We start from the raw sequence: 113338 nt of genomic DNA, 5'->3' as shown, positions 1-113338 counted from the left end.
AGGCGCCGGAGATCAGCAGGCCGAAGCTGCCGTCGGCGTTGACCCAGTTGAACAGGCCGGACACGCGCGGGTCGTTGGCATGGGTGCGCTGCGCCTGGCTCGATTCCAGCGACACGTTGGTCAGGGTCTTGCCCAGTTCCAGCGGGCGGAACGTGCGCACGTTGACGATGCCGCCGATCGCGCCTTCGTCCAGGTCGGCGGTGGGGCTCTTGATCACCTCCAGGCCGGACACCAGCTCGGCCGGCAGCGTGTCGTAGCGGAACTGGCGCCCGGTCTGCCCGGAGGTGCGTACGTTCTCGTTGACCGCCATGGTCTGGCCGTTGAGCGTGGTGACCTGGAAGTTCGGACCCAGGCCGCGCACGCGCACGTACACGCCTTCGCCGCGATCGCGCACGATCGACACGCCGGGCACGCGCTGCAGCGCTTCGGCCACGTTCTGCGCCGGCAGCTTGCCGATGTCCTCGGCGGCGATCACGTCGACCACGCTGTCGGCGTAGCGCTTGGCGCGCAGCGCGGCGCTGAGGCTGCCGGCGTAGCTGCCGAGCACCTGGATGCGGTCCAGTTCCTTCACCGGCGCGTCGGCCGTGGGCGCGGCGGCCGGCATGGCGGCGGAGCTCGCGGCCTGGGTTGTCTGCGGTGCATCGCTGGCCGCGCTTGCCGATTCGATCGTCACCGTGCTCGGGTTGAGATAGCGGTAGCGCAGGCCGGTGCCGTCGAGCAATTGCTGCAGGGCCTGTTCCGGCGCCGCGCCGGCGTGGGTGCCGCGGGTCTGTGGATTGCCGGCCACGCCAGCGGCGTAGACGAATTGCAGTCCGCTCTGCCGCGACAGGGTGTTGAGCGCGCGCGCCAGGGGCTGCGCGGGAATCGCATCGACCGCGACGGGCATGGGCTGGGCGCCGGCGCTGCCGGCATGCAGGGCGAGGGCGATGGAAAGGAACAGGGGGCGGCGCATCGTCGTGGTCCAGTGGCAGCGGAAGGTGGGGCGCAGCGCCGCGGCGAAGGGCGCAATGCTGCGTTGTGCCTGGACTACGAGGATCGACAGCGGCGATCGGGCACCGCTTTTCGATGAATTTTCTGTGACACGTGCGGTCGGCGAGCACGGGCGGAGGTTGTTCGCTGCGGTCCACGTCTGCGCGATCGGAACGGCGCGGCGTGATCGGGGCGCGCGCCGATCATGCGGCGCGCAGCGCGTCGCCGGCAGCGCGGCGCGCGCGTTCGCCATTGCAGGCAGCGTTCGCCATCTGCGCAGGAGCGGTGGTCGCGTGTCTGGCGACCGGCGATGTGGCTAGTGCGCGCCCGGCGGCGGCGCGGCGCGGCTGCCGACGCGGATGACGTCGGTGCCGGCGCTGACGCGCAGCGTCGGCTGCTCGGCGAGGAACGCGCGCAGCGAGGCGATGTCGTCGCCGCGCAGGTTGCCGGTCAGGCGCATCGCGCCGGCGGCGGCATCGTCGATCAGCAGGCGGGTGCGGTTGAGCCGATTGAAATCCTCGGCCACGTTGGCCAGCGGTTCGTCGCGGAACACGATGCGGCGCTGCCACCAGGCATGCATCGCGGCGATGTCCTCGCTGGCCAGTTCGACGGTGCCGCTGGCAGCGTCGATGCGCGCGCTCTGCCCGGCGCGCAAATCGGCCAGCATCGGCTGCCGCGGGCGATCGGCGCGCCACACGTGCACGCGGCCCGCGGCCACGTCGATGCGCGCCTGCTGCCGGTACAGGGCGATGTCGAAGGTGGTGCCGATGTCCTCGACCCGCAGCGCGCCGGCCAGCACCTGCAGCGGGCGCCGATCCGGCGCGACCACGACGCTGGCCTGGCCGCGCAGCAACTGCAGGCGCCGGCTCCACGGGGTCATGGTCGCGCGCAGCGCGCTTTGCGCGTTGAGATGCACGGTGCTGCCATCGGCCAGCTGCACGCTGCGCTGCTCGCCGTGTGCGGTGCTGTAGCGGGCGGTGCGCGGCCAGGCCCAGCCGGCCAGTACCGCCACACCGCACAGCGCCGCCGCCAGGCCCATGCCCCAGCCGCGCAGGCGCGCGCGGCGGCCTGCGCCGTGGGGGAGCGGCGCGGCAGGGCGCGGTGGCGGTTGCGGTAGCGGCAGCGCGATCACGTTGCGCGGCGCCGGGTCGGCATCGGCGCAGCGGTCGGCGGCGAGCAGCGCATCCACGTCCAGATCCATGCTGCGCAGCGCAGCGCCGAGCGCGCCGGCCACGCGCAGCACCGCCAGGTATTCGCGCAGGTGCAGCGGCGATGCGGTCAGCCAGGCCATCAGTTGCGCCTGCTGCGTCGGGTCCAGCGCCTGCATGCGTTGCAGGGCATGCCAGTGTGCGGCCTCGGCGGTGGCGCTGCGGCTCGGGAAGGCGGCTGCGCTCACCAGCTGTCTCCGCTGTCGGCCAGCGCCCGCCGGCAGGCCGACAGCCCGCGCACCACGTGCTTCTTGACCATGTGCGCGGACACGCCCATGCGTTCGGCGATCTGCTTGTAGCTCAGGCCGTCGCGGTACTGCATCACCAGCACCGCGCGGGTGCGTTCGGGCAGGCCCGCCAGCAAGGCCTGCAGGCGCTGCTGCCGCTGCTGTCGCTGTGCCGTGTCTTCCACGTCGTCCGCTGCGGCCAGCAGTTGCGAAAACTGCTCCAGCTCGTCGATGCGCAGCGGCGCCTGCTTGCGCCGCGCGGCCTGTTCGCGCGCCAGGTTCAGCGCCACCGTGTACAGGTAGGCCTCGGGGTTGGCGATCGCCTCGCCCTGCTGCTGGTGCGCGCGCAGCAGGCGCAGGTAGGTCTCCTGCACCATGTCCTCGGCGTCCTCGCTGGCGCCGCGGCGCACGAAGAAGCCGCGCAGCACCGGACCGTGCTGGGCGAACATCTGCGTCCACGCGCGTCTGGCGTTGCCGGTCATCGTCTGCGTTCGGCGCACGGCGGGCCAGCCTCGCTGCCGCAGATGACATGACGATGACGTGAGCCATGACGTGGTGGTGCGGGCCGGTCCGGCCGCCCGCAAGCCTGCTGGCCGGTCGCCTGCATTCGCTTCGCTTTCCGAAAATTCGTGGTTCATGGCGCGCGCGGTTTCACGCCGATCCAAAATGGATGCCATGTTTCGATTTCTACGAAGGAAACAATCATGGGTTTAGGTCGCTGTTTTGGTTCCGGTGGGTCGTCAAGCGCGCGTTACCAGCAAGATGAGCACGCACAAGGGTCTGCCACGCCGCGCTCGCCACGTGAGCGCGATCCCTATCAGCCGGTTTCATTGAACGATCCGGCGTTTGCCTGCCTGCCACGCCGCGTCTCGCAGCTGCCGCCACAGGACAGGGGCCATGCCATTAACGCGAGCGGTCTGCAGACGGTGCGTGGCGAGGCGGAACAATTGAGGAGTCAGATCGCTGCACAGGTCAATCAGGAGGGGCCGGGTCTGCAGCCGACGCTGAATGCATTGAATATCATTATCGGGAGAATCGACGCCAAGTTGAGAGGCGCGCGTGGGAGGAACGGTCCTGACGAGTATCGTGAAGCAATCGCACAAGTGCGCCGAGATTTCAACGCGTACAATTCAGCAGGGATCGATTCGGGGAGGCACTTCGGATACAGCGGTCAGCTAGACGACTACAATCCTTACGCTCGGGACTGAGTCGTTCTGCCGCCACCAAGCTTCGGTGGCGGTCGGCGCTGCCGATCGAGCAGGCTGTCCACCGCGGTCCAGCGCGCCGCGCCACGCCACGCCAGACGCATGATGCGAGGATCGGTCTTGCGCCGTTCCCCGCAGTTGGCACAAGACCGCGCTGTTTGTCCCGCATCATGGCGGCGGCGATGGGGGCGCGGCCTCACCGGCCTCGCCTGCTGGCGGTCGGCGACGGTCTTCCACTTCCCTGACCGCCGCCTCGGCCTGCCATGCAGTGCCGACAGGGCAATCGCGTTGCCCAGGGCGATGTTGCAGTCGATCGCGGCAGTACGCGCGATCGATTGATCCAGCACGCGCATGAGGTCCTGGCGCCGGCCCTTGATCGCCGGATCCCATTGCTGGCCAGTGCCGGCCTGGGCGGCCTCTTCCTGGGTGACGTTGATCCAGCCGTAGGTCTCCAGCAGGGTGTCGATGGTGGCCTTGATGGCGCTGGAGCGCAGCAGGATCCCGATGGAATCGTCACTGTTCAGATTGGTCGACAGCCCGGCGAAGGACTGTCTTGCCTCGGCGAGATCTGCCGGGACGAAGACTTCGGCGGTGTTGTTGGCGATGATGTTGGCCATCGAGTAGAAGTGGCCCGCCCAGGGGATATGCCCGCCGCCGACGCCGCCGTTGGTTTCCTATGCAGTGCCGACCATGGGCTACATCGCCTGGATCGTGTCGCGCGCGACCGCATAGGCGGTGATGTTGTTGCCCGATGTGAGCAGGCGTGCCGCCGTTTCCGGTTGACCGATGGAGGGGCCGATCGCGCCCATGACCATGTTGCCGGCGACGCTGGCCACGGCCAGGCACCAAACCGCATCCGCATAACGGCGCTGTTCCTGCCGCTTCGCACCGCGCTGCTGTGGCGGCAGTGCATTGCGCGAGGCTGAGGTTGTGGAAGCCGCGCGCGGCCGCGTTGGGATTGCGCTGCTCGCGCTTCTGCCGCAGTGGGTGCAGCGCCATGGTCGCCGAGCCGGCGACGACCTGCAGGGGAATCACCGCTTCCGGCGGAAGCTTGCGCAGGGCGGCGAACAGCGCCTCGCCGCCCATTTCGCGCAGCAAGGTGGTGGGGCCGACCGAAGAGAACGGATCCAGCAGATGGCCAAGCGCCTCGCGCAGGAATTGGCGATCGGCGCTGCGGCACGCCGATCGCCCGGTCTACGTGCTGGTTTGGGGCCGCCCTTTGCGCCAATCGATCAGTGCTTGGCGCTGCACCAGGAGTGCACGCACGTCGGTGATCTGGTCTTTCAGCGTGCGTAGCCGCACCAGGAGCTGCGTATCGGTGCCGTCCGGCGCGTCGAGCACCTGGCCGATGGTGGCGAGGGCTGTCTCGAGTCTGCTTCGTTCGAGCACGCCCGTGCCATGCTGCAGCGACTGCTCCAGCGCGGCGGCGACCTGCTGCAGGCGCACATCCTGGGTCTGCGCGGCGGCATCGCGGATGAGGCCGATCTCCGGCTGCAACCCGGCCTGGATGGTCAATGCCCTGGACCTCAGCCTGGCCTGTTTGTTGTCGCGATTCGTGTCCAGGTTCGCGGCCAGGTCGTGCTTGGTATCGCTCAGGGCGCTGTTGGTCGCATTCCAGACCGTGTCGTTGGAAAAGGACTGGCCGAATTGCTGGACGACGCTGCCGGGCGAGGACAGGGATTCATTGGCCGCAGGCGCGCCGTAGTTGCCGCGCACCAGCGACGCCAGCACCAAGCCTCCGCCGGTGGCGACCCAACTGGTCAAGATATTGCCGCCCAGATGGCGCAGCAGCAGGTCGCGCGCGCTGCGCCCCGCCATCAGCGGCGACGTGAACGGTAGCGTTGCCAGGGCGCCTGCTTCCTGCGCGATCTCCGCAAGCGTGTGATGCAATCGCCGCGCGTCGCTCCAGCACAGCGCTGGCGCCGATTCGTCGTGGCGCGCGAGCCGGAACAGATTGACCTTCTGGGTGCCGCCGACCAGATTGTCCACCTGGGTCTGGCCGGTACTGGGCAGCGCCTTGCTGGTTTCGAGGATGGCCTTGCCGAGCGCGGAGGAGGTGCCGGAGCTGACCATCGAGGTGCCCAACACAAGGGGCGGTGACAGCAGGGTTGCGGTGCTGCTCAGGCTGCGCCGTACCGCGTTGATCGTGCCGCTCAGCAACGGGCGCAGGAAGGTGGCCTCGGCCTTGCCGTCCATCAACTTCTGCCGTTCCAGCAGCTGCCGTTGCCGATTGAGCGCGGTGCTCTGCAGTGTCTCGAGGGTCGGTCTGTCGCTTTCGTGTTCGAGTTGCAAGACCTCTTCGTTGCGCAGTGGTCGCCAGAAGTGCTTTTTCCCCTCCGGCGTGATCTCCAGTTGCACCGGTCCGGGCTCCGGGCTGAGGATGGACGGCGCAATGGGCTTGAATGCGGGCATGTTGGCCAGGCGCACGCGGCGTTCCATGGCGCTCAACAGGATCTGCTCGGTGAAGTAGGAGGTGATGCCGGAGGTGGCTCCGCCGACCGCCGTCGGGCCGACCTTGGTGGTAAGGCTGCCGTCTTGCTGGTCGTACTTGGTCGCAGTGGCGCTGCCGGGAGGAGTTCGCAGTGCCGAGGAGAGAAATCCCTTCAGCGTTTCGTAGGCCGCCGGCAGCGACGCAGCGCTGCCCACTGCGCTCATGTTTTCGTTGAAGCGGTAGCCGCCGTTCGGGCCGTACGCTTCGTGCCGCTGCTGTAATTGGTTGGCCGCCCACTGCACGTATTCCGCTTCCAGTTGCTCCTGGGTCTCCGGCGCATCGTCTGCGTCCGCGGTTGCGTCGTACCGGTTCAGTTCAGTACTCACCTGGTTGACGAACGCCCGACGCTGCAACTCAGGGGACGGCCGGCTGCTGCTGGAGCCCGAAGCGTGCGTCGAAGCGTGGTGCTGCAGCTGCAAGGGCGACGCGATGGCGGAACGAGAGGACGTTTCCGGCCGGTCTTGGAGGTGGACGGCAACGTGCGGGCTGGCGGCGCGATCGGTGTCCTGCGATTCGGCCCACAGGCGGATCTCTGGGACGGAGCTGCTTGCGGTTGACGGCGTCGTGCCCTCCGGCGTCGGCGAACCGCCTGCCTGGAGGCGGTCGCGTCCCTGCGGCCGCGGGCGCGGCGCGCGCGGCGAGAGCGCACCGCTGGGGCTGGCTGGTGGCGAGGGCTGTATCGATTGCTGCGAGGGCGTGGGCGCCGCCTCGTGCGGAGCGTGTGTCGGCGAAGCGGCGGCGGATGTGAGCGGCGAGGCTCTCATTGCGTCGCCTCCTGGGCATGCGCGGCCGGGGCATCGTCCAGCAGCGCGAACAGGATCGCCCGGCCCAGCGCCTGGACCTGGTCCAGCTGCGTGGCCACCTGGTCGACGCCGTCTGCATAAAGCAGCGGGCGCAGCGACAACATGCCTTCGTTGGCCAGGCCAAGGCGCAGGCCATGCTCGGTCAGCATGAGGTCCTGAATCGCCAGCAGACGGACGACGTCCTCGCCGCCCAGTTCGGCGCCTGTCAGCGGCAGCAGCGCTTCGGGATAGACGCGCCATGTCGCCCCGTGCGGTTCGCTGTGCAGGCGGCACAGCAATCCGGACGGAGCGACGAACGGCTCGCCGCCTGCGGCGGTCTGCATGAGCTGTGCATCGATGCCGAGTCGCAAGCCGATTTGCGCGAACACGGCATGCAGCGGAACGGATGGCGCCGGTACTTCGCTTTCACTCGACATAGAAAAATCACCTGGGATGGATAGGGGATGCCGTCATCAGTTGGTCGTGGCCTGATGTTCGGTTGCACGCCTTGCAGTGGCGAAAAACATTTGAGTCGTGTCCTGGAAGCACGGAACCGCTGCACGCGAAGCCGATGTCGGACAAGCGAAGCGAACCGTGCGGCGATGGCCGGCGGTGGCAAAAAAGTGTGGACTTCATCACTTGCGCAATGCCGGCGTCGTGCGCGCGCATCGCAGTGCACGCTAGCGAGCGGCTGCGGCGCGCGCGCCAGGCGCCGGTGCATGCACGTGCTGGCCGACAGCGGGTGGGCCGGCAGCGGACCGGTGTGCGCCGCGCGGTCGCGGGCCGCCGCCGCCGCCGTCAGCGAAGGCGCGGTGCTCGCAGAGCGTGGTGCACAGGTTGGGGCAGGCCGTTGCGGTTACGCACCGCTGCAGCCGCGCTGGATGCGGAGGCGTCCAGCGCGGGGGCTCACGCGCTGGCCAGTGTTGCCGGCAGCGGTGCCAAGGGCGGCAAGGGCGGCTCGCACGGGCGCTCGCCTTCGATCAGCTCGAGCTGGTAGCCATGCGAATAGATGGTGCGGATACGCACGCTGCCGGTACTGCATAGCCGCAATTTCTTGCGCAACTTGTAGATGTGCTGCTCCAGGGTGCGGTCGGTGAAGTCGCTGACGCTGCCCCAGATGGTCTTGGCCAGCTGGCAGCGACGCAGGCAGACGCCCGCATTGGAGAACAGCAGCCACGCGATACAGAACTCGCGCGCGGTGAGCTTGATCGGCTCATCGTTCAGATAGACCGTGCTGCTGGGGCGATCCAGCAGATAGGCTCCCACACGGATGCGCTGGTCGTCGTTGGCGGCCGGCTCCAGCATGCGCGTGGCCAGAGCGGCGCGGACGTGCAGTTCGTTGGTGTTGAACGGAATGCTGAGCACATCCAGCGCGCCGGCACGGTACCAGTCGAAGATCGCCGTGCACGTCGGAAAGCGGCCGATCACGATCAGCGGGATCGGCCGGCCCTGATGGCAGTGCTGCCAGGCCAGCACCGCGCTGTCCAGCGGCGAGGTGCAGTTCGCGTCGAACAGGATCAATTCGCACGGAGACTGGCGCAGGGCGCGCAACACCTCGAGCTCTTCGCTGAAGACCTCGAGTTCCGGACGCAGGCAGCGCAGGCTTTCGGAGACCTGGGCGATCAGCGCCGGGTCGCGGCTCAGCAGCGCGTAGTGCTGTCCCCGAGGTGCCCAATCGGGACTCATCATCGCGTTCTCCAATATATGCCGGCAGCGGTGCCGCCTGACCGGCACGTAGCCATTGCGGCGGGACGGGGTACGGCGAGAGAGCGGGGGCGGAAGAGGGGGGCAGGGCGCATAGAAAATATCGCGAAGTCGCTATCGGGGGAGGTAGACAATGGCGCGTCCTAGCAACACTGGATTGACATAATCGCGAGATGGATAAGAAATAAGCAACACTCTGGCTCAAATTTCTCTTTATGACATCGATTGCTTTAGCTTGCGGTCAGCCTCCGACTGTGGTGCGGCTTTTCCGAACGGCGCGGATTCAGCCGCCAGTGCGCGGCGTATGGTGGGCGGTTGGGTGGTGCCGGTCGCGGTGGTGGTAGCGGTAACGTTGGCGCTTGCCGGATCGATGGGGGGCGGGCGATGCGATGCGGCCGCCGCTCCGGTGCCTGCAAGCTGACGCCTGCCGGCTTGAGCATTGGCATCGCCGTGCGGGCCGGCCGGCACGGCGTCGCCGGCAGCACGGGAGCCCGGAAGGGGGAAGCCATGGTGGCTCGCGCTGTCCCGCGCAGCAGACGGGATGAACGAAGTGCTGAGGGGATCTTATGTGCCGCCGATCACTTTTTGCGCCATCGCACAGGCCGATGCGCAGGCGATGACCGGCCTCAGGGCGGTCTGCCGGGGCGGCGATCGCGGCGCCCGTGTGCCGTAGAGCGTTTCAGGTGGTTGTAAAGCGCCGGCGACCGGCCAATGCATTGCGTGCCATGGGCGATTCAGGTTTGGTCTTGGCCTGGCAGCATTGGCGAGGCGAATGGGTCAGGCGCGGATCCAGAGATAGTCGCCGGTGCACAGCGCCGAGTACATCTCGTCCGTACAGGCAAAGATGGTGTCGCGCCAGTAGCGGCCGTGCTGGATATAGTGGTTGACCAGATCGGCGAGCCAGTCGCCATGGATGTCGGCGTCCAGGCCCACGCGGGCGATCAGCACCACTTCACCGCTGGCCGGCTCCAGCCCCAACTGCGCCTGGTCTTGCGCATAGACGGAAAGGTTGGCCTCCAGCATCAGCCGGAAGACCTGCAGGGTGCGGCCGGGCGGCAGCACCCCGAATCCGATCAGCAGGTACATCGCCGCATCCGGTTCGGCCAGCGCGGCCTGGTCCGGATAGCGCAGGGTGACCTGGAAACCGTCGTTCTCGAACGAAAAATGGGTCCCAGCCACATTGGCCGGGACCATGCCCAGTGCAGCGCACAGGTCGTCTATCAGCCTTGCAAAAACCGGTTGGCTCATCGTTGCGCGAACCGGTGTTCAGCGGCAGGCGGATGGGCGGCGAGGCTTCCGGTGGAAGTCTCGCCGCCGCTTGCACCTCGCAGTGCCGCTACTGCTCATCAACCCTGGGTCAGGCTCTTGACATTTTGTCCAGCCTGCTTCGCCAGGTTGCACTCGGCCACGCAAAAATTCAATTCGTTCTGTAGCCGGGTGACTCCCCGCATCATTCCTTCCTGGTTGGCCACGTCTCCTTGCATGTTCGCGAGCGTGCCACCCATCTGGCCTGCGCCGATGGTGTTTTCGCCCATGCCGGCCATAGTGTTGATGCCCATGCCTGCAATCCCATTACTGAAGGACCTGAAGGCGCTAGATGCGCTGTTTGCGTTGGCCAGAGCGCCAAAAGGAAATGACATAAGTTTTCTCCTCGAAGTTATCGCTGTGAATGAACACGCTTTCGCGTGGGTACCGGCGGCGCCTGCCGCACGGGTCTTGGCTGGCCTGTTGGGGCCAAAGAGCGGAGACAAGTCGCTTGGGAGCGCTGTTTCCGGCTGTACTCGTCAGCGTCCATGCAGCGATTCCAAACGGCTTCACGTTACGGTTACCGCGCAGTTTCTAGGCATCGGCATCGGGTTCGGCTTCACGCACCTGGGTCACCACCTCGGCGGCGGCGAGGAGTCCCTCGTGCATTACCTGCGCCTGACTGCGCTCATGGGCATCTGTCGCCGAGATCCTGTATTGGTTCGCTTGCTCTGCGGCGTCGCGCAGTGCGGCGATGGCCCGGTCCAGGCGCTGACCCGAGGGATCCTCGCGGCGCGTTTCCAGCAGTTTGTTCAGATCGTTGCCGATGCTGCTATCGAATGTCTCGAACATGGCGGTGTCATCCAGTGTCAGGGGGAGATGTCGCTGAAATGCTTGGAGCCGTCGGGCGTCTCCACGTAGTGCAATTCGTCCACGGACAGGGCCGTGTCGTAGGTGTTGGGCAACGCGTCGCGCGGGTCCAGCGCGCGCAGTCTGGCGTCGATCCGCACCACGCGCGGACCCATGTCGTGGCGCAACTGCTGCAGTCGCTGCGCCACCGTATCGGGGTGTTCGCTGCCGCCGCTGACCTCGTACACGCCATGCCCGCGATAGCGGATCGTCAGGTTCGGCTCGTGCAGCGATTCGGTGATCGATTCGATCACCGTCTGGGCGATGCCGAAATGCGTCTGCCATGGCCCTGGATGCCGTTCCAGCCAATGTTCCACGCGCTGCGCATCGGCCGTGCTGCGCACCATGCCCTCGATCTCCACCCGGTCCTGCACAGCGCGCAGGCGCAGCTCCGTCTGTCCCATCCGCGCGAAGGCCTGCTGCGCCTGCGCCATCTGCGTCTGCGCCGCGGACTTGGCATTGGCCCTCGGCGCGTCGTAGCGCCAGGCGGTCAAGGACAGGGCCAGCACGGTCACTGCCGCGATCCAGGCCAAGCGCCGCTTGCGCTGCGACGGGGGCGTTGCAGCGGGAGCGCCGGCAGACGGGCTGACCGGCTGCGATTGCGGTTGCAGCGCATCGCGGAGCAGTTGCAGCTCGTTCGGCCATGGCTGGTCCGACGGCCCGGTGCACAGCACGATGGCGTCGAAGCACACCGGCACGTAGGGCTGCAGCGCTTGCGCCACATCCGGCTGGGTGTCGTCGGCATAGCGTACGTTTGCATCTGCGTCGATCTCCAAGGTCAGCGAGGGGCCGGTCCAATCGGTCAGTTGCAGGTCGGCGCTCTCTTCCGGGCCGAGCTGGTAACAGCCTGGCGACAACGGTATCCGCGCGCCGGCGTGGCGCCCGGTCAAGATGCGAATCTCGGCATTCATGCGCGAACTCCTTCCATTCCGATACAGGCGATGTCAAGCATTGAGATGGCGCGTTGCCGGTGTCCTGCGTGACGCGGCCGGCCCGCATGCAGCACCAGCAGCGGCAGCAGCACGTGCAAGGTCTGCACGGCCCGCTCCGGCATGTTCGGGGTAGGCAGTACCAGCTCTTTCAGCTGCGTACGCACCTGTTCCAGCGACTGGGTCTGCGTCGCGGTCGCCGACGCCGTTTGGGCGAGGTGTTCGCGCAACAGCATCCAGTTGGCGATGTTGAAGGACATCGGCAACGAGCGATCGAGGACGCGCTCGCGCACCTGCAGCAGCGCGTGTGTCATCGCCAGCTGCGCCTGATCGCCGGCGGCGCTGCGGTAGCCGTGCAGGATCTGCTCGAAGGCCGCATCGCTCTGGGAAAGCTGCGCCGCCGCCGCGGGCACCGGCGCGTCGCCGGCCTCTGAGGCATCTGAGGACGGCGCGGCCGCGGGTGTTGCATCGTGCGCAACTCCGCCGCCGGAGTTGTGGTCTTGCTCCGATTCCTGGTTCGGTTGCTGCTGGGCGCCGGCATGGACCTTGAGCGAGGCGGCTTCGGCGTCGCGTTCGGTTTCGAGCGCCAGCGAGGGCGGTTCCGGCAATTCGCCTTCTTCATCGACCTGGCGGCCGCCGACCAGGCGCCTGCGCCTGTTGCGCCAGCTCGGTGGAAACCGCGCCGACGAGGCGACGGCGCCCGACCAGAGGCTCTCGCTCTCGCCGGATTCTTGCGCATGCGCGTCGGACGCGGGACACTCTTGCGGCGTCCCGTCCGCCGAGACGATCTGCGTGCCGGATCTGGTGACGCGGCCGAAACGGGGCTTGATCATGGGAAGGCCGCTCCGAACATGGTCTTGGCGAACTCCAGCACTGCGCCGGCGCCCCATGGCGCGGCGATGAGCAGGCTGACGACGACCACGATCAACTTCAATGCGAAGGAGATCGATGCGTCCTGCAGCGACAGCACCGCTTGAAAGAAGGCGATCACCAGGCCGGAGGCCGCGGCGACCACAACCACCGGCAGCGAGACCATCAGGCACAGCATCAGCGCATCGGAGGTGAAGCGGACCAGATCGTCGGCACCCATGGCATCACCTATAGGTCAGGATCAGGCCGTGCAGCAGCGTGGACCAGCCGTCCAGCGCCACGAACAACAGCAGTTTGAAGGGAATCGCCACATTGGTCGGGGTGACCTGGTTCAACCCGAGCGCCATCAGCGCATTGGCGATGACCAGATCGACCACGATGAAGGCAAGGTAGATCAGGAAGCCGATCCTGAAGGCGTCGGTGAGTTCGGTCAGGGTGAAGGCGGGGGCCAGCACGATCAGGTCGTCCGGCTTGAGCGCGTCGGCCTGGTCCTTGGGCCAGATCTGCCGTGCCGAGTGCATGAAAAAGGCCTTTTCGCGCTCGCGGGTATGCGCCAACAGGAAGCGTTTGAACGGTTGCCGCGCCGCGTCCATCATCACCACCACCTCGCTGGTGCCGGGTGCGGTGCCGCCGCCGGAGCGGGCGATGCGCATCGCCTCCATGCCCACCGGCGCCATCACGAAGCAGGACATGATCAGGGCCACGCCGTTGAGCACCATGTTCGGCGGTACCTGCTGCACGCCGATGGCGTTGCGCAGCAGGCCCAGAACCACCACGATCTTCGTGTAGGAGGTGATCACCATGGCTGCGAACGGCAGCAGCGCCAGCAGCACCACCAACAGCAGCAGCGAGCCGAAGTCAGGCGTCTGCATGTGGATGTCCGTTCACGCTGAGCAGTTGCACGCCGAGATGGTCGCCGATGGCGATCAGGCGCCCGTTGCCGATGCTCTGCCCGTAGACCATCAAGTGCACGCGTGCGTCTTCCAGCGAGGTGTTCAACTCGAGCACATGGCCAGGGTGCAGCGTGCCCAGTTCGCCCAGCGGCAGCACCAGCGGATCCAGTTCCAGCTGGACCGGAACGTCCACCTGTTCGACCGGCACGGGCGCGGACGGAGGGACGGATTGCCCGGGTTCGGCGGCGGTGGTGGCATCGCTCATCTGTGCCATGTCTGCGCTGTCCTCTATGTGGAAGGTGTTGCATTCGATATGGCCGTGCAGCCGCCATTGCCGGCCGCTGGCCACGCCGCAGCGCAGCCAGGCGCGATAGCCGCCATGGCGGCGTTGCAGCGGTGCGATCAGCGCATCGCCGGGGCGTAGCGAGGCCAGCCGCTCGCTGCGATAGCGGCGCTCGCCGAGGCACGGGTACACGCAGAGCCGCAGCGACTGCAGCGTTGCGCCGGGCGCCGCGCCTGCGTCGATGCCGCCGCAGGCCGCTTCCAGCGCCTGCATGGCGCTGGCGCAGGCATCCACCGGCATGCACGGCAGTGGCAACGCCGTGTCGCCCAGGACCAGCAGCGGACCGCATGCGCAGGGCAAGGGCGCTTGCCAGGCGGCGAAGTCGACGACCCGCGGCTGGCCGAGGCCAAGCTGCCCCAGCGCCGCCAATGGCGCGTCCAGCAACAGCGCGGCCAAGGCGGTCCGGGTCGCGCCGCCATCGACCAGCAGCGCGCGCAAGGCGGGATCGGCAGCGATGTCCATGCACAGCACCAGGCGGCCGGCGCTGCCAAGCTCCACGCCGACCTGTGCGTAGATCCCCGACTCCGGCAGGCCGCGCTGCAGCGTCAGCGCCGCCGCGTCGGCCAGTGGCGGGCGACACAACAGCCGTGCCAGCCGGACCGCCGAGCGCGGGATGCGCGGCAAGCGGGTCTGCAGCTGCGAGATGGGGGCGATCGCTGGGCTGGACATGGGCATCGACAGGGGGAGGTGGTCAAACGATTTCTATATCCACGTCGCAAGGCTCATGCAGTACGGCATCCAGCGCTTTGTGCAGGCTTTGCCGACCAGTACACACTAGCTGCTGCGCGAGCGGCGTACCGCAGCGGAAGCGAAGTAACAGCGAGCCAGGCGAAAGGCGCATCCACAGGTGGGTGGCCGGCAGCACGTCTTCGCGCAGATCCAGCTGCGCTTCCCACAGGCCGCCGTCGCGTACCGGTGCGGCATTGCAGAACTCGCTCACGTGTGCGGCCACCCGTTGCATCGCCAGGCGCGCGTGACTGTCGTGCAGCAAGGCGTTGGCGATGCGGCGTTCGATGTTTGCGGGCGTGGTCGGCGGCGGCACGACTGGCTGGGCGGGATCGTGCGGATCCGCTGCCGCTGCATCGGGCGCTGCCTGCTCCGGCGCATCCGTCCGCAGCTGGTCGCCGGGCATTTCCGGCTCTGACGCCAGCATCGACAGGACGGTTGCCGCCTCCTCGTCCTCGCATCGCGGATCGTCCTGATCGTTGCGGCATGCGCCGCGGGAGCGAGCGCCACACAGCGACCAGCGCGCGCGCGCGGCAGAGGGGGGCGGACATTTTCCGCCTGGCGCGGCCAGCGGCGCCTTGCCGATGATGGTGGGACGCAGCGGCCGGCGCATCGCTACAAGCCGATGCGCCCGATCGGCGCCAGTTCGATGTGGCCATTCAACTCCTGGTAGGAGTGCACCGGCAACCAGTCGATCCGCGGTTCGATCATCCGCCGGATGTAGCGGCGGATGTCCATCGAGGTGATCAGCGCCAGCGGTGCGCTCGGCGTGTTGCCGGCCATGGCGATGATGCGGTCGGTCACCATTTTCGCGTCTTCCGGCGGCATGGTCAGGAAATTGCCGGCCGGGGTCGGCTTGATCGCCTGGCGGATCATCTGCTCCAGCGCCTGCTCCAGCAACAATGCCGGCAACTGCGCGGCGCCGCCGCTGACCCGGTGCGCCAGGAACGCGCCCAGATCGCCGCGGACGTACTCGGTCAGCATCACCGGATCCTTCTCCTTCGGGCCCCAGATCACCAGGCTCTCCAGGATCAGCTTGATATTGCGGATCGGAACCCGCTCCTCGAGCAGGCGCCGCAACACATCGGCGATGCGCTGCAGCGGCACGACTTTCTGCACTTCCGCGACCAGGCCTGGATAGTCGCCGGTGATCTGCTCCAGCACCCACTGGGTTTCCTGCAGACCGAGGAACTGGTGTGCGCGCTCGCGCAACGGACGCGTCGCCTGCTGCGCCAGTTCCGTTTCCTGCTGCGCGCTCGGCGGCAGGGAGGCGCGCTGTACCGGCACGTCGTGCACCAGCACCTCGAACTCATGCGCCTGCAATTCCGCCGTTCGCCACAGGCTCACCCCGGGGAACGGCAGCCCCAGTTCCTCGACCAGCAGCGTGCGTTCGTGCTCGATGGCGCGACTGAGCGTATCCGCTTGCAGGCGGTCGGCCAGGTCCGGCGCGAGCCGGACCGACAAGGCCGAGGCGAAGTCCGGTGCATGATCGGCAATCGTCGGCTTCTCTCCCTTGCTGCCGCGGCGCGCGGCGCCGGTCACCGGCGCGCGCACCGGACCGGTGGCGGCGCGGCGCTTGTGTCGCAGCCAGAAGCCGCCGCCGGCGATGGCCGTGGCCAACAGCAGGAACAGCGTCGACGGGAAGCCCGGCACCAGCGCGAAGCAGGCCAGCATGCCGGCGGCGCAGAACAGCGCCTGCGTGCTGCGGGTGAGCTGCTTGCCGATTTCGTTGCCGAGCGAGCTGTCGTCGCTGTCGTCTTCGCCGCTGGCGCGGGTGATCATGATGCCGGCCGAGACCGAGATCAGCAGCGACGCGATCTGCGACACCATCGCATCGCCGATGGACAGGATCGCAAAGCGGTTGGCGGCTTCGGCCGCGCTCATGCCGTGGTAGGTGACGCCGATGATGATGCCGGCCACGATGTTGACCAGGGTGATGACCAGGCCGGCGATGGCATCGCCCTTGACGAACTTCATCGCGCCATCCATGCCGCCGTGCAGCTGGCTCTCCATGGCCAGCCGTGCGCGCTTGATCCGCGCATCGTCGGCGTTGAGGCTGCCGTTGCGCAGATCCGCGTCGATGCTCATCTGCTTGCCGGGCATCGCATCCAGGGTGAAGCGCGCGCCGACTTCAGCGACGCGTTCGGAACCCTTGGCGATGACGATGAACTGCACCGTCGTGATGATCAGGAAGATCACCAGGCCGACCACCAGATTGCCGCCGACCACCAGTTTGCCGAAGCTGTCGATGATGTGGCCGGCGTTGGCGTGCAGCAGGATCGACTTGGTGGAGGCGATGTTCAGCGACAAGCGCAACAAGGTGGTGAACAGCAGCAGCGACGGGAAGGAGGACAGCGCCAGCGAGTCCGGCACGTACATCGTGGCCATCAGCAGCACCACGCTCAGTCCGATGTTGACGGCGAGCAGCGCGTCGATCAAGGCGGTGGGCAGCGGCAAGATCATCAGCGCCACCACCGCCACGACCAACAGCGCGATCGCCGCCTCGCCGCCGTAGCGTAGTCCACGAGTCAGTTGCATGCGGAAGGTCCTGTGTGGTTAGTGAAGGTCTGGCGCGGCGTCGGGCGGCGTCTGCACCAGGCCATCGACCCAGCGCAGGACGGCCGCCACGACCGCGAACAGTTCGTCGGGAATGGCCGCGTCCAGCTCGACCTTGTAGAGCGCACGCGCCAACGGGGGATTGGCCATGATCGGCAGGCCCTGCGCCATTGCCGCCTCGCGTAGCGCCAGCGCACCGGCGTCCTCGCCTTTGGCGACCACCTGCGGCACGCCGAACTCCGGCGAATAGGCGATCGCCACCGCGTAATGGGTGGGGTTGACCACCACCGCCTTGGCCTTGGCCAGGCGCTGGCGCGGGTCGGAGAACAGCAGCTCTTGCGCGAACTGCTTGCGCTTGCCCTTGATCTCCGGGTCGCCTTCCACATCCTTGTTCTCGCGCTTGATCTCGTCCTTGCTCATGCGGTGATCGCGCACGAACAACCACTGCTGCAGTCCCACGTCGATGCCGGCGACCACGAGCAGGATCACGCAGGTGATGGCGAGCAGGCGCACCAGCACCTCCCAGCCGATCTGGGCGATGTCCAGCAACGGAAGGTAGGCGGTGCCCAGCAGCAGCGGCATCAGCCCTTCCACGCCTTTCCACAGGATCACGCCGATCACCACCGCCTTGACCAGCATCTTGATCAAGTCGGTCAGCGTGCGTGCCGAAAAGATGCGTTTGAGTCCGGTAACGGGATTCAGTGCGTCCAGTTTCGGTTCCAGCTTCTTGAACGACACGTTGAAGCGGGTCTGCATCAGGCCGACGAACAGCGGGCCTGCGGCGATCGCCAGCATCAGCGGCAGCGCCAGCCATGCGGCTTCCACGCCCATGCGCAGCATCGCCTGACGCAGGGTGTTATCGTCGCGGCTGTTGCCCAGATCCAACGCCAGGTGCAGCAAGGCGCGCAGATGCGCGCCCAGGAAGCTCGAGGAAATCTGCATGGCCAGCACCGCGCAGATCGCGCCGGCCGCCATGCCTGCATCCTGGCTGAACGCGACCTCGCCGTCGCGTCGCGCGTCCTGCAGCTTCTTTTCTGTCGGTTCTTCGGTCTTCTCGTCGGACATTGCTTTGACGCCAGGCCGGGGCGATGCATTGTGCGGCGGCGCAGGCTGCCTTGCCTTGCGTGGCGCGAACGCGCTGACGCGCAGGCGAAGCCGAAATGCGGCCGCGGTCTGACATCGTTTCGCCAACGTGTCGTGGATTTCGCCTGGCCGCGAGGGGGGCGGTGGCGGCCGCGCTAGGCTGCAGGCTCGACGCATCCTGCAGGAAACACCGACGATGAGTACGTTCAAAGCCAACGACCACCTCACCAACGGTCTGATCGAAATCATTACCGTGGCAATGCAACGCAATCAGGTGGAAGAAGCCGAGGCGATACTGGGCGCGATACGCCTGCTGCTCCCCAATGTCACGGCACTGGACAGCTTCGACGCCTGGCTGGCGATCAAGCGCGGCCGCTTCGCCGACGCGGCCCGCTTGCTGCATGGTCTCGATGGGTCCAAGGGCGCGCCGGCCATCAGCAAGGCGCTGCGCGCGTGTTGCCTGTTCGCGATCGGGGATTCCGACTGGACCATCTGTGCCAACGAGGTGATGCAGGAAGACAGAGACCCCGAGTCGGTGGCGCTGGTCAAAATGCTCAACGGTCAGCCGGTAGAGCCACGCGAGCCCAGTGCCGCCGCCGACGAGGCCGCTGCCAGTCCCGCCGTCGACATCGCAACGCTCAACTATCTTCGCGCCTGAGGAGACATGACATGACGCCCATCGCGCCAATCAGTCCAGTGGCTGCCGTCACGACGAGCAGCGCCGCCGCGCCGGTCCAGGCGGCGCCATCGGCCGCTTCGGTGCATAAATTCCAGGCGTTGATGCAGCAAGGCCATCGGGTCGCGCCGGATTTGCAGGTCTCCCAGCACCCCACCGCCATCGGGCGGCTGGTCGGAGCGGAAGACAAGGCGATGCAAAGCGTGATGGACCAGGCCGAGGACTTCGCCGCGCGCGCACCGAGCATGGACACGGCCCAGTTGGTCGCCGGGCAGATACAGATGATGGACCGCATGACCATGGCGATGCTGCAACTCAATGTCGGCACTGCCGTGGCGCAGGGCGGCAAATCCGCGGTGCAGACCCTGTTCAAGAATCAATGATGGACGCGGCCTTGTCCCGCCGGGGCATCTGCCGCTGGCTGTGCGTCGCGCTGCTGGCTTTGTGCCTGAGCAGTTGCAGTTCTGCGCTGTACAGCGGCCTGACCGAGAACGACGCCAACGAAATGCTGGTGGTGCTGCTGCGCAAGGGCTTGCAAGCCGAAAAGGAAAGTCCCGACGATGGCAAGACCTGGACGGTGTCGGCGCCGCAGGAGCAAATGGCCGACGCGCTGGAAGTCTTGCGCGCGCACGGCTTGCCGCGGGAAAAGCACGCCAACCTCGGCGAGATGTTCAAGAAGGACGGCCTGATCTCCACGCCCACCGAGGAGCGGGTGCGGTTCATCTACGGCGTCTCGCAGCAGCTGTCGCAGACATTGTCGGAAATCGACGGCGTGGTCGTGGCCGATGTGCAGATCGTATTGCCCAACAACGATCCGCTGTCGAACGTGGTCAAGCCGTCCAGCGCCGCCGTGTTCGTCAAGTACCGGCTGGGCACCGACGTGGCGCCGCTGGTGCCGAGCATCAAGAACCTGGTGGTGCACAGCGTCGAGGGGCTCAGCTACGACAACGTCAGCGTCACGATGGTGTCGTCGCAGTTGCTGGATGCGACGCAAACCACGCCGATGCGAGCAACCTGGTGGTTGCCGCTGAGCCTGGGCGCGCTGCTGCTGGCCGCGGCCGGCGCCGCCGCGTTCTGGCTGGCGCGTCGCGATGGCGGCTGGCGCGCGCTGCTGCAGCGGCTGCGCCCGCCCAGGTCCGGGGACGCGGCGCAATGAGCGCGCTGGCGGCGCCGGCGCAGCGCTTGCTGCGCTACCGGTCGCGGGTGCAGGCGCTTGCGGGGCAGGCGTCGCCGCCGCCGCCGCTGTGCGACCAGGCGGCGCTGCGCCGTGCATGGGCCGGCGCGGCGCCAGCGCGCCGGCAGGAGCTGCTGATCGCCGCCCTGCAGCTGGACGCGCTGTCGGCGACGTGCTTCGAGAATGCGGACAGCGAGCTGGCGCTACTGGAACCGGCGCCGCTGCAGCAACTGCTGTTGGCGCGCGCGCTGTATGCGCGGTCGGACGCGGTGCGCCACTGCATCGAGCGCGCGCCGCGGCAGTGGTTCGCCGAGCGTCTGGGGCCGTCCTTGTGGCAGTGGTTGCGTGGATGCCCGACAGCGTCCACGCGAGTGCCGTTGCTGGCATGCGGCAGCGATGCGCACGCGCAGGCGTGGTACCTGGACGGCTGGTGCCGCCTGGTCGCCGACGGCCTGTGGCCGTGGCCGGGCCTGGCGCATCTGGCTGCGGCCAGCGCCGGCCTGGATCCGGGCAGTGCGGCGTTGCCAGGCGATGGCGGTAGCCGAACGTTGATCGCCCAATGGCGCCTTTGCAAACAAGAGAACACGAGATGGGAGAACGCAGCATGATGCGGTTGCGCACAGAAAGCCACGTCGCGATAGACGACGACATCGTGCGGCGTGAGGAATTATCCACGGTGCTGGAGCTGGACCGCGCCGAGGCCCAGCACCGGCAGCGCTTGCTGGAAGACGCCGAGCGCGCGCACAACCAGGCGCAGGCCTTGGTGCATAACGCGCAGCGCGAAGCCGAACGTCTGCGCAGCGCGGCGCGCGCGCGCTTCCAGCGCGTTGCGCGGCTGGGCTATGCGGCCGGCAGGCGTGGCGCGTTGCGCGACTGGAACATGCGCTCGGTACGCGCGATGCACGATGAGCGCCAGCAATGGCTGCGTAACCGCGAGCGGCTGCTGCAGGTCGTCGTCGATGCGTGCGCCGCGATGCTGGGCGAAGACCGCGGTGCGCTCTATCGGCGGGCGGCGCATGCCCTGGAGCAGGCTTGCGCCGAGGCGAAATTCCTGCAGGTGCAGGTGGCCCCCGGCGAACTCGCGTCGGCGCAGCAGGCATTCGCCCGGTTCGCCGCGCAGTCCGGCGGGTTGCGCGTGGAGGTGACCGAATGCACGACGCTGGCACAGGGCGAATGCCGCTGCGAGTGGGACAGCGGCGTGTTCGAAACCGGATTGCAATTGCAACTGGACAGCTTGCGCGATGTGCTGCACAAAGTGCTGGGCAACGACGCGGCGGTGGAATGCGCAGCGGCCGAGGAGGCTGACGCAGAGGCGGTCACGTGCTGAACCTGGACCGCAGCGTGCTGCAGCGCGAGCTGGAGGCGCTGGCGCCGGGCGTGCGCTACGGCAAGGTGGTGGAATTGGTCGGCACCCTGTTGCGGGTGGAGGGGTTGGCGGTCACCGTGGGCGAGGTGTGCGAACTGCGCAATCCCGATGGGCGGTTGCTGCAACGCGCCGAGGTAGTGGGTTTCGCGCGCGATCAGGCGGTGCTGGCGCCATTCGGGGCGATGCTCGGATTGTCCGCAAGCACCCGGGTGATCGGCCAGGGGCGACCGTTGTCGGTGCCGGTCGGGGAACAGTTGTTGGGGCGTGTACTGGACGGCCTGGGCGAGCCGGCCGATGGGCGCGGCCCGGTGCAGTGCGAGGCGCAGGTGCCGATCCATGCCGCGGCGCCGGACCCGATGAGGCGGCGCCTGATCGATGCGCCGCTGTCCACCGGCATCCGCCTAGTGGACGCGCTGACCACGCTGGGCGAGGGCCAGCGCCTGGGCATCTTCGCCCCGGCCGGGGTCGGCAAGAGCACCTTGTTGGGCATGTTCGCGCGCGGCACCAGCTGCGACGTCAACGTCATCGTGCTGATCGGCGAGCGCGGCCGCGAAGTGCGCGAGTTCATCGAGTTCATCCTGGGCGAGCAGGGCATGGCGCGCAGCGTCATCGTCTGCGCCACCTCCGATCGTTCGGCGGTGGAGCGCGCCAAGGCCGCCTATGTCGGTACCGCGATCGCCGAGCATTTCCGCGACCAGGGCTTGCGCGTATTGCTGATGATGGATTCGCTGACCCGCTTCGCACGCGCGCAGCGCGAGATCGGCCTGGCCAGCGGAGAGCCGCCGACGCGGCGCGGCTTCCCGCCGTCGGTGTTCGCCGAATTGCCGCGGCTGGTGGAGCGCGCCGGGATGGGCGACAGCGGTTCCATCACCGCGCTGTATACCGTGCTGGCCGAAGACGAGTCGGGGGCCGACCCCATCGCCGAGGAAGTGCGCGGTCTGCTCGATGGCCACTTGCTGCTGTCGCGCGAATTGGCCGCGCGCAACCAGTATCCGGCAGTGGACGTGCTGAACAGCCTGAGCCGGGTGATGACCCAGATCGTCGGCCGCGAGCATCTCGATCTGGCCGGACAGCTGCGTCGGCTGCTGGCCAAATACCAGGAGATCGAACCACTGCTGCAGGTCGGCGAATACCGTGCCGGCAGCGACGCGGTGGCCGACGAGGCGGTGTCGCGCATCGATGCGATCCGCGCCTTCCTTGCCCAGGAAACCGCCGATGTGACCGATTTCCAGCAGTCGCTGTGGCACTTGCAGCAGGCGCTGTATGAGTGAGAAGCGTGCGCCGTGGCGGTTGCTGGCGGGGCTGCATCGCCGCCGTGGCGAGGCGGTGGAGGCGGAGTTGCGCCAGGCCTTGCGCGAACTGCAATCGCTTGAGGATGCGCTGCACGCGCAACGCGAACAGCGCGCGCAGCGACAGCTGCAGTGCGAGCAGCGGGCGCAGCAACAGGCGCAGCTGAGCGCCGCGCCGCGGCTGTGCATCGCGTCGTGGCTGGAGGGCGAGCGCCATCGCGAGGAGCTTGCCCGGCAACTGCAGGCTGCCGAGCAGGCGCTGCAGAAAGCGCAGGACGCATGCGACGCGCAACAGGAGCAGATTGCGGGCGTGCGCACGCGCCTGGCGCGCCACAATTCCCAGGCAGAGCAATACCAGCAGCGCGCCGATCGCCTCGCGCGGCAATGCGCCGAACAACGCGAACTCGCCGAGGACGAGGAAATCGCCGAGACCGTGGTGGCGCGTGCGCGCCTGCACCCGGGCATGCGTGCGGGGCGCCGATGAACGGGGCCGACGCCAGCCAGGCGCTGGTCTGGCTGCACTCGCAGGGCATCGGGCTGGTGCTGTTGCTGGCGCTGGCGAGCGTGCGTTGCTTCGTGCTGTTCATGGTGCTGCCGGCGACCGGAGAAGAGGCCATTCCGGGCGCCGCACGCAATGGCGTGGTGTACCTGCTGGGAGGCTTCGTCGCCTATGGCCAGCCGCCCGATCTGGTGGCGCGCATGGATCCGCTGAGCCTGTTCGCGCTGGTCGGCAAGGAGGCGTTCGTCGGCCTGGTGATCGGCTATGCCGCATCGAGCATCTTCTGGGTCGCGCAGAACGTGGGCACGGTGATCGATGACCTGGCCGGTTTCAACAATGTGCAGATGAGCAATCCGTTGCGCGGAGACCAGAGCACCCCGGTGTCCAATACGATCCTGCAGACCGCCATCACGCTGTTCTATGTGCTCGGTGGAATGAGCATGCTGCTGGGCGCCGTCTTCGAATCCTACCGTTGGTGGCCGCTGGGAACGCTGCAGCCGGATGGGAGCCAACTGGTCAGCCAGTTCGTGCTGCAGAGTACCGACAACATGATGACCGCAACGGTCAAGCTATCGGCACCGGTGATGCTGGTCCTGGTGCTTGTGGACCTGGGCTTCGGCCTGGTTGCGCGCAGCGCCGAGAAACTCGAGCCGTCCAACCTGAGCCAGCCGGTGCGCGGGGCGTTGGCCTTGCTGATGCTGGCGTTGCTGATGCAAGTGTTCGTTTCGCAGTTGCTTGACGAGCTGTCCTTCGTCCATTTCCAGGCCAAGATCGGCCAGTTCCTGAGCGGGTCCGCCGCGACCCATTGAGCGCGCGTCGCTGCGCGTGCGCAGCATCGTCGCTGCCGCCTCGGCCTTCGTCGCCACCCCATCAGTACCGTCAGGCTGCGCTCGCGGCCTGCATGGCCGCGCTCGATGAATCAAGTCTGCATTTTGCAAATTATTCAATGATTGACAATTGCGGAATGTATGAGGCGCGCTGTTCATCGCTAGTGGCCTTGAGAAATCAATGGGTTGAGCATATTTGTCTGCGAACGACGGCAGAATGAGATTTTTTGATCATCGTCCTGGGGTTAATTGAGAGATTCTGTTGCGGCGTCTACCTACAATGAATTGCGCCATCGTGCCGCATGTGCTTCAGAAGTTTCCTGCGGTTCTTCCTCTCATTCCCCCGGAGAGAAAACGTTATGTTTTTGACTACTTATCTCGCTGCGATCTCTGCATTAACCCATAACGAAAATTTGCCGAATTATTCGAAGAAGGTTTTGGACGGAGCTTGGCCGCAGGCGTTGCAATACCTGCATCATCGCCGCGATCAGGAGCATGAGGAGGGCCTCGGTGAGGTGAACCTGTTGTGCGCCATCGGCGATGGGTTGTTGATGATGGAATACGAAGAGGAAGCCGAGGAGTCCTATCGCCTGGCGCAGAAGCGCATGCGCAACGGCGGCGCGGACCTGCGCCTGCTCTCCTGTCGCAATACCGCCTGGCAGATGCTTCAGCAGCGCAGGCTCAGTGCAGCGTTGAACTGTTTCGGTCAATTGGCGGTGGACCGCGATGCCGATCCGCTGCTGCGGGTGGAGAGCCTGATGGGCAAGGCGCTGTCGCACTTCCATCTGGGCCAGAGCATGCAGGCGCTGCAGGTCGTGGATCGCGCCCAGGAAGCGGCGGCAGAGACCGAGACCGCCAAGCTGCTGGTTTCGGTCGTTCATGCCTTGCGCCTGGACATGCTCGCGCAGTTGAGCATCCGCCGCTCGGAGCGGCTGATCGACCATGTCTTCTGGCAGGCCGCGGCGTGCAACGAGAAATGGACCGGCACCTTCGATCCCGGCGAGATCGACCACTGCGTCGCCGAGGTCGCCGCGGCGATGCCGATCCTGGCGCGGCGGCTGCAGTTCGTGCGCGCCTTGTTGCGGATCGCCGGCGAAGATGTCAGCGCTTTCGATGCGGTGTACGACGCGATTCCGCAGCCTGCCGCTGCGTGTGGCCGCAACTCGCGGCATGGACCCAAGCTGGAACTGGCCCTGGCGGCGCTGGCCGCCGGTCGCGCCGATCTGGCCGAGCGCGCATTGGCCGGCGTGGTCAGGCAGGTATCGATGCGCTGGGATCTGGAACTGGAGTATTGCCAGGCCAAGATCTGCCATGCGGCCGGACGTACCGAGCAAGCCCTGCGCCTGTACAACCGCTATGCGCTGGATGCGGTGCAATGCCTGCGCAGCGAAGTGCAGGTTGCGCGATCGCTGGAAGATGGCCCTGCGGCGCAGTTCAGCGACGACATTTCGGCGCGCTTGCCGGCCAAGTACCGCCGTGCCTACGCCTACATGCTGGAAAACGTGCATCGCCCCGACCTGTCGATCAACGAAGTGGCCGCGCAGATCGGGGTGACCGGGCGCGCCTTGCAGTTGGCGTTCAAGGCCGCCACTGGCATGTCGCCGACCCAGGTGCTGCGCCGTTATCGCATGCAGGGCATTCGCGGCGAACTACTGTCCGAATCCGGCTGCGGCGGTGTGCTGCAGGCAGCCGAGCATTGGGGCGTGGTCAGCCGGTCGGCGCTGGTCAAGTGCTATCGGCGCCAGTTCGACGAAGTCCCGGCTGAAACTTTGCAGCGCTGACAGGAGGATCAATGAAACAGCATCGTTTGCGATCGGCGGTAGTGCCGCGCGCGTGTTTGGCAGTGGCATTGGCGATCGCGGTGCACACCGCCGCCGCTCCGGCGGCGGCGGCCGAGGTGCCATGGCATCGCGGCAACTTCCAGTATGTGGTCGAAAACAAGGACTTGAAGGATGTGTTGCGCGACTTCGCCTCCAGCCAGGGGGTGATGACCTGGATTTCGCCTGAGATCAGCGGCACGGTCAGCGGCAAGTTCGCTACCCCGCCGCAGAAGTTCCTGGACACGCTGGCGTCCAGCTACGGATTCGTCTGGTATTACGACGGGACGGTGTTGCGGGTGTGGGGCGGCAACGAAGTCACCAGCACGACCTTGACCCTGTCCGCGGCCACTACCGACCAGGTGAAGTCGGCGCTGGAGCGGATGAGCGTGGCCGATCGGCGCTTTCCGATCCGCTATGACGACAAGGCGCGGACGCTGATCGTGTCCGGTCCGCCCGGCTATGTGGAAACGGTGTCGGCGGTGGTGCGCTCGGTGGATCACAGCAGCGCGCTGCACGACGGTACGGAGATGCGCGTCTTCCCCTTGCACTATGCCCGTGCCGCCGATCGTTCCGTGCAGATGGACGGGCAGAGCGTGCAGATCCCCGGGATGGTCACCTTGCTGCGCGGCATGTACACGCATGCCGCGGCGAACGCAGGCGGTACGTCGTTCTCGACCGCACAGCGCCGCGTGCCGTCGCTGGGCGAGCGTGGCGATACCGGCGCGCGCAACGATCCCGGTGGCGGTGGCGGTGGCGGTGGCGGAGGGTCAGGTGTGGGGCTGCCCAACAATTGGTTTGGCCTGGGCGGCGGTCAGGCGCCGGTACGGCCGCCGTTGCCCAGCGGAGGGCCGATCGCCGACAGCACGGCCGCACCTGCACCTGCACCTGCACCCGCTGGCGGGGACTATGCCGGCGCCGCGGCGACTGCACGCAGCGCGGAGCAGGCTGCCGGGCTTGGTCCGGAGCTGCCCTACATCCAGGCCGATCCGCGCATCAACGCCGTGGTGATCCGTGACCGCCCGGAACGCATGGGCGATTACGCAGCGCTGATCCAGCAACTGGACTCGCGTCCGCAACTGCTGCAGATCGATGCGACGATCATCGAGGTGCAGGATGGCGCACTGCGCGATCTCGGCGTGGACTGGCGATTGCACAACCGCCATCTGGACCTGCAGAACGGCGACGGCAAGGGGACGGCGCTGGGCTACCGCGCTCCCGGCGCCAACCCCGGGCTCGGCGACAGTGCCGACGGGCTGACTCCCGGCGGCGGCATGCTCACTGCCGTGCTCGGCGATGCCGGACGTTTTCTGATGACGCGGGTGTCGGCGCTGGAGCAGAGCAATCGCGCCAAGATCGTCTCCACGCCGAAAGTGGCGACGCTGGACAACGTCGAGGCGATCATGGACCAGCGGCAGCGCTTCTTCGTGCGCGTGGCCGGCTATCAGAGCGCGGATCTGTACGGGTTGTCGGCCGGCGTTTCGCTGCGGGTGTTGCCCACGGTGGTGCCCGATTCCGATGCCAGGCAGATTCGCCTCGACGTGCATATCGAGGATGGGCAGTTGACCTCGCAGATGGTGGACCAGATTCCGGTGATCTCTTCCAGCCAGATCAATACCGAGGCCTTCGTCAACGACGGCGAGAGCCTGCTGATTGCCGGCTACGAGAGCAATGACGACGAGAACAACGTGACCGGCGTTCCGGGATTGTCCAAGGTGCCGGTGTTGGGGCGGCTGTTCCAGCACCGTTCCAAGCAGCGCAGCAGCGTGCAGCGTCTGTTCCTGCTGACGCCGCACGTGGTCTCGCCCTGACCGGCGTTGCCGGTAGCGCCTCGCTCGCAGTCGCGAGCGAGGCGCAGAGGGCAATCAGTTGTAGGTCTGGGGACCGGGACCCTGCTCGAGGCCGCCGTTGCCGCCACCGTGCGACTTCATCATCTGCTGCATGATCGCCATCAGCACCTGCATCAGCTCCTGACCGATGGAGTCGACGCCCCCCTGGCCCTGCTGGCCGCCCTGCTGGCCGCCCTGCGCGCCCTGCGCGCCCTGTTGGCCGCCCTGCGCACCCTGCGCACCGTCCTGGCCACCGCCCTGATCCTGCTGGCCCTGCTGCATCTGCTTCAGCATCATCATGATCAGCATCGCCATCAGCTGATCGAGCTGGCCGGAGGAGCTGGTGCTGCTGCTGCCGCCGCTGCCGCCACCATTCGAGTCCCAGTCGGTATTCGAGCCTTGCGTGGAGTTGGTAGAGATCGTAATGCTCATAGTGATTCTCTCATGTCTATGGTTGGGTGATATCGACCGCGATGGTCAGGGCATTAAGCCCAGGCCTAAGTTAGACGCCCGATCCGCGGTAATGGCGTCGATGTACGAAATCCGACCGCCTTGAGCGAAGAAGAATCGTGCCGCTGGGCGTCGATGTGCGGATCTTTTGGCCTTGTTTCGCAGAGAGAGCGATCGGTTCGTTGGCAGTGACCGGCGCGCGCGCGCATCCTCTTAATGTTGGATTGCGGCCGTCTGGTCGGTCGCTGGTCCGGGCCGGCACCGGTTCACTTCGACAAACAAGAGGACTTTGCGATGAGCTTTAAAAGTTTTATCAAGAGCATCGGGCATGGCATAACGCATGCGGCCGAGGATGTCGCACACGGCATCGAGCAGGGAGCCAAAGACGTAGCCAAAGGCGTGGAAGGTGTCGCAGAGCATGGCGCCCAGGCCCTCGGCGATGTCATGCAGGGCGATTTCAGGGGTGGCCTCAAGGAATTGGGGAAGGCTGGCAAGTCCATTGGCGATACCGCCAAGGCCGAGTTCAAGCTGGGCTTGACCGTTGGCGGGGCGATGACCGATCTGGCGCTGGGCACTGTGGCCGATGCGCATCTGAACAAGGGCCTCACAAAGCTCGTCCAGTCCGCAAAGGGCGTGGTGGACAAGACCCGCGACGCCGTCGATAAAAGCCTGAATCAATTCGTCGATTCCGCCGAAGGCGTTGTGGCCGGCGGCGTGCGTTGCGCCGAGGACGTGGCACATGGCCGTCTCGACCGCCTGGGCAAGGATAGCCTGTCCGTGGCGAGCAATGCGTTCAACGTGTGCACCACGCTGACGCCGGAAGGGATGGTCGCCAGTGTCGGCGCCAATCTCACACGTACGTTTATGGCTGACACGCCCCTGGCCAAGTACGCCAATGTCGTCGGCGACACGATGGCGCGCAAGCCGCTGTGGATGCTGCGCGACAGCGCCAAGGACGTGGCCGAGCCGTTGCTGGAGCCGCTGAAAAAGGATCTGGCCTCGGCCGACGCCAGCGTCGACCGCACGTTGGACAAGGCAGAGGCTGGCGTCAGCCGCACGTTGGCCGAAGCGGCCGAGCAAGCGCAGACGGCGTCGCTGTCCGGCGCTATCGAGTATGCGATCGCGCGCGAGTTGGAGCAGTCCCTGCAACCGGACTACACGCAATCCCGCGGGCTGGGCGATCTGTCGATACAGATCGGGCTCGGTGATACGGGGTCGCTGCCCGGCGCGGTGGAAGATGCGATCGCGCGCGAGTTGGAGCAGTCCCTGCAACCGGACTACACGCAATCCCGCGGGCTGGGCGATCTGTCGATACAGATCGGGCTCGGCGATACGGGGTCGCTGTCCGGCGCTACGGAGGATGCGATTGCGCGCCAGTTGGCCGATGCCATGGAAGGGAAGGACAAGCAATCGACGCAGGACGGGCGCGGCGATACGCCGTTGCTGTCTGATGCTCAGGCGGATTCGATTGCGGGCCAGTTGTACGATGCCCTGCAGGACAATCTGTCGACACAGGACGGAAGCGGCGATACGCCGCCGCTGTCTGAGGCTCAGGAGGATTCGATTGCAGACCAGTTGGCCGATGACCTGCAGGACAATCTGGCGACACAGGGCGGGAGCGGCGATATGCCGCCGCTGTCCGAGGCTCAGCAGGATGCGATTCAGCGCCAGTTGGACGATGCCATGGAAAGGAAGGCCAGGCAATCCGGCCGGGACGAAGGCTTGCTTTCCGCCTCGGCGGACGTGTCGTTCCAGTTCAGTGCGGTGTAGCCCGTATGCGTCGGATAGGATGGCTGCTTGCGGCGTGGCTCGCCACGCCGCTGGCGCATGCCGGGTGCTTCGAGCAGGCCGCGGCCTATCAGCAGGTCAATGCGCGCGTGCTCAAAGCCATCGCCTGGCAGGAATCGCGCGCGCGGCCGCAGACGTTGCATCGCAACGCCAACGGCAGCATCGACTACGGGCAGATGCAGATCAATTCGATCCATCTGCGGCGCCTGTCGCAGTACGGGGTGTCGGTGCGCGAGCTGATGGATCCCTGCGAAAGCACTTATGTGGCTGCCTGGCATCTGCGGCAGATGATCAACAAGTACGGCAACAGCTGGGCGGCGGTGGGCGCGTACCACTCGGAGACGCCGGCCGAGCGCGATCGCTACGCGCGTTCGGTGCGCCAGATCCTGGAATCGGACCAGCGGTTCGCGCGCTTCGAACGGTCGGAGCCGCAGACGCAGGGACAGGACGTGCGCACTGCGCGTGCGGATGTCCCGGCTGACCGCGCGCAGCCGCAGCAGGCGAAGCAGCCGCAGCAGGCGCCGGCGCGGTGGCAGTCGACGGTCGGGAGCGATCCGGTGCAGATCGCCGAACAGATGCTACGCAAGCGTGCGCCTCCGGAAGACGATCGTTGCCTGTTCGAGGATCTGGCGGCGTGTTGAACGAGGTGCGCTGGGGCATGCCTTGGCGCGCGCAAGCGGGACATCGGCGCTGTGTCGGCCGTGTCCCGCGGTACCGCAGGTAGCGCATCCGCCTGCGGTACCGCTATCCCTTGCCTTGCTGTGCGAGCGCCCCGCGCCGGGCGCCGGCGCGTTGCGATTCGGATTCAATGCGAGTCGCGGGCCACGTCGGCACCGCTGCCGCCGACCAGGAAATCCAGGTCCGCGCCCAGGTGCGCCTGCTGCACGTGTTCCACGTACAGCTTGCTCCAGCCGCGCAGCGGCGTCGGCAGCGGGGTCCATTCGCTGCGCCGGCGCAGCAGTTCCTCGTCGCTGACTTCCAGGTGCAGCGAGCGCCCGGGGACGTCCAGTTCGATCATGTCGCCGTCGCGCACCAGCGCCAGGGTGCCGCCGGTGGCGGCTTCGGGCGAGGCGTGCAGGACCACGGTGCCGTAGGCGGTGCCGCTCATGCGCGCGTCGGAGATGCGCACCATGTCGGTGACGCCGGCGCGCAGCAGCTTCGGCGGCAGCGGCATGTTGCCGACCTCGGCCATGCCCGGGTAACCGCGCGGGCCGCAATTCTTCAGCACCATGATGCAGTCGGCGTCGATGTCCAGCGCCTCGTCGTCGATGCGCGCTTTCATGTCCTCGATGCTTTCGAACACCACCGCGCGGCCGCGGTGCCGCAACAGGTGCGGCGAGGCGGCCGAGGGCTTGATCACCGCGCCGTCCGGGACCAGGTTGCCGCGCAGCACGGCGATGCCGGCCTGTTCGCGGAACGGCGTGTCCAGCGCGTGGATCACCTCGCGGTTCCAGCACGGCGCGTCGGCCACGTTCTCGCCCAGGGTGCGGCCGTTGACGGTGAGCGCGTCCAGGTCCAGCTCGGCGCCGAGTTCGCGCATCACCGCCGGCAGTCCGCCGGCGTAGTAGAAATCTTCCATCAGGTACTGGCCGGACGGTTTCAGGTTGACCAGGCACGGCAGCCGCGACCCCAACTGGTCCCAGTCGTCCAGGCTCAGCGGCACGCCCAGGCGCCCGGCGATGGCCAGCAGGTGGATCACCGCGTTGGTGGAGCCGCCGATCGCCGCGTTGACCTTGATCGCGTTCGCGAACGCCGAGCGGGTCAGCACCTGCGACATGCGCAGGTCGTCCTCGACCATCTGCACGATGCGCCGGCCGCTGAGTCGCGCCAGCCGCGCGCGGCGCGCATCGACCGCGGGGATCGCCGCGTTTTCCGGCAGCGAGATGCCCAGCGCTTCGACCATGCTGGCCATGGTCGCGGCGGTACCCATGGTCATGCAGCTGCCCTTGGAGCGCTGCATGCAGGCCTCGGCCTCGACGAACTCGTCCTGGCTCAGGGTGCCGGCGCGGACCATCTCCGACATCTGGATCACCCCGGTGCCCGAGCCCAGCGGCTGCCCGCGCCAGTTGCCCGACAGCGACGGGCCGCCGGACAGGCCGATGGTCGGCAGGTCCACGCTGGCCGCGCCCATCAGCAGCGACGGGGTGGTCTTGTCGCAGCCCATCAGCAGCACCACGCCGTCCAGCGGATTGGCGCGGATCGATTCCTCCACGTCCATGCTGGCCAGGTTGCGGAACAGCATCGCGGTGGGCAGCATCTGCGTCTCGCCCAGCGACATCACCGGGAATTCCAGCGGGAAGCCGCCGGCCTCGTAGACGCCGCGTTTGACGTGTTCGGCCAGCTCGCGCAGGTGGCCGTTGCACGGGGTCAGTTCCGACCAGGTGTTGCAGATGCCGATCACCGGGCGCCCGTCGAACATGTCGTGCGGATGGCCGGCGCTCTTGAGCCAGCTGCGGTAGTAGAAACCTTGCTTGCCTTCGCGACCGAACCACGCCTGGCTGCGGCGGACCGGTTTGGTGGGTGAGCCCATGCTGGCGGATTCCTCGAGACCTGATCGGCCCGGATCGGTGCCTGCACGGCGTCGCCCGGGGTGCTTTACGTCGGCGATGCTAGCGGGCATATTGATACATGAAAAATAACAAATATCTGACTATGGATATTTGTTTTCATATATCAAAATCTCATCCACCTAGAGCGAAACGGCATGGACAACACGGCAAACGCGGCGTCTCCCGGCACCGGCAACGCAACCTACGGCAGCCTGCACGGACGCCGGGTCTTCATCACCGGCGGCGGGTCGGGCATCGGCGCGGCGCTGGTCGAGGCCTTCGCCGGGCAGGGCGCGCAGGTCGCCTTCGTCGATGTGGCGGCCGAGGCCAGTGCGGCGCTGGCCGAGCGGCTGGCCGCGGCTGGCCTGACCAGGCCGTGGTGGCGCCGCTGCGACGTCACCGACGTGGCCGCGCTGCAGGCGGCGCTGGGCGCGGCCGCCGCCGAGCTGGGCGATTTCCACGTGCTGCTCAACAACGTCGGCAGCGACGACCGGCATGCGCTGGATGCGGTGACCCCGGCGTACTGGGAGCGCTGCGTGGCGATCAACCAGCGCGCCGCGTTCTTCGCGATCCAGGCGGTGGTGCCGGGCATGAAGCGGCTCGGCGGCGGTTCGATCGTCAACCTCGGCTCCACCGGCTGGCAGACCAAGACCGGCGGCTATCCGGTCTACGCCACCGCCAAGTCGTCGGTGAACGGGCTGACCCGCGGCCTGGCGCGCGAACTGGGCGCGGCGCGGATCCGCGTCAACGTGCTGACCCCGGGCTGGGTGATGACCGAGCGCCAGGTCACGCTGTGGCTGGACGAGGCCGGCGAGCGCGAACTGGCGCGCAACCAGTGCCTGCCGGACAAGGTGATGCCGGAAGACATCGCGCGCATGGCGCTGTTCCTGGCCTCGGACGAGGCGCGCGCGATCACCGCGCAGGAATTCGTGGTGGATGCGGGCTGGACGTGAGCGGCGGCGGATCTGTCGCCGACCTGTAGGGGAGGGCTTCGACCCCGACAGATCGCTGCAACCTGCGCGATTCCAGACGCCGCTCGTCGCGACTGAAGTCGCTCCCACAGGCGCTTGCGGCACGTCCGCCGGGTGCACTGTAGGAGGGGCCTCAGCCCCGCGCTTTGTCGGCGCGCATGCTTCGCGGCTGCGTTCTGTCGCGGCTGAAGCCGCTCCTACAGGACTTGCGGCGAGCTGGCCGGGTGCACTGTGGGAGGGGCTTCAGCCCCGACGGTGTCCGAAGAAGGAATGTTTGCCGCTGCGTTCGGTCGCGGCTGAAGCCGCTCCTACAGGAGACCTGCGGTTGGCTGGCTGGGTGCATTGTAGGAGGGGCTTCAGCCCCGACCTCATCCCTCGGTTCGCGCATCCGCCGGCGCCGACACTTCCCCGGCCGGCGCAACGTAGCCGTACACCGGCCCGGCCGCGTCCTGCAGCGCCTGCAGCATGATCCGCGCGCCCGGCGACAGCAGCCAGTCGGTGCGGGTAACGATGCCGAAGGCGTCCATGCGGCACGACAGGTCCACCGGCACGATCGCCACGCTGCGGTGGTCGGCGAAATGCCGGGCCACGTCCACCGGCACCACCGCCAGGTAGTCGCCATGGCGCAGCAGCTGCGGCAGTACCACCAGCGCCGAGGTCTCGACCACCCGCTTCGGCGGCTCCAGCCCGGCGTTCTGGAACATCAGCTCGAAGCGGTGGCGCAGCACGCTGCCGTCCGGCGGCACGATCCAGCCGGCCGCGGCCAGTTCGCGCAGCGCCGGCTGCGGCATCGCCAGCAGCGGATGGCCGGGGCGGGCGATCGCGCACACTTCTTCCTCGGCCAGGGCCTGGTAGTGCAGGTTGCGCTTGTCGTGGCGGGCGAACAGCCGCGCCACCACGATGTCGAGCTTGTTCTGCGCCAGTTGCTCCAGCAGCACGTCGCTGCCGTCCACGCGCAGCGCCACGCGCAGCAGCGGATGCTGCTCTGTGACCTGGGCCAGCGCGGCCGGCAGCAGGGTCATCGCCGGCCCGGCGATGGCGCCGACGCTGACGCTGCCGAAATAGCCGGCCTTCAGCGCCTCGATCTCGGCGCCGGCCTCGCCCAGGCTGGACAGGGCGATGCGCGCGTGGCGGATCATCGCCTCGCCGTACCAGGTCGGGCGCATGCCGCGCGGCAGGCGCTCGAACAGCGGCACTTCCAGCATGTCCTCCAGGTCCTTGAGCAGCTTGGACGCGGCCGGCTGCGACATGTTCAAGGTCTCGGCGGCGCGGTGGATGTTGCCTTCCTCCTCGATCGCCAGCAGCAGCATCAATTGCCGGGTCTTCAGGCGGGCGCGGACGAACCAGGGCGTGGCGGCAGGCATGGCGGCCCAATGCATATGAATGTTCGTATACATTAAGCCAAAAACGATATTTGTTGCATATAGGTCATCCGGCCAGAATAGAAGCGCATCCGCGGCACCGGCGGTCTGTGCTGCCGCGCCGCGCTTTCGTATTCCGACAGGCGACCGATTCATGCGATTGATCCAACTGCTCGACGAGTCCGGCATCCCCAGCGTGGGCGCCGTAGAGGCGGACGGCACCCAGGTGCGCCTGCTGCGCGAAGTCGGCTCGACCTATGCGCTGGCCAACGCCGCGCTGGCCGCCGGCCTCGGCCTGGACGATTACGCCACGCATCAGCTCGGCGACATCGTGCTCGACTACGCCGAGCTGCTGGCGAACCACCGCGTGCTGTCGCCGCTGACCCATCCGGACCCGGCGCACTGCCGCGTCACCGGTACCGGCCTGACCCACCTGGGCAGCGCCGCCACCCGCGATGCGATGCACCAGAACCTGCAGCAGCAGGCCGACCAGGGCACGCTCACCGATTCGATGAAGATCTTCCAGCTCGGCGTGGAAGGCGGCATCCCGCGCGACGGCCAGCCCGGCGCGCAGCCGGAATGGTTCTACAAGGGCGACGGCAGCATCCTGGTCGCGCCGGGCGCGCCGTTGCCGTCGCCGGACTTCGCCCTGGACGGCGGCGAGGAGCCGGAGCTGGTCGGGCTGTACGTGATCGGCGCCGACGGCGTGCCGTACCGGCTCGGCTTCGCGCTCGGCAACGAGTTCTCCGACCACGTCACCGAACGCCAGAACTACCTGTATCTGGCCCATTCCAAGCTGCGCGCCTGCGCGGTGGGGCCGGAGCTGCGCAGCGGCGAGCTGCCGCGCGACCTGCGCGGCAGCAGCCGCATCCGCCGCGGCGATGCGCTGATCTGGGAGAAGCCCTTCGTCACCGGCGAGGCCAACATGTGCCACTCGCTGGCCAATCTGGAATACCACCACTTCAAGTACGCTGCGCATCGCGTGCCCGGCGACGTGCACCTGCACTTCTTCGGCACCGCCACGCTGAGCTTCGCCGACGGCGTGCAGGCCGAGCCGGGCGACCGTTTCGAGATCGAACTGCCGGAACTGGGCGCCGCCCTGGTCAATCCGCTACAGCGGGTGTCGGCCGGGTTCGACCTGGGCGGCGTGCGCGCGCTGTAACCGAACAGGAGAACGGCATGAGCCAACGTTTCCAGAGCTATATCGACGGCCAGTGGGTGGCCGGCAGCGACATCGCGGCGGACGAGAATCCGTCCGACCTGTCCGCGCTGGTGGGCGAGGTCGGCAGCGTCGATGCCGACGCGGTGCGCGGCGCGATCGCCGCGGCCAACGCGGCGCAGGCCAAGTGGGCGGCGAGCACGCCGCAGCAGCGCGCCGACGCGCTGGACTTCGTCGGCAGCGAGATCCTGGCGCGCAAGCAGGAGCTGGGCACGCTGCTGGCGTCCGAAGAAGGCAAGACCCTGCCGGAGAGCATCGGCGAGGCCGCCCGCGCCGGGCAGATCTTCAAGTTCTTCGCCGGCGAGGCGCTGCGCATTCCCGGCGAAAAACTCGCCTCCACCCGTCCTGGCGTGGACGTGGAGATCACCCGCGAGCCGGTCGGCACGGTCGGCATCATCGCGCCGTGGAATTTCCCGCTGGCGATCCCGGCGTGGAAGATCGCCCCGGCGCTGGCCTACGGCAACACCGTGGTGTTCAAGCCGGCCGAGATCGTGCCCGGCTGCGCCTGGGCGCTGGCCGAGATCCTCAGCCGCGCCGGCCTGCCCAGCGGCGCATTCAACCTGGTGATCGGCAGCGGCCGCACCGTCGGCCAGGCGCTGGTCGAGGACCGCGGCATCGACGCGCTGAGCTTCACCGGCTCGGTGCCCACCGGCAACCATCTGCTCAAGCAGGCGGCCGCGCGCGGCTTGAAGATCCAGCTGGAAATGGGCGGCAAGAATCCGCTGGTGGTGCTGGCCGATGCGGACCTGGACCTGGCGGTGGAAATCGCGGTCAACGGCGCGTATTTCTCCACCGGCCAGCGTTGCACCGCGTCGAGCCGGCTGATCGTGGAGCGCGCGGTGTACGATGAATTCGTCGCACGTGTGAGCAAGCGCCTGGCCATGCTGAAGATCGGCCATGCGCTGACCCCCGGCATCGACATCGGCCCGGTCGCCAGCGCCAGCCAGTTCGCGCAGGACCGCGACTACGTGCGCATCGCCCAGGAAGAAGGCGCCGAGCTGGTGTACGGCGGCGACGCGCTGGAATGCGAGCATCGGGGCCACTACATGCGCCCGGCGCTGATCGCCGCGCAGCCGCAGCACCGCATCGCACGCGAGGAAGTGTTCGGCCCGGTCGCGGCGGTGATGCCGGCCGACGACTACGAACACGCGCTGGCGCTGGCCAACGATACCGAATTCGGCCTGTGCGCCGGCATCGCCACGCGCTCGCTGCAGCACGCCACGCATTTCAAGCGGCATGCGCAGGCCGGCATGGTGATGGTCAACCTGCCCACCGCCGGGGTCGATCCGCACGTGCCGTTCGGCGGGCGCAAGGCGTCCAGCTACGGCCCGCGCGAGCAGGGCCGCTATGCGGTGGAGTTCTATACGACGGTCAAGACGGCCTATACATTCGCGGGATGAACTGATCGATCCATTCGCGCGCCTGCCTGGGAGGGTGGGCGGCCGCCGCGGCCCGAGCGCCGCGCGACCGCCAGCGTGCAATCAACGAGGAGGGGTTATGCAGAAGTCAGGTATGCGTGCGGCGGTGCTGGGAATGGTGGTCCTGCTGGGCGCGGCGTTGAGCGCGTGTTCCGGCGGCGGCAAGGACGCGGCCGCCAAGCAGGGCCAGATCACGGTCGGCTTCAGCCAGGTCGGCGCCGAGAGCGAGTGGCGCACCGCCAACACCGCCTCGGTCAAGCAGGCGATCGAGCAGGCGGGGATGAAACTGAAATTCTCCGATGCGCAGCAGAAGCAGGAGAACCAGATCAAGGCGCTGCGTTCGTTCATCGCCCAGCGCGTGGACGTGATCGCGTTCTCGCCGGTGGTCGAATCCGGCTGGGAAACCGTGCTGCGCGAAGCCAAGGCGGCGAACATCCCGGTGGTGCTGACCGACCGCGCGGTCAAGGTCTCCGACGACAGCCTGTACACCACGCTGATCGGCTCGGACTTCGTCGAGGAAGGGCGCAAGGCCGGGCGCTGGCTGCTCGAACAGTCGCCGCTGAAGGACGGCGACAAGCCGGTGCGCATCGTCGAACTGCAGGGCACGGTCGGCTCGGCGCCGGCGATCGACCGCATGCAGGGCTTCAAGGAAATCATCGCGGCCAACCCGCGCTTCCAGGTGGTGCGCTCGCAGAGCGGCGACTTCACCCGCGCCAAGGGCAAGGAAGTGATGGAGGCGTTCCTGAAGTCGGAAGGGCGCAACATCGACGTGCTGTACGCGCACAACGACGACATGGCGATCGGCGCGATCCAGGCGATCGAGGAAGCCGGGCTGAAGCCGGGCAAGGACATCCTGGTGATTTCCATCGACGGGGTGAAGGGCGCGTTCGAGGCGATGCAGGCCGGCAAGCTCAACGTCACCGTCGAATGCAATCCGCTGCTCGGTCCGCAACTGGTGCAGGCGATCCGCGACGCCAAGGCCGGCAAGCCGCTGCCCAAGCGCATCGTGGTCGAAGAATCGGTGTACACCCAGGAGCAGGCCGCCGCCGAGCTACCCAAGCGCAAGTACTGACGGGGTGCTGCCGGTGACCCCCGTCGTGCTGCACGCACAGGGCCTGAGCAAGGCCTACGCCGGCGTTGCCGCGCTGGACGATGTGGCGCTGTGCCTGCGCGGCGGCGAGATCCACGCGCTGATGGGCCAGAACGGCGCAGGCAAATCCACCCTGATCAAGTTGCTGACCGGCGCGGTTGCGGCCGATGCCGGGCGTATGGCGCTGGGCGGCGACGCGATTGCGCCGAGCTCGCCGCTGCAGGCGCAGCAGCTGGGCATCAGCACCGTGTACCAGGAAGTGAACCTGTGCCCGAACCTGTCGGTGGCCGAGAACATCTTCGCCGGGCGCTATCCGCTGAAGGGCTGGCCGCGGCGCATCGACTGGCGCCGGGTCGAGCGCGAGGCGCGCGAGTGCCTGCAGCGGCTGGGCGTGGACATCGACGTGCGCCGCGCGCTGTCCGCCTATCCGGTGGCGGTGCAGCAGATGGTGGCGATCGCGCGCGCGCTGAGCGTGTCGGCGCGCGTGCTGATCCTCGACGAACCCACCTCCAGCCTCGACGAAGGCGAGGTCGCCGAACTGTTCCGGGTGATGCGCGGTCTGCGCGAGCAGGGCATGGCGATCCTGTTCGTCACCCATTTCCTCGACCAGGTATACGCGGTGTCCGACCGCATCAGCGTGCTGCGCAACGGCCGCCTGGTCGGCGAATACCTGGCCGCGGAGCTGCCGGCGCCGCGGTTGATCGCGGCGATGGTCGGGCGCGAACTGGACGTGGCCGCCGCGGCCGCCGCCGCGGTGGACGCCGCGCCGGCCGAAGCCGCGCCGGTGCTGCTGCAGGCGCAGGGCCTGGGCCGGCGCGGCCAGCTGCACCCGATCGACCTGCAGCTGCGCCGTGGCCAGGTGCTGGGCCTGGCCGGCCTGCTCGGCGCCGGCCGCACCGAACTGGCGCGGCTGCTGTTCGGCCTGGACCGCGCCGATTGCGGCCGCGTGTCCATCGACGGACACGCCGTGGCGCTGCGCGGCCCGCCCGATGCGATCCGCCACGGCCTGGCGCTGTGTCCGGAAGAACGCAAGACCGACGGCATCGTCGCCGAGTTGTCGGTGCGCGAGAACATCGTGCTGGCGCTGCAGGCGCGCATGGGCCTGCGCCGGTTCCTGCCGCTGGCCGAGCAGGTGCGCATCGCGCAGGGCTATGTGGACGCGCTGGGCATCAAGACCGCCAGCGTGGAGACACCGGTCGGCCTGCTGTCCGGCGGCAACCAGCAGAAAGTGGTGCTGGCGCGCTGGCTGGCGACGCGGCCGCGGCTGCTGATCCTCGACGAACCCACCCGCGGCATCGACATCGCCGCCAAGCAGGACATCATGACCCGCATTCTGGCGCTGGCCCGCGAGGGCATGGCGGTATTGTTCATTTCCGCCGAGATCGCCGAGATCGAGCGCATCGCCGACCGCATCGCGGTGCTGCGCGAACGCCGCCTGGTCGGCGAACTGCCCGGCGGCTGCGGCGAGCGTGCGGTGTTCGAACTGATCGCCGGGAGCGCGGCGGCATGAGCGTGGCGAGCACTTCCTCGCCGCGCGCGCCGCGGCTGCCGGCACGCATCGCGGCCCATCCGCTGTTCTGGCCGCTGGCGACGCTGGCGTTGCTGCTGCTCGGTAACGGCCTGTGGAATCCCGGCTTCCTGGCGCTGCAATGGCGCGACGGGCATCTGTACGGCAACCTGGTGGACATCGGCAACCGCGCCGCGCCGCTGGCGTTGGTAGCGCTGGGCATGACCCTGGTGATCGCGGTGCGCGGCCTGGACATCTCGGTCGGCGCGGTGGTGGCGATCGCCGCGACGGTGGCGGCGTGGATGATCGGCGGCGGCGAACACAGCCGCTTCCCGCTGTGGGCGGTGATCGTGGCGCCGCTGCTGGTCGCCGCCGCGTGCGGGTTGTGGAACGGCTTGCTGGTGGTCAAGGTCGGCATGCAGCCGATCATCGCCACGTTGATCCTGATGGTGGCCGGGCGCGGCGTGGCCCAGCTGATCGGCGATGGCCAGATCCTGACCATCTACTACCCGCCGTATTTCTATCTGGGCAACGGCTTCCTGCTCGGCCTGCCGTTCGCGCTGTTCGTGGTCGCCGCGGTGTTCGTGGTGTTGCAGCTGCTGCTTGGGCGCACCGCGCTGGGTCTGTTCGTGCGTGCGATCGGGCACAACCCGCGCGCGGCGCGCGTGGCCGGGATCAAGGCGCGGCTGATCGCGGTGCTGCTGTACGTGTTCTGCGCGTTCAGCGCCGGCCTGGCCGGGCTGCTGATCAGCTCCAACGTCAAGAGCGCCGACGCCAACAACGCCGGCCAGCTGATGGAGCTGGACGCGATCCTGGCGGTCACCCTTGGCGGCACGCTGCTCGACGGCGGCCGCTTCAGCCTGGCCGGCAGCCTGATCGGTGCGCTGATCATCCAGACCCTGACCGCGACGATCTATGCGATCGGCGTGCCGGCGCAGGTCAACATGCTGATCAAGGCGTTGCTGGTGTTCGCGGTGATGCTGCTGCAGTCGCCGCAGTTCCGCGCCAGCGTGCGCGGCTGGGTGCGGCGTGCCGAGCCGGGAGCGCGGCGATGAGCGCGGCCGGGGCGCCGATCCAGCGCGCGCATGGCCTGCGCCGCGCCGGCACGCTGCTGCACGGCGCGCGCCTGCCGCTGGCGATCACCGTGGCTCTGTTCGTGGCCATGGCCGGCGCCGGCGGCGTGCTCTACGACGGCTTCCTGTCGCCGCAGGTGTTCGCCAATCTGCTGATCGACAACGCCTTCCTGTGCATCGCCGCGGTCGGCATGACGTTCGTGATCCTGAGCGGCGGCATCGACCTGTCGGTGGGCGCGGTGATCGCCTTCACCACGGTGCTGTCGGCGTCGCTGGTGCAACGCCACGGCTGGTCGCCGCTGGCGGCGATCCCGCTGCTGCTGCTGCTCGGTGCGCTGTTCGGCGCGTTCATGGGCATGCTGATCCAGCGCTACCGGCTGCAGCCGTTCGTGGTGACCCTGGCCGGCATGTTCCTGGCGCGCGGCGCCAGCTATCTGATCAGCGTCGATTCGATCCCGATCGACGATGCGCTGTATGTGGCCATCGCCCAGTTCCGCGTGCCGATCGGCGCCGGTGCCTCGCTGTCGATCGGCGCGCTGATGGCGCTGGCCACGGTGGCGCTGGGCATGTGGCTGGCGCACTGCACGCGCTTCGGCCGCTGCGTGTACGCGCTGGGCGGCAGCGAGGCTTCGGCGCGGCTGATGGGCCTGCCGGTGGCCGCCACCCAGGTCAAGGTCTACGCCTTCAGCGGATTCTGTTCGGCGCTGGCCGGGGTGGTGTGCACGTTCTACATGCTGTCCGGCTACAGCCTGCATGCGCTGGGCCTGGAACTGGATGCGATCGCCGCGGTGGTGATCGGCGGCACGTTGCTCGCCGGCGGTAGCGGCTATGTGATCGGTACGCTGTTCGGCGTGCTGATCCTGGGCGTGATCCAGACCCTGATCGTGTTCGACGGCACGCTCAGCTCGTGGTGGACGCGCATCGTGATCGGCGCGCTGCTGCTGCTGTTCTGCCTGCTGCAGCGCGTGTTGACCCGGCGCACGCCGGATGCGGGAGCGGATCCATGACGGACTATGAAGAGGCAGGCCTGGCCTGCACACGCCGCGACTTCCTGCACTACGGCGGCGCCTCGCTGGCCGCACTGGGCCTGTTGACGCAGGGCGAGGCGCTGGGCGCGGCAGCATCGGCCGCCATGCCCGAGCAGCCGAAGCGGCAGCCGGTCGTGCCGCTGCGCGAGCAGCCGTTCGCGCTGGGCCAGGTGCAATTGCTCGACGGCCCGTTCCTGCAGGCGCGCGAGCGCGACCGCCGCTACCTGATGTCGATTCCCAACGACCGCCTGCTGCACAATTTCCGGATTGCTGCGGGCCTGGCCTCGCACGCCGAACCGCTGGGCGGCTGGGAGTCGCCGCGGTGCGAACTGCGCGGGCATTTCGCCGGTGGCCATTACCTGTCCGCTTGCGCGCTGCTGTACGCCGCCACTGGCGATGCCGCACTGAAGGACAAGGCCGATGCGCTGGTCGCCGAACTGGCGCGTTGCCAGCGCGAAGACGGTTATCTCGGTGCCTATCCGGCCGCGTTCTACGCGCGGCTGCGCCGCGGCGAGGAAGTGTGGGTGCCGCTCTACACCGCGCACAAGATCCTGGCCGGGCACCTGGACATGGCCCGCCATGCCTGCAATGCGCAGGCGCTGCGCACCGCGCAGCGCTTCGCCGACTGGCTGGGCGCGTGGATGGACGGCTGCGACGACGCGCAGTGGCAGCACATCCTCGGCGTGGAGTTCGGCGGCGTGCAAGAGTCGCTGCTCGAGCTATACCTGCTCAGCGGCGATGCCAGGTACCAGCGCTGGGCCGCGCGCTACCAGCAGGCCTCGCTGCTGGAACCGCTGGCGCAGCAGCGCGACACACTGGCCGGCCTGCACGCCAACACCCAGATCCCGAAGATCGTCGCTGCCGCGCGCGCCTACGAGATCGACGGCGAGCCGCGCCAGCGCCAGATCGCCGAGTTCTTCTGGCGTACGGTCAGCGGCCACCATGCCTATTGCACTGGCGGCGTCAGCGACTTCGAGATGTTCGGCAAGCCCGACCACTTCGCCGGGCGCCTGAGCGGGCACAGCCACGAGTGCTGCTGCAGCTACAACATGCTCAAGCTGACCCGGCACCTGTACACCTGGCAGCCGGATGCGGCGCTGATGGACTACTACGAGCGCGTGCTGTTCAACGCGCGCCTGGGCACCCAGGACCAAGCCGGCATGATGATGTACTTCGTGCCGATGGATGCCGGCTACTGGAAGCTCTACAACACCCCGTTCGCCTCGTTCTGGTGCTGCACCGGCACCGGCGTGGAGGAGTTCGCCAAGAGCAACGACAGCATCTACTTCCGCGACGCTGCCGGCCTCACCGTCAATCTGTTCATCGCCTCGCAGCTGGACTGGGCCGAGCGCGGCCTGCGCGTCGTGCAGCGCACCCGCTTCCCGCAGCAGGAGGGCACCGCGCTGGAGTTCCAGTGCAAGCGCCCGCAGCAGATGACCCTGCGCCTGCGCATCCCGTACTGGGCCACGCAGGGCGTGCGCCTGCGCATCAACGGCAAGGCGCAGGCGGTCAAGGCGACACCTGGCAGTTATCTGGCGCTGGAGCGCCGTTTCGCCGACGGCGATCGCATCGAACTGGACCTGCCGATGGCGCTGCACGCCGCGCCGCTGCCCGACGAACCCAGCCTGCAGGCGATGATGTACGGCCCGCTGGTGCTGGCCGCGCAGTTGGGCAGCGACGGCATCGATCCGGCGCAACTGCACGTGTCCGACCAGCGGCCGTCGTTGAACCGGATCGTCGGCCGCCAGCTGCCGTCGGTGTATTTCGCGCCGGAAACATTGTGGGCGCGCAAGCGCGAAGGCCATGAGCAGGTGTTCGAGGCCGACGGCATCGAAGGCCCGATCACCCTGCTGCCGTTCTACCGCATCGCCCACGAGCGCTATGCGGTCTATTGCCGGGCGAGGCCGGTATGGGAAAAGAACCCGCAGTTTTGAGCCGCTGGCGCAGGGCCTCGGCGATGATCGCCGCGGCCTGTGCGTTGCTGCTGTGCGCGCTGCCGGCGCTGGCCGCCGAGCGCATGGTCGGCGACGTGCTCAGCCCGGACGCCACGCTGCGCGCGCAAGTGAGCGTGGACGCGGCCGGCAGCGCGCACTACCGCGTGCTGCGCGACGGGCGCGAGGTACTGCTGCGCTCGCGGCTGGGCCTGGTCCGCGACGATGCTGATTTCTCCAAGGGCCTGCGCCTGCTCGCGGTGTCGCCGGTCGCGCCGGTGCACGATCGCTACGCACTGCTGACCGGCAAGCGGCGCATCAACGACTACCGCGCCAACCGCCGCGTGTTCTCCTGGCGCGGCGCCAACGGCGAGCGCCTGCAGATCGAATTCCAGGTCTCCGACGATGGCGTCGCGTTCCGCTACGTCTTCCCGCAGCGCGATGCGACGATCCGCCAGCTGCGCGAGGACGCCACCACGTTCCGCTTCGCCGCCGCCACCCGCGCCTGGCTGCAGCCGATGTCGCCGGCCAAGACCGGCTTCGGCAGGACCAATCCCTCGTACGAGGAGTATTACCTGCAGGACATCGGCGTTGGCACGCCATCGCCGCTCGCCGCCGGTTGGGTGTATCCGGCCCTGTTCCGCCATGCGGCGGACTGGGTTCTGCTCAGCGAAGGCTCGCTCGGTCGCGGCCATGCCGGCAGCCGCCTGCGCTAGGTCGCCGACGCGCCCGGCGAATACGCGATCGGCATGCCCGATCCGCGCGAGGTGCTGCCCGGCGGCGCCGCCAATCCGCGCTTCGCGCTGCCGTGGCGCTCGCCGTGGCGCATCGTCGCGGTCGGCAGCCTGAAGACCATCGCCGAGTCCACGCTCGGCACCGACCTGGCCGATCCGCCCGCGGCCGCGCCGATCGCGCCGCCGCAGCCGGGCAAGGCGGCGTGGAGCTGGCCGCTGCTCGGCGATGGCGCCACCACGTTCGAGGTGCAGAAGCGCTACATCGACTTCGCCGCGCGCATGGGCTGGCGCTACACCTTGATCGACGCCCTGTGGGACACGCAGATCGGCGAGGACAAGCTGCGCGCGCTGATCGCCTACGCGCGCGCCAGGCAGGTGGCCATCCTGCTCTGGTACAACTCGGCCGGCAGCTGGAACGACGCGCCGCAGACCCCGCGCGACCGCATGCTGACCCACGCCAGCCGCATCCGCGAGTTCGCGCGGCTCAAGGCGATGGGCGTGGCCGGGGTGAAGATCGACTTCTTCGGCGGCGACGGGCAGTCGATGATCGGCTACTACCTGGACATCATGGAAGATGCCGCGCCCTACGGGCTGATGCTCAACTTCCATGGCGCCACCTTGCCGCGCGGCTGGCAGCGCACCTGGCCCGACCTGATGACGATGGAGGCGGTGCGCGGGCTGGAATTCGCCACCTTCGAGCAGGTCAACGCCGACCAGGTGCCGGCGCATGCGGCGATGCTGCCGTTCGCGCGCAACGTGTTCGACCCGATGGACTTCACCCCGCTGGCCCTGGTCAAGCTCAACGACAAGGTGCAGCGTCGCACCACGCCGGGCTTCGAGCTGGCCGAGACGGTGCTGTTCGTGTCCGGCATCCAGCATTACGCCGAGACCCCGGAGACTCTTGAGAAGGCCGCGCCGGAGGTGCAGGCGCTGCTGCGCGAGCTGCCCTCGGTGTGGGACGACAGCCGCTATGTGGACGGCTATCCCGGCCGCTTCGCGGTGTTCGCGCGGCGCGGCGGCACGCGCTGGTACGTGGCCGGCATCAATGCCGATGCGCAGCCGCGCACGCTGCGCCTGAACCTGGCGGAGCTGGGCGTGGCTGGCCGCGGCGCCCGCCTGATCGTCGATGGCGACGGCCCGCTGGGCCTGGCCAGCCGGCGTATCGAGGTGGGGCCGACGCAAAACGTCGAGGTGGCGTTGCCGGCGCGCGGCGGCTTCTTGCTGCAGTTCGACTGAGCGCGCTCGCCGCTGCCGGCGGCGCAGGCCGGCACGCGCCGGCATAGAATTGGCGCTCGCGACAGGAGTGCTGCCATGCTGAAGATCTGGGGCCGACACAATTCGAACAACGTGCGCAAGGTGCTGTGGTGCGCCGAGGAAATCGGCGTGGACTACGCGTCGATCGAGGCCGGCGGCGCGTTCGGCAAGACCGCCGATCCGGCCTACCGCGCCTTGAATCCCAACGGCCTGGTGCCGGCGATCGAGGACGACGGCCTGGCGCTGTGGGAATCCAACGCCATCGTGCGCTACCTGGCCGCGCGCTACGCGCCGGACATGCTGTATCCGCAGGATCCGGCCGCGCGCGCGCGTGGCGACAAGTGGATGGACTGGACCACCTCCCGCTTCGCCGGCGCGTTCCGCGACCTGTTCTGGGGCACGCTGCGCACCGCGCCCGAAGCGCGCGACGAGGCCAGGATCGCCGCCGCGCTGGCGCGTTCGGGCCAATTGCTGGGCGTGGCCGATGCGGCGTTGGCGCAGCAGCCGTGGCTGTCGGGCGAGCAGTTCGCGATGGGCGACATCCCGCTGGGCAGCTTCGCCTACGCCTGGTTCGAGATGCCGATCGAACGGCCGGCGCTGCCGCATCTCCAGGACTGGTACCGGCGCCTGCAACAGCGTCCGGCCTACCGCAAGGGCGTGATGACGCCGCTGACCTGAGGATGGCGTGGCCTGCGGCCAGCGTTGCCGCGCCCGTTTCGCTGCGGCGGCCATTCCGCTCGAGCGCATCCGCTACCTGACGGCAAGGAGCCGCCACCGTGATCGAAACTCCCAAAATCGTGTTGTGCATTCCCGGCCCATGGCCGGACCGCTCGGATCTGCTCGCGCGCATCGTCCGCGACTGCGGCGGCTATCTGTTCGCCGGGCAGGTTCTGCTGCATGTGCAAAGCGGCGACGCGTTCGAACTGCAATACGAGCCGCGCGACCCGCGCATGGCGGACGCGTTCGCTGCCGCCGGGCCGCATTGGCTCGATTCCGACGACATGGCGCGCATCCACGCGCATGCCTCGGTCGTGTACCTGATCGGCGATGGTGGTTCCCGGGCGCGCGCCGAGGCGATGATGCTGGCGGCCGCGGCGCTGCTGGATGCCGGCGGCCTGGGGGTGAAGGTCGAGAGCAGCGGCGTGGCGCACGGCCCGGGCGCGTGGCGCCAGCTGTGCGCGGACCTGGCCTTGTTCAGCGCCCATCGTGCGTATGTGTTGAACCTCACCGGCGAGCAGGTGTATTCCTGCGGCATGCACCAGTTCGGCATGAAGGACGCGATCGTCGCGGCGCAGGCGGCAGACGACCCGGTCGCGCTGCTGCACGCCTTCACCTGGTATCTGTTCACCGAAGCGCCGCCGATGCGCGAGGGCCACACCTTCGCCGTCGCGGAGGATGCGCCGCGCTACCGGCTCGACGCCGAACCCAGCGCCCAGTTCCAGCCCGGCGACCTGTTCGCCAATCCCTACGGACTATGGCGGCTGACGCCGTTGTGAGGTTCCGTGCAACCGTGCCTGTAGGAGCGGCTTCAGCCGCGACAGCACTTCACGGCAAGTCCCATCGCCAACACGCCTCATGACACGCTAGGCGCACATGACGCCACCCAAACCGCTCAGCGCGGCGCGCTACAGCCGGCCGCCGGCCGCTGCCGGCGCCGCCTCGCGCGCGGCGGCGCGGCGCATCACCCAGTTGAACAGCGGCGTGGCCAGCAAGGTGGACACGATCGCCATCAGCACCAGGATCGAGAACAGGCCCTGCTCGATGACCCCCGCCTGCAGGCCGATGTTGATGATGATCAGCTCCATCAGCCCGCGTGCGTTCATCAGCGCGCCGATCGCCATCGCGTCGCGGTTGTTCTCGCCGCTGACGCGCGCTGCGGCCCAGCAGGCGATGCCCTTGCCCAGGAAGGAGGCGAGCAGGATCGCCACCGCGGCGATCAGGATCTGCGGATCCAGCAGCACGCTGAGCTGGGTCTTGAGCCCGGAGAAGGTGAAGAACATCGGCAGCAGGAACACCACCACGAACGGCTGCAACTGCTCGCGCAGCTTCTCGGTCAGCGCGCCCTTGGGCAGGCAGGCGCCGAGCAGGAAGCCGCCGAACACCGCGTGGATGCCGATCGCGTCCATCGCCCAGGCGCTCAGGCAGAACAGCATCAGCACCACCGCCAGCACGCTGGCGCTGAGCGGCTGGTCGGGACGCACGTGCTCGGCCAGGCGTCGCAGCCAATGGCGGCCGACCAGCAGCATGAACAGCGCGTAGCCCACGCCGCCGCCGATCGCCAGATAGGCGCTGTTCCAGCTGCCGCCGAAACTGGCCAGCACGATGGCCAGGATGCACCACGCCGCGGCATCGTCCACCGCGCCAGCGGTGAGTGCCAGGGTGCCGAGCGAGCTGCCGGTGAGGCCGCGCTCGTGGATGATCCGCGCCAGCATCGGGAACGCGGTGATGGCGATGGCCGCGCCCAGGAACAGCGAGGCTTCCAGGATCTTGGCCCTGGCCGAGAACAGGCCCGGGGTGTGCAGCAGCCACGGCACCAGCGCGAACGCCAGCACGAACGGCACCGCGATGCCGGCCAGCGACACGCTCATCGCGCTGCGGTAACGCGCACGGAAATGGTCGCTGCGGAAGTCGGTGCCGACCAGGAACATGTACAGGCCCACGCCGAGCTGCGCGACCACGTACAGCATGTCCAGTGTCTGCTTGGGGAACAGCGCCTGCTGCAGCTCCGGCAGCACCAGGCCGAACAGCGACGGCCCCAGGGCGACGCCGGCGATCATCTCGCCCACCACCTGCGGCTGGCCCACGCGCTTGGCGAGCAGGCCGACCAGGCGGCATATCAACAGGATCGCCGCCGCCTGCAGAAAAAAATACACCGACATCTGCGGGGTGGTCATGGGGCACGTATCCTCGATAGGTCGGCGGATGATAGGAGCGTAGCGCACAGAAATCCACGGAGGCCGGCCGCCGCCATGCGCGCCGGCCGCTGCCGCGAACCGCCGCTGCTACCTTCGGCACCGACCGTTGCGCGCCGGATGCAGTGCCTGGGAAGCGGCGCGGCGGGCTGTGGGCGGCCGCCGGGCGCGTGGTCGCCAGGCCGGATCGCGCGAGGTCGCGGGGCCGATTCACCGGCGCCGGCGCTTTTGCCCGGCGCTTGCGCGCGCGCCGCGATCCAGGCTTGATAGGCGCCCCCGACCGCGGAGCCGCGCATGCGTCGATTCGTTGCCATTCTCGTCTTGCTGCCTGCGCTCGCCGCGGCGCAGGCGCCGCCATGCGCGACGCCGCTGCAGGTGGCGCAGCGGCTGTACCAGGCGCGCGATTTCTATCGGCGGCCGCAGAACCTGGACGGGCTGCTGACCCCGTCCTTCGCCCACGCGATCAAGACCGAACTCGCTTGCGCCGAGCGCGAGGGCATCCGCTGCCTGCACGACGACCCGTGGACCAATGCGCAGGATGGCGACATCCAGGACACGCCGCGTTTCACGCTGGTGTCCGGCGGCTCCCTGGCGACCGTGCTGGAGGTGCGCATGGACTATCGGCTGGCGCTGCGCGGCGCGGCCAGCAAACCCGGCACGGTGAAGATCGAACTGCAGCGCCGCGGCAACGGCTGCTGGGCGGTCAGCGACCTGATCTCGCCGGACGGCGACTCGCTGTTCGCGCGGCTGTCCGACACGCCGGAGTAAGCGCGGCGCATAAAAAAACCACGCCGACCTGCGTCGACGTGGTTTGGACGACCAGCCCGCGCCCTGCAGCGGGAGGGTGGGCGCGAAGGCGTCCGCGACTATCGCGTCTATTGCAGCTTCAGCATCACGATCGCCTTGGCCGGCAGCGCCACCTTCAGCGTGCCGCCCTGCAGGCTTGCGCCGTTGAACGCGGCCGGCTGCACCGCCTGCGGTTGCTCGAAGGTATTGAGCGCGGTGATCTTCGGCGCGGTGAGGATCTGCCCGCTGACGCCGCCGGCCTGTACCCCGCCGACCTGCACCACGACCTCGGCGCTGCGGTTCGGGTCCAGGTTGGTCAGCGCCACGTAGACGTGGCCGTCCTTGGCCTTGACCGCCGAACCGTGCACCGACGGCACCGTGTAGTTGCCGAGCTTGTAGTCGGGCGCCTTGATCTGCAGCGGCAGCGCGGTCGCGTCCTGGTACGGCTTGTACATCGCGAACACGTGGTAGCTCGGGGTCAGCAACATCTTGTCGCCGTCGGTGAGGATCATCGCCTGCAGCACGTTGACCATCTGCGCGATGTTGGCCATGCGCACGCGGTCGGCGTGTTGGACGAAGATGTCCAGGTTGAGCGAGGCCACCAGCGCATCGCGCAGCGTGTTCTGCTGGTGCAGGAAGCCCGGATTGACGTTGGGCAGGCCGCCGTACCAGGTGCCCCATTCGTCCACCACCAGCGCGACCTTCTTGCCCGGGTCGTACTTGTCCATGATCGCGCTGTGCTTGGTCAGCAGCTCGTCCATCACCAGCGTGCGCGACAGGGTCTCGATCCAGTCGTTCTCGTTGAAATCGGTGGACGAGGCGCGCGGCGGCCAGCCGCCGGGGACCGTGTAGTAGTGCAGGCTCATGCCGTCCATGAACTTGGTGGCCTCGCGCATCATCACTTCGGTCCAGTGATAATCGCCCTCGTTGGGGCCGGGCGCGATCTTCATGATCTTCTGGTCGGCCGGCGCCTTGACGAAGGTCTGGTAGCGGCGATACACGTCGGCGGCGTATTCGGCGCGCATGTTGCCGCCGCAGCCCCACAGCTCGTTGCCGACGCCGAAGTACGGCACCTTCCACGGCGCCTGGCGGCCGTTGCCGCGGCGCTGGTTGGCGAGCGTGGACTTGGTCGGCGCGGTCATGTACTCCACCCATTGCGCCATTTCGTCCGGCGCGGCGTCGCCGACGTTGCCGGCCACGTAGGCCTGGGTGCCGACCAGTTCGGTGAAATCCATGAACTCATGGGTGCCGAAGCTGTTTGGTTCCTCGACGCCGCCCCAGTGCGTGTTGATGCTGGTCGGGCGCTTGGCGCGCGGGCCGATGCCGTCGCGCCAGTGGTATTCGTCGGCGAAGCAGCCGCCGGGCCAGCGGATGTTGGGCACGTCCAGCGCCTTCAGCGCCGCGACCACGTCGTTGCGGTAGCCGCGGGTGTTGGGGATCTTCGAGTCCGGCCCGACCCACACGCCGCCGTAGATGCCGTTGCCCAGGTGTTCGGCGAACTGGCCGAACAGGTTGCGCGAAACCTGCGCGCCCGGCTGGTCGGCATGCAGCGTGCCGCGCACCTCCACGTCGGCGGCCTGCGCCAGTCCGGCGCCGAGCGTCAGCGCGGCCACCGCGGCGGCCAGCGGCAGGCGTCGCCGCCAGCGCAGCGCAGCGTGTTTCAGTGAGCGTGTCGAAAGCATCGTGGGTCTCCTGGGTCGGTGGGGCGGCGGCTGCCCGCAAGGGCGCCGCGTCGGTGAAGGGCGGCATTCGCCGCGTGCGGCGCATGCAATCTGATGGAGGCTGGCGCACGCATGGCGAACGGCGGCGGCTGACAGGGTGCGGCGGCACGGCAGCGGATCCCGGCCACGGTTCGAGCATAGGCAGGCCGGCACGTTGCGACCAATCACTTAAATCCTCGCTGCTATAGCCGATTCGCATTGCTGCGGCGGCGGTCCTGCGGCGTGCGTTGCCGTTGCGCTCCCGGTGCGCGCATCGAGGATAGGCGCGCGACAGATCGCCGACCAATGATTTAAATCGGCGTAGCGATATGGGGATTGCAATGATGCGATGCCGCAGATTGCGTGCGTGGATTGCGCCGCGCCGCGCCGTGCCATCGCAGCGGCAAGCGCGCGGCGCGTTGCATCGCTGCGCCAGCGTGCGCGACGATGGCTTGCCGGCAGCTGTGCTGGTTATGCTGCGCGGCACGCGTGGAACGCGCCCACCCAACCAGGACCCCTGCATGTCATCGATCTTCGGCCAGCTTCCCGACGGTACCGCCATCCAACGTGTGGTGCTGGACAGCGGCGCAGGCCTGCGCGCGGAGCTGCTGACCTACGGCGGCCTGTTGCGCAGCCTCAGCCTGGACACCGCGCGCGGCCGCACCGAGCTGGTGCTCGGCCTGCCGACGCTGGACGCCTACCTGCACGATCCGGCGTATCTCGGCGTGCTGGTCGGCCGCTTCGGCAATCGCATCGCCGGCGCGGCTTTTGCGCTGGACGGACAACGCTACGCGGTCGCCGCCAACGAGGGCGCCAATCATCTGCATGGCGGCGCGCGCGGATTCGGGCGCCGGGTGTGGTCGGTGCAGGCGCAGTCCGAGCGCAGCCTGCAGCTGCGCTACGACTCGCCGGCCGGTGAGGAAGGCTATCCGGGCAACGTGCAGGTCGGCGCCGAGTTCAATGTGCACGGGCGCACCCTGGAACTGGAGTTCGCCGCGCAGACCGACGCGCCGACGCCGCTCAATCTCACCCATCATCCGTATTTCAACCTGGCCGGCGACGCCGGCGTGGCGGCCGCCGCGCAATGGCTGCGGGTGCCGGCCGACCGCTACCTGCCGGTGGCCGACGCCGCGTTGCTGCCCACCGGCGAGGTCGCCGCGGTGGCCGGTACGCCGTTCGACTTCCGCAGCCCGCGCGCGATCGCCGACAAGGACAGCGCCGCCGATCCGCAGCTGCGCCTGAGCGGCGGCTACGACCATTGCCTGGTGCTGGCCGAACCGCGCGACTGCAGCGCCATCCTGTATTCGCCGCACAGCGGCGTGGCCATGCGCATCGCCAGTGCGATGCCGGCGCTGCAGCTGTACGAAGGGCATTGGCTGGACCGCCAGCATCCCGGCCTGGGCCGTGGCGTGTGCCTGGAGCCGCAGGGCTATCCGGATGCGCCGAACCAGCCGGGCTTCCCCGACACCATCCTGCGCCCCGGCCAGGTCTACCGGCACCGCATCGAATACCGCTTCGCCGAGGTCGGCGCGCATGCCGATTGGGCCGCGGTGGAGGCGGCGCTGGCCGAGTGAGGCGCGCTACCGGCCTACCGGCAGACAGCGCACTTCCTGTAGGAGCGGCTTCAGCCGCGACAGACGCCGTCCGGAGAGCCTGTCGCGGCTGAAGCCGCTCCTACAGGGGAAGCAGGGCGCTTCCCGGGGCTGCCGCGCCGCCGCTACTGCGGGTGGCCCAGCACCAGTTCGATCACGAACTTGCTGCCGAAGAACGCCAGCAGCAGCAACAGCATCGCCGCCAGGGTCCAGTGCACCGCCTTGATCCCGCGCCAGCCGTAGCGCCAGCGGCCGAACAGCAGCGCGCCGAACACGATCCACGACAGCACGCTGAGCACGGTCTTCTGCACCAGCCGCTGCGCCAGGAAATCCTGCACGAACAGCACCCCGGTCAGCAGGGTCAGGGTCAGCAGGATGAAGCCGACCGCAATGGTGCGGAACAGCAGCGTCTCCAGCGCGGTCAGCGGCGGCAGCGCGCGCAGCCACGGGTGGAAATCGCGGCGCCGCAGCGCGCGCTCCTGCAGCCACAGCATCACCGCCAGCAACGCGGCGATGCCCAGCGTGGCGTAGGCCAGCAGCGCCATCCACGCGTGCAGCTGCAGCCGCCAGTCCAGCACCGGCGCCGGCTCGTGGCCGTGCGAGTGGTAGGCCAGCAGCAGCGCCGCCGACAGCGGGAACACCACCACGCCCAGCGCCGCCATGCGCCCGCTGGCGCCGACCAGCGCGGTCATCAGTGCCATGCCCAGGCTGACCAGCGACAGCGCGGCGAAGAAGTGCATGTCCGGCCCGCCGGCGGTGTGCAGCGCCACCTGCACGTGGTAACCGGCATGCAGCGCCACCGCCGGCAGCGCCGGCCACAGCCAGGCGCGGCTGTGCTCGACCCGGTCGCGCACCACCGAGCCGACCAGCAGGCCGGTGGCGCTCAGGTACAGCAGGGTCGCGACGAGGATCAGGAACATCGCGCCAGTTTCGCATATCGGGCCGGCGCTGGTGGCGCGGGTACCGTGCTGTGCGCGCCGCGGCGGACCTGGGACGCCGCCGTCTCCGCGATCGCCGGCGGGCGCGGCTACAACGGGCGCGGCTATAATCGGCAACCGTTTCCCGTCTGCGACCCGCCCGCATGTTCGAATCCCTCACCCAACGCCTCTCCGGCACCATGCAGCGTTTGCGCGGCCGCGGCCGCCTGACCGAGGAGAACATCCGCGAAGCCACCCGCGAGGTGCGCATCGCGCTGCTCGAGGCCGACGTCGCGCTGCCGGTGGTGCAGGCGCTGATCGAGCGCATCAAGGTGCGCGCGGTCGGCCAGGAAGTGCTCAAGAGCCTGACCCCGGGCCAGGCGCTGATCAAGGTCGTGCGCGACGAGCTGACCACGGTGATGGGCTCGGCGGCCAGCGACCTCAACCTCAACGTGCCGGCGCCGGCGATCGTGCTGATGGCCGGCCTGCAGGGCGCGGGCAAGACCACCACGGTCGGCAAGCTGGCCAAGCACCTGAAGGAAAAGCGCAAGAAGAAGGTGATGGTGGTCTCGGCCGACGTCTACCGTCCGGCCGCGATCGAGCAGCTCAAGACCCTGGCCGAGCAGGTCGGGGTGCTGTTCTTCCCGTCCGATGCCTCGCAGCAGCCGGTGGACATCGTCCGCGCCGCGATCGCCGACGCGCGCAAGTCCTTCGTCGACGTGCTGCTGGTGGATACCGCCGGCCGCCTCGCCATCGACGCGGCGATGATGGCCGAGATCAAGGCGCTGCACGCCGCGATCAACCCGGCCGAGACCCTGTTCGTGGTCGATGCGATGACCGGCCAGGACGCGGCCAATACCGCCAAGGCGTTCAGCGAGGCGCTGCCGCTGACCGGCGTGGTGCTGACCAAGACCGACGGCGACGCCCGCGGCGGCGCCGCGCTGAGCGTGCGCTACATCACCGGCAAGCCGATCAAGTTCATCGGCGTGGGCGAGAAGCCCGACGGCCTGGACGTGTTCCATCCCGACCGCCTGGCCAGCCGCATCCTGGACATGGGCGACGTGCTGTCGCTGGTCGAGCAGGTCGAACACCAGGTCGACAAGGACAAGGCGCAGAAGCTGGCCGAGAAGGTCGCCAAGGGCAAGAAGTTCGACCTCAACGACATGCGCGACCAGCTCGAGCAGATGCAGAACATGGGCGGCATTTCCGGGCTGATGGACAAGCTGCCGGGCATGGGCCAGATCCCCGAGCACCTCAAGCAGCAGGTCGCCGGCAACAAGGACGTGCCGCGCATGATTGCCATCATCGGCTCGATGACCAAGAAGGAGCGGCGTAATCCGACCCTGCTCAACGGCTCGCGCCGCGCCCGCATCGCGCGCGGCTCCGGCACCCAGCCGGCCGACGTCAACAAGCTGATGAAGCAGTACCAGCAGATGGAGAAGATGATGTCGAAGATGGCCGGCGGCGGCATGAAGGGCCTGATGCGCGGCATGAAGGGCATGAAGGGCATGATGGGCGGCATGGGCGGCATGGGCGGCCGCGGCGGCCTGCCGTTCCGCTGAGCCCCCTCACAGCGCTCGAAAAGTCGCCCCTCTCCCCCGGGAGAGCCTGATTAGCGCTGTGTCTCAGCTGGTGATGCTGCCTTGGTTTAGAAATGCAGGTTCTTCAGTGAGATACGGCGATAATCAGCCTGGGAGAGGGGGTGGGGTGAGGGTACGGCGCGCAAGCGTGTCGCGGAGTTGGGGGCACGAAGCTGCGCCCGTCCCCTCATCCGGCCCTGCGGGCCACCTTCTCCCGCTGGGAGAAGGCACTGCCGCCATGACAAAGAAACCACAGGGTCCCGACGGGACAAGCAACAGCCACCTCGCCTGCATGGAGAGGCGAGGGTGAGGGGTGTTGTGGTCAAGTTTTGGTGGACACGTGGATAGGGGGTTTCAGGTAGTGGCTTTCTCGTAGTCGGCTGGAGATCGATAGCCGAGGGTGGAGTGCAGGCGGTGGGTGTTGTAGAAGCCGACGATGTAGTGGGTGATATCGGCGATGGCCTCGTTGGGGTTGGTGTAGCGACGCTGCCAGACGCGCTCCATTTTCAGGCTCAGGAAGAACCGCTCCATTACCGCGTTGTCCCAGCAGTTGCCCTTGCGGCTCATGCTGGCCACCAGCTTGTGCTTGGTCAGCAGGTCGCGGTGGGCCTGGCTGGCGTACTGGCTGCCGCGGTCGCTATGCACGATCAGCCCCGGCTTGGGCTGGCGCAGGGCAATGGCCATCTGCAAGGCGGTACAGACCAGCTCGGCCGGCATGGTCGGTGCCATTGCCCAGCCCACCACCTTGCGCGAGTACAGGTCCAGCACCGCGGCCAGGTACAGCCAGCCGCGCTCGGTGCGGATGTAGGTGATATCGGCCACCCAGGCCTGGTCGAGGGCGTCCGGGTTGAAGCGCCGATCCAGATGGTTGTCCGCCACCGGCATCTCGTGTCGGCTGTCGGTGGTATGGACGAACTTGCGCCTCCAGCGCGCCTTCAGTCCCTGCTGCTTCATCAGGCGGCGGACTCGATGGCGACTGGCGGGCAGACCCTGGGCCTTCAGGCTCGCGCTCAGCCGGCGGCTGCCATAGTTGCCGCCGCTGGCCTGGAACGCCGTCTGCAATGGCGCAGCGAGCGTGCACGCCCTCGGTGCTGAGCGCCGCCGACGGGCCGCATACAGCCCCGAGCGGCTCACGCCCAGCAGCTGGCACAGCCGGGCGGTTGCGGCCTTCTCCTGCCACTGATCGATCATCTGCTGGATCATTTCAGTTCCCGGGCGAAGAAGGCCGATGCTTTTTTTAACAAGCTGTTGTCCTCACGCAGTCGCTGGTTCTCCCGTTCCAACTCACGGATGCGTTGCTGCTCGGGGGTCAGGGGCCGACCTTGCCCAGGCTGGCCGGCATGCTCGGCCTCGTATTGGGCCAGCCAGCGACGCACGGCGCTATCGACCAAGTCCAGGTCGCGGCACACCTGACCCACGCTCAGGCCTTGGTCGCGGATCATTTGCACCACCTGCAGCTTGAAGGCGGTATCGAAATTTCTACGGATACGGGGCGTCATGTCGTTCAAAGTCCTCGCTGGGGATGATCATCCCCTATCGAGGTGTCCACGAGAATTAGACCAGGACAGGGAGCTGACGAAGCCACCTCGTCACCCATCCCGAGTGCAGCCTTCACCCCGCTCCTCCTGCTTGCCGCAGCACGCAGCCGCCGCGCGGAAACTGGCATCATCCGCTGCGCCATCCGTCACCGCCACCGCGGCATCGACCCGCCATGAACGATTCGCTGCACCACCGCGTCACCGCGTTCTGCACGCGCTTCGCCCTGCGCATGCCGATCCTGCTGTCGCCGATGGCCGGCGCCTGCCCGCTGCCGTTGTCGGTGGCGGTCGCGCAGGCAGGCGGCATGGGCGCGATGGGTGCGGTGCTGTCCTCGGCGGCGGACATCGGCACCTGGATGGAGGCGTTTCGGCGCGATACCAATGGACCGGCGCAGGTCAACCTGTGGGTGCCCGATCCGCCGCCGCGGCGTGATGCCGCCGCCGAGGCCGCCACCCGCGCGTTCCTTGCGCAATGGGGGCCGCCGGTCGAGGCCACGGCCGGCGATGCCGGTCCTGCCGATTTCGCCGCGCAATGCGCCGCACTGCTGGACGCGCGCCCGGCAGTGGCGTCCTCGATCATGGGCCTGTTCCCGCCCGCCTTCGTCGCCCAGCTGAAGCAGGCCGGCATCGCCTGGTTCGCCTGCGCCACCACGCTGGACGAAGCGCTGGCGGCGCAGGCGGCTGGTGCCGATGCGGTGGTCGCGCAAGGCGCCGAGGCGGGCGGCCACCGCGGCGCATTCCATGCGGCGCGCGCCGAGCAGCAGCTGAGCGGCCTGTTCGCGCTGCTGCCGCGGCTGGCCGACCGGCTCGACGTGCCGGTGATCGCCGCCGGCGGCATCGGCGATGGCCGCGGCATCGCCGCGGCGCTGACCTTGGGCGCCAGCGCGGTGCAGATCGGCAGCGCCTTCCTGCGCACGCCGGAGGCGGCGCTGGCGCCGGCCTGGGCCGAGGCGCTGGCCGGCGCCGAGCCGGAACAGACCACTCTGACCCGCGCCTTTTCCGGGCGCCTCGGCCGCGCGCTGATCACCGATTACGTACGCGCCGCGGCCGGGCCGACGGCCCCGCCGCCGCAGCCCTACCCGGTGCAGCGCGGGCTGACCGCGCCGATGCGTCAGGCCGCGGCGCGCGACGGCCGCCTGGCGGCGATGCAGGCCTGGGCCGGGCAGTCGGCGTGGCTGGCGCCGGCGCAGCCGGCGGCGACGCTGCTCGGCCGCTGGTGGGACCAGGCGCAGGCGCTGCTGTGAGCGCCAGGCTGTTCTGCGAAGGGCGCGCGGCGAGCGCGCAGATCCTGGCCGCGCCGGCGCTGGTCAACTACGGCCACTTCAGCACGATGCAGGTACGCGACGGTGCGGTGCGCGGCTTCGACCTGCACCTGCAGCGGCTCGACGAAGCCACGCGCACGCTGTTCGGCAGCGCATTGCCGGCCGATCGCATCCGCGCCGAACTGCGCGCCGCCCTGCAGGCATTCGGTAGCGGCGATGCGTCGCTGCGCGTCAGCGTGTTCGCCCGCGACTTCGATTTCCGCCGCGCCGATGCGGCCTGCACGCCGCAGCTGCTGGTCTCGCTGGCCGCCCCCGCACAGGCGGACGCCACGCCCTTGCGGCTACGCAGCGTGGCGTTCGCGCGCGAGCTGCCGCAGATCAAGCACGCCGGCACCTTCGCCTTGTTCCACCAGCGCCGGCTGGCGCTGCAGGCCGGTTTCGACGATGCGCTGTTCGTGGATGCGCAGGGTCTGATCGCCGAGGGCTCGATCTGGAACCTGGGCGCGTGGGACGGGCAGGGCGTGCTGTGGCCGCAGGCACCGGCCTTGCGCGGCACCCAGGAGCGGCTGCTGCAGGCCGGCCTGGCCGCGCTCGGCGTGGCCCAGCAAGTGCGGCCGCTGCATCTGCGCGAACTGGCCAGGCCTGTGGCCGCCTTCGCCTGCAACGCGCGCGGCCAGCAGGCCGTCGCCGCGGTGGACGGGCAGGCACTGGGGCCGGCCGCGGAACTGTTGCAAATGCTGAACGCGGCGCTCGAGACCCAAGCCTGGCAAGCCATCTGACCGGTCTGGGGAGCGACTTGGCAGCGTTCCGCCCGCCCGCTATAATTGCCGGCTTACCGCGCCATCCTGGCGACTGGGCAATACCGGAAACTCAACCATGGTCAAGATTCGCCTTACCCGTGGCGGCGCCAAGAAGCGTCCCTTCTACCACATCATCGTCACCGACGTGCGCAGCGCGCGCGACGGCCGCAACATCGAGCGCCTGGGCTACTACAACCCGGTCGCGCAGGGCGCCGAGCCGCGCATCGTGCTCGACCTGCCGCGCGTGGACCATTGGCTGTCCAACGGCGCGCAGATGACCGACAAGGTGCGCAACCTGTGCCGCGAAGCGAAGGCCCAGGCCACCGCGGCCTGATCCTGCGGGCCGCGCCTGGCGCGGCCCTTCGGTGTTTGCCCCTATGAAAGACAGCCAGCGCCGTATCCTGCTGGGCAGGATCCTGGGCGCCTTCGGCGTACGTGGCGAGGCCAAGCTCGAGTCGTGGACCGAGCCGCGCCTCGCCATTTTTCGCTATCAGCCCTGGATCGTGCGCAAGCCCGACGGCAGCGAGAGCAGCCTCAGCGGCGTGCGCGGCCGCGAATCCAGCAAGCATCTGGTGGTCAGCTTGCCCGACGTCACCGATCGCGATGCGGTCGAGGCGCTGCGCGGCACCGAGATCTACGTGGCGCGCGATACCTTGCCGCCGCCCAAGCCCGACGAATACTACTGGGTGGACCTGGAAGGCCTGGACGTGCGCACCGTCGACGGCGTGGCCCTGGGTCAGGTCTCGCACCTGTTCTCCAACGGCGCCAACGACGTGCTGGTGGTGCGCGGCGACCGCGAGCGGCTGCTGCCGTTCGTGCAGCCGGACTACGTCAAGTCGGTGGATTTCGACGCCAACCTGATCGTGGTCGACTGGGACCCGGAATTCTGAGGGGGCCGGGGGCTTGCGCCGATCCAGCGGCCGCCCAGGCGCTGCGCGTCCCGAGTCCCGAGTCCCGAGTCCGCCCATGCGCATCGACGTCATCAGCCTGTTTCCCGAGTTCGTCGCCCAGTGCGCCGCGTTCGGCGTGGTCGGCCGTGCGCAGGAGCGCGCGCTGCTGGCGCTGCATGGCTGGAATCCGCGCGACTACGCCAGCGGCGGCTACCGCAAGGTGGACGACCGCCCGTTCGGCGGCGGCCCGGGCATGGTGATGATGATCGAGCCGCTGCAGGCCTGCCTGCAGGCGGTGCGCGACGCCGACCCGCAACCGGCGCCGGTGATCTACCTGAGCCCGCAAGGCGTGCCGCTGACCCAGGCCAAGGCCCGCCAGCTGGCGGCGCTGCCGCGGCTGGTGCTGCTGTGCGGGCGCTACGAAGGCGTGGACGAGCGCTTCGTCGCCGCCGCGGTGGACGAGGAGATCTCGATCGGCGACTACGTGCTGTCCGGCGGCGAACTGGCCGCGGCGGTGCTGGTCGATGCGGTCACCCGGCTGCAGGAGGGCGCGCTGAACGATGCCGAGTCCGCCGCGCAGGACAGCTTCGAAGGCCCGGACGGCCTGCTCGATTGCCCGCACTACACCCATCCGCGCGAGCACGCGCTGGGCGAGGTGCCGGCCATCCTGCGCTCCGGCAACCATGCTGCGATCGCGCGCTGGCGGCGCATGCAGGCGCTGGGGCGTACCTGGCTGCGGCGCCCGGAGCTGCTGGACGAAGCGGCGCTGAGCGCGGCCGACCGCCGCCTGCTGCAGGAATTTCGCCAGGGCCTGCAGGCCGATCTGGCGTCCGTGCAGGAAAATCCATCCAAGCCCTAGCCATGGCCGCACGACTGGGTTAAAATGCCCGGCTTTCCGGTCAAGCCTTCTGCGTCTTGGCCCATTCCCGATATCGCGTAATCGCCTCGCGCAATCGCCGTGCGGCGACTGCCGGACCACCTCACCAGACACAAGCGGTGCCCACCATGAGCAAGCTCAACAAGACCATCCTGGCCGACTTCGAAGCCGCCCAGATCCAGCGCAAGCTGCCGGAGTTCAACCAGGGCGACACCATCGTCGTCAACGTCAAGGTGAAGGAAGGCAACCGCGAGCGCGTGCAGGCCTACGAAGGCGTGGTGATCGGCACCAAGAACGCCGGCCTGAACTCCTCGTTCACCGTGCGCAAGATCTCCCACGGCTTCGGCGTGGAGCGCGTGTTCCAGAGCCACAGCGCGGTCATCGACTCGGTCGAAGTGAAGCGCCGCGGCAAGGTCCGCGCCGGCAAGCTGTACTACCTGCGTGGCCTGGAAGGCAAGGCCGCCCGCATCAAGGAAGATCTGGCCGCCGCTGCGCAGGCCAAGGTCGCGCGCCAGGCCGCTGCGGCCGCCGCCAAGGCCGAGTAATTCCCCAGCGACTCCGGTCGCTGCCGCGACGGCCGCCTTCGGGCGGCCGTTTGCGTTTGTGGGGCGGGGTGTCTGCGCTGCGCGGTGGCTACCCGCTCCGCGCGATGTGCCGTGCTTGCGCTGGGCATGAAGTGGGCTGGAGGGTCCGGTCGGGGCTGAAGCCCCTCCTACAGTGCACCCAGCCGATTCGCCGCAAGTCCCTGTAGGAGCGGTTTCCAACCGCGACCGAGCGCAGCCGCGGACCATCCGCATGGCTAGAGCGTCGGCTGCTCCAGCGCCGACCGCGTTCCTTCGATGCCGCTTCGGCCGAGGCGAAGCGAGAGCGCTTTCCCGGAGTCGCCGCAGGCCGCATGTGGGAGCGGCTTCAATCGCGACGGGACGTCCCGGGAAACCCCGTGGCCATTGAAGCCGCTCCCCCAGGCGATCGCCTGGACCGCAACGCGACTACCAGCGCTCAGTGCGCCGGACCCTGTGCGATCGACACATCCGCGACCGCGGCCGGCGGCGCCGCCGGCACCTCTGCCGGATGCGCCATTTCTTCCGCGCGCGGCTGGCTCAGCATGCGCGCCTTGCGCCAGTTGCCCCAGCGGTAATAGGCCAGCGACAAGCACATCGCGCAGATCGAACTGGTCGGGAAGCTCCACCACACCGCATCGGCGCCGAACTGCGGCTGCAGCAGGTGTGCGAACGGCACGCGGATGCCCCACAGCGACAGCGCCAGGATCAGCAGCGGCGGGATCACCGCGCCGGTGGCGCGGACTACGCCGGAGATCACGAAGGTCACGCCGAAGAACAGGAACGACCACACCGCGATGTGGTTGAGATGGCGCGCGATCTCCAGCGCGGCGCTGTGCGGCGGCAGGAACAGGGACAGGGTCCAGCGGTCGAGCAGGATCAGCGGTGCGATCAGCGCGCCGGTCAGCAGGAAGTTGAACAGCACGCCCTGCCGCGCGGCCGCCGCGACCCGGTCCCAGCGCTGCGCTCCCACGTTCTGCGCGGCCATCGACGAGCACGCCGCGCCGATCGCCATCGCCGGCATCTGCACATAGGTCCACAGCTGCATCGCCGCGCCGTAGGCGGCCGAGGTATCGGTGCCGTAGCCGTTGACCATCGAGATCATCACGATCATCGCCAGCGAGATCAGCACCATCTGCAGGCCCATCGGCACGCCCTTGACCACCAGCGCGCGCAGGATCGTCGGATCGATGCGGAACAGCCGCGCATCCTGCCGGCCCAGCCACAGCACATGGCGCTTGTGCCGCAGGTACAGCAGCAGGCCGCTCAGGGCGATGGCCTGCGCGATCAGCGTGGCCCAGGCGGCGCCGGCGATGCCCAGCTTCGGGAACGGTCCCAGCCCGAACAGCAGCACCGGATTGAAGCCGATGTCCAGCGCCACCGACAGCAGCAGGAAGCGGAACGGCGTGCGCGAGTCGCCGGTGCCGCGCAGCGCCGCCGACAGGAACGCGAACGCGTACAGCAGCGGCGTTGCCAGGAAGATCACCCGCAGATAGGCCTCGGCCAGCGGCAGTGAGGCGGCCGGGGTGCCCATCGCCGCGAGCAGGTGCCGCGCCAGCCACCAGCCGCCGGCCGCGATCAGCACCGAGATGCCGAGGAAGAACGTGGCGCTGGTGCCCATCACCCGCCGCGCCTGCGGCACGTCGCCGCGGCCCATCGCCTGGCCGATCAGGATGGTGGCGGCCATGCCGATGCCGAACACCGAGCCGATCAGGAAGAACATGATGCTGTTGGCGTTGGCCGCCGCGGTCAGCGCCGCCTCGCCGAGGTAGCGGCCCACCCAGATCGCGTTGACCGACCCGTTCAGCGACTGCGCGATGTTGCCGGCCAGGACCGGCAGCGCGAACAGCAGCAACTGCCGGCCGATCGGGCCTTCGGTGAGCGTGGCGGACTTGGGCATCGCGTGCCTGCAGGACGGGAACGGGAAGCAGCGCACACTAGCACCTGCACGCGACCCCGGGGAGGCAACGCATGGCAGGTGTGGCGCGGCCGGGAACGCCCTAGGCTGAATGCGTCGATGCCGGGGCCGGCGTGCAGCGGCTGGCACAGCTTTCGGCGCACATGACTTGCCAGAGGAACTTGCAATGCCCCAATCGCGCCGCAATCTGCAGTGGATCGGAGGCAGCGCGCTGGCGCTGGTCCTGGCCGGCTGCGCCGACAGCGCGCGCTGGGGCGATGCCAAGGTGCGGCCCGACGAGCGCCCGGAATGCCTGGTCGGCGAGGACGACAGCGCGCTGCCGCCGCGCGCCGACGGCCTGGCGCTCAGCCAGCGCCGGCAGCGCTGCCATCCGCAACCGTCGCTGCAGTGGTCCGGCGAGCGACCCGACACCCAACCCATGCAGGTGGATTTCCATAAGCACGATGAATGAACCGCTAGCGCAACCGAGCGTGGTCCGGCTGGATGTCTGGCTGTGGGCCGCGCGCTTCTTCAAGACCCGCAGCGTGGCCAAGCAGGCGGTGGAAACCGGCAAGGTCGATGTGGCCGGGCAGCGCCCGAAATCCTCGCGCGCGGTGCGCGTGGGCGAGCAGTTGCGCGTGGAGCGCGGCGAAGAGGTGTTCGAGATCCAGGTGCTGGCGCTCAGCGACGACCGCGGCCCGGCCAGCGTCGCGCAGACGCTGTACCAGGAGAGCGAGGCCTCGCGCGCGCGGCGCGCGCAGCAACGCGCGCAACGCAACGCCGAACGCAACGGCTATCGGGCTCCCGATGGCAAGCCGGACAAGCGCGCACGGCGGCTGATCCGCGCGCTGGGCGATCTGGACGCGCTGTAGAGGCAGAGTACGATCGAAGGGCCAGTGTGCCATTGCCGCGCCTACCTGCCTGTAGGAGCGGCTTCAGCCGCGACGAACGAAGCGGTGCACTTCCCGATGCAGCATGCAGTCGGGACTGAAGTGCCTCCCCCAAACGGCGTCGCAAGTCGCCTCGCTGGCAATCCCTGTAGGAGCAACTGTCTTCTCATCCGATAACCTCACGCCATGGTGTGCGATCTCGTGCCATGGCGTTGAGTCGGATAAGCAGCACGCGCATGCATGCGGTGATGGCGACCTTGGCGGGCTCGCCGCGTGCCCGTAACTGTTGATAACGCTCCTTGAAGGAGGCTTGAGTGCGCACAACGCTCCAACAGGCCATGTACAGCACTCGTCGGATCGTGGCACGCCCGCCGCGGATGCGGCGTTTGCCGCAGTGCTGCCCGCTGTCCACGTTGTAGGGAGCCAGGCCGACCAGGGCCGCGATCTGGCGACGATCCAGCGTCCCCAGTTCGGGCAGATAGGCCATCAGGCTGGCGGTGGTGACCTCGCCGATGCCCGGGACCGTGCCCAGGGCGTGCGCCAGCGCATCGTCGAGCTGGCACCGCACCTGCTTGATCGCCTGGTTCATCCGCTGGATACGGCGGCGCACGTCGCCGATCTGCTCGATCAGGCACGCGCGCACCATGGCCAGGGTCGCCTGATGCAAGCGACGGCGCTCGTCGTCACGTTGCTGGACCAGTTGCTCGCGGCGCTGGACCAGCATGCGCAGTTGCTCACGCAAGGGATCGGGAGCCGGCGCGGGCGCTTGCACCAGGTGAGCCATGCGCGCCAGCAAGGCCGCATCCAGCGGATCGGTCTTGGCGGTTGTGCCCAAGGCCGTGGCGAAAGCGCGTGCCCGGCGCGGATTGATCCGGGTCACCGGGATCCCTGCCGTGGCCAGTGCCGTCATCACCGCCCGTTCGTAGCCGCCGGTGGCCTCCAGCAGCGCGTTGCCGACGCAGTGCCCGGCAAGGTGGTCGCACAGGCGCTGGTGGCCCTGGGCGGTATTGGGAAAGGACAGCAACTGGTCCAGGGGAAGCACGTGGACGGCCAAGGTGTCCTTGGCCACATCGATACCGATCCAAAGAGGCATAAGCGTTAGGTAGACTGGGGGACAGGAGAGAGCCACCTCGTCGCTGCCCACGCTTGTGAAGTTCGAGCGAACGCTCGTTCAACTGTTCGGGCTAGGCAACGAGGTCGATGTGCGGCCGCCCTGGCTCCTACACGTGCTTGAACACTACGGCCTGTCGGCGTGCCGCACATCGCTCTCCACTCAAACTGTAGAGCAATCTCCAGACACAAGCGGCTTCAGCCGCGACAGGCACTCCCGATAAAGCCCGTCGCGACTGAAGTCGCTCCCACAAGTGTGCGAATCGCTGGAAGAAAACGTTCTAGACTGCCGATTCGTTCCGATGGGAGAGACGCGATGCGCACTCGTTCGATGCGGTGGATCGGCCTGCTGGGCCTGGCCCTGGCGCTGCCGTTGCCGGCGTTGGCCGCGATGCAGGCCAGGCCGGTGGAATGGAAGGTCGGCAAGGACAGTTTCAGCGGCGTGCTGGTCTACGACGACGCCGACCGCGACAAGCGCCCGGGCCTGGTGATGGTGCCGAACTGGCGCGGGGTCAACGCCTCGGCGATCGAAAAAGCCAAGCAGCTCGCCGGCGACGATTACGTGGTGCTGCTGGCCGACGTCTACGGCACGGGCAAGCGCCCGGCCAACGATGCCGAGGCCGGGCAGTTCGCCGGCGCGCTGAAGAAGGATCCAGCGACGCTGCGCGCGCGTGCATTGAAGGCGGTCGAGGTGCTGAAGGCACAGGCCGGCAAGGCGCCGCTGGACGCTGCGCGGATCGGCGCGGTCGGCTTCTGCTTCGGCGGCACCACCGTGCTGGAACTGGTCCGCGCCGGCGCGCCGCTGGCGGGCGTGGTCAGCCTGCACGGTGGCCTGAGTACGCCGTCACCGGCCGCCGCAGGCAGCGCGAAGACGCCGCTGCTGGTGCTCAACGGCGCCGACGACAAGAGCGTGAGCCGCGACGACATCGCCGCCTTCGAGCAGGAAATGAACGGCGCCGGCGCCGACTGGCAGTTCGTCAACTTCAGCGGCGCGGTGCATTGCTTCGCCGAGGCCGATGCCAACAGCCCGCCAGGCTGCCAATACAACCCGCGCGCAGCCAAGCGTGCCTATCGCATGCTGCATGATTTCTTCGAGGAGCGGTTTGGCGAATAGCAGGGATCGGGCATTGGGGATTCGGGATTCGCAAAAGCGGGTCCCGTCCTTCAGCGCAACAACCTCCGGGTTTGTGGTCAGGGATTTGCGCTGACCAGCCGTTCGGTGGTCGAATGCCGCGATCGTAAAGGCGCGACCAAGCCGCTTCTGCCAATCCCCCATCCCCGCTTTCCACAGCCGAATGGCGGGTCATCCGGTCCGGCACGCACGGCGCGCCGGATCAATGCCTGCGTTCGACCGCGTAACGCGCCAACCCGCGCAGTGCGGCCACCGCTTCGCTTTCCGGCAGGCCGTCCAGCGCGCGTTCGGCGGCGGCGGCGTATTCGGCAGCGCGGCGGCGGCTGTAGTCGAGTCCGCCGCTGGCCTGGATCGCCGCCAGCACTTCCGGCATCGCCTCCGCATCGCCTTGTTCGACGATGTGGCGCAGGCGCTGGCGGGTGGCAGCGTCGGCGTGCGCCATCGCGTGGATCAGCGGCAGCGTGGCCTTGCCTTCGGCCAGGTCGTCGCCCAGGTTCTTGCCCAGGTCGGCGGCGTCGGCGGTGTAGTCGAGCACGTCGTCGGCGATCTGGAACGCATAGCCCAGGTGCATGCCGTAGTCGTACAGGCGCTGCTGCACGTCGTCGGACGCGCCCGAGGCCATCGCCCCGAGCCGGGTGCCGGCGGCGAACAGCACCGCGGTCTTGCGCTCGATCACCCGCAGGTACGCGGCCTCGTCGGTATCCGGGTTGTGCACGTGCAACAGCTGCAGCACCTCGCCCTCGGCGATGCGGTTGGTGGTGTCGGCGAGCAGCCGCATCACCTGCATGTCGTCCAGCTCGACCATCAGCTGGAAGCTGCGCGAGTACAGGAAATCGCCGACCAGCACGCTGGGCGCGTTGCCCCACAGCGCATTGGCGGTGCTGCGGCCGCGGCGCAGGTCCGATTCGTCGACCACGTCGTCGTGCAGCAGGGTCGAGGTGTGGATGAATTCGACGATCACCGCCAACTGGTGGTGCACCGGTCCGCCGCCGGCGCAGGCGCGCCCGGCCAGCATCACCAGCATCGGCCGCAGGCGCTTGCCGCCGGCGGAGACGATGTGCTCGGCGATCTGGTTGATCAGCACCACGTCCGAGGCCAGGCGGCGGCGGATCAGCGCATCGGCGGCACTCATGTCGGGCGCGGCCAGCGCCTGGATCTGAGGCAGCCCCAGGGCGGGGCGGAGGTCTTCGGCGAGGCTCATGCGGTCGGACTAGGGGGAATGCAGGGATTATAGGCCCCCCGGTGCGGGCAAGTCCTACGCCTGAACCGGGGCCGGGCTGATATCCGCCGCCAGCCCGGTATAATTCACTGTCCTCGCCCGTTCCCGAACGGGCAACCCTATCCGACATGCCCGCGCCCGAGCGGGTTCACCACCCCGAACGGAAGAATTCCATGGCCCGCGGCATCAACAAAGTCATCCTCGTCGGCAACCTCGGTAACGACCCCGACACCAAGTACACCCAGGCCGGCATGGCGATCACCCGCATCAGCCTGGCCACCACCAGCGTGCGCAAGGACAAGGACGGCAACCAGCAGGAGCGCACCGAATGGCACCGCGTGGTGTTCTTCGGCAAGCTCGGCGAGATCGCCGGCGAGTACCTGCGCAAGGGCAGCTCGGTCTACGTCGAAGGCTCGATCCGCTACGACAAGTACACCGGCCAGGACGGCGTGGAGAAGTACTCCACCGACATCGTCGCCGACGAGATGCAGATGCTGGGCGGCCGCGAAGGCGGCGGCGGTGGTGCCGGCATGGGCGGCGATCGCCCGCAGCGTGCGGCCGCGCCGCGCCAGGAACGCCCGAACCAGGGCGGCGGCGGGCAGGGCGGCGGTGGCCAGGATTATGCGCCGCGCCGGCAGCAGCCGGCGCCGCAGCAGTCCGCGCCGATGGACGATTTCGCGGACGACGATATCCCGTTCTGAGCCGAACATCGGTCTGGCCTCGAACGCGGCCCGCTTCTCCCGGCAGAAGCGGGCTTTTTTATGCCCGCGCGCGATTTCGGGTGGCATAGCCGCCGCCTTTGAACGCTGACGCGGGGGACGTGGCTGGGATGGCGAGGTTCACTCGATGCAGCGCAGCGGCTGCAGTCCAAGCGCCCACGCGACCATTGGACGAAGCAGCGCTGCTGCGAAGAACCGGGATCGGCTGCCTGCGGGAAGCCGCGGCGGGCGGCGATGCAGCGCCGTTGCCGGCGGCTGGACTCAGCGCGGCGACAGCCGCTCGGCCATTTCCTTGACGACGTTGTGGGTGATGGCACGCAAACAGCGCATCTCGCCGGCGAGCGTGGCATCCAGGTCCGGCGTGTGCTTCAACAACTGGGCGTTTTCGGTGTCGACCTGGTTGAGCAGCTGTTGCGCCTCGTCCAGGATCGCCGACCGCTGCAGTTCGAGTAGATTCGCGGCGGCCTTTCGCGGAAGTCCCATGGCTTCGCCCGCCTGCACCAGGTGTGCGAAGTTCACCTCGCCGAATCGTTCCACGCCCAGGATCGGCCATGCCAGCGTCGCGTCCTGCGGCCGTTTTCCGCTGCCGTATGCGCGCGAGTCGTAGCAGGTCGTGCACAGCAGATCGTAATGCGGTGCCAGGTTCACCCCGTCCGGCCCCACCAGGAAGCTCAGATTTTTCAGGTGCGCATCGCTGTTTCCGGTCAACACGTTGAAGATCAGCCACCTGTAGAGGCGGAACCGGGTCGCAAGCTTGTTGCGGCAGAGTGCGGCGATCCGCGCCAACGCCTCGACGCTGCCCATCTGGTACTTGAAGCTGCGGTCCAGGCCGAGCAGCTGGCAAGCATCGATGGCATGCACGCGGCGCACGCCGGTCACTGTGCGCTGGCGGTCGAAGCGCTCGATCAAGAACGCAGGCTCGGGTACATAGCGCCGCTGCACAGGCGGCACGTCGAGGCCCGCCCGCGCGGCCAGGCGCATCACGAACCACTCGTTGGCCACGCTATGCGGATAGTCCCCACTTGTGTTCTCGGGCTTGAGGATGTGGGTCGACGGCTCGGCCCCGATCGGCTGCAACAAGCGCCCGTCGCGTTCGATGACGGCCAGCTTGTGCTGGGCGCCAGCGAGCGACATGCGCTTTGCGGCGCCAGCGGCCAGCGAGTGATGCGGCAGATTGCGGATGCGTGCTGACAGCTGCGCATCGGACAGCTCGGCCATGCCGCCCGCTTCAAGGGATTTGCCGGGTGGCAGCAGCGTCAGCGAACCCGCCGATTCCGCACCGTAGTAGGACAGCAACGCGAAGGCGTCCGCGCCGGGGATCCCGGCATCGGCCGCCATCAACTGCCGCTGCGCCTCTTCCGGCAGGAGATTGTCGAAATACCATTGCACCGGACGGAAGGAGGACCCGTCCTGGATCTCGCCCTCGTGCAACGGCAAACCTGGCGCCAAGGCGAAGCGGTCGGCACTGGCCAGCCACGCCGGGGCGTAGCTGAATTTCCACAGGTTGGCGTATTCGGAGAGCGTGCCGACGCGTTGGGTGCCGATACTGGCCAGCAAACTGCGCTGCGGATAGTGCAGGCCGTCCAGGACGGTGACGCCGATGGCGTCGTGCAGGCGCTGCGGCGGCCGGCTCATCGCGTGCGCGCCCGCTTGCGCTGGTTGGACGCGTCCATGACGCTGTCGGGAACATCGATCTCGACGTGCAGGCCCAATTCGGACAGCACGGCGAACAGCTTGCCCCATTGCACCGTGCCGCTGCCGCGCTCGACCTTGGCCAGGAAGTTCTCGCTCACGCCGATGCCTTCGGCAGTGGCGTCCTGACGCAAGCCCTGGTGCTTGCGCATGGCCTTGACCAGTGGACCCAATGCTTCCGCGTTGTCCAGCCTGATCTTCATTGTGCAATCCTCATTCTCGTGCGGATTCACCGCATCCAGCCCATCTTACCGGTCTTATCCTGTCGATCGTAAGGAATATTTGGATAAATCCTTTCGATCATCAGGACACACTGGTAAATCCTTATTTTCGTAAGGATTACCAGTGCAACGAACGGATTTCGGCAAAAATCCTCACATCTGTAAGGAATTTTGCGAGCGCGACAGGCGCAGGCGTTCACTCGGTGCGTTGCCTATGCCGGGGCTGGACTGCCTGCTCAAGTGCGTTCGCATCTGGCTAGAAAAGCAGCTCGGCGCGCCCGTGCCTTGCCGGCTGCGCGCGTGCCCACGGCGGCCGTTTTCGCCGCGCGCGCGCCGTATTAAACTTCCGTTCGCAAGCCAAACCAACATGGATACAGGGGATCAGGATGAGTGGGAGACTGGGGACAGTCGCGTTGTGCTGTGTGCTGGGGCTGGGAATCGGAATGGGCAGCGCGCAGGCGCAGGTGGATCTGGCACCGTTCCTCAAGCAGGAGCAGGTCGGTGAGCTGAAGTTGTCGCCGACCGGCGAGTTCTACGCGGCCACCGTGCCGCTGGCGGACCGCACCGCGCTGGCGGTGATGCGCCGCTCCGACCGCAAGATCGTCGGCACCTTTTCGATGGAGAAGAACACCCATGTCTCCGATTTCGAGTGGGTCAACGACACGCGTGTGTTGTTCAGCATGGCTCAGAAAATAGGCGCGCGGGACCGGCCGTGGGGCACCGGAGAACTGTTCGCAATCAACGCCGACGGCGGTACGGCGGAATTGTTGGTGGGCCAGCGCGTCACTGGCAACGGCCCAGGCACGCTGATCCAGACCAAGAAGGTCGAAAAGGTCATTGCGGAGTGGGTTGGTTCACTGCCTGGCGATGACCACAACGTCATCATCCAGGCGCGACCGTTCAGCGTCAGCCAGGATCCCTACAGCCGCACCGAGGTGCTGGACGTATACAGCGGCCGGCGGCGGCCGCTGGTCGGCTCGCCCAAGGTGCGCAGGGCCAGCTTCTACAGCGATGAGCAAGGCAAGATCCGTTTTGCCTCCGGTGCCGATGCGGACAATGCCAACAAGCTGTTTTACCGCGATGCGCAAGGCGGCGACTGGCGCCTGCTCAACGACGAGAATCTCAGCCATCACGCCGAGTGGCCGATCGGCTTTTCCGAAGACGGGCGCACCGCGTATCTGCAGGTCCAGCAGGACAAGGGCAGCGACGCGATCGTGGCCTGGAATGTGGACAGCAACGAACGCAAGGAAATGGCGCGCGATGCCCTGGCCGATCGGTACCGGATCATGTATCGCCACGGCACCCGTATCCCGGTGGGGATCCAGGTGCTGGCCGACACGCCGCGCAGCCTGTTCTTCGACCCGGCTTCGCCCGAGGCCAAGACCCAGCGCTCGCTGGAGGCGGCGTTCCCGGGGCAGGCGGTCTACGTGACCTCCAGCACCCGCGATGGCCGGCTCAACCTGGTGCAGGTGCAATCCGGACGCAATCCGGGAGAGTTCTACCTGTTCGACACCGTGGCGAAGAAGGCGGATTTCGCATTCGCTAGCCGTGCCGCGTTGCAGCCGCCGAAGCTGGCCGAGGTGCGGCCGATCGCATTGCAGGCGCGCGACGGCTTGCCGTTGCACGGCTTCGTGACCCTGCCCGCGGCGGCTGCGGCCGGCAAGGTACCGATGGTGGTGATGCCGCACGGCGGCCCGTTCGGCGTGTTCGACAACGGCCTGTTCGACGAAGACGCGCAGATCCTGGCCAGCGCCGGCTACGCGGTGCTGCAGGTCAACTACCGCGGTTCGGGTAACTACGGACGCGCCTTCCAGCAGGCCGGTGGCGGGGAATGGGGTGGCAAGATGCAGGACGATGTGACCGACGCTACGCGTTGGGCGATTGCCCAAGGGATCGCCGATCCTGCGCGCATCTGCATGTACGGCGCCAGCTACGGTGCCTATGCGTCGTTGATGGGGGTGGCCAAGGAGCCATCGCTGTACCGCTGCGCGGCCGGCTATGTCGGCGTCTACGACTTGCCGATGATGTATGTCAGGGGCGATGCCCAGAAGCGCGACTCGAGTCAGAACTTCCTGCGCGAATGGATGGGGTCGGGCAGCGAACTGGCGGCAGTGTCGCCGGTGAACCTGGCCGACAAGATCAAGGTGCCGGTGTTCATCGCCGCGGGCGGCGAGGATGAAACCGCGCCGATCGAGCATTCCAAGAAGATGGAGGCGGCGCTGAAGAAGGCTGGGGTGCCGGTGGAGACGCTGTACGTCCTCACCGAGGGCCACGGCTTCTACACAGAGGAACACCGCCGTGAGTTCTACACCAGGCTGCTGGCATTCCTGAGCCGCTCGCTTGGCGGTGCGCAGGCTGCACCTGCACCTGCGCGCTAGTTCCACGGTGCTGATGCGCTGCAAGCGCATCAGCACCTGCAAGCCGCGAAAGCCGATCCGCGGCCCGACGCACGCTCGGGCCGCGCCTCGCGCGTAGCGACGACGGTGCCGACGCTCAACGCACCCCGTGCATCATTCGCCGCAGCAGCGGCGCGGCCACGAAGGCCAGCACCGCGCAGCCCACGCCGATCCACAGCATCAGCCAGAACAGGTGCGCGTACTTGCCGGCGGCATCGGCGATGTTCAGCGTTTCGCCGTCCGGCACATCGATCGCGGCGAGCTTGCCGAACAGCGCGGCCAGCGCCTCGGAGAAGGCGGTGGCCAGGAACCAGGTGCCCATCATCAGGCTGACCACGCGCGGCACCGCGAGCTGGGTCACCGCCGACAGCCCGACCGGCGACAGGCACATCTCGCCCGCTTCCAGCACCAGATAGGCCAGCACCAGCCACCACACGCTGGCCATCTGTCCGCTGGCGCCGACCTGTTGCGCGGCCAGCGCCAACGGCACGAACGACACCCCGGCCAACAACAGGCCCATGGCCGACTTGGCCGGCTTGGACGGCTCCAGGCCGCGCCGTTCCAGCCACGCCCACAGCGCGGCGAACACTGGCGCCAGCAGCACCAGGAACAGTGCGCCCAGGTAGGTCAGCGAACCGGCGGTCTGCGGCAGCACCAGGCAGTCGCGTACGAGGAGCAGCAGCATCAGCACGCTGACCGCGACGAACAGCAGGCGCGGCGCCGCCGACGTCGGGTTGCGGTCGGACAGCGACGCCGCGGCGACGAAGCCCAGCGGCGCCAGCAGCAACGAAGCGATCGACCACGGCAGCGGGGTGCCGTCGCGGATCACCAGCGACGGCACGATGTCCTTGGTCATCAGCCTGTCGGTGAAGGTGACCCAGGAGCCGTAGGTCTGCTCGTACAGGGTGAAGTACACCAGCGCCATCGCGATCAGCACCATCAGCGCGATCATCTGCTGGCGCTGCACCGGCGTGCACTGGGTGCCGGTGAACCAGGCGAACCACAGCAGCACGCCGCCGAGCACCACCAGCATCAGCAGCAAGGCCAGCGAGATCTCGCCGCCCAGGCTGAAGGCGCCGTTGGCCGCGGCCCACATCAGCCAAGCCACCGGCAGCACGCCGAGCACCGCGCCCAGGTAGATCGCCCATTCGCGCGGCAGCCCGGCCACGCGCTGGCGCAGCAGCACCGGCTGCGCCGGCTCGGCATGGCCGTGCAGGTATTTCTGGCCCCACAGGAACATGCCCAGGCCGAGCAGCATGCCGATCCCGGCGGCGCCGAAACCGTAGCGCCAGCCGTAGGCTTCGCCGAGGAAGCCGCACACCAGCGAGGCGAACAGCGCGCCGAGGTTGATGCCGGCATAGAACAGCGAGAAGCCGGAGTCGCGGCGCGAATCGTCGGGTGCATACAGCTTGCCGACGATGGTGGAGATGTTCGGCTTGAGAAAGCCCACGCCCATGATGATCAGCGCCAGCGACAGGTAGGTCACGCCCAGCGACGCCGTATCGCGCACCACTTCGCCATTGATGCGGGTGGCGGCGTGGCCCTCGAAGGCCATGCCGGCGTGGCCGAGCACCAGCAGGATGCCGCCGAACACCACCGCCTTGCGCATGCCCAGCCAGCGGTCGGCGAGCAGGCCGCCGATCACCGGCACGCAGTACACCAGCCCGCCGTAGGCGCCGAGCAGGTCCAGCCCGGCCTTGTCGCCGAACAGGTGGTACTTGGTCAGGTACAGCAGCAGCAGCGCCTTCATCCCGTAGAAGGAGAAACGCTCCCACATTTCGGTGAAGAAACAAACGTAGACGCCTTTGGGATGGCCGAGGAAATCGTCGCGGGCGGGGAGGGCGGTGGCGGACACGGCTGGCCTGGGCGGGAAGGGCAGCGGCGGAGTATAGGCGTGCCGGTGGGGATTGGCTGAGGGCGCAGCCTCGCGCCATCGAAACAGCGCGAGGCTGCGCCCCGTACCCTCAGCCCAACCTCTCTCCCGGTGGGACCTGATTAGCGCTGTGTCTCAGCTGTCGTACGCAGTTGCTGCTCTGTGAGCCTTCCCGCGCCGGCCAGGGCACTGGCCAGGCGCGGCACCATGGCGGCCAGGTTGAAGCGGCGATTGAAGCGGTAGGCATGCGCATGCAGGTAGCGCGCGCCGTATTTGGGGAAGTCCACCGCATGGTGGGTGCCGCTAAGCGCCGTTTTGAGATTGCCCAGGATCGTATTGACCCAACGCAGACGAGGCTGCTGGACGCCTTTGCGGCCGCTTCCGGTCACGATGGCATCGTGGGTCAGGCCTGCCCAGCCCACACCGGTGAACGCTGTCAGCCCATCACTGACGACATGGGTGCCCGGTGCCAGTGCCTGCTGAGCCCACGTGTGCACGACGCTTCTTCGGAAGCTGGAGACCACATCCAGGCGGAGATAGCGCGGGCGCCCTTGATGCAGGGAAACCGCTGCAATAAACGGCACTTTATTGCGCCACTGCGGTTGGCCTGGACCACCGGCGCGTTCGCCGCCCAGATAGGCATCATCGATCTGGACCTCTCCGTCGAGCCGGCGTGACTGCTCACGATCGGCCATCGCCGACATCACTTTGTGCTTGATCCGCCATGCAGTGCGATAGCACACGCCCAGTTGCCGAGCCAGTTCCAGCGCAGCAATTCCGTTCTTGGCTTGGCTCACCAGATAGATGGCCAGCCACCACACCCGCAAGGGAAGCTTGGTGTCTGCCATGGGCGTGCCGGCGGTCAAGCTGGTCTGTACCCGGCAGCGCGCGCACTGCCACAGGTGCTGGCGTCCCCGCTCAAAGCCACTGGCATGCGTGTGTCCGCACTGCGGACACACGAAGCCATTGGGCCACCTGGCCTGAACCAAGGCCTCGACACATTGCGCCTCGGAGCCGTAGCGGCTCAGAAAAGCCGGAATCGAAAGCCCCTTTTGGAACTGGATCCGATTGAGCGTCATCGCCGTATCTCACTGAAGAACCTGCATTTCTAAACCAAGGCAGCATCACCAGCTGAGACACAGCGCTAATCAGGCCGGTGGGAGAGGGGCCGACCATCGGCCGCTGGCGCTGCTGCCTTCGCGAATCCCCACTCCCAATCCCCAATCCCCGCCTCCCAGGCATGTGCCACAAGCTGGGCGGCGCGATGCTGGACTTGCCTGGGCCCAGACGCTAGCGTGGAACACGTTTTTGTCGTTTCAGGGGTCACCATGAACAACGCTGCTGCGCCGCGTCAGCTCACTTTCCGCGCGGTCGTGCTGGCGATCGTGCTGGCCGTCGTGCTGTCGGCCGCCAACGCCTACCTGGGGCTGTTCGCCGGCCTGACCATCGCCACCGCGATCCCGGCGGCGGTGGTGTCGATGGGCGTGCTGCGCCTGCTCGGCGGCGGCACCATCCTGGAGAACAACATCGTGCAGACCGGCGCCTCGGCCGGTTCGTCGATCGCCGCGGGGGTCATCTTCACCATCCCGGCGCTGGTGATCATGGGCTACTGGCCGGACTTCAAGTACTGGTGGGTGCTCGGCATCGCCGGCATGGGCGGCCTGCTCGGGGTGCTGTTCTCGGTGCCGCTGCGGCGCTCGATGATCGTCGAGGATCCGCTGCCGTTCCCCGAGGGCAAGGCCGCGGCCGAAGTGCTCAAGGCCGGCGCGAACCCGGGACCGGGACTGAAGATCCTGGCGCTGTCGGCGAGCATCGGCGGGCTGGTCAAGCTGGCCGCGGCCAGCGGCCTGAAAGTGATTCCCGACACCTGGGCGCAGGCCACCTATCTGGGCAGCAGCAAGCTGGTCGGCTACATCGGCACCAACCTGTCGCCGGCGCTGCTCGGCGTCGGCTACATCGTCGGGCTCAACGTCGGCATCGTGGTGCTGTCCGGCTCGATCCTGTCCTGGCACATCGCCATTCCGCTGTACCAGCAGTTCTTCATGGGCTCGGACCCGGCGCTGGCGCAGAGCCTGGCCAGCGCGCCGGCGGCCGAGGCCGCGTTCGGCATCTGGGCGGCCAAGGTGCGCTACCTGGGCGTGGGCGCGATGCTGATCGGCGGCGTGTGGACACTGTTCTCGCTGCGCAAGTCGCTGTTCTCCGGGGTCAAGAGCGGCTTCGCCGCCGCGCGCAAGAGCACCGCCGGCACGGTGGTGGCCGAGACCGACCGCGACCTGCCGATGAAGTGGATGCTGGTGGCGCTGCTGCTGTGCACGCTGCCGCTGCTGGGCCTGTACCAGGCGATCGTCGGGCAGTGGCATGTCAGCATTCCGATGACCATCATCATGATCGTCGCCGGCTTCCTGTTCGTGTCGGTATCCGGTTATCTGGCCGGGCTGATCGGTTCGTCGAACAACCCGGTATCGGGCATCACCATCTCCACCATCCTGTTCGCCTCGGCAGTGCTGGTGCTGCTGCTGGGCAAGAGCGGGCTGGCGCCGGTGGGCATCGGCGGTGCGCCGATCGGCGCGGTCGCCGCGATCATGATCGGCGCTGTGGTGTGCTGCGCTGCAGCGGTGGGGGGCGACAACCTGCAGGATCTGAAGGCCGGCTACCTGGTCGGCGCCACGCCGTGGAAACAGCAACTGATGCTGGCCATCGGCGCGTTCTCCTGCGCGCTGATCATGGCGCCGGTGCTGAACCTGCTGGCGCAGGCCTACGGCATCGGCGCGGCGACGCCGGAGCATCCGAACTCGCTGGCCGCGCCGCAGGCGACGCTGATGGCCTCGGTGGCCAAGGGCCTGTTCGGCGGCGAACTGCCGTGGACGATGATCGCGATCGGCGCCGGCGTCGGTGCGGCGATCATCGCCCTGGACGAGTGGCTCAAGCGCACCGGCAAGCGCTTCCGCGTGCCGGTGCTGGCCGCGGCGATCGGCATCTACCTGCCGCTGGAACTGATGGTGCCGATCTTCCTCGGCGGCCTGATCACCTATCTGGTCGAGCGCGTCCACAGGATCCGCGCCGACGACGAGGAAGGCCGCGACCGCGTGCACCGTCCAGGCACGCTGTTCGCCGCTGGCCTGATCACCGGCGAGGCGCTGATGGGCATCGCCATCGCCGTGCCGATCGTGGTCTCCGGCCACGCCGACGTGCTGGCGCTGCCCGCGGCCTTCCATCTGAACCAGTGGTACGGCCTGGTGCTGCTCGCCTTCGTCGGCTGGCTGCTGTACCGCACCGGCTACAAGGGCGAGCCGACCGCACCGCCGTCGGCGTAAGCAGGCGCCCACCTCAGCCCCGCAATGCACGAAGCCCGGCCACGCGCCGGGCTTCGTGTTTTCGATGATGGGGAAGTGTATGGGCGACGCCGGGCAGCGTCTTCGCGCAACATCCAGCGCCTCAGAAGTTGTGTGCCTCGCACGCAAGCGCCGCAGCGCTGCGGCAGCACAGCACAGTCGTATGCGCGCCAGCGTCGCTGCAGCCTTGCAAAGAAACATGCAGCGCCGATGCTCCTGCGAGTCCCGAGTCCCGAGTCCCGAGTCCCGAGTCCCGAGTCCCGACCCGCCCATGACTTCATGCCTTTGCGCCGCGCCCACCCGCCCACCTACCATCGACGTTTTGCCGTCTTCCGGAGACACCCGATGACCTTGCGCTACGCCTTGCTGCCCCTGTGCCTGCTGACCGCGCTGCCTGCGCTGGCGGCGACCCGCGGTTTCGACGTCCGCGACATGGTGGCGCTGGACCGGGTGTCCTCGCCGCTGCTGACGCCCGATGGCGGCACGCTGATCTTCGCCAAGCGGCAGGTGGACAAGGCCGGCGACAAGGCCAGCACCGGGCTGTGGCTGCGCAATCTGCGCACCCGCGATGCGGCGCCGCCGAAGCGGCTGACCCCGGACGGCTGGAACGTCAATGCGCCGGAACTGTCAGCCGACGGCAAGACCGTGTACTTCCTCAGCGCCAGGTCCGGCCGCCAGCAGCTGTACGCGCTGCCGCTGGCCGGCGGCACGCCGCGCCAGCTCACCAATTTCGAGCTGGACGTGGACAGCTACCACGTCGCGCCGCAGGGCGACCGTGTCGCCTTCAGCGCCGGCGTGTTCCAGGACTGCGGTTCCGACCTGGGCTGCACGCAAAAACGCCTGGACGCGAAGAAGAACGCCAAGGCCAGCGGCGTGCTGTTCGACCAGTTGTTCGTGCGCCATTGGGACACCTGGAACGACGGCCGCCGCAACAGCCTGTTCGTGGCGCCGCTGCCCGGCGACGCCAAGGCCAAGCCGGTGCTCGGCGCCTCGGCGATCAGCGTGACCCTGGCCGGCGACATCCCGTCCAAGCCGTTCGGCGGCAGCGAGGACTACACCTGGGCGCCGGACGGGCAGTCGCTGGTCGCCAGCGTGCGCGTGGCCGGGCGCGCGGAGCCGTGGTCGACCAACTTCGACCTGTACCGGCTGGATGCGGCGGGCAAGGCCGCGCCGGTCAACCTGACCGCGGCCAACCGCGCCTGGGACGCCGGCCCGGTGTTCTCCGCCGACGGCAAGACCCTGTACTACCGCGCGATGAAACGCCCCGGCTTCGAAGCCGACCGCTTCGGGCTGATGGCGATGGACGTGGCCAGCGGCAAGACCCGCGAGATCGCGCCGCAGTGGGATCGTTCGGCCGGCGAGATCGTGCTCTCGGTCGACGGCGGCACCGTCTACACCACCGCCGACGATATTGGCCAGCATCCGCTGTTCGCGGTGGATGTCGCCAGCGGCAAGGTCCGCACCGTGGCCGATGGCGGCAGCGTCGGCGCGCCGGTGCTGGCCGGCACCACGCTGGCGTTCACCCGCAACAGCCTCAAGAGCGGCGACCAGGTGTTCGTCGCCGACGCCGACGGCCAGCATCCGCGTGCGATCACCGCCAGCGCCGGCGAACAGTTGCCCGACGTGGCCTTCGGCGACTACGAGCAGTTCCAGTTCAAGGGCTGGAACGACGAGACCGTGCACGGCTACGTGGTCAAGCCGTACAACTACCAGCCCGGCAAGACCTATCCGGTCGCGTTCCTGATCCACGGCGGCCCGCAGGGCAGCTTCGGCAACGGCTGGAGCAACCGCTGGAATCCGCAGACCTATGCCGGCCAGGGCTATGCGGTGGTGATGATCGATTTCCACGGCTCCACCGGCTACGGCCAGGCGTTCACCGATGCGATCAGCCAGCACTGGGGCGACCGCCCGCTGGAAGACCTGCAGAAGGGCTGGGCCGCGGCGCAGAAACAGTACGCGTTCCTCAACGGCGACAAGGCCTGCGCGCTCGGCGCCAGCTACGGCGGCTACATGGTGTACTGGATGGCCGGCAACTGGAACCAGTCATGGAAGTGCCTGGTCGACCACGACGGCGTGTTCGACAACCGCACCATGGGCTACGCCACCGAGGAACTGTGGTTCAGCGAGTGGGAGAACGGCGGCACGCCGTGGCAGAACCCGGCCGGCTACGAGAAGTTCAACCCGGTGCTGCACGTGGACACGTGGAAGGTGCCGATGCTGGTGATCCACGGCCAGCAGGATTTCCGCATCCCGGTGGAGCAGGGCCTGGCTGCGTTCAGCGCGCTCCAGCGCAAGGGCATCGAATCCAAGTTCCTGTACTTCCCGGACGAGAACCACTGGGTGCTGAAGCCGCAGAACAGCATCCTGTGGCATGACACGGTGAATGGGTGGTTGAAGCAGCATATCGGGCAGTGAGGCCGGGACCGGGGACCGGGGACCAGGGACCGGGGACCGGGAAAAGCGCTGACCGGTGCGGATGGCGCGTTATCGAACGGACAGGGGCGATATCCGGTTGGGTGCGCGCTGCCTGATTTCCGGTCGCGTTGTTGCGCTGTTCCGGGTCCCCGGTCCCCGGTCCCGAGTCCCGGTTCACTTACCGGCGGCGTTGGTGCTGCTGACCCTCACCGTCGACCTGAAAGGCATCCTGCGCCTGGGGCCGAGGCTGGTGGCGATGTACCTGGGCGCGTCCTTCAGCATCATGCTCGGTGCGGTGGTCGCGTTCCAGCTGATGCGCTGGCTGCATCCGGCCACGGTGGCCGGCGATACCTGGGCCGGCATGGCCGCACTGGCCGGCAGCTGGATCGGCGGCGGCGCCAACATGCTGGCCATGCGCGAAGTGTCCGACGTTGATGCCACCACCGTCGGCCAGTTCGCGGTGGTCGATGTCGGCGTCGGTTATGTGTGGATGGCCGTGCTGATCTTCCTCGCCCCGCGCGCGGCGGCGATCGATGCGCGCAGCGGCGCCGACACCCGCGGCATCGACGATCTGAAACAGCGCATCGCGCAGTTCCAGGCGCAGCACGAACGCGTCGCCAGCCTCACCGACCTGATGCTGATCGTCGGCCTCGCGTTCGGTGCGGTGGGCCTGGCGCATGCGATCGCGGCGCCGACCGCGGCCTGGTTCGCTGCCAACGTCGCCTGGGCCAGGCAGTTCAGCCTCGGCGCGCCGTTTGTATGGGTGGTGGTGCTGTCCACCACGATCGGCCTGCTGCCGAGCTTCACCCGCGCACGCACGCTGGAGGGGCCGGTGCCTCGCGCATCGGCTCGTTGCTGCTGTAGTTCCTGATCGCCTGCATCGGCATGCAGCTGGACCTGCTGGCGCTGTTCGACCGGCCATGGATCTTCCTGCTCGGGCTGATCTGGCTGTGCGTGCACATCGTGCTGTTGCTGGCGCTGGGCAAGCTGCTGCGGGTGCCGTTCTTCTACTTCGCGATCGGCTCGCAGAGCAACGTCGGCGGCCCGGCCTCGGCGCCGGTGGTGGCGGCCGCGTTCCATCCGGCGCTGGCGCCGGTCGGCGTGCTGCTGGCACGATGGGTGATGCCACCGGCACCTATCTGGCGTACCTGGTCGGGATCACCTTGCGCGCGATGGCGGGCGCGGGCTAGCGCACCGTCACCAACCCTGTCACCAACCCTGTAGGAGCGGCTTCAGCCGCGACCGGGCTTTACCGATAGATCCTGTCGCGGCTGAAGCCGCTCCTACAGGGGGATTGCCAGTGGATTGCGTGCGCCTTACTGCTGCAGCGCGACCCGGCGCTGTTGCTCTTCCTGCTGCGGCACGTTCGCCTGCAAATTCTGCTGCTGCAGCTGGCCGACGTTGGCCTGCGCCGGTTCGCTGGCCGCTGCCGCGGTCTGCACCTGGCTGCGCAAGTGCGCCGGGTCGTCGGCGCGGCCCTGTACCGCGAACAGGCGGTCGCCGTCGCGGCTCGGCAGCAACTGGTCGATGCGCTGCAGCCCGTCGTTGCCCGCGCGCGCGGCGACGCTGGCGGCGGTGTTGAGGAAGGCCGCGTCGTCGCGCAGGCCGAGCCGCTCGCGCTGCCCGTCCAGTTGCACCACCGCATCGTTGAACAGCCGGCTGCCGGTCGGCAGCGCGCGTTCCTGGGTCTGCGCCTGGCTCTGCGATGCCAGGTCCTGCGCCTTGATCACCGAATCGATGCCGTGCAGGTCCAGCCGATGCTTGAGCATCCTCCCCGGCAGCAGGCTCTGGCCGAACGACAGCGGATCCGGGTCCGGCAGCTGGATCTGGTGGCCGGCGGCGTCCGGTAGCGCCCACTTCAGCGGAATGCTGTCTTCCTGCAGATGGGTCAGCAGTTCGTTCTTGACGTGGTAGCCGCGGATCAGGCCGTCGGCGGCATAGGTCTTGGCCGCCGATGCGTCCAGGCCTGCGCGCTCCAGGGTGCGGTCGTTGACCCCGGCGGCGTTGTAGGTGACCGCCGGGACGTCGTTGACCATCGCCGAGGCCGCGGCCAGGCCGCCGCCTAGCGAATGCCCGGAGATCATCAGCTCCCGGCCGAAGGCCTGCCTGGCCTGGCTGCCGAGCTGGATCGCCGCGGCGTACTGCGCGTCGCCAAAACCCAGGCCCTGGCCGATGTTGTGTTTCCAGTCCTTGCCTTCGTCGCTGCCGCAGAACGCCAGCACCACGTTGCCCTGCGGGTTGCGGTAGAACGCGGCGTCGAAGCCGCTCTTGGCGTCGTGCAGCATGCCTGGGTCGATGCCGGCACGTTGCACGGCGCCGTCGTCCAGGCGGGTCCAGCCGTCGGGCAGCGGCGCGAAGCTTTCAGCGCCGCCGGCGCGGCGCTGGCCGGCGGTGACGTACAGATCCTGCAGCAGGGTGGGAAGTTGCGCGTCCACCGCCTGCGGCTGCTGGCCGCGGACGGCCTCGCCGAAGGGCGCGGACGCGGCGTTGTCGGGGAGATCGTTCTGGCTCATGCGCGGCTCCTTGCGTGTGGTGCGAACAGCTGCCTCAGCGGGTCGCTTCCAGGGGGATGGCGTGGGCGCTCAACCAGTCGCGTACCGCGGCGCGGGTCTGCTGCGCGGTGTTGTTGAGCAGGCGCTCGGGCGTGGCGAAGAAATACGCCTGGAAGGTCTTCTGTTGCGCATTGCGCAGGCCCGGATCGACCCCGGCCTGCAGCAGTTTCAGCACCCATGGATTGCCGGCGCTGCTCTGCGCGGCCAGGTGCAGCAGCGAGTTGCCGCTGGCATCGACCCGGTGCGGATCGGCGCCGGCCTGCAGCAGCAACTGGATCTGTTCGTCGCGCTTGCTCTGCAGCGCGCGGAACAGCGGCGTCCAGTGGCCGCGTGCGCTGACCGGATCCACCGGCGCGCCGTGCTGCAGCAGGAGCTTCAGGTATTGAGGATCCTTGGCCACTGCCGCCATGTGCACCACGGTTTCCTGATCCATGCCCGGTTCGGCCGGGTTCGCGCCGGCGTCCAGCAAGGCGCCGAGCGCGCGCGGCTGTTCGTGCCAGATCGCATATTCGAGCAGGGTGACGTTCTGGTCGCCGTGCGCGGACAGGTCCACGCCCGGCGCGAGCGCGGCGATACGGGCGGCATCGCCGCGCGCGACGGCGGCGGCGATGTCGGCGAGTTGGGGATCGCGGAACGCGACCGAGTGATCCTGCAGCGTGGCTGACATGGCAGATTGCTCCTTGGCGCCGGGCGGGGCGGCGCATGAGACCGAGATGGACATCGAGGTCGCAAGCGCGATCAGGGCGGGGAACTGCTTGCGCATGGAGGGCTCCTTTCCTGTTCGCGTTCCTGTTGCCGGTGGCGACGTTCCTTGCCACCGCGACCGATGCTAGCAGCTGTCCGGTGCCGGTTCGGTAAGGTTTTGTGACAAAGCGCGCGCGACCTGCATGGCGGGGCCATGCGCGGCGCAACGCCGATCGACGCGAAACGCGGGTTCGCGCCTGGAGCGGGGCGTCGCCCGACCGCGGCCAAGCGCGCGCATCGGCGCTGCCGCACGCAGGCGGCATACATGCGCAACTTGGCATAATGTGGGTTTCCTCCGAGGCCTTTGCGATGACCGCGACCCCCTTCGATCTGCTGATCAGCGACTGCGACGGCGTGCTTGTCGACAGCGAGGTGCTGGCCGACCGGGTCATGTTCGATGCGCTGGGCGCCTACGTGCCGCGGGCCGAACTGGAGGCCTACCTCGCCGGCAGTTTCGGCCAGACCGCGCGCGAGATCGTGGAGCGGGTGCAGCGGCATTTCGCGGTGGCCTTGCCGCCGGGCCTGTTCGAGCAGATCCAGCGGCGTTCGGAAGCGTTGATCGCCGCCGAGGTGCAAGCGATCGACGGGGTGCGCGAAGCCTTGCTGGCGCTGCCGCTGCCGCTGGCGGTCGCCTCCAACAGCCAGCGCCACAGCGTGGTGGCGTCGGTGGCGCGCGCGGGCCTGACCGAGCGGGTGAACGGCCACATCTTCAGCGCCGACATGGTGGCGCGGCCGAAGCCGGCGCCGGACGTGTACCTGCTGGCCGCACACACGCTGGGCGCGGCGCCGCCGCGGTGCCTGGTGATCGAGGACAGCGCCACCGGCGCCAGCGCCGCGCTGGCCGCGGGCATGACCGTGATCGGTTTCACCGGCGCGATGCATATCCCGCCGGGGCATGCCGACACCCTGCGTCAACTCGGCGTGGCCGCGGTGATGGAGCATATGCGGCAGTTGCCGCAGGTCTACGCGGAACTGGTGAGCGCGGCGGCGGCGTAGTTTCGATCGGGAGGTCGCGCTGCCGGGTGGCGGCGACGCACAAACGCAGAGCCTGGGCTGTCCGCTAGCGGGTACCTTGCCGCGGAGCGTTGCGGACGGAAAGAGCCGCTCCGGACAGCGTCTCGCCATTCGTGGTGCGTGTCTTCTCCGGGCTGCCTGTCGCGGCTGAAGCCGCTCCTACACGGGATGGCGCGTGTTCAACCACGGGATGGCGCGTGTTCAACGCATGTCGGAGGCGCGCTCACGCACCGAAGCGTCGTGGCGTGCCTTCCGCAGCCGCGATGCCCTCAGGCACCGCACTCCCGCCGTTGCCAATCCCGGCTTTCCACAGCCGAATGGCTGGTCATTCCCACTCCCGGCCTTTCAACAACAGCGAAACCCGCTCTTGCCGCCATAGCGCGCTTCCTGGCGCTCGCGGAAGAAGGTCTTGTAGTCCATCGGTTGCCGGTCGGGATGTTTCTCCAGCACGTGGCGCACGTAGTTGTCGTAGTCGGGAATGCCGCAGCACAGCCGCGCGGTCTGCACCAGGCGCCGCCACAGCCGGCGGTGCGCCTGGTATTGCCCGACCGGAACCAGTTCGGTCGTCATCAGATGTCCGCCATCTGGTGCGGCTGCAGCGCCACGTACGCGGTTTCCCTGTCGCTGCGCTGCGGGTTGCGGCGCGCGGCGAGGATGGTCTTGACCGAATAGATCAGGATCGAGACCACCACGAACAGGAACAGCGCGGTCAGCCCGGTGTTGACGTAGGCGTTGGTGACGATCTGCTGCATCTGCGGTACGGTCTTGGCCGGGGCGGTGAGGGTGCCGCTGGCGATCGCGTCCTGGAACTTGTGCGCCTGCGCCAGGAAGCCCTGCGCCGGGTTGGGATCGAAGATCTTGATCAGCCCGGCGTAGGTGGTGCAGAGCAGCAGCCATAGCGCCGGCACGATGGTGACCCAGGCGTAGCGGTCGCGCTTCATCTTGAACAGCACCACGGTGCCCAGCATCAGCGCGATGCCGGCCAGCATCTGGTTGGAGATGCCGAACAGCGGCCACAGCGTGCGGATGCCGCCGTACGGATCCTTGACCCCCGTGTACAGCAGGTAGCCCCACAGCGCCACGCAGCCGCCGGTGGCGACGATGTTGGCGCTCCACGATTCGGTCCGCTTCAGCGCCGGCACGAAGTTGCCGAGCAGGTCCTGCAGCATGAAGCGCCCGGCGCGGGTGCCGGCGTCCACCGCGGTGAGGATGAACAGCGCTTCGAACAGGATCGCGAAGTGGTACCAGAACGCCATCATGTCTTCGCCCGGCAACAGCTGGTGCAGGATCTGCGCGATCCCCACCGCCAGGGTCGGCGCGCCGCCGGCGCGGGCCAGGAGGGTGGTCTCGCCGATATCGCGGGCAGTGGCCTCGAGCACCTCGGGGGTGATCGCGAAGCCCCATTCGCTGACCTTGGCCGCGACCGCGACCACGTCGCTGCCGACCATCGAGGCCGGCGCGTTCATCGCGAAATACACGCCCGGTTCGATGATCGAGGCGGCGACCAGCGCCATCACCGCCACGAACGATTCCATCAGCATGCCGCCATAGCCGATGTAGCGCATATGGCCTTCGTTGGCGAGCAGCTTGGGCGTGGTGCCGGAGGCGATCAGCGCATGGAAGCCGGACACCGCGCCGCAGGCGATGGTGATGAACAGGAACGGGAAGATGCCGCCGGTCCACACCGGGCCCATGCCGTTGTGCGCGTACTGGGTCAGCGCCGGCATCTTCAGGTCGGGCATGACCACCAGGATGCCGATGGCCAGGGCGATGATGGTGCCGATCTTGAGGAAGGTGGACAGGTAGTCGCGCGGCGCCAGCAGCAGCCACACCGGCAGCACCGAGGCGACGAAGCCGTAGCCGATCAGCATCCAGGTGATCTGCACGTCGGTGAAGGTGAAGGCCGGGCCCCAGGTCGGATCGGCGGCGACCTTGCCGCCGAACCAGATCGCGGCCAGCAGCAGGATCAGCCCGACGACCGAGATCTCGCCGATCTTGCCGGGGCGGATGTAGCGCATGTACACGCCCATCATGATCGCGATCGGCATCGTCGCGATCACCGTGAACATGCCCCACGGACTTTCCGCCAGCGCCTTGACCACCACCATCGCCAGCACCGCCAGGATGATGATCATGATCAGGAACGCGCCGAACAGGGCGATCGTGCCGGGGATCTGGCCCATCTCCTCGCGCACCAGGTCGCCGAGCGAGCGGCCGTTGCGGCGGCTGGACAGGAACAGCACCACGAAGTCCTGCACCGCGCCGGCGAACACCACCCCGACCACCAGCCACAGCAGTCCGGGCAGGTAGCCCATCTGCGCGGCGAGCACCGGGCCGACCAGCGGACCGGCGCCGGCGATGGCGGCGAAGTGGTGGCCGAACAGCACGTGCTTGTTGGTCGGCACGTAATCCAGGCCGTCGTTGTTGAGCACCGCCGGCGTGGCCCGGGTGGGGTCCAGCTGCATCACCTTGGTGGCGATGAACCGGCTGTAGAAGCGATACGCGATCAGGTAGATCGAGACCGCGGCGACCACGATCCACAGCGCGTTGATGTGTTCGCCGCGGCGCAGGGCGATGGTGCCCAGGCAGAACGCCGCCAGCACCGCGAGCGCGGCCCAGGCCAGTTTGGAAAACCCTTTCATGCAGATCGCTCCCCCACGAGATTCCCGCAAGGGTCGCCCCGATGGCCTGGGGGGTCAATGCCGGGGCAGGTGATGGCCCTAGTCCTTTGGTCGTAGTCCGCGGCGCTGGGCGAGTGCATCGGGCGCCGCGACACTGTGGTGAGGGGAGGGCGCGCGCTGCCGGCGCAGTCCCGGCCGTGCCCGGTGGTGGCCAGGGGCTGCAGCTGCAGGCCGGCGATGCGGGCGCACGGCCGATCCTGCTCGCCGGCCGCCCGCTGCGCGAGCCGGTGGCGCGGCACGCGTTCGTGGTGAACACCCGGGAGGCGCTGGTGCAGGCCTTCGTCGATTTCCAGGAAGGGCGGTTGCAGCGGCTTGGGGTGTCGATCGACACGCCATGAAACCTGTAGGAGCGGCTTCAGCCGCGACAGGCGTTACCGATGGATTCTGTCGCGGCTGAAGCCGCTCCTACAAAGGGCTTTGCCTGGCTCAGCGATCCAGCGCTACGCTGGTCGTACGCAGGTCCAGGCCCTGCACCAGCGACTGCAGCGATTGCAGTTCCTGCACGTCGCCGGCGTCGATCCACACTTGCGCGTAGTGGTTCTTGCTCAGCTCGACCACGGTGACCCGGCGCGAGGCCAGGCCGGGCGCGTCCACGCCGCCCAGGTCGGGCCGGTACCAGTGCATGCTCTCGCCGGCGATGCTGCCTTTTTCTTCGCGCAGATTGCGCGCCAGCGGGATATTCGGGTCGCGCGAGGTCAGCATCATGCCCAACACCTGGCGGCCGTCGGCGGCCGTCGCGCGGCACACGATGAAGCCCTTGTCGCTGCGCTGCAGATTGGACTGCGCTGGCAGTGGCGGGCAATTCTGCGCCTGCTGCGCCATGGCCGTGGCCGCCGCCAGCACGGCAGGCAGGAGCGACAGGCCGGTGAGCCAGTGTGCAACCTTCATTCGCGATATCCCAATGCGTCGCCGCACTGCGGCGGCATCGATCTTCAGCGCACGCCGACGCAGGCCGGCACAGAACGTCACCCTCAGTCCATTGCGGGATCCACGTGCAGTGCATGCCGCTACGCAGTGCGTGTCCGGTGTGCGGCTGCAGTTACCCGGCCGCTGTCCGAACCATAGCCCAGCTGGCGACACTTGACAATTGGGATGCGGATCGAGGCGCGACCGATTCGCACGGGAGTGTGTCCAGGCGTAGCGCTACATCCAGACGGAGTGTCTCGCGACCAAGGGCAAAGAGCGGGTCCTGGCCATGCGCGGTCAGATGGCAAGCGCTATATCGCCAATATGACGATGTATGAGCTAATGGAATGCCCGTCTGCCAAAATCGCATAGCGCGCCATGCGGCACATTTTTTTTATGCAACTTTATGATTTTTTAATTGGCGATAGGAGGAGATGTAGAGATAATCGTGCAGGCTGCGTACAACCATCAGGTTGCGCACGACCATATTTCTGATGCTGGCGTATTCTCTGCATTCTCCTTTCAATTAAATTGAGGTGCCATCATGCTGGAATTTTCAAAATTCAATATTATCCGCAAGGCCGTGCTGCCGATTATCGCTGTGTCTACAGTGCTCGCCGCCGGATCGACGGCCGCGCAGAATTCTAGATCGGACTTTGAGATCGAAAATCATGTTGGAAATGTTAAGGCGCTCTTGATTTCTGGTAGTGGGGCGGGTGTCGGTTGCCATCCGCTTCCTGAAGATCAAGTGGTGGTTGTGTCGGACAAGCCGCTGTCAAGTGGGGACAGATATACAGCTATTGGCATGTCTGATCGCGGCTGCAGTGCCGGAACCTCAATGGCCGGATTTCGCTTGAATTTCACGGCCATACCTGACATGTCTATCGTGATCAACAACAGTGGTATCACCATTATGTGAGGGCAGCGTCGACAGCGCTCACCACACGGTCTAACAGCAGCGAGTCCTGCCGCGCCGCGCCGCTAGGATGACCGCATTGTGCGCCGGCGCGGTCACTGACTCCACCCCGTGGGAGCCCGATCGCAATCAAGCTCTAGCAGGCTGCTGAAAAACTCCACAGGGCCTATGACTGTCGTCTTGGGATACCCCGTTTTGGGGCTTCTGCGTGGAATCTGAGGCGTCCGATGTCAGCAGAGGACGCAGGATTCACAGGGGACAGCTCACCGGTGTGGGTTTGTCAGGTCCAAATTGGTATTTCCGCAGCCTGCTAGGGGCGAGACGATGGCCGAGTACGGCACAGCGTAGTAACGGTCGGGTATAGCTGGCCTCGTTTGCTGCAACAGTCAGAACACTGCGCCGCAGGCGAGGATGATGAACAGAAACGTGAAGATGCCGCCGGTCCATACCGGGTCCATGCCACTGTGCGCGTACTGGGTCAGCGCCGGCATCTTCAGGTCGGGCATGACTACCAGGATGCCGAGGGCCAAGGCGATGATGGTGCCGATCTTGAGGAAGGTGGACAGGTAGTCGCGCGGTGCCAGCAGCAGCCACACCGGCAGCGCCGAGGCGACGAAGCCGTAGCCCGATCAGCATTTTGGTCGGCACGTAATCCAGGGCCCGATCGTGATGCGATTCAGGGGGAGTCGCATAGTGTGAAACTGCGCCATTGTTGTCTGCGATTTTGCGAGTTTCGCCCAGATTTTCCGTTCGGGGCATGAGTATAATTATAAATGATGCGTCGTGGAGCCAGGTTGCCATTGAATGGTCAGCGCGGCGTATCTTCATCATCTCTGTATTCTTATTTCTCCCCGAGGAACGTCACCATGGCAATGTCTTTGAACTTTCGCAGATTCCACAGCGCCGTCATCGTGCTGGCCGCATTCGCTGCCGGATCTGTCAACGCGCAAAACAACATTAGAAATATGACTATCTACTATTCCAACTCGGTTCCCAACGCACGGGCTGTGTTATTGGTAACGGAGAAAAGTGATGGCAGTGAAGGTCCGGGCAGGACTTGTACCCAGTTGCTAAATAACAATAATCCACAGGTAACTGTGATGACTGGCTATATCTATCACTTTAGCGCGTGGTCTAGTACCAACTGTGCACCAGCTACTAACATGGCTGGTCTGACCGCAAAATACGTGGGTTTAACTGCGGGCCCTAGGGGCATAGAAGTCAAGCTCGACGCGAATGGCTTCACTGCCTATGATCGCTGATCCTTTTTTCGCGTAGGCATCTCCGCAGCGCGACTGCGGTGGCGGGGACGCGCGTGCAGGCCGTACAGCTCGTGTGATCGAGGCAGTGGCGGCAGTCAGCTCGGTTGCATCACAGCAGGCGATCGGCGGTCGCCTGCACGCTCGCCGCGTCGCGGCGCGAGGCCAGCCGGTCGGCCAGGCGGGTCGGTTCCGGCAGCCGGTAGCCGCGCAGGTAGCGCAGGGTGGTCCACTCCAGCGCGCTGTCCACCGTCACCGTCACGCAGTGGCCGGGCGAGACGATCAACGGATTGCAGCGCGGCTTGCTGCGCAGCGCCTGGCCGATGATGATAAAAGCGAAGCGGTGGCGCGGTAAACGAATGGTCAAAGCGGAATTGCGTCGTTCAAGGTGACAGGCTTGACGATGCCATGAAATGATCGAAGCGTGTTTTCAGAGTCTTCCCCAACTGAGGAAATGTCGCATGGTGTCATCGATCTTAGAAAAGAAAGCAAAGTCCCTGTGCGTCGTGGCGTTGGCGGCATTGATGCCTTGCCTGGCGAGCGCGCAAGCCATCGTGCAACACGAGGTCCATAGCCACATCGTGAGCGTGTCCCCTAGGGTGCACTCGCTGATCCTCTTCGCTGAAGGAGGAATAGCGGGCTGCTATCCGGTGAGGTTTGGCGGTAGCACGCAAGGTCCGGGTCTCAACAGCGCGGTCAGCTACCAGGTCCAATCTTCGGGTTACTCTTGCAGCGAGCATATTGCTGCGAGGTCTGGGAATCCCCCGAGCTTCCAGCCGCCGTCTGATAAGAACCTCATCTTTTTCCGGATCGACGCCGCGGGTGGTATCCATATCACCGACCACTAATCCGTCACGCTGGCGCCGCCGCAGTGCTCCCGCGATGGTGGCCTGCGCGGCGTCGCCCGTGTCTGTGCGTGCGCGAGGCGTTCGTTCACAGCAGTTGATCGGTGGCGCCTGCCCGCACCACGACCTCGCCGCGGCGCGAAGCCAGCCGGTCGGCCAGGCGGGTGGGCTCCGGTAGCCGGTAGCCGTGCAGGTAGCGCAGGGTCCACGCCAGCGCGCTGTCTACCGCGACGCGGTGGCCGGGCGAGACGATCAGCGGATTGCAGCGCGGCTTGCTGCGCAGCGCCCAGCCGACGGTGTCGCCGCGGTGCACGATGGGGCTGCGGTCGCCGGCCTGCGGACCGGGTTCGTCGTAGCGTCCTGCCAGCAGCTTCTTGGCCACGCCGATGCTGGGCAGGCCGGTGACCACGCCGAAGTGCGCGGCGATGCCGAGCCGGCGCGGATGGGCGATGCCCTGGCCATCGACGAACACCAGGTCCGGACGCTGCCGCAGCAGGGCCAGCGCGGCCAGCAGCGCCGGCAGTTCGCGAAAGCTCAGCAGGCCCGGCACATACGCCATCGAGGTCGGCACGCGGGCGATCTCGGCCTGCTGCGGTTGCAAGGTCTCGGCATCGATCAGCACCGCCGCGGCGCGGGTGATGCGGCCTTCGTCCTCGAACCCGACGTCGAACCCGGCCAGCCAGCGCGGCGGGTCCGGCACCTCGTCGTGCAGCCGTACCTGTTTGGCCAGCGCGGCCTGCAGCGCCCGCGCCTGCACGATGCTGCCGTCCCAGTCGCCGAAGACCGTGTTGTGCGGGGAGATGTCCATGTGTGGATGATCGCGCTGCGCTCGTGGCTGTGGCGTGCAGGCCGGTGCGGCTGCCGTTGCCGGAGCAGGTCGGCTTGGGGCACTGCAGTTGGCGAGGTGGTGTAGGAGCAACTTCAGTCGCGACAGGCCGCCAAAGCCACTGCGATCCCGACCTTTTCCTGGTCCATCTGTCACGATCGCTTCCGAAGCCCGGCAGCTGGATGGCTCCGCGCGTCGCGACTGAAGTCGCTCCCACAATGACTTGCAGCGAGCCGGCTGGGTGCATTGTGGGAGGGACTTCAGTCCCGACGGTTTCCCAAGCCGGATAGCTGGATGGCTCCGCTCGTCGCGGCTGAAGCCGCTCCTACAGGTAGAGGGGGGGCATCATCGGGATTGAAGCGCTCCTGCAACGATCTGCGCGATGTGGCCGCCACGGCATCCGCTTACGGCGATGCCGCTACAATCCAGGGCCGCACGACCCACCCATTCCCCCAACGGAGACCGTCGCAGTGACCCGCAAACTCGTACTGTTGCGCCATGGCCAGAGCCAGTGGAACCTGGATAACCGCTTCACCGGCTGGGTGGATGTGGATCTCACCGAGCAAGGCCGCCAGGAAGCCGCCGGCGCCGGGCGCCTGCTGCGCGAGGAGGGGCTGCAGTTCGATGTGGCGCATACCTCGGTGCTCAAGCGCGCCATCCACACCCTGCAGGGCGCGCTGAAGGAACTGGATCAGGATTGGCTGCCGGTGCACAAGAGCTGGCGCCTCAACGAACGCCACTACGGCGGCCTGCAGGGCCTGGACAAGGCCGAGACCGCGGCCAAGCACGGCGAGGAGCAGGTCAAGATCTGGCGCCGTTCCTATGACATCCCGCCGCCGCCGATGGCGGCCGACGATCCGGGCCATCCGCTGCACGACCGCCGCTACGCCACGCTCGATCGCAATGCGTTGCCGGCCACCGAGTCGCTGGCGACCACGCTGGAGCGCGTGCTGCCGTATTGGCACGATGCGATCGCGCCGCAGCTGAAGGCCGGGCAGACCGTGCTGGTCACCGCGCACGGCAACTCGCTGCGCGCGCTGTACAAGTATTTGAACGGCGTCTCGCGCGAAGCAATCCTGGAACTCAACATTCCCACCGGCATCCCGCTGCTGTTCGAGCTGGACGACGAATTGAAGGTGCAGTCCTACCGCTATCTCGGCGATCCGGAAGCGGCGAAGAAGGCGGCCGAGGCGGTGGCCAACCAGGGCAAGGCCAAGTAATACGCAGGTACTACCTGCCGCATCAAGGAGGATGCGATGTTCGGTTTCAGCATCTGGCACTTGGTGATCATGTCGGTCCTGCTGGCGCTGCCGGTGCTGGTGTTCGCGGCGGTGTGGCTGGCGATGCGCGCCGACCGGCGTGCGCAAGCGTCGCGCAACGCCGCTGCGCCGCCGCCGCTGCCGCTGCCGCCCGCGGCATCGGTGGAGATGCGGCTGCGGGCGCTCGAGGCGTTGCGTGCGCAGGGCCTGGTCGATCAGGCGGAATCCGAACGCCGGCGCTAGTAGATCCTCGCCGAGTAGATCCTCGCCGAGGTGTAAGCGCGCCGCGCGGCGGCGCGCAAGCTCAGACGTCGCCGCTGGCGTCCACCCACACCCGCATCTCGCCTTCGCCGCGGTTGGCCCAGGCGAAGTAGGGTACGAAGGTCAGGGTCTGCGCCTGCCGCGACGGCGGCGGCGCGTCGTAGCGGTACAGCGGCATGGCGTCGGCCTGCGCATCGTCTTGGCCGTGCAGGCGTTCGCCTTCGGCCCGCAGCAGCACTTGGCCGGCCAGCGTGCCGCTGCCGGGTTCGGTGCGGATCGCCGCGTCGGCGGGCAGGCGCAGTTGGTGCAGTTGCGTGCCGTTGTCGGCCTGCTCCAGGCAGTACACAAGCGGCCCGCGTTGCAGTGCGACCTTGCCAGCCAGATGGCGCACGCGCGGATGGCCGCTGACCCGCATCGGCGGCATCGGCAGGTGCAGGTGCAGCGTGTCGCCGCGTTGCCAGCGCCGACGCAGCACGCAGTAGCCGTGCTGCAGATGCGCCGCGATCGCCACGGCTTCGCCGTTGAGGCGCAGTTGCGGCGCGCGGCACCAGTCCGGCAGGCGCAGCGCCAGCGCGGCTTCGACCGGCGCGTCGCAGTCCACGCTCAGTTCGACCTGTTCCTGCCACGGGTACTCGCCGCGCTGGCGCAGGGTCAGGGTCTGCCCGTCCACGTCGAACGCCGCATCGCTGCCGACATACAGGTTCACGTAGAGCGTGTCGTCGCGGCGGGTGTAGAGGTAGTGGCCGAGCGAGGTCAGCACGCGGGCGATGTTCGGCGGGCAGCAGGCGCAGCCGAACCAGCGCTGGCGCACCGGTTTGACGTGGTCGAAGCCGTGGTTGCCGTGCACCGTGGGCGGATGCACTTCCAGCGGATTGACGTAGAAGAAGTGGCGCCCGTCCAGGGCCATGCCGGCCAGCACCGTGTTGTACAGCGCCCGCTCCATCACGTCGGCGTAGCGGCTGTCCGGCGCCAGCTGCAGCATGCGGTTGGCGAACATCATCAGCCCGATCGAGGCGCAGCTTTCGTTGTAGGCGGTGTCGTTGGGCAGGTCGTAGTCGACGCTGAAGGCTTCGCCGTAGCTCTGCGCGCCGATCGCGCCGGTGAGGTACAGCTGCCGCTGCGTGGTGTTCTCCCACAAGCGCTCGCAGGTCGCGCGCAGTTCGGCGTCGCCGCTGTGCCGCGCCAGGTGCGCCACGTCGGCGTACAGGTAGACGAAGCGCACCGCGTGCCCGACCGCGCTGGTCTGCAACGCGACCGGCACGTGCGCCTGGCTGTAGGCCTTGTCCTCGATCATCCACGCCGGCCCGTGGCCGCCCCAGAAAAAGCTGCGGCCGCGCTTTTCGTATTCTTCGTCGTAGTAGTGCGGCGTGGTGCCGCGCTGCTCGACGAAGTAGCGGGTCAGCGCCAGATAGCGCGGCTCGCCGGTGGCCTCGTACAGGCGCATCAGCGCCAGTTCGATCTCCGGATGCCCGGGATAGCCATGCAGTTGCTGCGCGCCGGGGCCGAAGGTGGCGTCGATGTGGTCGGCGAGCCGGCACACGATGTCCAGCAGCGCGCGCTTGCCGGTGGCCTGGTGGTAGGCGACCCCGGCTTCGATCATGTGTCCGGCGCAGTACAGCTCGTGGCATTCGGCCAGGTTGGTCCAGCGCTGTTCCGGTGCCTTCACGGTGAAATAGGTGTTGAGGTAGCCGTCGGCCTGCTGCGCGGCGCCGATCAGTTCGATGGTGGCGTCGGCATCGCGCTCCAGCGCCGGATCGGGATGTTGCGCGAGCAGGTAGGCCACCGCTTCCAGCCACTTGGCCACGTCGCTGTCCTGGAACACCATGCCGTAGAACGCGCCGTCGCTGCGCCCGGCGGCGATGCGGAAGTTCTCGATCGCGTGGCTGGGTTCGGCATCGGCGACGTTGTCGTTGAGCGCGTCCCACTGGTACGGCAGCACCACCTCCTGCACCAGGCGCTGGTAGCGCTGCCAGAACGGGTCGGCGATGCGCAGGCGGTCGAGCGGGAGTTCGGGCGGCGGGGCGAGCGAATGCGGCATGGAGGCGGCGGTCCTGTGGGGAGGAGGAGGGGAGCGGTCAGTGCACCGGGCGTGCGGCCAGATCGGCGCCGATCTCGGCCAGCAGCGGCCGGCGCAGGCGGCAGCGGTAGATCACCGCGGCCAGCAGCAGGTGCAGCGCGGCGGGGATCAGCGTTTCCAGCAGGGTGATCGCCTGCAACGAGGCGGCGGTCTGGTGTTCGGCGCCGGCGCGGTAGCCCACGCGCACGAACAGGTAGCTGATCACCAGCGCGCTCGAGGCCCAGGCCAGCTTGATGCAGAACAGGTTGAAGGCGAAGTTGATGCCGGAGGAACGGATCCGGTTCTTCCACGCGCCGTAGTCGTCGGCGAAGGCCATGATCGAAAAATGCAGCGGCAGCGCGAAGCCGAGCACCAGGCAGTTGACGAAGATCAGCCACAGCCACAGCGTCTGCTGCGCCGGGCCGCTGGGCATGCACCACTGCAGCACGCCCAGCGCGGCCAGCGCCAGGTTGGTGTGCAGGTACAGCGCCAGCGGATCGAAGCGGCGGCACAGCGCATTGACCACGATCGCGCCGAGCACCGTGGCCAGCGCCACCATCGCGAAGAACAGCGAGGTGTAGCCGGCGCCGCCGCCGAGCACGTAGCCGATGAAGTACAGATAGCCGCCACCGCGGATGTTGAACACGTTGATCAGCAGGAACGACATCAGCAGCACCAGCCGCATCTGGTCGTTGCGCAACAGCCCGCGCAGGTGCTCGCCGATGCTGGCCTTGCCGAGCAGGCTGACCGGCACGCGCTCGCGCACGGCGAAGAAGCAGCACAGGAACATCGCCACCGCCAGCCCGCTGAGCAGGCCCACGCCGAGCTGGTAGCCGTGCGCGGCATCGCCACCGCCGAGCACCCGCACCAGCCACGGCAACCCGACCGAGACCAGGAAGCCGGCGATGCCGCACAGCACGAAGCGCCACGACTGCGCCGACACCACTTCGCGGTGGTCGCTGGTCATACCGTTGATCAGCGCGCAGTACGGCACGTTGATCGCGGTGTAGCACAGCGACAGCAGGAAATAGCTGGCGAAGGCATAGGCGACCTTGGCCGCATAGCTCAGCTGGGGGGTGCTGAAGGTCAGCACGCAGGCGATGCCGATCGGCAGCGCGATCCACAGCTGCCAGCCGCGGAAGCGGCCCCAGCGGCTGCGGGTGCGGTCGGCGAGCAGGCCCATCAGCGGGTCGGACACCGCGTCGGCGATGCGCAGCACGGTGAACAGGGTGCCGACCAGCGCCGGGGTCAGGCCGAATACGTCGGTGTAGAAGAACGTGAGGAAGTTGGCGATCAGGCAGGTAACGATGGTGCCGCCGGCATCGCCCAGGCCGTAGCCGAATTTTTCCAGGCGCGAGAGTCGGTGCGTGGCGGCCTGTTCGGCGCCTGCGGCAACGGGGCCAACGGCGGTCGCATTCAACGGGACGGTTCCTGGCGGGCGCGGGGACGGCGCCAACGCAAAGTCGCACGCCGCCGGCATCGGAACAAGAGCCGGTGCAGTATAAAAACGGTACGATTCCGACCTGCGCGGCCGCGGCGGCGCACACGGCGATGCCGTGCAATTCATGCTGCAGTGCAGCGTGCCATTCGCGATGCAGAGACGCTTCCTACATGCTCGAACTCGCCGTCGCCTATCCGATCCGGGTCCAGAACGGCGGCCTGTTCATTTCCCGCGGGGTCGGCGCGCATCCGACCCGGGTGATCCAGTCCTATGAGCTGATCTTCGTCGAGCGCGGCACCTTGTCGATCCGCGAACAGGACCACCACTTCCACATCGCCCCCGGCGAGACCCTGATCCTGTGGCCGGGGCGCGAGCACGCCGGCCTCGGCCGCTTCTCCGACGAACTGCGTTTCTATTGGGTGCATTTCGAACTGGCAGCGGCCGCGGCAGACACGGCCGGCGCGACGCTGCTGTCGATGCCGCAACGCACCGCGATCCGCGATCCGGAGCGCTTCGTCGGCCTGTTCCGCTGGTTCCTCGGCGAGCAGGAAGAACGGCGCACGCTGCCGATGCTGGAGCCGATCGTGCTGTCGATGCTGCAATGCGTGGCCGGCGCCTGGCCCGATCCGCACGACAGCGACCGCGCCGGGGTGGCGCTGGCGTACCGCGCCAGGCAGTTGATCGGCACCCAGTTCCACACCGCGCTCAGCGCCTCCGCGCTGGCCGCGCAGCTGCACTGCAACCCGGACTATCTGGGCCGCATCTACCGCCGCGCGTTCGCCACCACGCTGACCGAGGCGATCCATCGCCAGCGCATCGCCTTCGCCGAGAAACTGCTGCTGGTGAACACCTGCAGTGTCGACGAGGTCGCGCAGCGCGCCGGTTTCAGCGATGGCGGCTATTTTCGCCGCATCTTCCGCCAGCGCCTGGGCATGACCCCAAGCGCGTACCGGCGGTTGTACTGCAAGGAGCACATCAACTCGGGGTGAGCCATTGCCGCGCCGTGCCGCCGCTCAGGCTCGCTCGCCGCGCCGACGCATTCCCTGACTGCCAACCCACAAGGCCTCGAAACTCGGCGGCATCGCCCCGGAGCAGTGCCGCTCAAGCGGTGGAGCTATTAATATCTGGTGCGCATGGGCAAGCCGTGCTCGGCGCGCACCGAGTTCTCAGAAGGTTTGCCGGTCAGCGAATATTCGTAGTCTTCCAGGCCCACCGCACGCAGTTCTTCCTGACCGGTTGCCGTGCTGGCATCGTCGGGATCGTCATAACTTCCTTTCCAGCTGCCTGCCATCATGTGCTTCGCATGCACGAGCTCATGGGCCAGCAAGCTGACCTTGTAGTTGTTGCTTCTAGTCGGGCCGGTCGGATATCCGTCTCTGTCCAGCCCCATGCTCGTCTGATAGGGGCTCCATGACACGACAACGCTCGATCCCTCATTGCGGCCGTCTTCCTTCTTCAGTGCATATTGCCTGCCGGCGACTTCTTTGATTTCGCTATATTCCTGCAGGCTGGAATGTTTTTGCAACTGATGGTAGGACAGCACCGGTTCGGCTGTGGGGCCCTTCCGGGAAGGAGTGGCTTCACGGATGGTGAGTTTATGGCGCCGTTGATTGCTCAGTGCCGTCAGTTCATCGAGCAACTGATTGCCGCTGGGTTGCGAGCCGAGATGATCCAGATGAACAGTCACTTCCGCATTGAATCGCTGTTCGTCTCGTTCGGTGTTGTTAAGTGCCTGAGAATAAATTCCCTGATACTTCGTTTGGATGGGCATGGGGATATCTGTGGCAGGCTGTTGGAGATGGGTGGGCGCCGCTAGCGCCCGTCGCCGCCGAAGTGTCGCCAATCCTGTGCGTGCCGGTTCCGCATCGCACGTAGTTTTGTTTGAAAAGGCGAACGCCGCCCGCCGCCGCCCAGCGCATCAGAGGCAGGCGCCCCGCACGGCGTGCAGCGCCGGCTAGCCGAGCTGCTGCACGATCTCGCGCGCCATCGATCCCAGCGGCAGGATCTTCTCGGCGCCGCCGCGTTTGATCGCTTCCTTGGGCATGCCGAACACGATGCTGCTCTGCTCGTCCTGGGCCACGGTACGCGCGCCGGCCTGGCGCATCTCCAGCAGGCCGACCGCGCCGTCGTCGCCCATGCCGGTCATGATGATGCCCAGCGCATTGGCGCCGGCGGCGCGTGCGGCGGAGCGGAACAGCACGTCCACCGACGGCCGGTGCCGGTTCACCGGCGGCCCGTCCACCACTTCGACGAAATACTGCGCGCCGCTGCGGCGCAGCAGCATGTGCTTGCCGCCGGGCGCGATCAGCGCGCGACCCGGCACCACGCGGTCGTTGTTGGCCGCTTCCTTCACCGCGATCTGGCACAGGCTGTCCAGCCGTGCGGCGAACGCGGCGGTGAACTTCTCCGGCATGTGCTGGACGATGACGATGCCGGGGCTGACCCGCGGCAGCGCGGTCAGCACTTCTTCCAGCGCCTGGGTGCCGCCGGTGGAGGTGCCGATCGCGATCACCCGTTCGGTGGTCTGCGCCAAGGGGCGCCCGCCCTGCGCCGGCAGGATCACGTCGGCGGTGTGCTTGATCTCCGCTTCCACCTGCGGCGCGGCGCTGCGCGCGGCCAGGCGCTTGACGTTGGCGCGCGCGGCGGTGCGCACGGTGGCGACGAGTTCGTCGGCCGAGTCGGTGAGGAATTGCTTCAGCCCGAGCTTGGGCTTGGTCACCACCGCTACCGCGCCGGCGGCCAGCGCGTCCATGGTCACCCGCGCGCCCTTTTCGGTGAGGGTGGAGCAGATCACCACCGGGGTGGGGCGCTCGCTCATGATCTTGCGCAGGAAGGTGATGCCGTCCATCTTCGGCATTTCCACGTCCAGCACGATCACGTCCGGCCATTGCTGGCGCATCTTGTCCATCGCCAGCAGCGGATCGGCGGCCGCGGCGATCACTTCGATGCCGGGCGCTTCGTTGAGCACCGCCACCAGCACCTGGCGCACTACCGCCGAATCGTCGACCACCATGGCCTTGATCGTCGTCGTCATCGGTGGTTCCTTTGAAAAGCGGCAGCGGTGCTCATGGCTTGCGGTACACCGACGGCGCCACCTGCACCACCTCGTTGTTGACGTCGTTCAGGCTTTCCGAATGGCCGATGCAGAAGATGCCGCCGCGCTTGAGCACGGACAGCACCCGCGCGACCACTTCGCGCTTGGTCTGGCCGTTGAAGTAGATCATCACGTTGCGCAGGAAGATCACGTCGAACTGGCCGAGGTTGGGCAGCGACGCATTGAGGTTGGCGTGCAGGAAGCGCACGTTGTCGCGCAGTTTGCGGTCGATCAGCAGGCTGCCCTCGTATTCGCCGCGGCCTTTCAGGCAGTAGCGCTTGAGCAGCGCCGGCGGCATGTGTTCGATGCGCTGCAGCGGATAGTGGCCGGTGCGCGCCTTGGCCAGCACGCGGGTGCTGATGTCGGTGCCGACCACTTCGTACGGGCGTCCCTGCAGCGTGTCGTCCAGCACCATCGCCATGCTGTAGGCCTCTTCGCCGGTGGAACTGGCTGCGCTCCAGATCCGAAACGGGGCGTTGCCCTTGTGCTCGCCGGCCAGCTTGCGCAGCAGCTCGAAGTGCTTGGGTTCGCGGAAGAAATAGGTTTCGTTGGTGGTCAGCAGGTCGATCGCGGTCTGCACCTCGCCGCTGCCTTCGCGGCTTTCCAGCAGTTTCATGTACTGGGTGTAGGTCTGCAGCGAGTGCGCCTTCAGGCGCTTGCCCAGGCGCCCGCACAGCATCGCCTTCTTGGCCGGGGAAATGGTGATGCCGGCGGCGTCGAAGATGAAGCGCTGGAACTTGCCGAATTCCTGCTCGGTGATGGTGTCGGTGTTGGTCATGATGGTCCGGAAGTCAGTGAGGCGGCGCTTGCGCCGAGGTGGGGCCGTGTTCCTGCAGCCGGGCGTGGTGCTCGAGCAGCCAGCTGGTCAGCGCGCCGCCGCCCATCGGCCGTGCCAGCAGATAGCCCTGGCCCAGGTCGCAGCCGAGTTCCTGCAGCAGTTGCCAGTCCTCGACCGTCTCGATGCCCTCGGCGACGGTGCGCAGGCCCAGCCGCTGGGCCATGCCCAGCGCCGATTCCAGCACGGTGCGCAGATTGCGGCTGCGGTGCGCGTCGTGCACGAAGATGCGGTCGATCTTCAGTTCGGTGAAGGGGATGCGGGTCAGCTGCTGCAGCGAGGAGAAGCCGGTGCCGTAGTCGTCCAGCGACAGGCCGAAGCCCTGCAGCCGCAACCGCGCCAGCATGCCCAGCGCGCTGGCCTCGACCAGCGAGCTTTCGGTGATCTCCAGAATCACGTCGGCCGGCACCAGCCCGTGGCGGCGCAGCTGGTTGTGCAGTTCGTCGAGCAGTCCCGGGTCCTGCAGCAGAGACGGCGACAGGTTGATCGCCAGGGTCAGCCGGAAGCCGGATTGCTTCCAGGTGGCCAGCCGCGCCATCGCCTGGTCGGCGACGCTGGCGGTCAGCGCGTGGATCAGGCCTTCGCGTTCGGCCAGGGCGATGAAGCGGTCCGGCGCGATCTGTCCGTTCTGCGGATGCCGCCAGCGCGCCAGCGCTTCCACGCCGCTGACCTGGCCGCTGCGCATGTCCACCTTGGGCTGGTACGCCACTTCGATGTCGCCGCGGCGCAGTGCTTCGTGCAGCATCGCCGCGTCGGTCGCGCCGCCCAGGCTGGCGTCGCCGCGCACTGCCGGCGCGGGCTGCGCGTGCGCCTGCAATGCCGCGCCGAATTCGGCCGCGCGCAGCGGCTTCTCCAGGCCGGCAAGCATCCGCAGGCCGCTGGCGCGGCCGACCTGCAGCACCGATTCGATCAGCGCCGCGCCGCGTTGCGAGGCGACCACGATCGGCACCCGCACGTTGCAGCGGGCCAGCGCGTCGAGCAACTGCACGCCGTCCATGCCGGGCATTTCCAGGTCCACGATCAGCAGCCCCGGCGCCGGTCCCTGGCTCACCGGCGCCAACGCGGCATGGCCGTCGGGCACGCCTTCCACCGCCACCGCGCCCAGTCGCAGGCACAGGGCGAGCGCATGTTCGCGCTGGACGTGGCTGTCGTCGACGATCAGGACCGTGCCGAACTGGCTGAGCGTGGCGGTTTCTTTGGCGAGCGGCATGCGGATTCCGTCGTTGGACAAGGGCGGGACGCGGCGCGCTGCGTCACGCGCGAAACTCAGGCGGCGATGCCTTCCTCGACCCCGGACGGGACGCCGGCCATGGCGACGAACTCCTGGGTGGACAGCGCCGCGTCGGCATCGAGCAGGATCACGAAGCGCTCGCCGACCTTGCCCATGCCGTGGATGAAGTCGCGGCGGATACCGGCGCCGAACGCGGGGGCCGGGGCGATGTCGTCGGCGGCGATCTCCAGCACTTCGCTGACCGCGTCCACCAGCAATCCCAGCACCTGGCGCTCGTTGCCGTTGGCGACTTCGACGATGACGATGCAGGTGCGCTTGGTGACCTCGCTGGCGGCGCGGCCGAAGCGTTGCTGCAGGTCCACCACCGGCACCACCGCACCGCGCAGGTTGATCACCCCGCGCAGTGCCGGCGGCATCATCGGCACGTCGGTCGGGGTGCGGTATTCGATGATTTCCTTGATGCCGAGGATGCCGACGCCGAACATCTCCCTGCCGAGCAGGAAGGTCAGGAACTGGTTCGGAGCGAGATCGGTGGCGCCGAACGGTACGGGCGCTGCGGAAGTGGTCATGGCCTGTCCTCAGAAAGTTTCGAAATGGGCTTCGTCCGGCGTATCGCCGGTTAGCGCGAGCTTGCCATCGGCGAACTGCACGAATGGCTTGCGCGCCGGGCCACGCGCGGACTGCACGGGCTTGCGCGGCGCCGGGGCGGCGGCAGGCGCGGCGCGGCGCGGCGCCCGCGCTGCGCTGCCGCCGAGCTTGAAGAAGCTCATCAACTGCTGCAGCTGCTCGGCCTGGCTGCTCATTTCCTCGGCGGTGGCGGCCAGTTCCTCTGAATTGGACGCGGCCTGCTGGGTGGTCTGGTTGAGCTGGCCGATCGCGGTGTTGATCTGGTTGACGCCGGAGGCCTGTTCTTCCGAGGCCGCGGTGATTTCCTGCACCAGGTCCGAGGTGCGCTTGATCGACGGCACCATCTGGTCGAGCAGCTTGCCGGCATTTTCGGCCAGCTCGACGCTGGAACCGGCGACGTCGCCGATCTCCTGCGCGGCGACCTGGGCGCGCTCGGCCAGCTTGCGCACTTCCGCGGCGACCACGGCGAAGCCCTTGCCGTGCTCGCCGGCGCGCGCCGCCTCGATCGCCGCGTTCAGCGCCAGCAGGTTGGTCTGGTAAGCGATGTCGTCGATGATGCCGATCTTCTGCGCGATCTGCTTCATCGCCACGACCGTGGCGCGGACCGACTCGCCGCCATCCATGGCCTGGCTGGAGGCCTTGCTGGCCATGCCGTCGGTGACCTTGGCGTTCTCGGTGTTCTGCCCGATCGAGGCGGTCATCTGCTCGATCGCGGCGCTGGTCTCTTCCACGCCCGCGGCCTGCTCGCTGGCGGCCTGGCTCAGCGATTGCGCGGTGGCGCTGACTTGCTCGGAGGCGCTGGCCAGCGATTCGGCGTTGCCGTTGACCTCGTTGACCACCTGCGACAGGCGCGCGATGGTGTCGTTGACGTAGTTCTTCATCTCCGCGTAGGCGCCGTCGTAGTGCTTGTCGATGCTCCGGGTCAGGTCGCCCTCGGCCATCGCGCCCATCACCCGCACCACGTCCTGGATGCTGTCGCCGCTGGTCTGCACCAGATCGTTCAGGCCCTGGCCCATCTCGCGCTGGAAGCCGGCCAGCCCGTCCAGGGCGACCTGCTCGGAGAAATCGCCGCGGTTGGCGGCCTGGACCACGCGGCGCTGGCCGTCGATGACCAGCTTCAGCCGCTCGACCATGCTGCGCATCGCATACAGCGCGCTGCCGCCGTCGTTGGCGCGGATCTTCACGTCCAGCGCCAGGTCGCCCTGCGCGACCTTGTTGGCGATCTCGGCCACGTAGGCCGGCTCGCCGCCGAGCAGGCGCATCAGCCCGCGCACGATGAACACCGAAATGCCGGCGCCGAGCAGCACGCACGCCGCGAGCACGCCGATGATCCAGCTGCGCGCGCTGGCGTACTGCGCATCGGCCTGCGCGCTGGCGGCTTCGCCGCCCTTGACGTTGATCTCGACCAATTTGTCCAGAATCGCCGAGGAGTCGTCGAACAGGGTCTGCTGCTGGCCGTTGAGCAGGGCCATCGCTTCGCGGGTCTTGAGGTCGCGCGACAGCTGCAGCACCTGCTTGTGCAGTGCCAGGTACTGGTCGAACTTGTGCGCGAAGTCGTCGTAGTCGGCTTTTTCCTCGGGCGAGGAGATCAGCTTGACGTAGTGGTCGCGGTTGCTCGCATAGTCGGCCAGGATCTTGTCCATCACCTGGTCGAGCCTGGCCATTTCCTCCGGACGTTCGCTGACCACGTGTTGCAGCTCGGCCACGCGCAGGTCGGAGGTGTTGGTGTTCATCTGCTGGACGTAGCGGATGCTGGGCATCCAATTCTCGGCCATGTCGGTCGAGGACTGGTCGATCTGGGCCAGCCTGTCGGTGGCGAACACGCCCATGCCGAGCATCAACAGCAGGACCGAGGCGAAGCCCAGGCCGATTCTTGTACCGATTTTCATGTTGGCGAACACGGAAGTGATCTCTTGAGGATGAAATGCTAGAGCCGTCCGGAACGCGGGCGGTACGTGTTCGGGAACGGCAGGCGGGCGCTGCGGCCGTTCAGAAAGTGTCGAAGTGGAGTTCGTCCGGCGCCGTCACCAGCGCCAGCCCGGCCTCGCCGTAGCTGCGCGCGCGCGGCGTCGCCGGCTTCCTGCCGGCGCGCGGCACCGCGACCGGCCGCCGCGGCGTCGCCGCCGCGTGGTGGGTGCGGAAGAAGCTCATCAACTGCTGCAATTGCTCGGCCTGGCCGCTCATCTCCTCGGCGGTGGCGGCCAGTTCCTCGGAATTGGACGCGGCCTGCTGGGTGGTCTGGTTGAGCTGGCCGACCGCGGCATTGATCTGGCCGACGCCGGAGGTCTGTTCCTCGGAGGCGGCGGTGATCTCCTGCACCAGGTCGGAGGTGCGCTTGATCGACGGCACCATCTGGTCGAGCAGCTTGCCGGCGTTCTCGGCCAGCTCGACGCTGGAGCTGGCCACGTCGCCGATCTCCTGCGCGGCGACCTGGCTGCGCTCGGCCAGTTTGCGCACTTCCGCGGCGACCACGGCGAAGCCCTTGCCGTGCTCGCCGGCACGCGCGGCCTCGATCGCCGCATTCAGCGCCAGCAGGTTGGTCTGGTAGGCGATGTCGTCGATGATGCCGATCTTGTGCGCGATCTGCTTCATCGCCGCGACCGTGGAGCGCACCGCTTCGCCGCCCTCGATCGCCTCGCGCGCGGCCTTGCCGGCCATGCCGTCGGTGATCTTGGCGTTCTCGGTGTTCTGCGCGATCGAGGCGGTCATCTGCTCCAGCGAGGCGCTGGTCTCCTCTACGCCGGCGGCCTGCTCGCTGGCCGCCTGGCTCAGCGACTGCGCGGTGGCGCTGACTTCTTCCGACGCGCTGGCCAGCGCCTCGGCATTGATGTTGACCTCGCCGACCACCTGCGCCAGGCGCGCCACGGTGGCGTTGATGCTGTCGCACAGTTCCTTCAGTTGGCCCTGGCAGTCGACGTCGGCGGTGCGGGTCAGGTCGCCTTCCTCGATCGCCTTGAGCACCTGCCGCGCCTCGTTGAGCGGGCCGATCACCGCATCCAGGGTCTGGTTGACGCCGTCGACGATGCGGCGGAAATCGCCGTGGTGCAGGCCGGCATCGGCGCGCACGTCCAGGCGCCCGGCAGCGGCGGCGTCGACCAGCAGGTTGGTGTCGCGGATCAGTGCGCGCAGGTTGCTGCGGACCTGCTCGATGGTGTCATTGATGAACGCCTTCTTGCCTGGCAGCTGCGCCAGCGGCGCGTCGAAATTGCCGCGACCGAATTCGGCGACCACGCCCATCGCCAGCTTCTTGACCGCGATGTGGCCTACGACCATGCGGTTGATGCCGTCGGCCATGCTGCGGAAATCGCCTTCGAAGCGCTGGCTGTCGATGGTCACGTCGATGTCGCCGGCGTCGTGTTCGGCGGACATGTGGTTCATCTGCGCGATCAGCCCGAGCAGGTTGCGGCGCACCTGCTCGATGGTGTCGTTGATGAACGCCTTCTTGCCGGGAAAAGTGTCCAGCGGCGCCTGGAAGTTGCCGCGGCCGAACTCGGCGATGCAGGCCATGGCCTTCTTCTTGACCGCGATATGGCCGGCGACCATGCGGTTGATGCCCTCGGCGATGCTGCGGAAGTCGCCTGCCAAGCGCTGGCTGTCGATGGCCGCATCGATGTCGCCGGCATCGTGTTCGCGCGACATGCGCCCGATCTCGTCGCCGATCTGGCGCATGCCGGACTGCACCTCGCGCAGCGCCAGCAGGATTTCGCAGGCCTGGTCGTCGCGCAGCGTCGGCATCACCACCTCGAAATTGCCGCGGGCGAAGCGGCCCAGGGTGGTGGTGGCGATCCGCAGCGAGCTCGAGATCGCATACGCCACGTAAGCGAGCACCGCACCGCCCAGCACCGCCGCGGCGATGGCCAGCGCCAGCACCTGGCCTGGCGGCAGCGCCAGCGCGAAGCCGGCCGCACTGGCTACCAGCGGCAGCAGCACGGCGATGCAGCAGCCAGTCCATAGCTTGGAAGAGAGTGAGGTGGCGTTGGACATCGCGGTGTACCTGTGGGTTATTGAGTGGCGGGTCGCGGACATGTGGCGACCGGTTCGGGGGTGGGCTGTTGCGGGGGTCAGAAGGTTTCGAAAGCGGTTTCGTCGAGCCGCGCCCCCGCCGCGGGGCCGGCGCCGGCGAAGGCGCGCAGGCGTGGCGCCCGCGCCGGTGGTGCCGGCGCGCGCCGCGGCAGCGGGGTCGGGGCCGGCGCCGCGCTGGCGGGGCCGGTCTTGAAGAAGTTCATGAGCACCTGCAGTTGTTCGGCCTGGCTGCTTACTTCTTCGGCCGTAGCGGCCAATTCTTCAGCGTTGGCAGCCGATTGCTGGGTGGTCTGGTTGAGCTGGACCACCGCGCAGTTGATCTGGCCCACCCCGGAGGTCTGTTCCTCGGAGGCGGCGCTGATCTCCTGCACCAGGTCGGACGTGCGGCGGATCGATGGCACCATCTCCCCGAGCAGGCGCCCGGCGCTTTCCGCCAGGTCCACGCTGGACCCGGCCACGTCGCCGATTTCGTGTGCGGCGACCTGGCTGCGCTCGGCCAGCTTGCGCACTTCCGCGGCGACCACGGCGAAGCCCTTGCCGTGCTCGCCGGCACGCGCCGCTTCGATCGCTGCGTTCAGCGCCAGCAGGTTGGTCTGGTAGGCGATGTCGTCGATGATGCTGATCTTGCGCGCGATCTCCTTCATCGCCGCGACCGTTTTGCGCACCGCTTCGCCGCTCTCGGCGGCTTCGTGCGAGGCCTTGGCGGCCATGCCGTCGGTGACCTTGGCGTTCTCGGAATTCTGCGAGATCGAGGCGGTCATCTGCTCCAGCGAGGCGCTGGTCTCCTCCACGCCGGCGGCCTGCTCGCTGGCCGCCTGGCTCAGCGACTGCGCGGTGGCCGACAGCTGCTCGGAGGCACTGGCCAGGGTGGCCGCATTGCCGTTGACCTCGTTGACGATGCCGGTGAGCGTGTCGATGGTGACGTTGACGTAGCGCTGCATGTCGGCGAACGCGCCCTCGTAGCGGCCCTGCACCTTGCAGCTGAGGTCGCCGTCGGCGACCGCGCCCATCACCTTGATCACGTCGGCGACGCTGCGCAGGTTGCCGCGCGCCTGCTCGATGGTGTCGTTGATGAAGGCCTTCTTGCCGGGCAGTTGCGCCAGCGGCGCATCGAAGTTGCCGCGGCCGAACTCGGCGACCACGCCCATCGCCAGTTTCTTGACCGCGATGTGCGCGGCGACCATCTGGTTGATGCCGTTGCCCATCGCGCCGAAGTCGCCCTCGAACTTGGCGGTGTCGATGACCACGTCGATGTCGCCCTTGTCGTGCTCGGCGGACATGCGGTTGATCTCGGCGATCAGGTGCTTGAAGTTGCCGCGCACGTGCTCGACGGTATCGTTGATGAAGGCCTTCTTGCCGGGCAACTGCGCCAGCGGCGCGTCGAAATTGCCGCGGCCGAACTCGGCGACCACGCCCATCGCCAGTTTCTTGACCGCGATGTGCGCGCCGACCATCCGGTTGATGCCGTCGCCCATGGCGCGGAAGTCGCCTTCGAGCCTGGCGGTGTCGATGACCACGTCGATGTCGCCCTTGTCGTGCTCGGCGGACATGCGGTTGATCTCGGCGATCAGCTGCTTGAAGTTGCCGCGCACGCGTTCGATGGTGTCGTTGATGAAGGCCTTCTTGCCGGGCAGCGGCGGCAGCGGGGCGTCGAAGTTGCCGCGGCCGAATTCGGCGACCACGCCCAGCGCCAGCTTCTTGACCGCGATGTGCCCGCCGACCATGCGGTTGATGCCGTCGGCCATGCCGCGGAAATCGCCCTGGAACTGCGCGCTGTCGATGACCGCGTCGATCTCGCCGGCCTCGTGCTGGTCGGACATCCGCCGCATTTCCGCGTTCAGCCCGAGCAGGTTGCGCCGCACCTGCTCGACGACCTCGTTGATGAACGCCTTCTGGCCCGGGAACGCGGCCAGCGGCGCGGCGAAGTTGCCGCGGCCGAATTCGGCCACGCAGTCGATCGCCTGCTTGTTCACGCCGATGTGTCCGGCGACCATGCTGTTGATGCGCTCGGCCAGGTCGCGGTGGGTGCCGGGCCAGCGCGCCGGATCCAGCGCCGCGTCGCACGCGCCGGCGGCATGCGCGTTGGCCATGTGGCCGACGTCGGCATGGAACTGGCGCAGGTCGGCCTGCGCGGTGCGCAGCAGCTGCGTCACCGCGTTGTCGGGTGCGCCGCTGGCCGGCACGATCCGCTCCAGGTCGCCGCGCACCAGCGCGTCCAGCCCGGCGCTGGCCAGGGTCAGCGCGCGCGCCGCGGCCAGCGCGGCCCAGCCCAGCAAGCCGGCGCAGGCCAGCGTCGCGGCCGCGACCAGGGCCAGCGCGGCGCCCTGCGCGAGCGGCAGCAGCAACGCCGTGGCGGCGGCAGCGGCGGGCAGGGCGATGGCGATCGCCGTGGTGGTCAACAGTGTGGTCGCGATCCGTGAGCGATAGGACATGGCGGCGGTTCCTGGCTAGCGTCTATGAAGGGGTGTGGGTGCGCGGTGGCACCCTCGGAACGGCCTCAGGCCGCCAGCGAATCGGAAGCGGGTTCCGCCTGGGTCAGCAGCGAGGGCACGTCCAGGATCAGGGCGACGCCGCCGCTGCCGAGGATGCTCGAGCCGCTGATGCCCTTGACCCCGGCGAACACCTTGGCCAGCGGCTTGATCACGGTCTGCCATTCGCCCAGCAGCGTGTCCACTACCAGGCCGAAGCGCTGCGCGCCCTGGCGGATCACCACGATGCTCTCGCGCGCCGGCGGCGCGCCGGCGATGCCGAACAGCGAACGCAGGCGCACGTACGGCAGCACCCCGCCGCGCAGGTCGATGTAGTCGCTCTGGTAGTGCGGCGCGAATTCCACGCATTCCTCGACCACGTCCAGCGGCACCACGAACACCGACTTGCCGACCCCGACCTGGAAGCCGTTGATGATCGCCAGGGTCAGCGGCAGCCGCACCGAGATGGTGGTGCCCACGTCCTGCTGGCTGCTGATGTCCACGCTGCCGCGCAGCGCGGTGATGTTGCGCTTGACCACGTCCATGCCGACGCCGCGGCCGGACAGGTTGGTGACCTTCTCGGCGGTGGAGAAGCCCGGTTCGAAGATCAGCGCGAACACTTCGCGGTCGGACAGGCTGCGGCCGGGTTCGATCAGGCCGCGCTCCAGCGCCTTGGCCAGGATCCGTTCGCGGTTCAGGCCGCCGCCGTCGTCGCTGATCTGGATGACGATGCTGCCCGAATCGTGGAAGGCGTTGAGCCGCACCGTGCCGCGCACCGGCTTGCCGCGCGCCTGGCGCAGCTCGGCCGGCTCGATGCCGTGGTCCATCGCGTTGCGCACCAGGTGGGTCAGCGGATCGGCGATCTTCTCCACCACCGACTTGTCCAGCTCGGTGTCCTCGCCGTTGACCACCAGCACGATGTCCTTGCCCAGTTCGCGCGCCACGTCGTGGACCACGCGGTGGAAGCGGCTGAAGGTGCCGCCGATCTTGACCATGCGCAGCTGCAGCGCGCTTTCGCGCACGTCCTCGACCAGTCCGGCCAGGATCGAGGTGGATTCGAGCAGTTGCGCATCGCCGGTGCGCTGCGCGTTGGCGCCGGTGCTGGCGACGGCGATGATCAGCTCGCCGACCAGGTCGATCATGCGGTCGAGCTTGTCGGCATCGACGCGGATCGAGCCGCCGTCCTGGGCGCGTGCGGCGGCCGGCGCGGCGGCAGCAGCGGCCGCGGCCTTGGCCGGCGCAGCGGGCGCCGGTGCGGCGGCCGCGGCCGGGCTGTCGAAACCGGCGAAGTCGTCGGCGTGCGCCTGGCTGCCGGCCTCGGCCACCAGCAGCGGCAGTTCCAGGTTGGCGGCGTCGCCGTGCGGGTCCACCGCGACCACCTGCAGCTCGCAGTCGTCGCGGACGAATTCGAAGATGTCCTCGATCGCCGATTGCGGCGCGTCCGAGCGCAGCAGGATGTCGAAGCCCAGGTAGCAGGCTTCCGGGTCCAGTTCCGGCAGCGCCGGCACGCGCTCATGCTGGGTGCGCACCGCCTCCAGCGTGCCCAGGCTGCGCAGGCAGCGGATCAGGTGCAGCGGCGAGTTGCCGAAGCGCAGCGCATCGCTGAACAGCTGCAGCGAGATCCGCCAGTAGCCGGTCTGCGCGGAAGCGGTGGCCGCGACGGCGGCGGCGGCTGTCGGCGCGGCGGCCGGTTGCAGGTAGGTGTGCAGGCGCGCCAGCAGCGGCGCGCCTTCGGCGGCGAGCACCGCTTCGTCGGCCTCGGCGCCGGCCGCCGCTTCCACCAGCGCGCGGATGTGGTCGCAGCAGGCCAGCATCAGCTGGATCAGCTCCGAATCCAGCGCCACCGTGTGTTCGCGCACCAGGTCCAGCACGCTTTCGACGACGTGGGTGAAGCCCACCAGTTGCGCCAGGTCGAACAGCCCGCCGGAACCTTTGATGGTGTGCGCGGCGCGGAAGATGGCGTTGACCGCGTCCGGGCCGGCTTCGCCGCGTTCGGCCTCCAGCAGGTTGCGTTCCATGTCCTCGAGCAGGTCGCGGCTCTCGGCGATGAAGGTCTGCAGCAGTTGAGCGAAATTCATGAGCTGGCGCCGATCAGTGGAAGGTGTCGCCGGCGCCGGGCGCGAGCGTGTCGCGCAGGCCGAGCAGGTCGAGTGCGTCGTTGACCGGCGCGCTGCAGCCGTCGAGCTGGAACGGCCGGCCCAGCGCGCGCAACGCGGCCTGGGTGGCGAGCAGCAGCTGGATGCCGGTGGCGTCGATTTCGGTGACCGCCTGCAACTGCAGCTGCAGGCCGCCGGGGTGGTCCAGCGCCGGCAGCAGCAGCGGCTTCAGTTCGCCGGCGCGGCGGATGGTCATGTCGCCGTCCAGGCTCAGTTGCAGCGGCGGGGGGGGGGAGTCCGGGAGTGTCGAGCGCATGGCATGTCTCCGATTCGAGCAGGGCGAATGTCGAAATCCCGGGCTGTGGCGCGGGTACTGAGCCGAAGGTGGGATTGGCTGTAAGCAGATATCGGCGCCTTTCGGGAATATTTAGGCCCAATGGCGCATTTGTCTCGCAAATCCTTGACAAGGATGAGTGATTCAGTCGAATGAGCGGCACCCCATTCCAAATTTCGTCCGAGCGCCGCGCTGTCACCGAATCGAATGCATGCGCCGTGCCAACGCTGCATTGGCGCCGGAACAAAAAAAACGGCCGGGGAGACCCGGCCGTTCTTGCAAAGCCTGCGTTGGCGCGCAAGCCTCAGCGCTTGCCTGACGGGATGGCGTGCTGCGTCACAAATGCGTGACGCGCGCAGCTCAGGGCCTGGCGGTCAGCGCGGCGACAGCGCCGCCAGCAGGCCGCGCGCGGCGTTGAAGCGGTCCGCCGCTTCCGGCAGCGGCAGCTTCACCTTCAGCTTGTCCGGGCCGTCCATCGCGTACAGCCTGGGCTGCTTCTGGATCATCTGGATGATGGTCATCGGGTCGATATTGGGCTTGGACTCGAACACGATGCGGCCGCCGTTCTCGCCCAGTTCCAGCTTGCGGATGCCCAGCGTGTTGGCCTGCAGCTTCAGCTCGGCGACCGCGAACAGGTGCTTGACCGCCTCCGGCAGCAGGCCGAAGCGGTCGATCATCTCCACCTGCAGTTCGCGCAGTTGCTCGCTGTCGCGGGCGCTGGAGATGCGCTTGTACAGGGTCAGGCGGGTGTGCACGTCGGGGAGGTAGTCGTCCGGGATCAGCGCCGGCACATGCAGTTCCACTTCGGCGCCGCGCGCTTCCTCGCCGGCGTCCAGGTCCGGCAGCTTGCCCTGGCGGATGCTGCGCACCGCGCGTTCCAGCAGCTCGGTGTACAGGCTGAAGCCGACCTCGGCCATCTGCCCGCTCTGGTCCTCGCCGAGCAGTTCGCCGGCGCCGCGGATCTCCAGGTCATGGGTGGCCAGGGTGAAGCCGGCGCCGAGTTCGTCCATCGAGGCGATCGCGTCCAGCCGCTTGTGCGCATCGCCGGTGATGCTGCGCCGGTCCGGGACCAGCAGGTAGGCGTAGGCGCGGTGGTGCGAACGGCCGACGCGGCCGCGCAGCTGGTGCAGCTGGGCCAGGCCGAAGCGGTCGGCGCGGTTGATGACGATGGTGTTGGCGTTGGGGATGTCGATGCCCGATTCGATGATCGTGGTCGACAGCAGCACGTTGAAGCGCTGCTTCTGGAAATCCAGCATCACCCGTTCCAGTTCGCGCTCGGGCATCTGCCCGTGGGCGATGCCGATGCGCGCTTCCGGCACCAGTTCGCTGAGTTCGCGCTGCATGCGGCCGATGCTTTCCACGTCGTTGTGCAGGAAGTACAGCTGGCCGCCGCGCGCCAGCTCGCGCTGGAACGCCTCGCGCAGCAGCGCGTTGTCCCAGGCGGTGACGAAGGTCTGCACCGCCAGCCGGTTCGGCGGCGGGGTGGCGATGATCGACAGGTCGCGCAGCCCGGCCATGGCCATGTTCAGCGTGCGCGGGATCGGCGTGGCGGTGAGCGTGAGCAGATGCA

The 113338-nt window shown here is 67.9% G+C and carries 99 protein-coding genes and 7 pseudogenes (2 of these 106 cut by a window edge); 51 read left to right on the top strand and 55 right to left on the bottom strand.

The window, feature by feature from the left end; all coding sequences use genetic code 11:
- The 3 genes from KHF85_RS13895 to KHF85_RS13885 form a co-directional block, all read right to left on the bottom strand.
- On the bottom strand, window positions 1–952 hold the beginning of the coding sequence (locus KHF85_RS13895) for a TonB-dependent receptor (RefSeq protein ID WP_284567113.1). It extends 1943 nt beyond the left edge of the window; the window shows 952 of its 2895 coding nt (coding positions 1–952); it begins with the start codon at window positions 950–952; its stop codon lies beyond the left edge, outside the window.
- Between the two features lie 333 nt (window positions 953–1285).
- Window positions 1286–2365, bottom strand: a complete 1080-nt coding sequence (locus KHF85_RS13890; protein ID WP_409976619.1) for a FecR family protein — start codon at window positions 2363–2365, stop codon at window positions 1286–1288.
- Window positions 2362–2853: an RNA polymerase sigma factor gene (locus KHF85_RS13885; RefSeq protein WP_409976707.1), complete on the bottom strand. Its 492-nt coding sequence runs from the start codon at window positions 2851–2853 to the stop codon at window positions 2362–2364. The genes KHF85_RS13890 and KHF85_RS13885 overlap by 4 nt, the downstream gene beginning before the upstream one ends.
- Before the next feature lie 255 nt (window positions 2854–3108).
- Between KHF85_RS13885 and KHF85_RS13880 the strand changes: the two genes are divergently transcribed.
- Window positions 3109–3612, top strand: coding sequence for a hypothetical protein (locus KHF85_RS13880; protein ID WP_284567112.1), 504 nt, complete (start codon window positions 3109–3111; stop codon window positions 3610–3612).
- Here the strand turns inward: KHF85_RS13880 and KHF85_RS13875 are convergent.
- The 5 genes from KHF85_RS13875 to KHF85_RS13855 all read right to left on the bottom strand — a co-directional run bounded on the left by KHF85_RS13875 (window position 3597) and on the right by KHF85_RS13855 (window position 8568).
- A complete protein-coding gene (locus tag KHF85_RS13875) occupies window positions 3597–4226 on the bottom strand; it encodes a hypothetical protein (protein ID WP_284567111.1) in 630 nt (209 codons plus the stop codon). The two genes, KHF85_RS13880 and KHF85_RS13875, sit on opposite strands and share 16 nt — an antisense overlap.
- A gap of 78 nt (window positions 4227–4304) precedes the next feature.
- On the bottom strand, window positions 4305–4445 hold the full coding sequence (locus tag KHF85_RS13870) for a hypothetical protein (protein WP_284567110.1): 141 nt from the start codon (window positions 4443–4445) through the stop codon (window positions 4305–4307).
- A 358-nt stretch (window positions 4446–4803) separates the two neighbouring features.
- Window positions 4804–6864, bottom strand: coding sequence for a type III secretion system effector XopF2 (gene xopF2 / locus KHF85_RS13865; protein ID WP_284567109.1), 2061 nt, complete (start codon window positions 6862–6864; stop codon window positions 4804–4806).
- Window positions 6861–7271 carry a hypothetical protein gene (locus KHF85_RS13860; protein WP_284567108.1) on the bottom strand — a complete coding sequence of 137 codons (411 nt, stop codon included), beginning with the start codon at window positions 7269–7271 and terminating at the stop codon, window positions 6861–6863. The genes xopF2 and KHF85_RS13860 overlap by 4 nt, the downstream gene beginning before the upstream one ends.
- Window positions 7272–7788: 517 nt before the next feature.
- A complete protein-coding gene (locus KHF85_RS13855; protein WP_284569556.1) occupies window positions 7789–8568 on the bottom strand; it encodes a winged helix-turn-helix transcriptional regulator in 780 nt (259 codons plus the stop codon).
- Between the two features lie 559 nt (window positions 8569–9127).
- Here KHF85_RS13855 and KHF85_RS13850 point away from each other — a divergent pair.
- Window positions 9128–9259, top strand: coding sequence for a hypothetical protein (locus KHF85_RS13850; protein ID WP_256032110.1), 132 nt, complete (start codon window positions 9128–9130; stop codon window positions 9257–9259).
- 104 nt (window positions 9260–9363) lie between these two features.
- Here the strand turns inward: KHF85_RS13850 and KHF85_RS13845 are convergent, their stop codons facing one another.
- The 11 genes from KHF85_RS13845 to sctU form a co-directional block, all read right to left on the bottom strand.
- On the bottom strand, window positions 9364–9834 hold the full coding sequence (locus tag KHF85_RS13845; protein ID WP_284567107.1) for a CesT family type III secretion system chaperone: 471 nt from the start codon (window positions 9832–9834) through the stop codon (window positions 9364–9366).
- A 98-nt stretch (window positions 9835–9932) separates the two neighbouring features.
- On the bottom strand, window positions 9933–10226 hold the full coding sequence (locus tag KHF85_RS13840) for an ATP-dependent helicase HrpA (RefSeq protein WP_284567106.1): 294 nt from the start codon (window positions 10224–10226) through the stop codon (window positions 9933–9935).
- Window positions 10227–10425: 199 nt separating this feature from the next.
- Window positions 10426–10683 (bottom strand): HrpD6 family protein, encoded by a 258-nt coding sequence (gene hrpD6 / locus KHF85_RS13835; protein ID WP_284567105.1) that lies wholly within the window; start codon window positions 10681–10683, stop codon window positions 10426–10428.
- Between the two features lie 17 nt (window positions 10684–10700).
- A complete protein-coding gene (hrpD5, locus tag KHF85_RS13830; RefSeq protein WP_284567104.1) occupies window positions 10701–11651 on the bottom strand; it encodes an HrpD5 family protein in 951 nt (316 codons plus the stop codon).
- Window positions 11648–12502, bottom strand: a complete 855-nt coding sequence (locus KHF85_RS13825) for a type III secretion system export control protein (RefSeq protein ID WP_284567103.1) — start codon at window positions 12500–12502, stop codon at window positions 11648–11650. Before KHF85_RS13825 ends, hrpD5 begins: the two co-directional genes overlap by 4 nt.
- Window positions 12499–12759 (bottom strand): type III secretion system export apparatus subunit SctS, encoded by a 261-nt coding sequence (gene sctS / locus KHF85_RS13820; RefSeq protein WP_064539085.1) that lies wholly within the window; start codon window positions 12757–12759, stop codon window positions 12499–12501. The genes KHF85_RS13825 and sctS overlap by 4 nt, the downstream gene beginning before the upstream one ends.
- Window positions 12760–12763: 4 nt before the next feature.
- Window positions 12764–13411: a type III secretion system export apparatus subunit SctR gene (gene sctR, locus KHF85_RS13815; RefSeq protein WP_064539084.1), complete on the bottom strand. Its 648-nt coding sequence runs from the start codon at window positions 13409–13411 to the stop codon at window positions 12764–12766.
- Entirely contained in the window at window positions 13398–14444 is a 1047-nt protein-coding gene (sctQ, locus tag KHF85_RS13810; RefSeq protein WP_284567102.1) for a type III secretion system cytoplasmic ring protein SctQ, read from the bottom strand. The genes sctR and sctQ overlap by 14 nt, the downstream gene beginning before the upstream one ends.
- 22 nt (window positions 14445–14466) lie before the next feature.
- Window positions 14467–15114: a type III secretion system protein SctP gene (sctP, locus tag KHF85_RS13805; RefSeq protein ID WP_284567101.1), complete on the bottom strand. Its 648-nt coding sequence runs from the start codon at window positions 15112–15114 to the stop codon at window positions 14467–14469.
- A gap of 2 nt (window positions 15115–15116) precedes the next feature.
- A complete protein-coding gene (locus KHF85_RS13800) occupies window positions 15117–17039 on the bottom strand; it encodes an FHIPEP family type III secretion protein (RefSeq protein ID WP_284567100.1) in 1923 nt (640 codons plus the stop codon).
- An 18-nt stretch (window positions 17040–17057) separates the two neighbouring features.
- A complete protein-coding gene (gene sctU, locus KHF85_RS13795; protein ID WP_284567099.1) occupies window positions 17058–18122 on the bottom strand; it encodes a type III secretion system export apparatus subunit SctU in 1065 nt (354 codons plus the stop codon).
- Window positions 18123–18336: 214 nt separating this feature from the next.
- Here sctU and KHF85_RS13790 point away from each other — a divergent pair, with 214 nt between their 5' ends.
- From KHF85_RS13790 to sctC, 10 genes are all read left to right on the top strand, one after another.
- Window positions 18337–18798, top strand: coding sequence for an HrpB1 family type III secretion system apparatus protein (locus KHF85_RS13790; protein ID WP_284567098.1), 462 nt, complete (start codon window positions 18337–18339; stop codon window positions 18796–18798).
- An 11-nt stretch (window positions 18799–18809) separates the two neighbouring features.
- The gene (locus KHF85_RS13785) at window positions 18810–19199 is read left to right on the top strand and encodes a type III secretion protein HrpB2 (protein WP_284567097.1); all 390 of its coding nucleotides are present in this window, start codon (window positions 18810–18812) and stop codon (window positions 19197–19199) included.
- The gene (sctJ, locus tag KHF85_RS13780; RefSeq protein WP_284567096.1) at window positions 19196–19972 is read left to right on the top strand and encodes a type III secretion system inner membrane ring lipoprotein SctJ; all 777 of its coding nucleotides are present in this window, start codon (window positions 19196–19198) and stop codon (window positions 19970–19972) included. Before KHF85_RS13785 ends, sctJ begins: the two co-directional genes overlap by 4 nt.
- A complete protein-coding gene (locus KHF85_RS13775; RefSeq protein WP_284567095.1) occupies window positions 19969–20598 on the top strand; it encodes a type III secretion protein HrpB4 in 630 nt (209 codons plus the stop codon). The genes sctJ and KHF85_RS13775 overlap by 4 nt, the downstream gene beginning before the upstream one ends.
- Entirely contained in the window at window positions 20580–21317 is a 738-nt protein-coding gene (gene sctL / locus KHF85_RS13770) for a type III secretion system stator protein SctL (RefSeq protein WP_284567094.1), read from the top strand. The genes KHF85_RS13775 and sctL overlap by 19 nt, the downstream gene beginning before the upstream one ends.
- Complete coding sequence (gene sctN / locus KHF85_RS13765) at window positions 21311–22627, top strand: type III secretion system ATPase SctN (RefSeq protein WP_284567093.1); 1317 nt, start codon at window positions 21311–21313, stop codon at window positions 22625–22627. The genes sctL and sctN overlap by 7 nt, the downstream gene beginning before the upstream one ends.
- Window positions 22620–23129, top strand: a complete 510-nt coding sequence (locus KHF85_RS13760) for a type III secretory pathway component (protein ID WP_064539074.1) — start codon at window positions 22620–22622, stop codon at window positions 23127–23129. Before sctN ends, KHF85_RS13760 begins: the two co-directional genes overlap by 8 nt.
- The gene (gene sctT / locus KHF85_RS13755) at window positions 23126–23953 is read left to right on the top strand and encodes a type III secretion system export apparatus subunit SctT (RefSeq protein WP_284567092.1); all 828 of its coding nucleotides are present in this window, start codon (window positions 23126–23128) and stop codon (window positions 23951–23953) included. Before KHF85_RS13760 ends, sctT begins: the two co-directional genes overlap by 4 nt.
- A gap of 377 nt (window positions 23954–24330) precedes the next feature.
- Window positions 24331–25752 (top strand): helix-turn-helix transcriptional regulator, encoded by a 1422-nt coding sequence (locus KHF85_RS13750; protein ID WP_284567091.1) that lies wholly within the window; start codon window positions 24331–24333, stop codon window positions 25750–25752.
- A gap of 11 nt (window positions 25753–25763) precedes the next feature.
- Window positions 25764–27599 (top strand): type III secretion system outer membrane ring subunit SctC, encoded by a 1836-nt coding sequence (sctC, locus tag KHF85_RS13745; protein ID WP_284567090.1) that lies wholly within the window; start codon window positions 25764–25766, stop codon window positions 27597–27599.
- Window positions 27600–27653: 54 nt separating this feature from the next.
- On the opposite strand, the gene KHF85_RS13740 is transcribed toward sctC, so the two are convergent.
- Entirely contained in the window at window positions 27654–28049 is a 396-nt protein-coding gene (locus tag KHF85_RS13740; RefSeq protein ID WP_284567089.1) for a hypothetical protein, read from the bottom strand.
- A gap of 312 nt (window positions 28050–28361) precedes the next feature.
- On the opposite strand from KHF85_RS13740, the gene KHF85_RS13735 reads away from it, so the two are divergent.
- The gene (locus KHF85_RS13735) at window positions 28362–29837 is read left to right on the top strand and encodes a hypothetical protein (RefSeq protein ID WP_284567088.1); all 1476 of its coding nucleotides are present in this window, start codon (window positions 28362–28364) and stop codon (window positions 29835–29837) included.
- A 5-nt stretch (window positions 29838–29842) separates the two neighbouring features.
- A pseudogene (locus KHF85_RS13730) lies at window positions 29843–30244 on the top strand (lytic transglycosylase domain-containing protein); the annotation flags it as partial.
- A 416-nt stretch (window positions 30245–30660) separates the two neighbouring features.
- On the opposite strand, the gene KHF85_RS13725 reads toward KHF85_RS13730, so the two are convergent.
- Complete coding sequence (locus tag KHF85_RS13725) at window positions 30661–32385, bottom strand: IlvD/Edd family dehydratase (protein ID WP_284567087.1); 1725 nt, start codon at window positions 32383–32385, stop codon at window positions 30661–30663.
- A gap of 174 nt (window positions 32386–32559) precedes the next feature.
- Between KHF85_RS13725 and KHF85_RS13720 the strand changes: the two genes are divergently transcribed.
- Window positions 32560–33357 (top strand): SDR family NAD(P)-dependent oxidoreductase, encoded by a 798-nt coding sequence (locus tag KHF85_RS13720; protein ID WP_284567086.1) that lies wholly within the window; start codon window positions 32560–32562, stop codon window positions 33355–33357.
- A gap of 386 nt (window positions 33358–33743) precedes the next feature.
- On the opposite strand, the gene KHF85_RS13715 is transcribed toward KHF85_RS13720, so the two are convergent.
- On the bottom strand, window positions 33744–34739 hold the full coding sequence (locus KHF85_RS13715; protein WP_284569555.1) for a LysR substrate-binding domain-containing protein: 996 nt from the start codon (window positions 34737–34739) through the stop codon (window positions 33744–33746).
- Between the two features lie 151 nt (window positions 34740–34890).
- Here KHF85_RS13715 and araD1 point away from each other — a divergent pair, with 151 nt between their 5' ends.
- The 11 genes from araD1 (at window position 34891) to KHF85_RS13660 (ending at window position 47486) form a co-directional block, all read left to right on the top strand.
- On the top strand, window positions 34891–35898 hold the full coding sequence (araD1, locus tag KHF85_RS13710; RefSeq protein WP_284567085.1) for an AraD1 family protein: 1008 nt from the start codon (window positions 34891–34893) through the stop codon (window positions 35896–35898).
- A 17-nt stretch (window positions 35899–35915) separates the two neighbouring features.
- Window positions 35916–37355, top strand: coding sequence for an aldehyde dehydrogenase family protein (locus tag KHF85_RS13705; RefSeq protein WP_284567084.1), 1440 nt, complete (start codon window positions 35916–35918; stop codon window positions 37353–37355).
- Between the two features lie 97 nt (window positions 37356–37452).
- A complete protein-coding gene (locus tag KHF85_RS13700) occupies window positions 37453–38445 on the top strand; it encodes an ABC transporter substrate-binding protein (RefSeq protein ID WP_284567083.1) in 993 nt (330 codons plus the stop codon).
- Between the two features lie 13 nt (window positions 38446–38458).
- A complete protein-coding gene (locus tag KHF85_RS13695; RefSeq protein ID WP_284567082.1) occupies window positions 38459–39973 on the top strand; it encodes a sugar ABC transporter ATP-binding protein in 1515 nt (504 codons plus the stop codon).
- Complete coding sequence (locus tag KHF85_RS13690; protein ID WP_284567081.1) at window positions 39970–41025, top strand: ABC transporter permease; 1056 nt, start codon at window positions 39970–39972, stop codon at window positions 41023–41025. The genes KHF85_RS13695 and KHF85_RS13690 overlap by 4 nt, the downstream gene beginning before the upstream one ends.
- Window positions 41022–42050: a galactofuranose ABC transporter, permease protein YjfF gene (gene yjfF, locus KHF85_RS13685; RefSeq protein WP_284567080.1), complete on the top strand. Its 1029-nt coding sequence runs from the start codon at window positions 41022–41024 to the stop codon at window positions 42048–42050. The genes KHF85_RS13690 and yjfF overlap by 4 nt, the downstream gene beginning before the upstream one ends.
- Window positions 42047–44005, top strand: a complete 1959-nt coding sequence (locus KHF85_RS13680) for a glycoside hydrolase family 127 protein (RefSeq protein WP_284567079.1) — start codon at window positions 42047–42049, stop codon at window positions 44003–44005. The genes yjfF and KHF85_RS13680 overlap by 4 nt, the downstream gene beginning before the upstream one ends.
- Window positions 44002–44718 (top strand): glycoside hydrolase family 97 N-terminal domain-containing protein, encoded by a 717-nt coding sequence (locus KHF85_RS13675; RefSeq protein WP_284567078.1) that lies wholly within the window; start codon window positions 44002–44004, stop codon window positions 44716–44718. The genes KHF85_RS13680 and KHF85_RS13675 overlap by 4 nt, the downstream gene beginning before the upstream one ends.
- A 33-nt stretch (window positions 44719–44751) precedes the next feature.
- Window positions 44752–45972 carry a glycoside hydrolase family 97 catalytic domain-containing protein gene (locus KHF85_RS13670; RefSeq protein ID WP_284567077.1) on the top strand — a complete coding sequence of 407 codons (1221 nt, stop codon included), beginning with the start codon at window positions 44752–44754 and terminating at the stop codon, window positions 45970–45972.
- A 75-nt stretch (window positions 45973–46047) separates the two neighbouring features.
- On the top strand, window positions 46048–46668 hold the full coding sequence (locus KHF85_RS13665; RefSeq protein WP_284567076.1) for a glutathione S-transferase family protein: 621 nt from the start codon (window positions 46048–46050) through the stop codon (window positions 46666–46668).
- A gap of 98 nt (window positions 46669–46766) precedes the next feature.
- Window positions 46767–47486, top strand: coding sequence for a hypothetical protein (locus KHF85_RS13660; protein WP_284567075.1), 720 nt, complete (start codon window positions 46767–46769; stop codon window positions 47484–47486).
- A 129-nt stretch (window positions 47487–47615) separates the two neighbouring features.
- On the opposite strand, the gene KHF85_RS13655 is transcribed toward KHF85_RS13660, so the two are convergent.
- Window positions 47616–48884 carry a cation:proton antiporter gene (locus tag KHF85_RS13655; RefSeq protein WP_284567074.1) on the bottom strand — a complete coding sequence of 423 codons (1269 nt, stop codon included), beginning with the start codon at window positions 48882–48884 and terminating at the stop codon, window positions 47616–47618.
- Window positions 48885–49196: 312 nt separating this feature from the next.
- Here KHF85_RS13655 and KHF85_RS13650 point away from each other — a divergent pair, with 312 nt between their 5' ends.
- Window positions 49197–49670, top strand: a complete 474-nt coding sequence (locus KHF85_RS13650) for a hypothetical protein (protein ID WP_284567073.1) — start codon at window positions 49197–49199, stop codon at window positions 49668–49670.
- Between the two features lie 107 nt (window positions 49671–49777).
- Here KHF85_RS13650 and KHF85_RS13645 read toward each other — a convergent pair whose 3' ends face one another.
- Window positions 49778–51370, bottom strand: coding sequence for an alpha-N-arabinofuranosidase (locus KHF85_RS13645; RefSeq protein ID WP_231104238.1), 1593 nt, complete (start codon window positions 51368–51370; stop codon window positions 49778–49780).
- 539 nt (window positions 51371–51909) lie between these two features.
- On the opposite strand from KHF85_RS13645, the gene KHF85_RS13640 reads away from it, so the two are divergent.
- Window positions 51910–52962 carry an aldose epimerase family protein gene (locus KHF85_RS13640; RefSeq protein ID WP_284567072.1) on the top strand — a complete coding sequence of 351 codons (1053 nt, stop codon included), beginning with the start codon at window positions 51910–51912 and terminating at the stop codon, window positions 52960–52962.
- A 143-nt stretch (window positions 52963–53105) separates the two neighbouring features.
- Here KHF85_RS13640 and KHF85_RS13635 read toward each other — a convergent pair whose 3' ends face one another.
- Window positions 53106–53900, bottom strand: a complete 795-nt coding sequence (locus KHF85_RS13635; protein ID WP_284567071.1) for a cytochrome C assembly family protein — start codon at window positions 53898–53900, stop codon at window positions 53106–53108.
- A gap of 161 nt (window positions 53901–54061) precedes the next feature.
- Between KHF85_RS13635 and ffh the strand changes: the two genes are divergently transcribed.
- Entirely contained in the window at window positions 54062–55459 is a 1398-nt protein-coding gene (ffh, locus tag KHF85_RS13630; RefSeq protein WP_284567070.1) for a signal recognition particle protein, read from the top strand.
- Between the two features lie 372 nt (window positions 55460–55831).
- Here the strand turns inward: ffh and KHF85_RS13625 are convergent.
- A protein-coding gene (locus tag KHF85_RS13625) for an IS3 family transposase (protein WP_284566970.1) occupies window positions 55832–56976 on the bottom strand; the annotation gives its coding sequence in 2 pieces (ribosomal slippage) (window positions 55832–56724 and window positions 56724–56976; 1146 coding nt in all).
- Window positions 56977–57188: 212 nt separating this feature from the next.
- Here KHF85_RS13625 and KHF85_RS13620 point away from each other — a divergent pair.
- The 6 genes from KHF85_RS13620 to rplS all read left to right on the top strand — a co-directional run bounded on the left by KHF85_RS13620 (window position 57189) and on the right by rplS (window position 61389).
- A complete protein-coding gene (locus tag KHF85_RS13620; protein ID WP_284567069.1) occupies window positions 57189–58259 on the top strand; it encodes an NAD(P)H-dependent flavin oxidoreductase in 1071 nt (356 codons plus the stop codon).
- Window positions 58256–59056, top strand: a complete 801-nt coding sequence (locus KHF85_RS13615) for an aminotransferase class IV family protein (protein WP_284567068.1) — start codon at window positions 58256–58258, stop codon at window positions 59054–59056. The genes KHF85_RS13620 and KHF85_RS13615 overlap by 4 nt, the downstream gene beginning before the upstream one ends.
- Window positions 59057–59153: 97 nt before the next feature.
- Window positions 59154–59411, top strand: coding sequence for a 30S ribosomal protein S16 (rpsP, locus tag KHF85_RS13610; RefSeq protein WP_284567067.1), 258 nt, complete (start codon window positions 59154–59156; stop codon window positions 59409–59411).
- Between the two features lie 43 nt (window positions 59412–59454).
- The gene (rimM, locus tag KHF85_RS13605) at window positions 59455–59967 is read left to right on the top strand and encodes a ribosome maturation factor RimM (protein ID WP_003479204.1); all 513 of its coding nucleotides are present in this window, start codon (window positions 59455–59457) and stop codon (window positions 59965–59967) included.
- A gap of 76 nt (window positions 59968–60043) precedes the next feature.
- Entirely contained in the window at window positions 60044–60826 is a 783-nt protein-coding gene (trmD, locus tag KHF85_RS13600; protein WP_284567066.1) for a tRNA (guanosine(37)-N1)-methyltransferase TrmD, read from the top strand.
- Window positions 60827–60972: 146 nt separating this feature from the next.
- A complete protein-coding gene (rplS, locus tag KHF85_RS13595) occupies window positions 60973–61389 on the top strand; it encodes a 50S ribosomal protein L19 (RefSeq protein WP_009583110.1) in 417 nt (138 codons plus the stop codon).
- A 454-nt stretch (window positions 61390–61843) separates the two neighbouring features.
- Here the strand turns inward: rplS and KHF85_RS13590 are convergent, their stop codons facing one another.
- Entirely contained in the window at window positions 61844–63304 is a 1461-nt protein-coding gene (locus KHF85_RS13590) for an MATE family efflux transporter (protein ID WP_284567065.1), read from the bottom strand.
- A 184-nt stretch (window positions 63305–63488) separates the two neighbouring features.
- Between KHF85_RS13590 and KHF85_RS13585 the strand changes: the two genes are divergently transcribed.
- Window positions 63489–63773 (top strand): hypothetical protein, encoded by a 285-nt coding sequence (locus KHF85_RS13585; RefSeq protein WP_284567064.1) that lies wholly within the window; start codon window positions 63489–63491, stop codon window positions 63771–63773.
- On the top strand, window positions 63766–64173 hold the full coding sequence (locus tag KHF85_RS13580; RefSeq protein ID WP_284567063.1) for an RNA-binding S4 domain-containing protein: 408 nt from the start codon (window positions 63766–63768) through the stop codon (window positions 64171–64173). Before KHF85_RS13585 ends, KHF85_RS13580 begins: the two co-directional genes overlap by 8 nt.
- A gap of 184 nt (window positions 64174–64357) precedes the next feature.
- Here the strand turns inward: KHF85_RS13580 and KHF85_RS13575 are convergent, their stop codons facing one another.
- Window positions 64358–65284: an IS110 family RNA-guided transposase gene (locus KHF85_RS13575; protein WP_284567062.1), complete on the bottom strand. Its 927-nt coding sequence runs from the start codon at window positions 65282–65284 to the stop codon at window positions 64358–64360.
- Window positions 65285–65617: 333 nt separating this feature from the next.
- Between KHF85_RS13575 and KHF85_RS13570 the strand changes: the two genes are divergently transcribed.
- The gene (locus tag KHF85_RS13570) at window positions 65618–66415 is read left to right on the top strand and encodes a dienelactone hydrolase family protein (RefSeq protein ID WP_284567061.1); all 798 of its coding nucleotides are present in this window, start codon (window positions 65618–65620) and stop codon (window positions 66413–66415) included.
- Between the two features lie 220 nt (window positions 66416–66635).
- Here the strand turns inward: KHF85_RS13570 and KHF85_RS13565 are convergent, their stop codons facing one another.
- Window positions 66636–67634 (bottom strand): polyprenyl synthetase family protein, encoded by a 999-nt coding sequence (locus KHF85_RS13565; protein ID WP_284567060.1) that lies wholly within the window; start codon window positions 67632–67634, stop codon window positions 66636–66638.
- 191 nt (window positions 67635–67825) lie between these two features.
- Here KHF85_RS13565 and KHF85_RS13560 point away from each other — a divergent pair, with 191 nt between their 5' ends.
- Window positions 67826–68353 (top strand): single-stranded DNA-binding protein, encoded by a 528-nt coding sequence (locus tag KHF85_RS13560; protein ID WP_009592098.1) that lies wholly within the window; start codon window positions 67826–67828, stop codon window positions 68351–68353.
- A 279-nt stretch (window positions 68354–68632) separates the two neighbouring features.
- On the opposite strand, the gene KHF85_RS13555 is transcribed toward KHF85_RS13560, so the two are convergent.
- Window positions 68633–70006 (bottom strand): HipA domain-containing protein, encoded by a 1374-nt coding sequence (locus KHF85_RS13555; protein WP_284567059.1) that lies wholly within the window; start codon window positions 70004–70006, stop codon window positions 68633–68635.
- Complete coding sequence (locus tag KHF85_RS13550; RefSeq protein ID WP_003478256.1) at window positions 70003–70266, bottom strand: helix-turn-helix domain-containing protein; 264 nt, start codon at window positions 70264–70266, stop codon at window positions 70003–70005. The genes KHF85_RS13555 and KHF85_RS13550 overlap by 4 nt, the downstream gene beginning before the upstream one ends.
- 461 nt (window positions 70267–70727) lie before the next feature.
- Between KHF85_RS13550 and KHF85_RS13545 the strand changes: the two genes are divergently transcribed.
- Window positions 70728–72662: an alpha/beta hydrolase family protein gene (locus KHF85_RS13545; protein WP_284567058.1), complete on the top strand. Its 1935-nt coding sequence runs from the start codon at window positions 70728–70730 to the stop codon at window positions 72660–72662.
- 115 nt (window positions 72663–72777) lie between these two features.
- Here KHF85_RS13545 and KHF85_RS13540 read toward each other — a convergent pair whose 3' ends face one another.
- The gene (locus KHF85_RS13540; RefSeq protein WP_284567057.1) at window positions 72778–74535 is read right to left on the bottom strand and encodes a peptide MFS transporter; all 1758 of its coding nucleotides are present in this window, start codon (window positions 74533–74535) and stop codon (window positions 72778–72780) included.
- A 140-nt stretch (window positions 74536–74675) separates the two neighbouring features.
- Window positions 74676–75632 (bottom strand): IS1595 family transposase, encoded by a 957-nt coding sequence (locus KHF85_RS13535; protein ID WP_284566649.1) that lies wholly within the window; start codon window positions 75630–75632, stop codon window positions 74676–74678.
- A 249-nt stretch (window positions 75633–75881) separates the two neighbouring features.
- On the opposite strand from KHF85_RS13535, the gene KHF85_RS13530 reads away from it, so the two are divergent.
- The 3 genes and pseudogenes from KHF85_RS13530 to KHF85_RS13520 all read left to right on the top strand — a co-directional run.
- Window positions 75882–77867 carry an OPT family oligopeptide transporter gene (locus KHF85_RS13530; protein WP_284567056.1) on the top strand — a complete coding sequence of 662 codons (1986 nt, stop codon included), beginning with the start codon at window positions 75882–75884 and terminating at the stop codon, window positions 77865–77867.
- 363 nt (window positions 77868–78230) lie between these two features.
- Window positions 78231–80300 carry an alpha/beta hydrolase family protein gene (locus tag KHF85_RS13525; RefSeq protein ID WP_284567055.1) on the top strand — a complete coding sequence of 690 codons (2070 nt, stop codon included), beginning with the start codon at window positions 78231–78233 and terminating at the stop codon, window positions 80298–80300.
- Window positions 80301–80472: 172 nt separating this feature from the next.
- Window positions 80473–81490: pseudogene (locus tag KHF85_RS13520) on the top strand (DUF819 family protein); the annotation flags it as partial.
- A gap of 126 nt (window positions 81491–81616) precedes the next feature.
- On the opposite strand, the gene KHF85_RS13515 reads toward KHF85_RS13520, so the two are convergent.
- Both KHF85_RS13515 and KHF85_RS13510 read right to left on the bottom strand, forming a co-directional pair.
- Complete coding sequence (locus KHF85_RS13515) at window positions 81617–82813, bottom strand: XVIPCD domain-containing protein (RefSeq protein WP_284567054.1); 1197 nt, start codon at window positions 82811–82813, stop codon at window positions 81617–81619.
- A 34-nt stretch (window positions 82814–82847) separates the two neighbouring features.
- On the bottom strand, window positions 82848–83615 hold the full coding sequence (locus KHF85_RS13510) for an ankyrin repeat domain-containing protein (RefSeq protein ID WP_284567053.1): 768 nt from the start codon (window positions 83613–83615) through the stop codon (window positions 82848–82850).
- 290 nt (window positions 83616–83905) lie between these two features.
- Here KHF85_RS13510 and KHF85_RS13505 point away from each other — a divergent pair, with 290 nt between their 5' ends.
- Window positions 83906–84592, top strand: a complete 687-nt coding sequence (locus tag KHF85_RS13505) for an HAD-IA family hydrolase (protein WP_284567052.1) — start codon at window positions 83906–83908, stop codon at window positions 84590–84592.
- Between the two features lie 363 nt (window positions 84593–84955).
- On the opposite strand, the gene KHF85_RS13500 is transcribed toward KHF85_RS13505, so the two are convergent.
- Both KHF85_RS13500 and KHF85_RS13495 read right to left on the bottom strand, forming a co-directional pair.
- A complete protein-coding gene (locus tag KHF85_RS13500; protein ID WP_284567051.1) occupies window positions 84956–85180 on the bottom strand; it encodes a YbdD/YjiX family protein in 225 nt (74 codons plus the stop codon).
- Window positions 85180–87252 (bottom strand): carbon starvation CstA family protein, encoded by a 2073-nt coding sequence (locus KHF85_RS13495; RefSeq protein ID WP_284567050.1) that lies wholly within the window; start codon window positions 87250–87252, stop codon window positions 85180–85182. The genes KHF85_RS13500 and KHF85_RS13495 overlap by 1 nt, the downstream gene beginning before the upstream one ends.
- A gap of 117 nt (window positions 87253–87369) precedes the next feature.
- On the opposite strand from KHF85_RS13495, the pseudogene KHF85_RS13490 reads away from it, so the two are divergent.
- Window positions 87370–87629, top strand: a pseudogene (locus tag KHF85_RS13490) (pirin-like C-terminal cupin domain-containing protein); the annotation flags it as partial.
- 88 nt (window positions 87630–87717) lie between these two features.
- Here KHF85_RS13490 and KHF85_RS13485 read toward each other — a convergent pair.
- Window positions 87718–88179 (bottom strand): hypothetical protein, encoded by a 462-nt coding sequence (locus KHF85_RS13485; protein ID WP_284567049.1) that lies wholly within the window; start codon window positions 88177–88179, stop codon window positions 87718–87720.
- Between the two features lie 562 nt (window positions 88180–88741).
- Here KHF85_RS13485 and KHF85_RS13480 point away from each other — a divergent pair.
- Entirely contained in the window at window positions 88742–89116 is a 375-nt protein-coding gene (locus KHF85_RS13480; protein WP_284567048.1) for a hypothetical protein, read from the top strand.
- A 389-nt stretch (window positions 89117–89505) separates the two neighbouring features.
- Here KHF85_RS13480 and KHF85_RS13475 read toward each other — a convergent pair.
- Window positions 89506–89739: pseudogene (locus KHF85_RS13475) on the bottom strand (carbon starvation CstA family protein); the annotation flags it as partial.
- A 240-nt stretch (window positions 89740–89979) separates the two neighbouring features.
- Here KHF85_RS13475 and KHF85_RS13470 point away from each other — a divergent pair.
- Window positions 89980–90375, top strand: a complete 396-nt coding sequence (locus KHF85_RS13470) for a hypothetical protein (RefSeq protein ID WP_284567047.1) — start codon at window positions 89980–89982, stop codon at window positions 90373–90375.
- Window positions 90376–90484: 109 nt separating this feature from the next.
- On the opposite strand, the pseudogene KHF85_RS13465 reads toward KHF85_RS13470, so the two are convergent.
- Window positions 90485–90697, bottom strand: a pseudogene (locus tag KHF85_RS13465) (endonuclease V); the annotation flags it as partial.
- Window positions 90698–90833: 136 nt separating this feature from the next.
- Between KHF85_RS13465 and KHF85_RS13460 the strand changes: the two are divergent.
- Window positions 90834–91220 (top strand): hypothetical protein, encoded by a 387-nt coding sequence (locus tag KHF85_RS13460; protein WP_284567046.1) that lies wholly within the window; start codon window positions 90834–90836, stop codon window positions 91218–91220.
- Between the two features lie 85 nt (window positions 91221–91305).
- Here KHF85_RS13460 and nfi read toward each other — a convergent pair whose 3' ends face one another.
- Window positions 91306–92025, bottom strand: a complete 720-nt coding sequence (nfi, locus tag KHF85_RS13455; RefSeq protein WP_284567045.1) for a deoxyribonuclease V — start codon at window positions 92023–92025, stop codon at window positions 91306–91308.
- Window positions 92026–92513: 488 nt separating this feature from the next.
- Here nfi and gpmA point away from each other — a divergent pair, with 488 nt between their 5' ends.
- Window positions 92514–93263 carry a 2,3-diphosphoglycerate-dependent phosphoglycerate mutase gene (gene gpmA / locus KHF85_RS13450; RefSeq protein WP_284567044.1) on the top strand — a complete coding sequence of 250 codons (750 nt, stop codon included), beginning with the start codon at window positions 92514–92516 and terminating at the stop codon, window positions 93261–93263.
- A gap of 36 nt (window positions 93264–93299) precedes the next feature.
- Entirely contained in the window at window positions 93300–93545 is a 246-nt protein-coding gene (locus tag KHF85_RS13445) for a hypothetical protein (RefSeq protein WP_284567043.1), read from the top strand.
- 61 nt (window positions 93546–93606) lie between these two features.
- Here the strand turns inward: KHF85_RS13445 and KHF85_RS13440 are convergent, their stop codons facing one another.
- Window positions 93607–95601 carry a glycoside hydrolase family 127 protein gene (locus KHF85_RS13440; protein WP_284567042.1) on the bottom strand — a complete coding sequence of 665 codons (1995 nt, stop codon included), beginning with the start codon at window positions 95599–95601 and terminating at the stop codon, window positions 93607–93609.
- A 37-nt stretch (window positions 95602–95638) separates the two neighbouring features.
- Window positions 95639–97039 carry an MFS transporter gene (locus tag KHF85_RS13435; protein ID WP_409976618.1) on the bottom strand — a complete coding sequence of 467 codons (1401 nt, stop codon included), beginning with the start codon at window positions 97037–97039 and terminating at the stop codon, window positions 95639–95641.
- 191 nt (window positions 97040–97230) lie between these two features.
- Here KHF85_RS13435 and KHF85_RS13430 point away from each other — a divergent pair, with 191 nt between their 5' ends.
- Window positions 97231–98049, top strand: coding sequence for a helix-turn-helix transcriptional regulator (locus KHF85_RS13430; RefSeq protein ID WP_284567040.1), 819 nt, complete (start codon window positions 97231–97233; stop codon window positions 98047–98049).
- Between the two features lie 128 nt (window positions 98050–98177).
- Here the strand turns inward: KHF85_RS13430 and KHF85_RS13425 are convergent, their stop codons facing one another.
- The 12 genes and pseudogenes from KHF85_RS13425 to mfd all read right to left on the bottom strand — a co-directional run.
- Window positions 98178–98831: a type III secretion system effector protein gene (locus tag KHF85_RS13425; RefSeq protein ID WP_284567039.1), complete on the bottom strand. Its 654-nt coding sequence runs from the start codon at window positions 98829–98831 to the stop codon at window positions 98178–98180.
- A 183-nt stretch (window positions 98832–99014) separates the two neighbouring features.
- A complete protein-coding gene (locus KHF85_RS13420) occupies window positions 99015–100094 on the bottom strand; it encodes a protein-glutamate methylesterase/protein-glutamine glutaminase (RefSeq protein WP_284567038.1) in 1080 nt (359 codons plus the stop codon).
- A 31-nt stretch (window positions 100095–100125) separates the two neighbouring features.
- Entirely contained in the window at window positions 100126–100932 is an 807-nt protein-coding gene (locus KHF85_RS13415) for a CheR family methyltransferase (RefSeq protein ID WP_284567037.1), read from the bottom strand.
- Between the two features lie 13 nt (window positions 100933–100945).
- Window positions 100946–102205, bottom strand: coding sequence for an EAL domain-containing response regulator (locus KHF85_RS13410; RefSeq protein ID WP_409976706.1), 1260 nt, complete (start codon window positions 102203–102205; stop codon window positions 100946–100948).
- A 50-nt stretch (window positions 102206–102255) separates the two neighbouring features.
- A complete protein-coding gene (locus KHF85_RS13405) occupies window positions 102256–102789 on the bottom strand; it encodes a chemotaxis protein CheW (RefSeq protein ID WP_284567035.1) in 534 nt (177 codons plus the stop codon).
- A gap of 9 nt (window positions 102790–102798) precedes the next feature.
- On the bottom strand, window positions 102799–104748 hold the full coding sequence (locus KHF85_RS13400; RefSeq protein WP_284567034.1) for a methyl-accepting chemotaxis protein: 1950 nt from the start codon (window positions 104746–104748) through the stop codon (window positions 102799–102801).
- A gap of 88 nt (window positions 104749–104836) precedes the next feature.
- Complete coding sequence (locus KHF85_RS13395) at window positions 104837–106738, bottom strand: methyl-accepting chemotaxis protein (protein ID WP_458296512.1); 1902 nt, start codon at window positions 106736–106738, stop codon at window positions 104837–104839.
- Window positions 106739–107060: 322 nt separating this feature from the next.
- Window positions 107061–108687, bottom strand: a pseudogene (locus tag KHF85_RS13390) (methyl-accepting chemotaxis protein); the annotation flags it as partial.
- A 90-nt stretch (window positions 108688–108777) separates the two neighbouring features.
- A pseudogene (locus KHF85_RS20725) lies at window positions 108778–108864 on the bottom strand (hypothetical protein); the annotation flags it as partial.
- Window positions 108865–109367: 503 nt separating this feature from the next.
- The gene (locus KHF85_RS13385; protein WP_284567032.1) at window positions 109368–111416 is read right to left on the bottom strand and encodes a chemotaxis protein CheA; all 2049 of its coding nucleotides are present in this window, start codon (window positions 111414–111416) and stop codon (window positions 109368–109370) included.
- A 13-nt stretch (window positions 111417–111429) separates the two neighbouring features.
- Entirely contained in the window at window positions 111430–111750 is a 321-nt protein-coding gene (locus KHF85_RS13380) for an STAS domain-containing protein (RefSeq protein WP_064539443.1), read from the bottom strand.
- A 392-nt stretch (window positions 111751–112142) separates the two neighbouring features.
- Window positions 112143–113338, bottom strand: partial view of a transcription-repair coupling factor gene (gene mfd, locus KHF85_RS13375; protein WP_284567031.1) — the 3' portion only. It continues 2482 nt past the right edge of the window; 1196 of the gene's 3678 nt are visible here — the last part of the coding sequence; its start codon lies off the right edge, out of view; it ends in the stop codon at window positions 112143–112145.

This window comes from Xanthomonas graminis pv. graminis, assembly GCF_030168915.1.
GTDB lineage: Bacteria > Pseudomonadota > Gammaproteobacteria > Xanthomonadales > Xanthomonadaceae > Xanthomonas_A > Xanthomonas_A translucens.
This window is presented reverse-complemented; position numbering and strand designations above follow the sequence as displayed.

Excerpts from the sequence above, each read along its gene's own strand:
- KHF85_RS13885 (WP_409976707.1), bottom strand. The coding sequence starts at position 2,853 with ATGTTCGCCCAGCACGGTCCGGTGCTGCGCGGCTTCTTCGTGCGCCGC.
- KHF85_RS13880 (WP_284567112.1), top strand. The coding sequence starts at position 3,109 with ATGGGTTTAGGTCGCTGTTTTGGTTCCGGTGGGTCGTCAAGCGCGCGT.
- KHF85_RS13875 (WP_284567111.1), bottom strand. The coding sequence starts at position 4,226 with ATGGCCAACATCATCGCCAACAACACCGCCGAAGTCTTCGTCCCGGCA.
- xopF2 (WP_284567109.1), bottom strand. The coding sequence starts at position 6,864 with ATGAGAGCCTCGCCGCTCACATCCGCCGCCGCTTCGCCGACACACGCT.
- KHF85_RS13855 (WP_284569556.1), bottom strand. The coding sequence starts at position 8,568 with ATGAGTCCCGATTGGGCACCTCGGGGACAGCACTACGCGCTGCTGAGC.
- KHF85_RS13850 (WP_256032110.1), top strand. The coding sequence starts at position 9,128 with ATGAACGAAGTGCTGAGGGGATCTTATGTGCCGCCGATCACTTTTTGC.
- KHF85_RS13845 (WP_284567107.1), bottom strand. The coding sequence starts at position 9,834 with ATGAGCCAACCGGTTTTTGCAAGGCTGATAGACGACCTGTGCGCTGCA.
- KHF85_RS13840 (WP_284567106.1), bottom strand. The coding sequence starts at position 10,226 with ATGTCATTTCCTTTTGGCGCTCTGGCCAACGCAAACAGCGCATCTAGC.
- hrpD6 (WP_284567105.1), bottom strand. The coding sequence starts at position 10,683 with ATGTTCGAGACATTCGATAGCAGCATCGGCAACGATCTGAACAAACTG.
- hrpD5 (WP_284567104.1), bottom strand. The coding sequence starts at position 11,651 with ATGAATGCCGAGATTCGCATCTTGACCGGGCGCCACGCCGGCGCGCGG.
- KHF85_RS13825 (WP_284567103.1), bottom strand. The coding sequence starts at position 12,502 with ATGATCAAGCCCCGTTTCGGCCGCGTCACCAGATCCGGCACGCAGATC.
- sctS (WP_064539085.1), bottom strand. The coding sequence starts at position 12,759 with ATGGGTGCCGACGATCTGGTCCGCTTCACCTCCGATGCGCTGATGCTG.
- sctR (WP_064539084.1), bottom strand. The coding sequence starts at position 13,411 with ATGCAGACGCCTGACTTCGGCTCGCTGCTGCTGTTGGTGGTGCTGCTG.
- sctQ (WP_284567102.1), bottom strand. The coding sequence starts at position 14,444 with ATGTCCAGCCCAGCGATCGCCCCCATCTCGCAGCTGCAGACCCGCTTG.
- sctP (WP_284567101.1), bottom strand. The coding sequence starts at position 15,114 with ATGCGCCGGCCGCTGCGTCCCACCATCATCGGCAAGGCGCCGCTGGCC.
- KHF85_RS13800 (WP_284567100.1), bottom strand. The coding sequence starts at position 17,039 with ATGCAACTGACTCGTGGACTACGCTACGGCGGCGAGGCGGCGATCGCG.
- sctU (WP_284567099.1), bottom strand. The coding sequence starts at position 18,122 with ATGTCCGACGAGAAGACCGAAGAACCGACAGAAAAGAAGCTGCAGGAC.
- KHF85_RS13790 (WP_284567098.1), top strand. The coding sequence starts at position 18,337 with ATGAGTACGTTCAAAGCCAACGACCACCTCACCAACGGTCTGATCGAA.
- KHF85_RS13785 (WP_284567097.1), top strand. The coding sequence starts at position 18,810 with ATGACGCCCATCGCGCCAATCAGTCCAGTGGCTGCCGTCACGACGAGC.
- sctJ (WP_284567096.1), top strand. The coding sequence starts at position 19,196 with ATGATGGACGCGGCCTTGTCCCGCCGGGGCATCTGCCGCTGGCTGTGC.
- KHF85_RS13775 (WP_284567095.1), top strand. The coding sequence starts at position 19,969 with ATGAGCGCGCTGGCGGCGCCGGCGCAGCGCTTGCTGCGCTACCGGTCG.
- sctL (WP_284567094.1), top strand. The coding sequence starts at position 20,580 with ATGGGAGAACGCAGCATGATGCGGTTGCGCACAGAAAGCCACGTCGCG.
- KHF85_RS13760 (WP_064539074.1), top strand. The coding sequence starts at position 22,620 with ATGAGTGAGAAGCGTGCGCCGTGGCGGTTGCTGGCGGGGCTGCATCGC.
- sctT (WP_284567092.1), top strand. The coding sequence starts at position 23,126 with ATGAACGGGGCCGACGCCAGCCAGGCGCTGGTCTGGCTGCACTCGCAG.
- KHF85_RS13750 (WP_284567091.1), top strand. The coding sequence starts at position 24,331 with ATGTTTTTGACTACTTATCTCGCTGCGATCTCTGCATTAACCCATAAC.
- sctC (WP_284567090.1), top strand. The coding sequence starts at position 25,764 with ATGAAACAGCATCGTTTGCGATCGGCGGTAGTGCCGCGCGCGTGTTTG.
- KHF85_RS13740 (WP_284567089.1), bottom strand. The coding sequence starts at position 28,049 with ATGAGCATTACGATCTCTACCAACTCCACGCAAGGCTCGAATACCGAC.
- KHF85_RS13735 (WP_284567088.1), top strand. The coding sequence starts at position 28,362 with ATGAGCTTTAAAAGTTTTATCAAGAGCATCGGGCATGGCATAACGCAT.
- KHF85_RS13725 (WP_284567087.1), bottom strand. The coding sequence starts at position 32,385 with ATGGGCTCACCCACCAAACCGGTCCGCCGCAGCCAGGCGTGGTTCGGT.
- KHF85_RS13720 (WP_284567086.1), top strand. The coding sequence starts at position 32,560 with ATGGACAACACGGCAAACGCGGCGTCTCCCGGCACCGGCAACGCAACC.
- KHF85_RS13715 (WP_284569555.1), bottom strand. The coding sequence starts at position 34,739 with ATGCCTGCCGCCACGCCCTGGTTCGTCCGCGCCCGCCTGAAGACCCGG.
- araD1 (WP_284567085.1), top strand. The coding sequence starts at position 34,891 with ATGCGATTGATCCAACTGCTCGACGAGTCCGGCATCCCCAGCGTGGGC.
- KHF85_RS13705 (WP_284567084.1), top strand. The coding sequence starts at position 35,916 with ATGAGCCAACGTTTCCAGAGCTATATCGACGGCCAGTGGGTGGCCGGC.
- KHF85_RS13700 (WP_284567083.1), top strand. The coding sequence starts at position 37,453 with ATGCAGAAGTCAGGTATGCGTGCGGCGGTGCTGGGAATGGTGGTCCTG.
- KHF85_RS13690 (WP_284567081.1), top strand. The coding sequence starts at position 39,970 with ATGAGCGTGGCGAGCACTTCCTCGCCGCGCGCGCCGCGGCTGCCGGCA.
- yjfF (WP_284567080.1), top strand. The coding sequence starts at position 41,022 with ATGAGCGCGGCCGGGGCGCCGATCCAGCGCGCGCATGGCCTGCGCCGC.
- KHF85_RS13680 (WP_284567079.1), top strand. The coding sequence starts at position 42,047 with ATGACGGACTATGAAGAGGCAGGCCTGGCCTGCACACGCCGCGACTTC.
- KHF85_RS13670 (WP_284567077.1), top strand. The coding sequence starts at position 44,752 with ATGCCCGATCCGCGCGAGGTGCTGCCCGGCGGCGCCGCCAATCCGCGC.
- KHF85_RS13665 (WP_284567076.1), top strand. The coding sequence starts at position 46,048 with ATGCTGAAGATCTGGGGCCGACACAATTCGAACAACGTGCGCAAGGTG.
- KHF85_RS13655 (WP_284567074.1), bottom strand. The coding sequence starts at position 48,884 with ATGACCACCCCGCAGATGTCGGTGTATTTTTTTCTGCAGGCGGCGGCG.
- KHF85_RS13650 (WP_284567073.1), top strand. The coding sequence starts at position 49,197 with ATGCGTCGATTCGTTGCCATTCTCGTCTTGCTGCCTGCGCTCGCCGCG.
- KHF85_RS13645 (WP_231104238.1), bottom strand. The coding sequence starts at position 51,370 with ATGCTTTCGACACGCTCACTGAAACACGCTGCGCTGCGCTGGCGGCGA.
- KHF85_RS13640 (WP_284567072.1), top strand. The coding sequence starts at position 51,910 with ATGTCATCGATCTTCGGCCAGCTTCCCGACGGTACCGCCATCCAACGT.
- KHF85_RS13635 (WP_284567071.1), bottom strand. The coding sequence starts at position 53,900 with ATGTTCCTGATCCTCGTCGCGACCCTGCTGTACCTGAGCGCCACCGGC.
- ffh (WP_284567070.1), top strand. The coding sequence starts at position 54,062 with ATGTTCGAATCCCTCACCCAACGCCTCTCCGGCACCATGCAGCGTTTG.
- KHF85_RS13620 (WP_284567069.1), top strand. The coding sequence starts at position 57,189 with ATGAACGATTCGCTGCACCACCGCGTCACCGCGTTCTGCACGCGCTTC.
- rpsP (WP_284567067.1), top strand. The coding sequence starts at position 59,154 with ATGGTCAAGATTCGCCTTACCCGTGGCGGCGCCAAGAAGCGTCCCTTC.
- rimM (WP_003479204.1), top strand. The coding sequence starts at position 59,455 with ATGAAAGACAGCCAGCGCCGTATCCTGCTGGGCAGGATCCTGGGCGCC.
- trmD (WP_284567066.1), top strand. The coding sequence starts at position 60,044 with ATGCGCATCGACGTCATCAGCCTGTTTCCCGAGTTCGTCGCCCAGTGC.
- rplS (WP_009583110.1), top strand. The coding sequence starts at position 60,973 with ATGAGCAAGCTCAACAAGACCATCCTGGCCGACTTCGAAGCCGCCCAG.
- KHF85_RS13590 (WP_284567065.1), bottom strand. The coding sequence starts at position 63,304 with ATGCCCAAGTCCGCCACGCTCACCGAAGGCCCGATCGGCCGGCAGTTG.
- KHF85_RS13585 (WP_284567064.1), top strand. The coding sequence starts at position 63,489 with ATGCCCCAATCGCGCCGCAATCTGCAGTGGATCGGAGGCAGCGCGCTG.
- KHF85_RS13580 (WP_284567063.1), top strand. The coding sequence starts at position 63,766 with ATGAATGAACCGCTAGCGCAACCGAGCGTGGTCCGGCTGGATGTCTGG.
- KHF85_RS13575 (WP_284567062.1), bottom strand. The coding sequence starts at position 65,284 with ATGCCTCTTTGGATCGGTATCGATGTGGCCAAGGACACCTTGGCCGTC.
- KHF85_RS13570 (WP_284567061.1), top strand. The coding sequence starts at position 65,618 with ATGCGCACTCGTTCGATGCGGTGGATCGGCCTGCTGGGCCTGGCCCTG.
- KHF85_RS13565 (WP_284567060.1), bottom strand. The coding sequence starts at position 67,634 with ATGAGCCTCGCCGAAGACCTCCGCCCCGCCCTGGGGCTGCCTCAGATC.
- KHF85_RS13560 (WP_009592098.1), top strand. The coding sequence starts at position 67,826 with ATGGCCCGCGGCATCAACAAAGTCATCCTCGTCGGCAACCTCGGTAAC.
- KHF85_RS13555 (WP_284567059.1), bottom strand. The coding sequence starts at position 70,006 with ATGAGCCGGCCGCCGCAGCGCCTGCACGACGCCATCGGCGTCACCGTC.
- KHF85_RS13550 (WP_003478256.1), bottom strand. The coding sequence starts at position 70,266 with ATGAAGATCAGGCTGGACAACGCGGAAGCATTGGGTCCACTGGTCAAG.
- KHF85_RS13545 (WP_284567058.1), top strand. The coding sequence starts at position 70,728 with ATGGGCAGCGCGCAGGCGCAGGTGGATCTGGCACCGTTCCTCAAGCAG.
- KHF85_RS13535 (WP_284566649.1), bottom strand. The coding sequence starts at position 75,632 with ATGACGCTCAATCGGATCCAGTTCCAAAAGGGGCTTTCGATTCCGGCT.
- KHF85_RS13530 (WP_284567056.1), top strand. The coding sequence starts at position 75,882 with ATGAACAACGCTGCTGCGCCGCGTCAGCTCACTTTCCGCGCGGTCGTG.
- KHF85_RS13525 (WP_284567055.1), top strand. The coding sequence starts at position 78,231 with ATGACCTTGCGCTACGCCTTGCTGCCCCTGTGCCTGCTGACCGCGCTG.
- KHF85_RS13515 (WP_284567054.1), bottom strand. The coding sequence starts at position 82,813 with ATGAGCCAGAACGATCTCCCCGACAACGCCGCGTCCGCGCCCTTCGGC.
- KHF85_RS13510 (WP_284567053.1), bottom strand. The coding sequence starts at position 83,615 with ATGCGCAAGCAGTTCCCCGCCCTGATCGCGCTTGCGACCTCGATGTCC.
- KHF85_RS13505 (WP_284567052.1), top strand. The coding sequence starts at position 83,906 with ATGACCGCGACCCCCTTCGATCTGCTGATCAGCGACTGCGACGGCGTG.
- KHF85_RS13500 (WP_284567051.1), bottom strand. The coding sequence starts at position 85,180 with ATGACGACCGAACTGGTTCCGGTCGGGCAATACCAGGCGCACCGCCGG.
- KHF85_RS13495 (WP_284567050.1), bottom strand. The coding sequence starts at position 87,252 with ATGAAAGGGTTTTCCAAACTGGCCTGGGCCGCGCTCGCGGTGCTGGCG.
- KHF85_RS13485 (WP_284567049.1), bottom strand. The coding sequence starts at position 88,179 with ATGAAGGTTGCACACTGGCTCACCGGCCTGTCGCTCCTGCCTGCCGTG.
- KHF85_RS13480 (WP_284567048.1), top strand. The coding sequence starts at position 88,742 with ATGCTGGAATTTTCAAAATTCAATATTATCCGCAAGGCCGTGCTGCCG.
- KHF85_RS13470 (WP_284567047.1), top strand. The coding sequence starts at position 89,980 with ATGGCAATGTCTTTGAACTTTCGCAGATTCCACAGCGCCGTCATCGTG.
- KHF85_RS13460 (WP_284567046.1), top strand. The coding sequence starts at position 90,834 with ATGGTGTCATCGATCTTAGAAAAGAAAGCAAAGTCCCTGTGCGTCGTG.
- nfi (WP_284567045.1), bottom strand. The coding sequence starts at position 92,025 with ATGGACATCTCCCCGCACAACACGGTCTTCGGCGACTGGGACGGCAGC.
- KHF85_RS13445 (WP_284567043.1), top strand. The coding sequence starts at position 93,300 with ATGTTCGGTTTCAGCATCTGGCACTTGGTGATCATGTCGGTCCTGCTG.
- KHF85_RS13440 (WP_284567042.1), bottom strand. The coding sequence starts at position 95,601 with ATGCCGCATTCGCTCGCCCCGCCGCCCGAACTCCCGCTCGACCGCCTG.
- KHF85_RS13430 (WP_284567040.1), top strand. The coding sequence starts at position 97,231 with ATGCTCGAACTCGCCGTCGCCTATCCGATCCGGGTCCAGAACGGCGGC.
- KHF85_RS13425 (WP_284567039.1), bottom strand. The coding sequence starts at position 98,831 with ATGCCCATCCAAACGAAGTATCAGGGAATTTATTCTCAGGCACTTAAC.
- KHF85_RS13420 (WP_284567038.1), bottom strand. The coding sequence starts at position 100,094 with ATGACGACGACGATCAAGGCCATGGTGGTCGACGATTCGGCGGTAGTG.
- KHF85_RS13415 (WP_284567037.1), bottom strand. The coding sequence starts at position 100,932 with ATGACCAACACCGACACCATCACCGAGCAGGAATTCGGCAAGTTCCAG.
- KHF85_RS13405 (WP_284567035.1), bottom strand. The coding sequence starts at position 102,789 with ATGACCACTTCCGCAGCGCCCGTACCGTTCGGCGCCACCGATCTCGCT.
- KHF85_RS13385 (WP_284567032.1), bottom strand. The coding sequence starts at position 111,416 with ATGAATTTCGCTCAACTGCTGCAGACCTTCATCGCCGAGAGCCGCGAC.
- KHF85_RS13380 (WP_064539443.1), bottom strand. The coding sequence starts at position 111,750 with ATGCGCTCGACACTCCCGGACTCCCCCCCCCCGCCGCTGCAACTGAGC.